Source organism: Streptomyces lothianensis, from assembly GCF_047779955.1.
GTDB lineage: Bacteria > Actinomycetota > Actinomycetes > Streptomycetales > Streptomycetaceae > Streptomyces.
The window spans coordinates 1-86,910 of sequence record NZ_JBLMKT010000063.1; the positions used below are offsets into that span (position 1 = coordinate 1).

Genomic DNA, 86,910 nt, shown 5'->3' on the forward strand with positions numbered 1-86,910 from the left:
TCGTGGCCAGGACGCGGTCCGGGCGGCGGGCGTGGAGTTCGGCGAGGGCCGCCTTTTCGAGGGCTTCGGCCACCTCGAAGCGGGGTGCGCCGAGTTCGCGGGCCGTGCGGCGCAGGACGCGGGCGCGAGGGTCCTCGGCGCGGTAGACGCGGTGGCCGAAGCCCATGAGGCGCTCGCCGCGGTCGAGGGCGCCGCGTACGTACGCCTCCGCGTCGCCCGTGCGCTCGATCTCCTCGATCATGCCCAGGACGCGGGACGGCGCGCCACCGTGCAGCGGGCCGGACATCGCGCCGACCGCGCCGGAGAGGGCGGCCGCCACGTCCGCGCCCGTCGAGGCGATGACGCGGGCGGTGAAGGTGGAGGCGTTCATGCCGTGCTCGGCGGCGGAGGTCCAGTACGCGTCGACGGCCGCGACGTGCTTGGGGTCGGGCTCGCCGCGCCAGCGGATCATGAAGCGTTCGACGACGCTGGCCGCCTTGTCGATCTCGCGCTGCGGAACCATCGGCTGCCCCTGTCCGCGCGCCGACTGCGCGACGTACGAGAGGGCCATGACGGCGGCGCGGGCGAGGTCGTCGCGGGCCTGGGCGGCATCGATGTCGAGGAGCGGTTTGAGGCCCCAGACCGGGGCGAGCATGGCGAGCGCGGACTGGACGTCGACGCGGATGTCGCCGGAGTGCACGGGAATCGGGAACGGCTCGGCGGGCGGCAGGCCCGGGTCGAACGCGCCGTCGACCAGGAGTCCCCAGACGTTGCCGAAGGAGACGTTGCCGACCAGGTCTTCGATGTCGACGCCGCGGTAGCGGAGGGCTCCCCCTTCCTTGTCCGGTTCGGCGATCTCCGTTTCGAACGCGGTGATTCCCTCGAGACCGGGGACGAAGTCCGACATCGGGCGGCTCCTCAGGGTTGGGGTCGGCAGGGGCAGCAGGGGCAGCAGGGGCAGGGCGTGCGGTGGTAGGTGCGTGGTGTCGGCGGCGGTTGCGCGGTCTCTCCCGACTCGCGTCCGCCCTCGGCCACCCCGGTGATGCCCGGTCGAGAGGGACGATATCCCTTGGTGTCACCGATGGCGATGGTTCCTGGCACTGAGTGCCGCGAGCCACACTCGTCCGGAACACGGAGCCCACCCGTGCGAACCATCCGCCGTGCGACAGGATGACGCCCGTGACCGACCACGCACACGAGCGCGCACCAGAGCACGCACACGAGCGCACCCACGAGCACGCACCCGACCGCGCGCAGGCCCACGTCCTGAACCCCGCCGCGATGCGCGAGCAGTACCGGACGGCCGGGCTCGACGAGCACGAGCTCGCCGCCGGTCCGATGGCCCAGTTCCACCGCTGGTTCACCGAGGCCGCCGAAGCCCATCTCTACGAGCCGAACGCCATGGTTCTGTCGACGGCGGATACGGAAGGGCGGCCGAGTTCGCGGACCGTGCTGCTCAAGGGTTACGACGAGCGGGGGTTCGCTTTCTATACGAACTACGAGTCGCGGAAGGGGAGGGAGATTGCCGCCAACCCGCATGTCTCACTGCTCTTTCCCTGGCATCCGCTCGCCCGGCAGGTGATCGTCTCCGGGCGTGCGGAGCGGGTCGGGAGAGACGAGACGGCGGAATACTTCCGGACCCGGCCGCACGGCTCGCAGCTCGGCGCCTGGGCGAGTGCGCAGTCCTCGGTGATCGGTTCGCGGGCGGAGATCGAGGGCGCGTACGAGGAGTTGGCGGCGCGGTACCCGGAGGGTCCAGGGGGAGCGGAGGGTTCGGGGTGTTCGGAGGGTTCGGAGGGTTCGGAGGGCGGGCAGGTGCCGGTTCCTCCGCACTGGGGCGGGATTCTCGTCGTGCCGGAGACGGTGGAGTTCTGGCAGGGGCGGCAGAACCGGCTGCATGACCGGCTGCGGTACGTCGAGCGTGGTGGGGAGTGGGTCGTGGAGCGGCTCGCCCCGTAGCGTCAGCCGTGCGTCAACCCGAGCATCAGCCCGTGCATCAACCGGTCCGTCAGCCCGTCCGTCAGCCCGTCCGTCAGCCCAGCGCCTCGTCCAGGAGGTGGCCCCACTGCCGTACGACACGTTCGCGGCGGGCCGTGTCGTCGGTGAGGACGTTGGCCAGGCCGAGGCCGCGGGCCATGTCGAGGAGGCCCTGGACGGTTTCGCGGACGCCGGGGCGGGATTCGTCGGCGTCGAGGAGGCGTACGGCGATGCGGTGGGTCTCGCGGCCGACGCGGGCCTCCAGCTCGGCGACGCGGGCGTGCAGCTGTTCCTCGTGGGAGGCGGCGACCCACAGGTGGAGGGCGGCGCGGAACAGCGGGCCGGTGTAGAGGTCGACGAGCGCCGCGACGGCATCGGCGCGGGTCTTCGCGGAGACCTCGCGCAGGGCCTCGGAACGCTGCTCGGCGACGTATTCGACGGCGGCCGTGAAGAGGTCCTCGCGGGTCGGGAAGTGGTGCTGTGCGGCGCCGCGGGAGACGCCGGCGCGTTCGGCTACGACGGAGACGGTCGAGCGCGCCCAGCCGAGTTCGGCGAGACAGGCGACGGCGGCTTCGAGGAGGCGCCGGCGGGTGGCGCGGCTGCGGTCCTGCTTGGGGGCCCGGTCCTGCTTGGGGGCCCGGTCCGGTTTCGGGGCGCGGTCCGCCGGCTGCGTACGGCCTGCTGACGCGGCTCCGGGCGTACGGTCCGCTGACGCGGATCCCTGCGTACGTCCCGTCCGCGCGGCCGGTGTCACAGCACCCATGGGGCGTCCCGTCGTTCGAAGAAGGCGGTCATGCCCTCGCGTGCGGCGGCGGAGGCGAACAGGGAGGCCGAACGCTGGACCAGGTCCTCCGCATCTCGCTCGAAGGCTTCCAGGACTCTAGCCGTGACCAGCCGCTTCGCCTCGGCCAGCCCCTGCGGTGCGGCCTTGCGGAAGGACTCGCAGACGGCGGCGACGCCCGCGTCCAGGTCGTCGACGGCCTCGGTGATCAGGCCGATCCGGGTGGCTTCGGCGGCGTCGAAGCGTTCTCCGGTGAGGTAGTAGCGGGAGGCGGCGCGCGCGTCCATACGGGGCAGCAGGGTCAGCGAGATGATCGCGGGCGCGACCCCGATCCGCACCTCCGTGAACGCGAAGGTGGAGTCGGTGGAGGCAAGCACGAGGTCGCAGGCGCCGAGGAGACCGAGGCCGCCGGCGCGTGCGGAGCCGTCCACGCGGGCGAGGACCGGCTTGGGGAGTTCGACGAGGGCGCGGAGCAGGTCGACGAAGGTGTACGGGTTGACCGGGGACTTGAGGTCGGCGCCCGCGCTGAAGGTGGGGCCGGTGTGGCTGAGGACGACGGCCCTTACGTCGGCGTCGACGGCGGCGCGGCGCAGGGCGGTCGTCAGCTCGTCGACGAGTTCGGCGGAGAGGGCGTTGCGGTTGTGCGGGGTGTCAAGGGTGAGGGTGGTGATGCCGCGCTCGTGCGTCCGGGTCAGGCGGGACGGGGTGGTCGGGTTGGTCACGGAGGGCCTTTCGGGTGGGGCGGGTGGGGCGGGAGTGGCAGGCCGGCAGGGGCTGACAGGCGGGCGGGGGGGGGAGCCCCCCGCCCCGGGCTACGGTCGCATCGGCTCGTGCGCCGACGCGGCTATTTCCGCAGTTCCCTGCGCAGGATCTTCCCCGTGGCCGCCCGCGGCACGGTCTCGATGAACTCGACCTCCCGCACCTTCTTGTGCGGCGCCACCTGCGAAGCCACGTACTCCTGTACGTCCTCGGCGGTGAGACCGGGGTCGGCGCGGACCACGAACGCCTTCGGGTACTCGTTGCCCTCCGCGTCGTACACCCCGATCACCGCCGCGTCCGCGATCCGCGGGTCGGCGATGAGGACGGCTTCGAGTTCGGCGGGGGCGACCTGGAAGCCCTTGTACTTGATCAGTTCCTTGACGCGGTCGACGATGTAGAGCCAGCCGTCCGCGTCGACCCGGCCGACGTCACCGGTGTGCAGCCAGCCCTCGTCGTCGATCATGTCGGCGGTCGCGTCCGGGCGGCCGAGGTAGCCCTTCATGACCTGGGGCCCGCGGACCACCACCTCGCCCTCCTCGCCGACTCCGAGATCGCGGCCGGGGTCTTCGAGGGACACGATCCGCAGCTGGGTCCCCGCGATCAGCTTGCCGACGCTGCCCGCCGGTATCGGGCCCTCGGCGACGGGGGTGACGTGGGTGGCGGGCGAGAGTTCCGTCATGCCGTAGCCCTGGCCGACGGGCACGCCGCCGAGGCGGGCCGAGCAGGCGGCGGCGAGTTCGGCGTCCAAGGGTGCGGCGGCGCTGATGACGTAGCGGACCGAGGAGAGGTCGAAGTTCTCGACGGCCGGGTGCTTGGCGAGCGCGAGGGCGATCGGCGGGACCACGTACAGGCCGGTGATGCGGTGTTTCTCGACGGCGGTGAGGAAGTTCTCCAGGTCGAATTTCGGGAGGACGACCACCGAGGCGCCGTGCCCGAGCGGCGCGTTGAGCAGGGCGGTCAGCCCGTACGCGTGGAAGAAGGGCAGGACGGCGAGGATGCGGTCGCCGGGGCCCATCGGCAGGGTCGGGGCGAGCTGCGCGAGGTTCGTGGCCACCGAACGGTGGGTGAGCATCACGCCCTTGGGGACGCCGGTGGTGCCCGAGGAGTACGGGAGGACGGCGAGGTCGCGCGCCGGGTCGATGTCGACGGACGGCTCGGGCAGCTCCGCGCCGAGCATCGAAAGGAGCGAGCGGTGGCCATCCGCCTCGTCGCAGACGATGATCTCCCGTATCCCGCCCGCGCGTTCCGCGGCCGCCTGCGCGACGGGGAGCAGCGGCGAGACCGTGATGATCCAGCTCGCCTCCGCGTCGCGCAGCTGCCGCGCGAACTCCTCGGCTGTGTAGAGCGGGTGCACGGTGGTGACGGTGGCGCCCGCCCGTGTGGCGCCGTAGAAGGCGACCGGCCACAGAATGGTGTTCGGGCTGTGCAGGGCGACCACGTCACCCTTGCGCACCCCGGCGTCCGCGAGCCCGGCGGCCACCTTGCGGTGGAAGGCGTCGAGCTGCGCGTACGTCAGCGTCCTGCCCTCCACACCGTCGATCAGGGCGGGCGCGTCCGCGTAGGCGGCGCAGGGCCCGAGCACGGCTTCGTGGATGGGAAGTTCTACGGGTGGTACGGCTGCGTACTCGCTCTGGAACACCATGCTGACCTCCGTACGAACAGAATTGGTTTCCTCAGTACGACTTGGGCAGGCCGAGGGTCTGGTGGGACACGTAGTTGAGGATCATTTCCCGGCTGACGGGCGCGATACGCGCCACGCGGGACGCGGTGATGAGGGAGGCCAGGCCGTACTCGCGGGTCAGCCCGTTGCCGCCGAGGGTGTGCACGGACTGGTCGACGGCCTGCACACAGGCCTCGGCGGCCGCGTACTTGGCCATGTTGGCGGCCTCGCCCGCGCCGACGTCGTCGCCCGCGTCGTACAGCGCGGCGGCCTTCTGCATCATCAGACGCGCCGATTCGAGCGCGATGTGCGCCTGCGCGAGGGGGTGCGCGATGGCCTGGTGCGCGCCGATCGGCTCCTTCCACACGCTGCGTTCCTTGGCATACGCGATGGCGCGGCCCAGCGCGTAGCGGCCCATGCCGATCGCGAAGGCGGCGGTCATGATGCGCTCGGGGTTGAGCCCGGCGAAGAGCTGCAGCAGGCCCGCGTCCTCGTCGCCGACGAGCGCGTCGGCGGGCAGCCGCACGTCGTCGAGGACGAGTTCGAACTGCTTCTCCGCGGCCTGGAGTTCCATGTCGACGGGGTTGCGCCGGAAGCCCTCGGCGTCCCGCGGGACGATGAACAGGCACGGCTTGAGCTTGCCCGTACGGGCGTCCTCGGTGCGGCCGACGATGAGCGTCGCGTCGGCGATGTCCACACCCGAGACGAAGATCTTGCGGCCGGTGAGGATCCAGTCCTCGCCCTCGCGGCGGGCCGTGGTGGTGATGCGGTGGGAGTTGGAACCCGCGTCGGGTTCGGTGATGCCGAAGGCCATCGTGCGGGAGCCGTCCGCGAGGCCCGGCAGCCAGGCGCGTTTCTGCTCCTCGGTGCCGAAGCGGGCGATGACGGTGCCGCAGATGGCGGGGCTGACGACGAGCATCAGCAGCGGTGCGCCGGTGGCGCCCAACTCCTCAAGGACGATGGAGAGTTCGGAGATTCCTCCGCCGCCGCCTCCGTACTCCTCGGGGAGGTTGACCCCGAGGTAGCCGAGCTTGCCGGCCTCCGTCCACAGGGCCTCCGGGTGGCCGCCCTCGCGGACGACGCGGGTGAGGTAGTCGCGGCCGTAGCGGGTTCCCAGTGTGGATACGGCGGCGCGCAGGTCGTTCTGCTCCTGGGTTTCCAGAACGGTCATGATGGCTGTTCCTCCTCGGGTACGGGCTGTACAGGCGGTACGGCATCAGCGGATGCGGGCTGTGCGGCATCCGCGGGCTCGGGCTGTACGACGGCGAGCAGGGCGCCCGGCTCGACCTGACGGCCGGGGGTGGCGTGGAGGGCGGTGAGGGTGCCGGAGACCGGGGCGGTGACCCGGTGTTCCATCTTCATGGCCTCCAGCCAGAGGATGTTCTGTCCGGCCCGGACATGGGCCCCCTCGGTGATGCCTTCGGCGAGGCGGACGACCGCGCCGGGCATCGGGGCGAGGAGGTCGCCGGGGGCGGCAGCGGTCTCCGGTTCGGGGAACCGGGGGTGTTCGGTGAGGGTCCAGGTGTGGGTGGGGGTGTCCACGTGGAGCTTTCCGTCTCCGTAGGCGGAGAGGTGGAAGTCCCTTCGGATGTTGTCGATTTCGAGGACGATGTGGTCCTCGGCGGCCTCCATGAGGCGGACCTCAGGGAGGTCGGGGAAGTCCAGGCCGGTGCGGGTGCGGAAGTACCTGATGCGGTGAGTTTCGGTGCCCTCGTAGGTTCTGAGCTGGGGCTGCGACGGCAGGTTCCGCCAAGCGCCGGTGCGGGTCCAAAGGCTTCTTCTTCCCCCACCCCGCCCCTTCCCGGAACCGGGGGCAAGCCCCCGGACCCCCATATCGCGCTGAACGCGCTCGTCCTCAAACGCCGCACGGGCCGAAATTCCGGCCCCGCCGGCGCTTGAGGCAATCCGAACGGAGTTCGGCTGTGACATTGTGCGGCTCCGCCGCGTGGGGGTCCGGGGCGGAGCCCCGGGAAACGATGAGAGGGCGGGGTGGGGGAAGAAGGCCTTCGCCGCCACCACCGCCACCGCTGCATATACCTCCGCGCCGGAATCGTCCTCGGCGACCAGCGCGGCCAGGTTCCGGTCGAAGAACCCGGTGTCCGCGCCACCCGCCGCGAACTCCGGGTGCCGCAACGCCCGCACCAGAAGGTCGCGGTTGGTGACGGGCCCGTGCAGCCGGGCCCGTTCCAGCGCCCCGGACAGCTTCCGCAGCGCCGCCGCCCGCGTCGGGGCGTACGCCACCACCTTGGCCAGCATCGCGTCGTAGTGCACCCCGATCGTGTCCCCGCCGGTGAAGCCGGTGTCGACGCGTACGCTCCCGGGGACCTCGAAGCGGTGCAGTGTCCCGGTCTGCGGGGTCCAGGCCGCCGCCGGGTCCTCGGCGTAGAGGCGGGCCTCCACCGCGTGCCCGCTCGGCGGAGGCGGTGCGGCGGGGAGCGCCTCGCCCTCGGCGACCCGCAGCTGCAGTTCGACCAGGTCGATCCCGAACACCGCCTCGGTCACCGGGTGTTCGACCTGGAGGCGGGTGTTCATCTCCAGGAAGTGCGCGGTGTCGTCCCCGGCGACGAGGAATTCGACGGTCCCCGCCCCCACGTACGAGACGGATCGAGCCGCCCGTACGGCGAGCTCGCGCATCCGGGCCTCGACCGCCCGTGTGAGCCCGGGTGCGGGGGCCTCCTCGACGACCTTCTGGTGACGCCGCTGCAGCGAGCAGTCGCGCGTGCCGAGCGTCCATACCGTGCCGTGGGTGTCGGCGAGGATCTGCACCTCGACATGGCGTCCGCCCTCGACGTACGGCTCGACGAAGACCTCGCCGTCCCCGAAGGCGCTCAGCGCTTCGGCCCGCGCTGCCGCCGACTCGGCCTCCAGCTGGGCGAGTTCGCGCACGATCCGCATGCCGCGCCCGCCTCCGCCCGCGGCGGCCTTCACCAGGACGGGCAGGTCGGCCTCGGTGAGCTTGCCGACGTCGAGGGGCGCGAGGCCCATCAGCTGCTTCGCTCGGGTCTTCGAGGCCATGGCCTCGATGGCCTCGGGCGGCGGGCCGATCCAGTTCAGGCCCGCGTCCCGTACGGCCCTGGCGAAGCCGGCGTTCTCGGAGAGGAAGCCGTAGCCGGGGTGGACGGCGTCCGCGCCCGCGGCGAGGGCGGCCTTCACGACGAGTTCTCCGCGCAGGTAGGTGTCCGCGGGCGCCGCGCCCGGGAGCCGTACGGCCGTGTCCGCCTCGCGTACGTGCAGGGCGCCGGCGTCCGCGTCGGAGTACACGGCGACGGTGGAGATGCCCAGCTCACGGCACGTACGGAAGATGCGGCAGGCGATCTCGCCCCGGTTGGCGACGAGCACGGAACCGATCATCCGATCCTCACTTCCTGAAGAGACACGGACCTCACATCCTGAAGACACCGAAGCCGCCCTTCGCGCCCTCGTAGGGCGCCGTGTGGATCGCGGACAGGCACAGCCCGAGGACGGTGCGTGTGTCGCGCGGGTCGATGACGCCGTCGTCGTAGAGCCGTCCGGAGAGGAACATCGGCAGCGACTCGGACTCGATCTGCTGCTCGACCATGGCGCGCAGGCCCGCGTCCGCCTCCTCGTCGTACGGCTGTCCCTTCGCGGCGGCGGAGGCGCGCGCGACGATCGACAGGACGCCGGCGAGCTGCTGCGGGCCCATGACCGCGGATTTGGCGCTGGGCCAGGCGAAGAGGAAGCGGGGGTCGTAGGCACGTCCGCACATGCCGTAGTGCCCGGCGCCGTAGCTGGCGCCCATGAGGACGGAGAGGTGGGGGACGCGGGAGTTGGAGACGGCGTTGATCATCATCGCGCCGTGTTTGATGATGCCGCCCTGCTCGTACTCCTTGCCGACCATGTAGCCGGTGGTGTTGTGGAGGAAGAGGAGGGGGATGTCGCGCTGGTTGGCGAGCTGGATGAACTGGGCGGCTTTCTGGGACTCCTCGGAGAAGAGGACGCCCTGGGCGTTGGCGAGGATACCGACGGGGTAACCGTGCAGGCTCGCCCAGCCGGTGGCCAGGGACGGGCCGTAGAGCGGTTTGAACTCGTCGAAGTCGGAGGCGTCGACGATGCGGGCGATGACCTCGCGCGGGTCGAAGGGGATCTTGAGGTCGCCGGGGACGATGCCGAGGAGTTCGTCCTCGTCGTACTTGGGCGGCTCGGCCGGGACTGCCGGATCCTCGTATGCCTTGCGCCAGTTGAGGCGCGCTACGACGCGACGGGTCTGCCGGAGTGCGTCGTGTTCGTCGGCGGCGAGGTAGTCGGCGAGTCCGGAGGTGCGGGCGTGCATCTCGGCGCCGCCGAGTTCCTCGTCGCCGGATTCCTCACCGGTGGCCATCTTGACCAGGGGCGGGCCACCGAGGAAGACCTTGGCGCGCTCCTTGACCATGATCACGTGATCGCACATTCCGGGGACGTACGCGCCGCCGGCGGTCGAGTTGCCGAAGACGACGGCGATGGTGGGGATGCCGGCGGCGGAGGACTGCGTGAGGTGTTTGAAGAGGGCGCCGCCCGGGATGAAGATCTCCTTCTGGGAGGGGAGATCCGCGCCGCCGGACTCGACCAGGTGGATGGAGGGGAGCCGGTTGGCGTGGCCGATCTCGTGCGAGCGGAAGGCCTTCTTCAGGGTCCAGGGGTTGCTGGCGCCGCCGCGTACGGTCGGGTCGTTGGCCGTGATCAGGCATTCGACGCCCTCGACGACGCCGATGCCGGTGACCATCGAGGCACCCACCGGGTAGTCGCTGCCCCAGGCGGCGAGCGGGGAGAGTTCGAGGAACGGGGTGTCGGGGTCGAGCAGCAGCTCGATCCGTTCGCGGGCGAGGAGCTTGCCGCGCGTGCGATGCCGGTCGGTGTACTTCTCGCCGCCGCCCGCAAGGGCCTTTGCGTGCTCGGCGGCCAGCTCTTCGAGCCTGGTGAGCATGGCCTCGCGGTGGGAGCGGTAGTCGGGGGAGGTGGTGTCAAGGGCTGTGGACAAGGTGGTCATGGGCGGGCTCCGGTGGGGTGGGTTGTCCACAGGGGGCGGTGGGGGTTGTGTGGGCCGGATATCCTGAGAAGGGCTCCGGCCCCCGGGAGGGAGGGGACTGTGCGGGTCACGGGCGGACTCACAGCAGAACCTCCGGCACATCCAGGTACCGCGCCCGCAGCCACTCCCCCACTCCCTTCGCCTGCGGATCGAAGCGGTGTCGTGAGGCGACGCCCTCGCCGAGCAGCCCCTCGACCACGAAGTTGAGGGCCCGCAGCTCGGGCAGCAGATGGCGCGTGACCTTCAGCCCCTCGGCCTCCGGCAGGAGTTGCACGAAGCACTCGACCGTCAGCTCATGCGCGAGCCACCGCCAGGCCGCGTCCGAGCGCACCCACACCCCGACGTTCGCGTCCCCGCCCTTGTCGCCGCTGCGCGCGCCCGCGACCCGCCCGAGCGGGGCACGCCGTACGGCGCCGTGCGGCAGCGGCGGAGGCAGATGCGGGGGCGGTACGGGTTCGAGCGGGCGCGTGCTGGCCGGTGCGGGGATGCGTTGCCGGGTCCCGTCGGGCAGTACGGCGGTGTGCTCGACCTCCCCCTGCGGTACGTACGCGGCCTCGAACACCCCGTACGGCGCTCCGCGTCCCGGCGGCGCGGTGAGCGTGAACCCCGGATAGCCGGACAGGCCCAGCTCCACGGCGGCCCCGCTGAGCCGCCGCCCCACCAGCTCCGGGTCATCGTCGCGCACGACGAGCCGGAGCAGCGCGCTCGCCGTCTCCTGCGTGGGCGCGTCCTCCCGGTCGGTCCGCACCAGCTCCCAGCGCAGCTCCCGGGGCCGCCGCTTGCCGAGCGACTCCTCCAACTGCGCCTGTACGAAGGCGGCCTTGGCCTCGATGTCCAGGCCCGTGAGCACGAACTCGACCTCGTTGCGGTGCCCGCCGAGCCGGTTGAGTCCCACCTTGAGCATGGGCGGCGGCGCCTCGCCCCGTACGCCCTCGATCCGCACCCGGTCCGTGCCGTCCTGCGTGAGCCGTACGGAGTCGAGGCGGGCGGTGACGTCCGGGCCCGCGTACCGGACCGGGCCTGTCTCGTACAGGAGTTGGGCGGTGACGGTGCCGAGGTCGACGAGGCCGCCGGTGCCCGGGTGCTTGGTGATGACGCTGCTGCCGTCGGCGTGCAGTTCGGCGAGCGGGAAGCCGGGGTGGAGCAGTTTGCGTGGGTCGTGCTCGCCGAAGAAGGCGTAGTTGCCGCCGGTGGCCTGCGCGCCGCACTCCAGTACGTGGCCGGCGACGACGGCTCCGGCGAGGGCGTCGTACGCCGCCTCGGGGCTGTGCGTCCCGCCCGGGCCACCGTCGCCGTCCGAGTCGTACTGCCCGTCCGGGCCACCGTCGCCGTCCGGGCCGTACTGCCCGCCCGGCCAGTCGAACCACCAGGCGGCGGCCCCGGTGACCAGCGCCGCATCGGTCACTCGGCCGGTGACCACGATGTCCGCGCCCGCCCGCAGGCAGGCGGTGATGCCGCCACCGCCGAGGTAGGCGTTCGCGGTGAGGACGCCCTCGCCCCAGCCGGGCCATGCCCGCAGGTCGTCGCCCTCGACATGCGCGACCCGCGCCTCGACGCCGACCCGCCCGGCCAACTCCCGTACCTTGGCGGCGAGTCCGGCCGGGTTGAGCCCGCCCGCGTTGACCACGATCCTCGTGCCCTGCTCGCGGGCGATCCCGAGGCAGTCCTCCAACTGCCGCAGGAACGTCTTGGCGTATCCGCCGTCGTCCGGGTTCTTCAGCAGATCCCGGCCGAGGATGAGCATGGTCAGCTCGGCGAGATAGTCCCCGGTCACGACGTCCACGGGGCCGCCGGTGAGCATCTCGCGCAGGGCGTCGTGCCGGTCGCCGTAGAAACCGGAGGCGTTGGCGATACGGAGCGGGCGGGGCGGGTCGCCCGCCGGGGGGACGCTCACTGCGCGCCACCGCCGGCGTTCGCGCCACCGTCGTCATTCACGCCATCGCCCGCCGGCGGCCGCCCCTTCCCGGGCGGCCCGGCGAAGGCCTGCGCGATGTCCAGCCAACGGTCCGCATCCGGCCCCTCGGCCCGTACGCCGAGGTCGTCACGGTGGGCCCGCTGCGTCACGAGGAGGCAGAAGTCGTACGCGCTCCCGGTCACCCGCTGAGCGGCCTCCTCGGGCCCGAACCCCCACACCTCCCCGCCCGGCGCCCGCACTTCCACCCGGAACGCCTCCCCGGGCGCCTCCATCCCCCGCGCCAGGAACGAGAAGTCCCGTGCCCGCACCCCGATCCGTACGACATGCCGCAGCCGCGCCGTGGGAACGCGCCGTACGCCCAGCGCGTCGGCCACGTCCTGGCCGTGCGCCCAGGTCTCCATCAGCCGCCCGGTCGCCATGGACGCGGCACTCATCGGCGGCCCGAACCAGGGGAACTTGGCCTTCTCGGGCGCGGCGCGCAGCGCGCCTTGCAGCCGCTCGCGCCCCTCGCGCCACCGCGCGAGCAACTCCCCGGGCGCAAGCAGCGCGCCCTCCTGGGCGGCCTCGTCGACGAAAGCGTGCGGTGCGCCCAGCGCCTTCTCCACCTCCACCCCGAAGCCTTCGGGATCGGTCACGGCGAGCAGCGCGGCCCGGTCGGTCCAGGCGAGGTGCGCGATCTGGTGGGCGACACTCCACCCCTCGGCGGGGGTGGCCGCCCGCCACCCCTCGCTCCCCAACTCCGCGACCAGGGTGTCGAGTTCAATGGACTCCTCGACCAGATCATCGAGCACTTCACGTACGACTCGGGACATGGCGCGCACTCTCCTCGGCGAGGCGTCATGGGGGCGTCGGCGTGGAGCGAGCATGGCAGCGCGCCAGAAAACAAGCAAGCATGCTTGCTTACTTGCTTGCTTGTTTGAACAATTTTGGTCCGGGAAGCCCGGCAGCCCTCGGAAGCCCCGAAAGCCCCCTGACACCCCGGGAAGCCCGTCATCATGAATGCCTCATCATGAATTCCTCGCCGGACCGATGACTTTCGCCGCACGCGGCCGTCTACCCGACGTAACCAACGCACACGAAGCAGCTACCGCACACGACCTACGGAGAACACCCCATGGGCACTCTCATCAGCACCGCCTTCGTCTCCCTCGACGGCGTCATGGACTCCCCCGGCGGCGAGCCCGGGCACCGCAGCTCCGGGTGGACCTTCAAGGACCTGGAGTTCCTGCCGGAGGCCTACGAGCTCAAGACCCGCGAGCAGGAGGAGGCCGGTGTGATGCTCTTCGGGCGGGCCAGCTACGAGGCGTTCAGCCCGGTGTGGCCGGGGATGGAGGAGTTCGCCAGGTACAAGACGCTGCCGAAGTACGTCGTCTCGACCACCCTCAAGGACGAGGACCTCGTCACCGGCTGGGGCGAGACCACGATCCTCCGCTCCCTCGACGCGGTCGCCGCCCTGAAGGATACCGAGCGCGGCCCGATCATCATGCACGGCAGCACCCGGCTGGGCCGCGACCTCTCCGACGCGGGCCTCATCGACCGCTACCACCTGCTGGTCTTCCCCCTGCTTCTCGGCGCCGGAAAGCGCCTGTTCAGCGAGACGGACAAGGAGAAGCAGATGCTGAAGCTGGTGGAGCAGGAGGCGTACGCGAACGGCATTCAGAAGATGGTCTTCGACGTGGTCCGCTGAGGGGCCCCAGGGCCGGAAATCCCCGAGCCGCCCGGTGGGGCCCCTACCGCTCCGCTCCCGCCACCGCCCGCGCGAAGAACTCCGGGTTGTCGAACATGACGTTGTGGCCGGCGTCCGGGGCGGTGAGGACTCGCACTCCGGCCGCCTCCAGGGCCGTACGGCCGGGGAGTTCGCCGGAGAGGGCGCCCTGGAGGTAGACGCGTTCCATGGGGGCCTGTTCGAGCATCTCGCGCATCACCGGGTCGGTGCCGCGCGCCCGGTGCGTGGCCGTGCGATGCAGGGCCACGGGGTCGGTGAGGCGCATGGTGGCCGCCCAGACCGGGCCCACCTGGTCCAGTATGCGGGCGAAGCCCCCACCTCGTACGAACTCCTTCTCCGTGAAGGCGGAGATGGCGCCGCTCCCCGCCATGTGCGGCGGGACCCGGTCGAGGCCGCCCTCGGTGATCACCAGGCGGCCCACCAGATCGGGCCGGTGATGGGCCAGCACGATGGCGACCGAGCCGCCCATGCTGTGCCCCGCGATCACACCCTGGCGCACACCCGCCGCATCGAGGACGGCGGCGAGCGCGTCCGCGTGATCGGTCAGCCTGTACGCGAAGTCGGCGGGGCGGTCGCTGAGGCCGTGGCCGGGCAGGTCGACGAAGAGGATGCGGCGGCCGGTGAGTTCGGGCCGGGCGGCGATGTGGGCGTGATAGGCGGCGGAGCTTGCGCCCAGGCCGTGGACGAAGACGATCGGCTCGGTCGCGGCGACCCCGGCTCCGGTTCCCGCCGCTCCCGCCTCCGCGCCTGCAGCTCCCCCTGCCTCCTGGACGACCGCTTCCGCCTCGGTCCAGCGGATCATGCTGCCCCGCGCATCGAACCGCACCTGTCGCATCGCGCCCACTCCCCTTGTCCGTCCGGGCAGCCGATTCCGTCCGGCCACCCGGGAGAGAGTACATCGTTGACGTAGTACTACGTCAACGATGTACCGCGCTTATGGGGAACAATGGCCGCATGCTGGAGCTCTCGATCCTCGGATTCCTCTACGAAGCCCCCCTCCACGGCTACGAGCTGCGCAAACGCATCACCGCACTGACCGGACACGTACGCCCCGTCGGCGAATCCACCCTCTACCCGGCGATCAGGCGGCTGGAGAAGGCCGGGCTGCTCGCACGCGAGACGCAGCAGGGTCCGGCGGCCGCGCCCCGGCACGTCCTGAGCCTCACCGCCGAGGGCCGGCGCGAGCTGCTGCGCCGCCTCGCGGAGGCGGAGGGGACGGAGGTGACGGACGAGAACCGGTGGTTCACCCTGCTCACCTTCCTGCGCCACCTCGCCGACCCGGCGGCCCAGGCGGCCGTCCTGCGCCGCCGCCTCGCCTTCCTGGAGGAGCCCACGAGCTTCTTCTACGACGGCGAACACCCCCTGCGGGCCGAGGAGCTGGCCGACGACCTCTTCCGCAGCGGAGTCCTGACCATCGCCCGCGCCACCACACAGGCCGAGCTGCGATGGCTGCGGGAGACGCTGGCCGGGCTGGAAGGACCTGCCTGAGGATGGAGAATCGCGGGCTACGGAGGACCGTCGGGCCTCACCGGAAGGCGTGGGTCACGCCGTCGCCACCCGCAGCAGCATCGACACCGAGCTGACCGCAAGGAGTCCGAGGACGGCACTGCGGAACCGTTCCGCGTTCAGCCGATGGAAGATCTTCTCCCCCGCGAGGATCCCGACGAGGAACGCCGGGACCCCGGCGAGCAGCATCTGCCCTACCGTGGCGGTGAGCTGCCCGCTGAACCCGAAGCCGGCCAGCGCGGCCAGGCTCGTACCCGAGAACACCGCGCCCAGCGTGGCCCGCTGGACCCGGGGCTCGAGTTTCATGCTCTGCATCGCCGCGACCATCGGCGGGCCGTCGATTCCGGTGGCGGCGAAGGACGCCCCGCAGAACAGTCCCACGCCGATGACGGTGGCGCTACCGCCGCGCAGAGTGGCCTTCCGCCACACGAGGAACGTGCCGAGCACGACGACGACGGCGATGGCGATCATCAGCGCTTCGGAGGGCAGCGTGGCGAGCAGCCAGATACCGAGGGGCACTCCGGCCAGCCCGGAGAGCACGGTGATTCCGGCGAGGCGCCGGTCGATGTGGCGCCAGTCGCGTATCGCGATCCACAGGCTGAGCGGGGCGGCCATGATTCCGGCGATGACGACCGCGGCGGCCGGTTCCACCAGCAGGGCCAGCAGGGGAACGGCGACGAGCGAGAACCCGAATCCCGCCGTGGTACGCACGATCGAGGCGATGGCGAGGATGACGAACGCGCCTAGGACGAGCATCATGTGCAGCGGCTCCGCGGGGACAGAAGGCCTGTTCTTCCTGGTCGCCGATGCGGTCAGCACCAAACGGCGCCGCACACCTGACGAAACCCGACCCGCAGTCTACGGCCACGGAGCCCACCCGTAGGGGTGAACTGATCAGGATGGGGCGCCCAGGCGGCCGTAACCCCGAAGCTCAGGTCCGCCGCTTGGGCCACGGCCGCCGACCCGGCGCGGACCACACGCACACCAGAGGGCGCGTGGGTCGCACCGCGAACTCCAGGGCGTCGAAAGGCGTTTCGCCGAGTTCCCAGACGAGGCCGTCCAGGTGGGCCCGCACTCGGCCACTGGCCCCCATGAACACATGGCTGCTGCTCAGCCACCAGCCCACCGGGTTGTGCTTCTCCCCGAACAGGTCCTCCAGCAGGAGCGCCTCGTCCAGGTACCGCACCCCTCGGCCGGGACAGATCCAATACGGTTCGTCGTTCATGAAATTCGGCCCGGCGGCCGCGGCCGGCTGAATCTCCAGGCCCAGGAACTCCCGGATGAAGGAGGTGAAGTGCTCGTGGAGCACATACCCGGCGCGATCGAGGCGTTCAACGGTGTCCGAGATGTCCATATGCCTCCCCGGCCGCCATCCGGCAGCCACGAGGGCTTCACGGACGGGGAGGCTGAGCCCATGTTCGGACGCGGGTGGTTCAGGGCCCAATGAAGAGTCCCTTCTTCAGTCGGCTGCACCGTCCACACGGCCTGGCCGTGTCGCCGTGCTCCCAGTTCCCGTCGTCGTCGTCACCCACGTGGACGACATCCATGTGTCCGCCGCGAATCGCGGCAGGCCCCTCGGCCGCATACGCCTTGATCAGGCACTTCGTTTCGGCGCAGCCACCGTGGTGGTCGAATTCGTCGAACACGTCCTCCATGCCGGGAGGCGCGGTGAGCTGTTCCTTGTTGTGCGCCCGGTAGGTGTTGCCGGACGGCGAAGTGTACTCGGCAGCGTATTCCGCGCCGTACGCCTCCGCGATGTCGGCCGTGTCCTGCAGCTCCTGCGACGGCGGGCAGTTGTGGACGAGGACCGGCGCGGCCCCCGCCACCACGTAGTACGTGTGGGCGTCGGAGACGGTGAGGTTGTGCACCGTCGCGCCCGTGCTCGTCCAGCGTTCGACCGCGGCGACCTGGACGAACGTGCCCGCACTGGTGCGCAGCCACTGGCCCGGCTTCAGGTCCGTGGCATCGATCCACTCGCCGAGTTCCGGGACCCAGAAGGGGTGGCCGTCGGTCGCGGTGACCTGGGCCGTGGCCTCGCCGGCCTTGCCGTCCGTGTCGATCGTGACCTTGACGAGGTGCTTGAGGCCCTCGCCCTTGATCTCGGCCGTGACCGTCTCGATCCGGGTCTCGCCCGTCTTCTCGTCGGTCGCGACGACCTTGTCGCCGGCCTTGACCTGCTCGATCGGCTTGGCGGTGCCGTCGGCCATCAGGACCTTCGTGCCGGGCACGAAGCTGTTGGAGACGGGGCAGGAGCCGCCGGAGCTGCCGCTGGTGCCGCCGTTGGAGCGGGAGGAAGCGCCGGTGGAGCCGCCGCCCTTCTTGCTCGAACCGCCGCCGCCGGAGGAGCTCTTCGCGCCCTTCGCCTTGCCGGCCCCCGAGGAGGCGGCTGCCGACGAGCGTGGTGCGGCGGATGCCTGGGCTGTCTTCTGCTTGTTGTTGCCGGTCTTGCGGGCCTCCTGTGAGGCCCGGTTGCTGGTGGTCTGGCGTTGCTCGGCGGCCTTCTTGGCCTTCGCCTGCGCTGCCTTCTTGCGGCGTTCCTCGCGCTTCTTCTTGGCCTTCTTGGCCTTCTCGATGGCCGCGTCGGCCTTCGCCAGGATCCGCTTGGCCTTGGCCTTGGCCTTGCGCCAGGCGCTGACCGCGGAGAAGACCTTCTTGACCGCCTTGTAGACCTTGCCGGGCGACTTCAGCGCCTTCATGAACGGCATGTTGTCCAGGACGACTTCGGCGCAGGCCCAGATCGAGCCGCCGATGCACCTCTTGATGGCGTCGACGCCGAGGTAGTCCAGGATGATCGCCCCGGCCGCGGACAGGATGACCGAGGTCAGCGAACGGTTCTTGTCGCTCTTCGCCTGCGCCACCATCGCGGCGGAGAGTCCGGCGCCCTCAAGGGCCAGGGATATCTCCTTGGAGGTGAGCTTGATGGCCAGACCGGTCGGGTCGCTGTAGGTGACCGGGTTGTTGTGGGCGTAGGCGTAGCCGCCGCGCTGCATCGGGTCGGCCAGGTCGAGGACCGGGTCGGGGGACAGGAAGCGGCCCGCCAGCGGGTCGTAGAGGCGCGCGCCGAGCATCGTGTAGCCGGTGGCGTCGTCGCGACTCGCGCCCAGGAAGCCCTTGTGCGTCGTGGCACGGGTGGCTGTCTGGCCCGCGAGCCGTTCCCCGCCGAAGGGGTCGGTCTTGCGGACGCGGGCTTCCATGCCGTCCCGCAAGGAGACCTCCGCGTACGGGGTGCCCTGGTGGTCGTAGGTGATGGCGGACAGGATGGAGTGGCCCGGCGTGTAACTGCCGTACGCCGAGCGCAGGATGGAGCCGCCCGGGACGTCGTACGTGCGCTGGACGTCGATCATCGCGCCGCCGGTCTTGACCGACAGTTCGGCCTCGCCGAGGTGCAGCGTGGCCTGGTCGCCCTGGAGAGTCAGCAGGCGGGCGCCGCCGGGTGCGTAGACGTAGCGGGATTCGGACTGGGGCACGAAGGCCTGGGCCGTGGAGGAGGCGTTGCAGGCGGCGAGCTCCAGGTCGGTGCCGGAGGCTGTGGAGCCGCCCTTGACCGCGAGGCACAGGCCGGTGGCCGCGTGCTTCAAGTGGCCCGCCGCGTCCCGTACGAGCTTCTGGTCCGCGCCGCCCGCGCACGGGCGCACACCGACCGCCGACCCGGCCGTCGTTCCGCCCGGGGTGGCGCACCAGTCGCCGAGGACCCGCAGGCTGCCGGTGTCGGTGTCGGCGGCCGGGTCGTCGGGGACGAAGGCGAACTTCTGGGCCGGGCTGTTGTTGCAGGAGTAGATCTGCAGCGGCTGGTCGTTCTTCGCCCAGCCGGAGCTGAGGTCGAGGCAGCGGCCCGACGGCATGACGTACGCCGTCCTGCCGTCCGTGCCCGCACCGGAGACCGTCTCGGGCAGGCCGTCGTAGGTCCAGGTGAGGGTCTGCGGGTCACCGGAGTCCCCGGCCGCGGACGTGGTGTTGCCGCTCTGGTCGTACGTCCGCTGGAGAACCTGCCGGACCTGCGCGCCCGACTCGGCGGTGTATTCGCGCACCAGCGAGGTCAGGGCGTGCGGGCCGGCTGTGCCCTCGCCGTAGGTGTAGGTGGTGGTGGCGTCCTTGGCGGCGTCACCGGTCAGGTCGTGCTCGACCATCGTGGCGCGTTCGGCGGTCAGGCCCGCGTAGGTGAAGTCGGTCCAGTAGCCGGAGCCGTCCTCGCCCGCGGAGACGTCCGCGGCGCTGCTCGCGCCGCCCGCGGCGCAGGCGGTCTGGTCGGAGGAGGTCCAGGCCTCGTTGAGGCGGCCGACGGCGTCGTAGCGGAAGCACTGGCGTTCGCGGACGCCTTCGGCGCCCTGCCGGATCGAGCGGACGTTGCCCGCCGGGTCGTAGGTGTAGGAGGTGTCGGAGACCTTGTTGCCGGTGACGTTGGCGCTGGTGCCGGTGGACTCGCGCCAGGTCTGCAGGCTCTTCAGCTCGCCCGAGGCCTCGTCGTAGGAGGCGGTCGACCACACCCGGTAGGGGTTGTCGCCGAGGGTGGAGCGCAGCAGCTGTCCGTACGGCGAGTACAGGGTCTGGGAGCCGTACCAGTCGTGTCCGGAGACCGACTCGGTCAGGCCCTCCTCGTTGTAGCGGGTGATGACCTCCTCGGCGGGCAGGGTGCCCACCTCGGGCAGCCGGGTGGAATGCGGCAGACCGGTGTCGCTGTACGTCTGGGTGTACGTGTAGCGGTACTCGAGGCCGTACTGGTCGGCGAGGTCCTTCGGCAGCGCGATCGAGGTGACGGTCGGCTGGTAGTCGCTGGTGTAGGCGCTGATCATCGTCTGCGCCGCGTTGCCGGTGTCGGTGTAGCGCAGCGCCGTGTACGGCATGCCGATGCCGCCGCCGGCCTGGTCGTAGGAGTAGGCGCCGAGCAGTTTGCCCGTGGAGGAGTTCTCGCGGGTCAGGATCGGGCGGGAGAGGATGTCGTAGCCCGTCCAGACCGTCTTGCCGCGGGCGTCCGTGGTGGTGACGGGGCGGTTGAGGTCGTCGTACGTGAAGCTGGTGGTGCCCGCGTCCGGGTCGGTGGACTCGGTGACGCGGCCGATGGTGTCGTACTTCCACGTCCACGCGGTGCCGTCGTCCTGCTGCGCCTCCGTGAGCCGGCCGCGGGAGTCGTAGGTGAAGCGGACCGACTCGTGCGCGGTGCGGGTGGTGTCCGTGAAGGTGTCGACGCGGCTGGTGCGGCCGAGGGCGTCGGTCCAGGTGCGGTAGGACGCGGTGCCGAAGGGGTTGATGACGGTGGAGTTGTCGAGACCGTAGGTGTAGACGGTGCGGCGGTCCTCGGCGTCCGTGCCGTTCAGGACGGGCGTCTCGGTGAGGACGCGGCCCATGCCGTCGTAGGTGTAGCGGGTCGCGTTGGGGACCGCGCCGGAGGTCTCGGGGAAGACGAGTGCGGACGTGGGTTCGCCGTCGGTGAGGTAGGCGTTGTTGGTCTTCCACACCTCGCCCGACGCGTTGTACAGCGTGTCGGTGATCAGGCGGCCGCCGCCGGTGGCCTCCTCCTGGGTCTGGCGGATGCGGCCGAGGCCGTCGTAGAGGACGACACCGGTCTCCACCCGGTCCTCGTGGCCGCGGGTACGGGAGATCACCGCGGCGGGTTCGCCCTGCTGGAGGCGGTATTCGACCTCCAGGTCGGGCACGGTGTCGGTGGCCGGGTCGCGGCCGGGGCCCCAGGCCTGCACCACGCGGCCCAGTTCGTCGTAGACGGCCCGGGTGGTGTGGCCGTTGGCGTCCTGGGCGGTGAGGGTGGTGCCGCGGCCGGGCTCGACGGTCTCCACGGAGGTGTGGCCGAGCTCGTTGGTCTCGGTCACCTTGAACGGCATGCCGACGGCAGGCTCGTACGTGGTGGTGGCGGACTGCGTCTCGCCCGGCCGGGTGGTCTTCACCGTGCGGCCGAGCGCGTCGTAGCCGGTGGTGCCGTTCGAGGTGAAGCCGGAGCCGTCGCCCTTGAGCGCCCACGACTCGGTCGGCAGCCCGCGGGCCGGTGTGGTGCCGTAGCCGCCGCCGTCGTACGCGACGCGGAACGCGCCGGTCAGCGAGGTGAGGGTGCCGAACGTGGCGGCCGCGCACGTCGTCGGGGACGTGAGGATCTGCTTGGTGAGGCCGAGCATGTGCTTGCCCGTGTTGGCGACGTACTCCGTGCGGGTGCACGTCTCGTCGCCGCTCTTGCCGGTGTCGCCCAGCATCTCCACCTGGGTGGGCAGACCGTCGGCGTTGTACTGCGTGCTCGATGCCATCTCGCGGAGCGTGCGGGTGTCGTCGCCTGCGCCGGAGGACTTCGTCCAGGAGTGGTCGCCGGTCTCGACGACCCGCCAGGCGATGAGGTCCTTGAGGCCGTCGCCGAGCGGGCGGCGCGCCAGTTCGGTCGCGGACAGTTCGGAGGTGGAGCGGCTGATCCAGCCCGTGGCCGGGTCGGCGCCCGCCGAGGGGTAGTCCACCTGCTCGGCGATCCGGCCGGCGAACGCCTCGTGGTCGGGGCCGATCGCGGCGCCGGTGACGTCCTTGACGGTGACGCCGGTGCCCAGGCCCCGGTAGAAGCGGGTCATGGACTTGGAGCGCTTGGCGGAGGTGGCCAGGTCGTCCGCGCCGGTGATGGTGGTGACGGTGTCGAATCCGGCGAACTTCGCCCAGGTGCGGGTGGACTTCTTGGAGAACTCCGCCTCGGCGAGCTGCCAGGCCGGGGTGCCGTACACGTACGCCGTGGACGTGGCCGTCGCCCCGGAGACCGCGGGCAGTTCCTCGACCTGGGTGACGACGTACTTGTGGAACCAGTCGACCTCGTCGTCGACCGAGGGGTCCGGATGCCAGGCCACCGGGTAGCACAGGCCCTTGTTGGAGGTCTGCGACGGCAGGCCCTCGCCGGTCGCGCAGGCGCCGGTCGGCTTGGAGTACGTGACGACGCTCTCACCGCCGTACTCGTTGACGACCCGGCCGATGCGCTGGCGGGCGAAGCCGGGGCGCGGGTCGTCGGCGCCGCGCAGGACGCGGTTGGGCATGTAGTCCGGGTGGGCCTGGAAGGTGACCGGGGGCAGCGACTTCGACTCGCCGCCCGCGACGCCGCCGACGCCGTAGCCGGTGCGCTGGATGGACTCCAGCCACAGGGCGGTGTTGGCGCCCGTGGTCATCGTCGGGAAGGACTGCTTGAGCTGGTAGACGTCGACCGTGGCGCGGGCGGCGCCGGGCTTGCGCTGTGCGCTGACGGAGATCTTGTCGAGGCGCTTGCGGGTGAAGAACGAGGGCGCCGCGTTCCAGCAGTCACCGGTCGTCTTGCACTGCAGCGATACGGGGGTGTCGTACCAGATGCGGTAGTCGCCCGGGTCCTTGGAGGTGAAGTTGGCCTCGGTGCAGGACAGCGAGCCCTCGGCGAAGCAGCGCTCCGCGACCGTGAACCACACGCGGGCCGGGGCCTCGGCGAAGAGGGCGTCGGAGCGCATGCCGTAGTCGATGCGGCGCAGGTAGCCGCCGCGCTCGTAGGAGACGGGCTTCTTGAACTGCCAGTCCTTCGCGTACCGGTTGGTCTCCGACTGCCACCACAGGGTCATGGCGTTGCCGGAGGGGTCCACGACGTAGTCGAGGTTCCACTGCCAGGCCTGGTTGCAGAACGAGTTCTTGAAGTCGCCGGCCTTGTAGCAGGGTTCGCCCGGGTGGTTGCCGAACACGGGCACGGTGAAGACCGAGCCCGTCTCGGGCTTGCCGTCGCTCCAGCCCGGCAGGCGGTTGCGGCCGAAGAAGTACTGGGTGCCGTCGCGGGTGGTGACCTTCCAGTACTCGCCGTCCGCGTCGCCGTTGCCCAGCGAGGTGTTCTTGAGCAGCTCCACCTTGGAGCCGTCGCCGGAGGACGTGGTCCAGCCCTTGCCGGACTCCCAGACGAGGCTGACGGTCTGGCCGCCGAGCGTCATCGTGGCGTTGTTCGAGCCGTAGCACAGGTCGTGCGTGGGGTGGTCGGCGTTGTTGGCGCCGGAGTTGAGCTTGGCGTCCCGCTTGCAGTTCACGTAGCGGCGGGAGATCGAGCCCGGCTGGTAGTCCCAGCCGTCTCCGATCCAGGAGGCCTGGTTGTTCGAGGCGCTGGTGCGGCCGTCGACGGTCTGCGAGGAGTACGACAGGCTCACCTTCGGCATCAGACCGCCCGGGACCTCCGGGGGCTGGATGTCGTACGAGTAGGTGAAGGCACCGGAGGACGAACCGGCCGCCCAGTCGCCGGAGGAGGACATGGGTGTGGCGGTGAAGTCGCCGCTCGTCGAGGCGCCCATGTCGACGGCACCGAGGACACCGGCCGAGGCACCGGACAGGGGCTCGGCCACCCTGGCCGAGGTGAACGAGGCGGGCTTGACGTCGTTGGCGGCGGACGGGCTCGCCTCAGGGGTGTTCTCCTGCGCGGGGTCCGCGGTCGGCTCCGGCTGCGTGGGGGTGGCCGACTGCGTCGGCTCCCCGGCCTCTGTGTCCTGCGGCGAGGGGGACGCGGCGGGCCGCTCCGTCCCGTCTTCCCCGGTGTCGCGCCGCACCGGCGGCTGACCGCTCGCGTCGGCGCCGGTGAGCAGCGAGACCGGCACCACGCCGGTCAGCCGCCGCTTGTCCTCCTTCGCGCCCGCCTCGCTCGTACGGGCGCCCTTCGCCGGGCGCTTGACCTCGACGCTGGAGGGCAGTTCGACGATCTCGGCGACGGGATCCTTGTCGTCCGAGGCCCGGACGGTCTGGGTGGTGATGCCCTCGTCGACGGTGCAGTCGAGCGTCGCGGTGTCCGGGAGCGTGCACCCTTCGAGGAGCGTGAGCCGGAACCGGTCGGCGGCCTGGGTGCCGAAGAGGTCGGCGAACTCGGTGTGGTCCACCTCCACGGCCACCGACGCGGCCGGGTCCACACCGGCCGGCGGGGTCACGGACATCACCATGCCCGGCACGTTGGCCTGCGTGGAGGCGTCGACCGAGGCGAGGTCGACCTGCCACGTTCCCTCCAGGGCGGCCGGGTCCTGTCCTTCGGGCACGCCGAGCCGGACCGGGGTGGTGCCGACCGGCACGGTCTCACCGGCGGGGACACCGGTGAGGTCGGCCGTCTGGTCGGCGGCCGCCTGCCACGGTGTCACATGCGCGGGGACGTACTCCTCGACGGGCACGTCGGCCGGGCGCGACAGGGAGCTCTGCGCATCGGGGTCGAGGTCGACGAGGGAGCCCTTGTCCGGCTCGGGCAGGTTCACGTCGGTGTTCGACGTGCGGTCCATGTCCGGGCCGGGGATCGCGAGGGCCGAACCCGTCAGCGAGGTGACGGTCAGCACGGACGACAGCAGGACGACGAGCGCCGCGCGCCGATGCCGACGGCTCTCGCGGGCCGCGGCCGTAGCGGCCAGCCTGCCCTGTCCGGACCAGGACGGCCCCATCCGACGACGCATCTCGCAACTCCCCCACCCCACGCCCGCCATGGACGTGCCGGCGCAAACGGAACAGATCCAGTACGGGACGAGGCGTCCACGCACCGAGCACGGGAGCCTTCACCAGTTCCCCTCGGTAGGCCCAGCTGACTCTCGGTGACGAATCACAGGCAGGACACAGATATCGCCTGGGCTTTCCGTGCCTAATCGCCGTAAGTTCCTACATTTCCGTGATCGATGACAATTCACGAGAACGGGCCACAACGCTCGGCACATATCGCCCGATTGACGATGAACAGTCATGATTCAGTCGTCACGATCAGTGAGAACGAAGGCCTTGATCACAAAACGATTCCAACCGCTCGGCTCGACAACGGCTGTTCGCGCCGCATAGCTTGCGCGCACTCATGCCCAAGTCGCCCCAGGTCAGCGAGGTATCCGCCGCTGCGTGGCGGGCGCTTGGCAGCTAGCCAGCCGTGTTCCCGGGGAGCCTGCCGCCGTGTCCGCTCAACCATCCGCGTTCCTCCGCCTTGCCGCAGGCAAGCGCGCCCGGATCGCCGCACTCGTCGCGCTGCTCTGCGTGGCCCTGGTGGCCGGGCTGCTCGCCTGGACACCGTGGCAGCGCGATCCCGTGGAGCCTCAAGCGAAGCGCCCCACCGGCCCGTTGACGGCGCCCGAGGCGATGCGGAAGGCACAGGCGCAGCAGCGGGAGGTCGTGGTCGGGGCCGAGACCACGCAGACCTCCCGCACCTTCGCGCTCCCCGACGGCAGCTGGCGCTCCGAGATCCACGCCGTCCCCGTACGGACCAAGCAGCCCGACGGCACCTGGGCGGAGATCGACACGAACCTGCGGCGCAGCGCGGACGGCACCCGGCTCAGCCCGGAGAACACTCCGGGGCAGGTCGAGTTCGCGGCCGCCGCGACGGCGGACGGCACCAGCGCGCCCAAGGGCACGGTGCGCCCGGCCGCCTGGCGGCCGGCGGACCGGGCTCCGGCGGACGGGAAGGCGTCACCGGCGGACCGGGAAACGTTCCTCGCGTCGGCCGTCCACGACGGCCACAAGATCACGTACACCTGGCCGGGCGCCCTGCCCGAGCCGGTCGTCGACGGCAACCGGGCGCTGTACCGCGAGGTGCTGCCCGGCGTGGACCTGCTGCTCGTGGCGCGTGAGCAAGGCGGCCTGGGCCAGCTGCTCATCGTCAAGAACGAGCGGGCCGCGCGCCAGTCGGCGCTGCGGAAGGTGCACTACGGACTGCGCTCCGAGACCGCCGAGTTCGCCCTCGACACCACCACGGGCGGAGTCGAGATCACCGACGCGGCCGACGGCACACGGGTCGGAGTGATCCCGACACCCTTCGCCTGGGACTCCACGCCCGGGCAGACCCAGGGTTCCGGCACCCGGCACGCCACCGGCACGGCAACCGCCGAGGCGACCCTCGCGCTGGGCGGCCTGGCCGGTCCCGAGCCGGGAACGGCGAACGCGGTACTGCCCACGACGCTCGACGGCGACGGCACCGGACGGGCCACGCTCACCCTGGACGCGGCGGCGACCGGTCTGCTGACCGGCAAGAAGGTGGACGCGGGGAAGGTCCGCTTCCCCGTCTTCATCGACCCCACGCTCGAACTCGGCGACGAGGGCTGGACGATCGCGTACCGCCCGTATCCGAACTCCAACTACTTCAACGGCACGAACTACTCCGGCGGCACCAGCGAGGCCCGGGTCGGCTACGAGAAGCAGGACGGCGGTCTCGCCCGCTCCTTCTGGCGGATGGACTTCCCCGGCGCGGCCCACGGCTCGACCATCACCGGGGCCAGCTGGAAGATCAAGAACACCCACGCCTGGTCCTGCACCGAGCCGCGGCAGATCGAACTGTGGCTGACCGGCGGGATCTCCACCTCCACGACCTGGAACAACCAGCCCTCCTGGAAGCGCAAGCTGGACGCGAAGTCCTACGCGCACGGCAACGAGAACTACGGCTGCAACGACGCCTACGTCGGTTACAACGTCAAGTCCGGGGCCGCGGACGCCGCGAAGAACAAGTGGGGCACGCTCACCATGGGGCTGCGCGCCACCACGGAGACCTCCACGTACACCTGGCGCAAGTACAGCGCCGCCAGCGCCCTGCTGACCGTCAGCTTCAACCGGCCGCCCTACGAGCCGGTCGACGGTGACATCACGCCCGGCACGTGCAACACCACCATCGGCGAGGAGGTCATCGGCCTCACCGACGTCGTGCTCAAGGCGAAGGCCACCGACCAGGACAGCAACCTCAAGGGCCTGCGCTTCCGCCTGTGGGAGACCGGCGCCAGCACGAAGATCCTCGACAAGGTCGTGACGGGCACCGGGGGCAGCAAGACCCAGACCGCGTCCGTGACCGTCGCCTCGACGAAACTCGCGGACGGCAAGACCTACTCCTGGGACATACGGGCCGAGGACACCGAAGGCGCCGTCTCCACGTTCTTTCCGCCTGGCAGCCAGCCCTGCCGCTTCACCGTCGACGACACCGCGCCCGCGGCACCGACCATGACCTCCGCCGACTACCCGCAGATCAACTCGGCCGGCACCAACTGGGCTGTCGACGCCCCGCACGGCACCTCCGGCACCCTCACCATCGACTCGGGCCCGTCGGCCACGCACTACGCCATCGGCTTCAACTCCATCAACTACACGCACATCTACCTGGACGACACGGCCTCGGGCCAGACCTTCCGCATCGACCGCAACGCCGTGCAGGGGCATCTGATCGAATCGGTCACCCGGGCCGCCAAGGGCGAACCGGTGACCATCACCCTCAAGGCGCCCACGGCCGGCCCCCTCTACCTGCACGCCTACGCCTACGACGCGGTCGGCAACCGCTCCGAACGCTCCGCGATCCGCACCTTCGTCCCCGCGGGCCGCTCCGCCGACGCCCCCGGCGACGTAACCGGTGACACCTACCCCGACATGGTCGTCATCAAGGCCGACGGCACCCTGTACACCTATCCCGGCGAGCAGGGCGGCGAGGTCTACGGCGGGCTCGTCGCCTCGTACAACGGCAAGCGGGAGGAGACCCCGCCCGGCCACTGGTACGACGCGAACTCCACCGCCACGACCAAGAAGCACGCCCTGATCTCCAAGTGGAGCGACTACTACCCCGGTGACGGGCTCACCGACCTCCTCGCCCGCACACCGGACGGCGGCCTGTGGATCTACCAGGGCGACGGCTACGGCAGCTTCAACGTCGACGACCGCGTACGCGTGCTGCTGCCCGAGAACGCCCCGGACCCCGCCACCTGGGACGAGATGCGCACCACCGCAGACGTCACGGGCGACGGAGAACCCGACCTGGTGGTCGTCACCGACGGCGGACAGCTGTGGTTCCTCGGCGGCTACACCGCGGGCGCCTTCAGCGACGCGGTCCTGCTCCTGGGCGGCACCACCTGGGCGGGACGGGACGTGATCTCCCTCGCGGACATCGACCTGGACGGCACCGCCGACCTGCTCTGGCGCAACCCGGGCAACGGCAACATGTACATCCGGCACGGCAAGCCTGACAGCTCCGGCAAGGGGCTCGACCCGATGTCCATCGCGCTCGCCGTCAACTCCCGTGAGGGCGTGGACACGAACTACGGCACCGGCTGGACCGCGGACGTCATCGACGAGGTCATCTCCATCCCCGACACCAGCGGCGACGGCATCCCCGACCTGTGGGCCCGCGAGACCGCGACCGGCCAGGTGCGCGTCTACCACCCCAGCAAGACCAACACCAACCGGCTCGTGAAGGTGGTCATGACGGCCGACTGGAGCAGCTACCTCGACCTGACCTGACCGACCGCCCTGCCCCGGGGCCGCCCCGGGTCCCTGCCGCCCGAACCCGAGCCCGACCCCCGGCCGACCGGACGCGAGCCCTGCTCCCGTCCGGTCGGCCGCACAGGTCCGGAAAGGAGCACGATCCCCATGCACGTTCTCAACCCGAAGCGGATCTACGGATCCCATCCGAAGCCGGTCATCGCGGCGGCCGCCGTGCTGGTCACCGCCATCGCCCTCGCCGCCTACCTCCTCACGGGCACCGAGGCCGTCCGCCCCGACGCCGGCAAATGCCGCGAGGAGTCGACCGCCCAGGTCGAAGCCGCGGTCGCGGACGGCACCGAACTCACCACCGGCCTGCCGCCGCACTGCCAGGGCCTCCCCGCGAAGGAGCGCGACCGGATCTTCGCCGAGAGCGCCGACGACGCCATCGCGGACGAGATGGAGAAGGCGCGGCAGGACATCGAGCGTCTCGCCGGCGACACGGGCTACGACAACGGATAGAACCTTCTGAGCGGACCGGCCACCGGGCACCCTGGAGACCATGGAACCCATGGACACCCAGGAAACGGACACCCAGGAAACGGACACCCGGGAACCGGACATCCGGGAACTGGAGCGGGTGCTGCGCGGCGCCGTGCGGGGCGAGGTCGCCTTCGACCGCGGTACGCGGGCCCTGTTCACCATGGACGCGTCCAACTACCGGCGGGTGCCGCTCGCGGTCGTCGCGCCGCGCGACGACGCGGACGTGGCGGCGGTGCTCGGCGCGTGCCGCGAGCGGGGCGTCCCCGTGGTCGCACGCGGGGCGGGAACGTCGATCGCGGGGCAGGCCACCGGAGCCGGGGTGGTACTCGACTTCACCCGGCACATGGACCGGATCGTCCGGCTCGATCCCGAGGCGCGTCAGGCGGTGGTGCAGCCCGGGGTCGTCCTCGACCGGCTGCGGTCCGCGGCGGGGCGGCACGGACTGACCTTCGGCCCCGACCCGTCCACGCACAGCCGCTGCACGCTCGGCGGGATGATCGGCAACAACTCCTGCGGTTCGCATTCGGTGGCCTGGGGCACGACCGCCGACAACGTACGGGAGCTGCGGGTGCTCTCGTACGGCGGGGACTCCTTCCGGCTCGGGCAGGGCTGGGACGGGGCCCCGCAGGGCCTGCGGCCGCTGGTCGACGGCCGACTCGCCCTGCTGCGCACGGGTTTCCCCGAGCTGCCGCGCCGGATCTCCGGGTACGCGCTCGACGCGCTGCTCCCCGAGCACGGCGTCGATCACGCGCGGGCGTTCTGCGGGAGCGAGGGCACGCTCGGGGTGCTGACCGAGGCCACGGTCAAGCTGGTCGAGGCGCCGAAGGCCCGCGCGCTCGTCGTCCTCGGGTACGCGGACGAGAGCGCCGCCGCCGAGGCCGCGCCCGGGATCCTGCCGCACGGCCCGCTGACCGTGGAGGGGATGGCCGCCGATCTCGTACGGGGCGGGCGGCAGCAACTCCCCGACGGCGCGGCCTGGTTGTTCGTCGAGACGGGCGGCGGCAGTGCGGCCGAGGCGCGGGCGCACGGGGAGCGGATCGCGCGGGCCGCGGGGGCGCGGGACCATCTGATCGTCGACGATCCGGCCCGGCAGCGCGCCCTGTGGCGGATCCGCGAGGACGCCTCCGGTACCGCGACCCGGATGCCGGACGGCTCGGAGGCCTGGCCCGGCTGGGAGGACTGCGCGGTGCCGCCCGCCCGACTCGGGCCGTACCTGCGCGAGTTCAGGGCCCTGCTCGGCGAGCACGGGCTGCGCGGGACGCCGTACGGGCACTTCGGGGACGGGTGCATTCATGTGCGGATCGACTTCGACCTGCTGAGCGGGGACGGGATCGCGCGTTTCCGGCGGTTCTCCGAGGAGCTCGCCGGGCTCGTGGTCGCGCACGGCGGCTCGCTGTCCGGGGAGCACGGGGACGGGCAGGCGCGCGCCGAGCTGCTGCCGAAGATGTACGGGGAGCCGCTGGTGCGGCTCTTCGAGCAGGTCAAGGGGGTGTGGGATCCGGCGGACGGGCTCAATCCGGGAATGCTGGTGCGCCCGGATCCGCTCGACGCCAATCTGCGCTTCGCCCCGCTGCCGCGCGAGCCGGTGCCGGTCGCGTTCGGCTATCCGCACGACGGCGGGGACTTCTCGGCGGCCGTCCGCAGGTGCGTCGGGGTCGCCAAGTGCCGTAATACGGAGGTGAGTCCGGGTGGTGGTGTCATGTGTCCGTCGTTCCGGGCGACGGGCGCCGAGGAGCACTCCACGCGCGGGCGGGCGAGGCTGCTGCACGAGATGCTGGCGGGTGAGGTGATCACCGACGGGTGGCGTTCGGAGGAGGTACGGGACGCGCTCGACCTGTGCCTGTCCTGCAAGGGATGCCGGTCCGACTGTCCGGTGGGCGTGGACATGGCCACGTACAAGAGCGAGTTCCTGCACCAGCACTACGCGGGGCGCAGGCGGCCCCGCGCGCACTACACGCTCGGCCGCCTTCCGCGGTGGCTGCGGCTCGCGGCGCCCTTCGCGCGCCTTGTGAACCTGCTCGTCTCCGTACGGCCGCTCTCCTCCCTCGCCGGGCGGATCGCCGGGATCGCGCCCGAGCGCGCCATCCCGCGCCTGGCGCCGCGCACGTTCCGCGCCTGGTTCAAGCGGCACACCCCGGCGCGCCCCTCGGCCCGCCCGGGGCCGCGCCCCTCGGCCCGTCCCTCGGCCGACACCCCGGCCGACACGGCGGCCGACTCCCCGGCCGCCCAGACCACTGCACCCGTCGTGACCCTCTGGCCCGACACCTTCACCAACCACCTCTCCCCCGCCGTCGGCCGGGCGGCCGTCCGCGTCCTCGAAGCCGCCGGGCTCGAGGTCACGCTGCCGCCGAAGGGCGTCTGCTGCGGGCTCACCTACTTGTCGACGGGGCAGCTGGACCAGGCCCGTGCCGTACTGCGCCGGACCCTCGACCAGGTAACGGCGGACCGCCCGCTCGTCGTACTCGAACCGAGCTGCGCGGCCGCCCTCAGCTCCGATCTGCCGGAACTCCTCGGCGACGACCCGCGCGCCCACCGCCTCGCCGCCTCGGTCCGCACCTTCGCGCAGGCCCTCGCCGAACTCGCCCCCGACTGGAACCCGCCGCGCCTTGACCGCCCGGCCGTCGGCCAGACGCACTGCCATCAGCACGCGGTGCTCGGCGAGACGGCGGAACGGGCGCTGCGGGAACGGGCCGGGCTCAGCGGCGAGCTGAGCGGCGGCTGCTGCGGCCTCGCGGGGAACTTCGGCTTCGAGCCCGGGCACCACGAGGTTTCCGTGGCCTGCGCGGAGGAGCAGCTGCTCCCCGCCGTACGGGGTGCCGCACCGGATGCGGTGCTGCTCGCGGACGGCTACTCGTGCCGTACGCAGCTGGAACAGCTGGCCGGGCGGCGGGGGCGGCACCTCGCGGAGGTGCTGGCGGAGGGCCTGGACGGCGGCGTCCCGGGCGGGTGACACCCTGCACGGGCCCGGACCGTGGCATCTCGGCATCTCGGCATCTCGGCATCTCGGCATCTCGGCATCTCGGCATCCGGGAGGAATCGCCGAAGCGGGCCGTCATCTGCAAAATAGGATTACAGGCCTGACCGGGGGACACTACTTTGAACGCCGAAGCTCAGGATCCTGGACCTTTTCGTTCCATGGGACCACCAAGCCGAGGAGCCGCACCGTGACCGCACGCCCGGAGGCGGAGATCCAGGCCACCGCGAGCCGGGTCACCGACGGTCAGGCCACCTACGGCCGGATCGCCGAAAGGCGGGCCACCGGCACCTCCGACGGCGCCGACAGCTACGTCGCCGCCGGTGCCGCCGTCACCGAACCCGAGGCGCTCGGCGCGTTCGGCCGCTTCCGGCGGCGCGGCGCCAAGGGCAACGCGGGCGCGATCGGCCTGGTGCTCGCGGCCGGGCTCTCCGTGCAGTTCGGCGCCGGGATCGCGGTGAGCCTGATGCCACGCGCCGGTGCGGTCGGCGTGGTGACGCTGCGGCTCGTCGCCGCCGCGCTCGTCCTCCTGGTGCTGTGCCGGCCCAGGCTGCGCGGGCATTCCCGCCGGGACTGGGGCACCGTCATCGCCTTCGGGCTCTCCCTCGCCGCGATGAACGGGCTCTTCTACCAGGCCGCCGAACGCATCCCGCTCGGCCCCGCCGTCACCCTCGAAGTGCTCGGCCCGCTCGCCCTCTCCGTCTTCGCCGGCCGCCGCCTGGTCAACCTGCTGTGGGCGGGGCTCGCCCTGGTCGGCGTGTTCCTGCTCGGCGGCGCGGGCGGTTTCGGCTCCCTCGACCTGGTGGGCGCGGCCTACGCGCTCGGCGCGGGCGCCATGTGGGCGGCGTACATCGTCTTCAGCGCGAAGACCGGGCAGCGTTTCCCCTCGGCGGACGGGCTCGCGCTCGCGATGGCGGTCGCGGCCCTTGTGATGCTTCCGCTGGGCATCGCGCAGGCCGGTTCGAAGCTGCTCGTGCCCTCGACGCTGCTGCTCGGTATCGGCGTCGCGCTGCTTTCGTCCGTCCTGCCGTACACCCTGGAACTCCTCGCGCTGCGCCGCCTGCCCGCCTCCACCTTCGCGATCATGATGAGCCTAGAGCCCGCGATGGCCGCGGCGGCCGGGTTCATGGTGCTCGGCCAGGGCCTGGCGCTCGCGCAGGTCGTGGCGATCGGCCTGGTGATCGCGGCGAGCATGGGGGCGGTACGGACCCAGATGGCCGCGAACCGCGGCGGCCGGTCCAAGCGATCCGCGTAATCCGCGCAGCGCGAGGGATCCACGCAGGCCGAGCGACCCGCGCGGCGCGCGCGACCCGCGCAGGCCGAGCGACCCGCGCGGCCCGCGCAGCCCAAGGGATCCACGCAGGCCGAGCAGCCCGAGCGCGCCAAGCAGCCGCAGCGCGCCGAGGGTTGACAAGCGCGTCTCGCAAGCTGGACCTGCGCCCCCGCGCGCGATCCGAGCCGATAGGCTCGGCGCGTGGCTGAGATCCAGATTCCCGCTGACATCAAGCCCGCCGACGGCCGATTCGGCGCGGGCCCCTCCAAGGTGCGGACGGAAGCGCTCGGCGCGCTGGCCGCCACCGGTACCTCCCTGCTCGGCACCTCCCACCGCCAGGCCCCGGTCAAGAACCTGGTCGGGCGCGTACGGGACGGCGTGAGCAGCCTGTTCCAGCTCCCCGAGGGCTACGAGGTCGTCCTCGGCAACGGCGGCTCCACCGCCTTCTGGGACATCGCGACGCACGGCCTGATCGAGAACAAGTCCCAGCACCTCACGTTCGGCGAGTTCTCCTCCAAGTTCGCCGAGGCCGCGAAGCTGGCACCCTGGCTGGCCGAGCCCACCGTCATCGCGAGCGACCCGGGCACCCGCCCCGAGCCGCGGGCCGAGGCGGGCGTGGACGTCTACGCGTACACGCACAACGAGACCTCGACCGGTGTCGCCGCGCCGATCAAGCGCGTGCAGGGCGCGGACGAGGGCTCGCTCGTCCTCGTCGACGCCACCTCCGGCGCGGGCGGCCTGCCCGTCGACATCGCCGAGACCGACGTCTACTACTTCGCCCCGCAGAAGTCCTTCGCCTCCGACGGCGGCCTGTGGCTCGGCGTCTTCTCGCCCGCCGCGATCGAGCGCGCCCAGCGCGTCCACGCGAGCGGCCGGCACGTACCGGAGTTCTTCTCGCTGCCGACGGCGATCGACAACTCGCGCAAGAACCAGACGTACAACACGCCCGCCCTCGCCACGCTCTTCCTGCTCGCCGAGCAGCTCGACTGGATCAACGGGCAGGGCGGTCTCGCCTGGTCCACGGCGCGTACGAAGGACTCCTCGACGCGGCTGTACGGCTGGGCCGAGGACAGCAAGTACGCCACCCCGTTCGTCACCGACGCGGACAAGCGCTCGCAGGTCATCGGCACGATCGACTTCAACGACGACGTGGACGCGGCGGCGGTCGCCAAGGTGCTGCGCGCCAACGGCATCGTCGACACCGAGCCGTACCGCAAGCTCGGCCGCAACCAGCTGCGCATCGCGATGTTCCCGGCCATCGACCCGGCCGACGTCCAGGCGCTGACGACCTGCATCGACTACGTGATCGAGAAGCTGTAGGGGGTGTCGGTGCCCGGCTGTCCCGGGCAGGCACCCGAGGGGCCGGCAGCGAAGGCTGTCGGCCCCTCGGCATTTATCCGGCTCCTACGCGGGCGGCGGGACCAAAGGCCCTAATAAGCAGGCAAAGTCCCGTCCAAGGGATCGGGAAACCCGCAGATAGGCGCCCTCCACCCCTCTGGGACCTTTGGATTCGCCGGCGGAGCCCGGGGAGAAACCGCGAAACCGAAGCCTCAGGATGAACCTCATGAAGGGTGCACCGGGGAACAAATCCCCGGTCCTGCAAGGAGGTTCCCCATGCGCAAGGCACTCACCGTCTCCGCGATCGCCGTGGCCGCTTCGATGGCCCTCGCCGTTCCGGCGACTGCTTTCGCCGCGGACGCCGCCCCGTCCGACGCGCCGTCCCAGTCGGCCACCGCGACCACCGCGACCACCGCGGCCCCCGCGGACCAGGGACAGGGCCAGAGCCGGAACCAGTCCACCGACCAGCAGCAGCCCGCCTCCGACAAGGCCGAGGCGAACGTCGCGGTCACGTCCTCGCCCAAGGACAGGACCGGCTACCGGGCGGGCGAGCAGGTCACCTTCCGGGTCACCACGTCCGGCAAGGCCGAGGTCACGGCCGAGTCCGAGGCCCTCACCGGCATCTCGGTCACCGCGCAGGACGACACCACGTACACCGGCACCGCCACCGTCAAGGACAGCTACGGCATCGGCACCGGCAGGCTGACCGTCACCACGGACTACGGCGACACGGGCGCGCAGGGCACGGCCACCTTCCCGGTGAACTCGGGCGACTCCCCGAAGCCGGAGCCGACGCCGACCCCCGACCCGGCGCAGCCCTCCCTCTCCCTGTCCACCGACGGCGGCAAGGCGGGCGACAAGGTCGCCGTGACCGTCGACGACGCGGGCTCCGACTCCGTGGCCACCGTCCGGTCCGGCGCCTTCGGCGGCACCGTGAAGATGGAACGCGACCCGCAGCACGAGGGCACCTGGCACGGCACCGCGACCATCGCCGACCGCGCCGAGTCCGGCTACTACCGCGTGGACGCGCTGCTGGACGGCAAGGTGGTGGACTCGGCGAAGTTCGGCGTCCAGGGCAAGGACAAGCCCACCCCCAAGCCCACCCCGCCGCCCGCCCCGGGCACGTCCTACCTGGCCGTGAACCCGGGCAGCGGCAAGCAGGGCGACCGGATCGCCGTCACCGTGGACGCCCCCTCGATCGACCCGGCCGGCAAGGTCTCCGCCGACTCCCGCGCCTTCGGCGGCAGCATCGCGCTCGCCCTCGGCAAGGACGGCAAGTGGCACGGCACGGCGACCGTCGCCGATGTCGCCAAGGGCGACTACAAGGTCACCACCGGCACCGGAGCAGGACCGGTCACCTTCCACGTGACCTCGACCAGCCCCGTCAAGCCGCTCGACCCCAGCGACCACAAGACCCCGCAGGGCTCCGTGAACACCGGGATGGCCCCCGTCTCGCACCACCAGCAGGGCATCAACTCGGCAGCCGTCGTCGGCTTCGCCGCGCTGGGTGTCGGTTCCCTGACGGGTGCGGGCCTGCTGCACCACCGCCGCAACCATGGCTGAGCGGACCGTGGCCGGGCGGACCACGGCCGAGCGCACCCCGCCCGGACGGAACCGGGCCACACGGACCGTGGCCGGGCGCCGCGCCCGGGTGGGCGGGCTCGCGGTGACGGCGGCGCTGGGCGTGGCCGCCGCCACCGCGGGCTGCTCGGCGCCCGCCGGAGCCCCGGCGGCCGCGCACACCACGCGGCCCGGCGCACCCGCCTCGCACGCCACCGCGGCGAGCGTCCTCCAGCCCTCGGTGCCCGACCACATCACGATCCCCTCGATCGACGTGGACGCGGACCTCGGCACGGTCGGCCTCGACGCCGAGGGCGCGATGCGGACACCGCCGTTCGACAAGCCGATGCAGGCCGACTGGTACAAGGAGGGCCCGACCCCGGGCGAACAGGGCGCGGCGGCGATCGTCGGCCACATGGACACCCCACAGGTCGAACGGGCCGTCTTCCACGACCTCAAGGACCTGCGCAAGGGCCAGGACATCGAGATCCGCCGCGAGGACGGCACGACAGCCGTGTTCGCCGTCGACACGGTCTCCACGTACAGGAAGTCCGCCTTCCCGACGGAGAAGGTCTACGGGAGGACGGACCGGGCGGAACTCCGCCTCATCACCTGCGGCGGCAGCCTCACCCCGAACCGCCACTGGGATTCGAACGTCGTGGTCTTCGCCCACCTGACGGGCGAGATCGCACCTTCGGGCACCTGAGGCGGAGCGCTCCTCAGCCCTCCTCCTCGGCTCTCCTCCTCAGCCCTCCTCCTCGGCCCTCCTCCTCAGCTCTCCTTGCGCTTGAACAGCCTGCCGAGGCCGAGCGCCGCGAGGAGGGCCACGCCCAGCGCGAGGGCGCCGGTCCCGAGCCCGCCGTCCCCGTCACCGCCATCGCCGCTGCCGGCCGAACCACCCCCGCCCGCGCTGCCCGTACCGCCCGTGCCCGGTGCGTCCGAGGACGGCGCGCCGGGGGCCGCTTCGGCCACCACGCGGCTGCGTTCCCCTTCCGTACCGAAGAGGAGCTTCGTACCGTCCGGGGTGTACGTCACCGACTCGCCCTGCCGCTGTATCGGCACGCCGACCCGGTCGCCGCCGCCCTCGGGCCGCCCTTCCTTCCACGTGTACGACTTCGCGCTGAAATAGCTGCGCAGGACGAGGGTTCGGCCGTCGGGCGAGAACGCCCCGTCCGTGGTCCACAGATCGATGTCGGCGACGCGACGGAATACGTTGTTGCGGCCGGGCCGCAGCTGCTCGGGCCCGACGTAGAGCGAGCCCTTCCGGTCCTTCTGCTTGTCGGCGATGTAGACCTTCCCCGTCTTCGGATGCACCATGAGCGCCTCGGCGTCCCGGGCACCGTCCTCGTACGTCACGTCGTACTGGACGGCCTTGACGGTCTGGTCGCGCAGCTCGTCGGGCTCGGGGAGGCGGTAGATCCACACGTGGTCCCAGGTGCCGCCGAGGTTGTCGCCGATGTCGCCGACGTACAGGTCACCGTCCGGCCCCATCGAGATCCCCTCGACGTCCCGCGCCCGACCGACCCCGGCCATGGTGACCCGCGCGCGGGTCTTCCCGGTCCTGCTGTCCACGGCGTAGAGGTACGAGCCGTCGTCGCTGTCGTTGTGCGTCCAGTAGACCCCCGGGTGCTTGCGGCTGGCGACGAGGCCGCTCGACTCGGTGATCCGGGGATCCTCGATCGTGAATCCGTCCTCGGACCGCTCGCTGTCCGCAAGGACGCCGGGGGCCGGGGCGAGAACCAGGGCGACCGTGACCGCCGCACCGAGAAGCAGACGCATGGGGCAACCGTACGTCGCTGCCCGACCCCACGGGCGTGGGCAGCCTCACACCACGCCCACCGCCCCGATCCGGGATGATGAACGGATGCTCAGGCTCCTCTTCGTCGGTGACTCCATGACCATCGGCAGCGCCGGCGAACACACCTGGCGCCACCGCATGTGGCAGCACCTGCGCACGACATACGACGCCCCGTTCCAGGTGGTCGGCCCCCGCACGGCCCTGCACGACAAGGCCCTCGACGCCCCGGTCTCCTACGAGTACGCCGACCCCGACTTCCCGCAGCAGCACCTCGCGGGCTGGGGCGAGGGCTGGCTGCACATGGCGCCGGTCATCGAGGACACGGTCCGCGCGAGCCGCGCGGGCCTGCTCCTGATCTCCCTCGGCCTGATCGACCTCGGCTTCTACACGGACGCCGAGCAGACCGCGCGCAACATGCGCACGTTCATCGCCAACGCCCGCGCAGCCAACCCCCGGGTCGCCGCCGCGATCCTCCCGGTGATCCCGAACGTCCGCGCCCGCGACGACCGGGCCTTCGCCGCCGAGGTGTCCCGCTTCAACGAACTCCTCGCGAAGGCGGTCGCCGACCTGGACACCGACCGCTCCCCGCTCCTCCTGGTCTCCCCGCCGGACGCGTACGACCTCGACTTCGACACCTACGACGGCACCCACCCGAACAGCCACGGCGAACACAAACTCGCCGCAACGTTCGCGAACTCCCTGCACCAGGCATGGGACCTGGGCGGCCCGTACCAGGGCTGCTGAGCCGTCACATCTCCGCGCGCGTGAGCCGGTTGGCGAAGGTGGACATCGTGTACGCGCCGATGGCCATCACGACCTCCAGGGCGTTGCGTCGCGTGTAACCGTGGGACAGGAACTCCTCGAACCGCCGGTCCGGGACGGCACCCGCGGTGGCCAGCAGGTCGAGGGTGAACAGCCGTGCCGCCTCCAGCCGTTCGTCCGTCAGCTCCCGCTGTGCGCGCAGCTCGTCGACGAGTGCCGGGTCCGCGTCCAGGGCCCGCAGCTTTCCGGTGTGCATCGCCACGCACACCTCGCACCCGTTGCGTACGGCGATCGTCATGACGACCACCTCGCGGGCCACCGGTTCGAGGGTGCTGCCCTCCAGTGCGGCGCTCAGCTTCAGGAATCCGTTGAGCAGTTCGGGCGACTCGCCCATGAGTGCCATGACGTTCTTCTGTGCCTGTTCGCTCAGCATGCGTACGCCCTCTAGGATCGACAACATGGTTGACGAAAAGAAGGTAAACCAGGTTGACGGTCAAGGCAAGGGAATTGCACCCCCCGGCCCCGGGTTCGAGCTACCCCTGCTCCTCTTCGCCGGCTTCCGCACCCTCATCGACGCCCTGCACACCGAACTCGCCGAGCGCGGACACCCCGAGAGCCGCCCCGCCCACGGCTTCGCGCTCCAGGCCATCGACCCCGAAGGCACCACCGCCAGCGAGATCGCCCGCCGCCTCGGCGTCTCCAAACAGGCCGCGGGCAAGACCGTCGACCGCCTCATCGCCCTCGGCTACGCCGAACGCACCGACGACCCGGCCGACGCCCGCCGCAAGGTGGTGCGCCGCACCGCCCACGGCATCGACCTGCTCCGCATCTCCGCCGAGATCTTCGACCGCCTGCAGTCCGACTGGGCCCACACCCTGGGCCCGGACCGCCTGCGCACCCTCACCGAGGACCTGCGCACGGTGGTCCCGCCCTCGGCGGCCCTGCGGCTCGACGCGGCGGCATGGATGGGCGGCGCCTGAGCGTCCGGCAACCGCGCGGAAGGTGACACCCACTGCCCCCGGCACGTGCGTTCGACAATCGGGCCGTGTCCTTGTCACCGTGCGTATCGTTGTATTGCGCGGCCGCACTTGAGCGAGTGACGGCCGGGGAGGAGCGCCACGGTAACGGGATCCCCCTCGTGAAGGAGGGGGCTTTCAGCTCAAGTGGCGGGGAGCCGCCGTTACCAGCACCAGCCAACAAGCACGTTGGAGGTGAACCAAGTTGGCTACGTTCCGCTCACGACAGAAGACCGACCGCGCTGCGCTTCCTCAACAGCTCGCTCTCGAATTCGAGTTAGCAGACACCCCCAGGATCGGGGACGAAACGGGGCTCGAAGGCCGTAAGGCACCGGGTGCGGAACATGTGCGAGAGGAGACCGGCGGCGCTTCACCTGGCGTTGTCGGCGTCACCCCCGAGTCCTCGCGGTTCGGGGAGACGGGACGTGAGTCCCACCCCTATGTGTTCGTGCTCGACAAGCATCACAAGCCGTTGCAGCCCACCACGCCCGCCAGGGCGCGGAAGCTCCTCAGAAAGGGAAGGGCTGTTGTCCACCGGCATACCCCGTTCGTGATCAGGTTGAAGGACCGCACCGCCACCGACTCCGAGGTGAACGGGGTAGAGCTGGGCATCGATCCCGGTTCCAAGCACACCGGCATCGCGGTGTTCACCTCCGAGGGTGGAGAACGCCGGGCCAGGTTCGCGGTCCAGCTCGACCACCGGGGCGCGACCATCCGCAAAGCGCTGGAACAGCGCGCCGCGTACCGGCGCGGCAGGCGTTCCCGAAACCTGCGCTATCGCGCCCCCCGGTTCCTCAACCGCACCCGGCCGAAAGGCTGGCTGGCCCCGTCGCTTCGGCACCGAGTCGAGACGACCATGTCGTGGACCAACCGGCTGGCCCGCTGGGCACCAGTCCGGGCCGTGCACGTGGAACGCGTCGCGTTCGACACCCACGCCATCAGCGCCGGTAAACCCCTGGAGGGCGCCGAGTACCAGCACGGCACCCTCCGCGGCTACGAGGTGCGGGAATACCTCCTCGCCAAGCACGGGCGGGCCTGCGCGTATTGCGGCGCGATGGGCGTCCCGCTCAACATCGACCACGTCCACCCCCGCTCGCGGGGCGGCTCCGACCGGGCCTCGAACCTGGTCCTGGCCTGCATCCCCTGCAACGAGGCCAAGTCGAACCGACCGGTGGAAGAGTTCGCCCCCAAGCGGGCCGCCGACATCCTCAGGAAGGCGAAGGCCCCGCTGCGAGATGCGGCAGCCGTCAACTCCACCCGGTGGGCACTGTGGCAGGCCCTGGACGCGATCCTCCCGACCCACACCGCCTCGGGCGGGCGCACGAAGTGGAACCGCACCCGCACCGGCCTGCCCAAGACCCACACTCTCGACGCCCTGGCCGTGGGCAAGCTCGACCACATCACCGAAACCGTGCGCACGGTCCTCGTCGCCGGATGCTCAGGACGCGGAACCCACGCCCGCACACGAACCGACAAGCACGGCTTCCCCCGTCTGCGTATGCCCCGGCAGAAGCAGTTCTTCGGCTTCCAAACCGGCGACCTCGTCCGCGCCGTCGTCCCCACCGGGAAGTACGCGGGCACCCACACAGGCCGCGTCGCCGTCCGCGCCACCGGCAGCTTCGCCGTCCGCACCGCACATGGCCTCGCCACCGCCCGACACCGGTACTTCACGGTGCTCCAGCGTGCCGACGGCTACGCCTACACCACCCAACCCGAAGGGATCTGGCCATCGTGATCTGCACGTCAGAGCACGGTCTTTCGCCCCGGCGGCGAAACCCCTCCCGCTGCTCTGCTCCGCAGGAGCTTCGTTTCCCTCCTGGCTGAAGCCGGGGTCCACGAAGGAGACCCGAAGACCCTCGTAGAAACAGACAGGATCGCCATGACCGACAGCAACGACGAGCGCACCCTGGACGAGATGTTCGAGTGGCTCGAGAAGATGCCCGTCCCCGAGGGAATCAAGTCCGAGATCGTCGGGGGGCACATCTTCATGTCGCCGCAGTGGGACACACACTGGGAGATCATCCTGGACATCGTCGAGCAGCTGAGGACCAAGTACCCACGCAAGCGCATCAAGTCCGACGTCCGCATCGACTACCCCGGCAAGCTCAACGGCTTCGCGACCGACGTCACCCTCGTATCGGAGTCGGCCCGCAAGAACGCCAAGGGCCTGTGGCAGTGCCGGGACGTCGTGTTCGTCGCCGAGGTGATCTCCCGGAGCACGGCCCGCAACGACTACGGGCCCAAGATGACCGCGTACGCGGAAGCAGCAGTCCCCGTCTATCTCATCGTCGACCCCTACCAGGGCCGCTGCCTCCTCTACACCGGCCCCAAGAACGGCACGTACGAGAACGACCGCAAGTTCGTCTTCGGCGACGCGGTGGACCTCACGGACACTCCTGTCGGCCTCGTCCTGGAGACCGGCGAGTTCCCCCGCGACTGATCCTCACGCACTCGGGCAACTCCCCGCGGATGCCCTTGCCTTGAGCGCACTCGAAGGCGTTGGCTGAGCAACCATGAAGTACACACAGCTCGGACGTACGGGACTCAAGGTCAGCCGGCTCGTGCTCGGCACGATGAACTTCGGGCCGCAGACCGACGAGGCGGAGAGCCACACGATCATGGATGCCGCGCTCGGCGCCGGCATCAACTATTTCGACACCGCCAATGTGTACGGCTGGGGCGAGAACAAGGGCCGCACCGAGGAGATCATCGGCAGCTGGTTCGCGCAGGGCGGCGGCCGCCGGGAGAAGACGGTGCTCGCCACGAAGGTGTTCGGGAACATGGCCGGCGACGGCGATGTCTGGCCCAACCACGACAAGCTCTCGGCGGTCAACATCCGCCGCGCCGTGGACGCCTCGCTCAAGCGGCTGCAGACCGACCACATCGACATCTACCAGTTCCACCACATCGACCGTGACACTCCGGTCGACGAGATCTGGCAGGCCATCGACGTCCTGATCAAGCAGGGCAAGATCCTCTACGCCGGTTCCTCGAACTTCCCCGGCTGGAAGATCGCCCAGGCGAACGAGCAGGCCGCCCGCCGCGGCATGCTCGGCCTGGTCAGCGAGCAGTGCCTGTACAACCTGGCCGAGCGGCGCGCCGAGATGGAGGTCATCCCGGCCGCGCAGGAGTACGGGCTCGGGGTCATTCCCTGGTCGCCGCTGCAGGGCGGGCTGCTCGGCGGTGTCCTGAAGAAGGAGGCGACGCAGGGGCGCCGCGCCTCCGGCCGCGCGGCCGAGACGCTGGCCGATCCGAAGGGCCGCGCCCAGATCCAGGCCTACGAGGACCTCGTCGACAAGCACGGCATGGCACCCGGCGAGGTGGCCCTGGCCTGGCTGCTCACCCGCCCGGGCGTGACCGGCCCGATCGTGGGGCCGCGCACGGCGGAGCAGCTGGAGTCGGCGCTGCGCGCGCTGGAGCTGGAGCTGCCCGAGGAGCTGCTCGCCGATCTGGACACGGTCTTCCCGGGTCCGGGGCCGTCACCGGAGGCCTTCGCCTGGTAGGCGGGAGCCGAGGAGGCCGAGGAGGGTCAGGGCAGGGGGGTGGGTGGCGTTCGCGCCGCCCGCCCCCCTCGCGCAGGACTCAGCCGCCGACGGCGGCCGCCACCGCGATCACGGCGAACATCAGCACGAGCACACCGGCCATGATCCGGTTACGAGTCTTCGGGTCCACGCTTCGAGGTTAGCTCGTGCCTTCGAGTGCCCAGCGCCCGACTTCCTCGTAGCGCGGCCCCTCACCCGGCACACCGCTCCTGGGCGGGTGGCTGCGGACCAGGCTGAGGTGGTCGACGGTCCAGGGTGTCCCGGCGAATCCGTCCAGCTCGGCGGCGTACGGGACGAGGTCGACGAGCGGGGGATGCGTCTGGTGCCGTCCGCCGCCGCTGCGGGCGAGCGTGAGATGCGGCACGAACCGGTGCGCGTCTCCCATGTCGAGCCCGGCCCGCTTCCCGGCCGCGTACGCGCGTTCCGCGAGCCGCCGCAGTGTCGCGACGTCCCCCTGTGCCCCGGCCCACAGGGCCCGCTGCCCGAAGCGTCCGCTGCGGTAGAGGCCGAGCTCGAAGGCCGGGGTGCGGTGCGCGGCCCGCGCGAGCCGCGCCTCCAGGTCGGACCGTACCTCCTCGGGCACGTTGCCGAGGAAGGCGAGTGTGAAGTGCCAGCCGGCGGGGTCGGCCCAGCGCAGTTTGTCGGCACCCGGCAGGTTCCGCAGCTCGTCCGCCATCACCCGTAGCTCGTCGACGGCCTCGGACGGCGGCAGCACGGCAACGAACAGTCGCACACCCAGCTCCCTTCCGGGCTGCTCAGCCCACGGACCCGCAGAAGCCTACGCGGCCACCGCCGCAGCCACCTGTTCCCGCGGAACGAACCGCACATGCGGATGCCCGTGCCGCCATCCGAACCGCATCCGCAGATCCCCGGCGCGGGCGAGCATCAGCCCGACCCCACCGGCCGCGAGCAGCGCGACGAGCCCGCCCGTGGCCATCCCGACCCGTACCCCGTACGCGTCGGTGATCCAGCCGACGAGCGGCGCGCCGACGGGCGTGCCGCCGGTGAAGACCATCATGTACAGCGCCATGACCCGCCCCCGCATCGCGGGGTCCGTGGCCATCTGGATGGACGAGTTCGCGGTGACGTTCACCGTGAGCCCGGCGACCCCGAGCGGCACGAGCAGCACGGCGAAGACCCAGAACGAGGGCGCCATGGAGGCGATCACGAGCAGCCCGCCGAAGCCGATCGCGGCTGAGACGACGACCCGCAGCCGCGAGGTGCCGCGCCGTGCGGCGAGCAGCGCGCCGGTGAGCGAGCCCGCGGCCATCAGGGTGTTGAGCATGCCGTACGTGCCGGCTCCGGCGTGGAAGACGTCGTCGGCGAAGGCGGAGAGCCAGATCGGGAAGTTGAAGCCGAAGGTGCCGATGAACCCGACGAGCACGATCGGCCAGATCAGCTCGGGCCGCCCGGCCACGTACCGCAGCCCTTCCTTGAGCTGGCCCTTGGCGCGCGGACTCGTCTCGACCGCGTGCAGTTCGGAGGTACGCATCAGGGCGAGCGAGAGCAGCGGCGCGAGGAAGGAGAGGCCGTTGAACAGGAAGGCGTAGCCGCTGCCGACCGCGGCGATGGCGACACCGGCCACGGCGGGGCCGACCAGGCGCGCGGACTGGAAGTTGGCGGAGTTGAGGCTCACCGCGTTGGCGAGCTGCCGCTTGCCGACCATCTCGGAGACGAAGGTCTGCCGGGCCGGGTTGTCGACGACGGTGACGAGCCCCATGACGAAGGCCGTCAGGTAGACGTGCCAGACCTCGACCTGACCGGTGAGGGTCAGGACGGCGAGCGCGAGGCCGGTGAGGCCCAGCGCGGACTGGGTGAAGAAGAGCAGCGGCCGCTTCGGCAGCCGGTCCACGAGGACGCCGCCGTACAGGCCGAAGAGCAGCATGGGCAGGAACTGCAGGGCCGTGGTGATACCGACGGCCATCGCGGATCCGGTGAGGCTGAGCACCAGCCAGTCCTGGGCGATGCGCTGCATCCAGGTGCCGGTGTTCGAGACGACCTGTCCGGTGAAGAAGAGCCGGTAGTTGCGGATCCTCAGGCTGGAGAAGGTCGAGGGCTTGGTGCGGACGGTGGTGTTGTGGGCGGTCGGTGCGGGGGCGGAGTCTGCTCCGGATCCCGTACTCAAAAGGGCTCGCCTCCTCGGCGATCGGGGTGCTTCCCGGCCGGGCGGCCGGGATTCTGTTGTGGCGGCGGCTGAGACCGCGGGCGGTCCTACAAGTGCGCGAGCTTCTCCAGCACGGGGGCGGCCGCGCGCAGCTTCGCCCACTCGTCCTCGTCGAGTTCGTCGGCGAGCGTGGCCAGCCAGGCGTTCCGCTTGCGGCGGCTCTGTTCGAGCATGGCCTCGGCCTGCTCGGTCTGGCTGACCACCTTCTGTCGGCGGTCCTCGGGATGCGGCTCGAGCCTGACCAACCCCTTGGCTTCGAGCAGCGCGACGATGCGGGTCATCGACGGCGGCTGGACATGCTCCTTGCGGGCGAGCTCGCCGGGTGTGGCGGAGCCGCAGCGGGCGAGGGTGCCGAGCACCGACATCTCGGTGGGGCTGAGCGACTCGTCCACCCGCTGGTGCTTGAGCCGGCGTCCGAGCCGCATCACGGCCGAACGCAGTGAGTTCACGGCGGCAGCATCGTCGCCATGGCTGAGGTCAGGCATGTCGTTAGCGTAACTCATTACCCAAGCTAAGGAAACCGATTTAACTCCCACGCACCTCAGATGTTGCTCAAGATTGCTAAGCCCTCCCCCTGCCAAGACCACCCATTCGGGTGAGCTGCTCGCGGAAAGTGACGCGGAAACGGAGGACTCCCCGCAACTCTGGAACGCATGGGGACCAGCGTGCTCAGCCTGCGCATAGACGGAGAGCTGCTCGATCGGCTCCGTCACCATGCGGGCATAAGAGGAATGAACGTCCAGGACTATGTGATCCGCGCGCTCGTGCGGAACGACTTCGACGAACGCTTCAAGGCGGCCGTCGAGGAGACACAGCGGTTCTACGGGGACGGGGAGGCGACGACGTACGGGGAGACGGACTCGTACGGGGAGACGGGCCCGTACGTCGAGACGGGCCCGTACGGCCGGACCGCCTCGTACGAGGAAACGGAACGGCCCGGACCCTCCGCGAGGAGCAGCCCGGGCCGTCATGCCGCACCGGCTCAGGTGAGCCCCAGCGCCGGCATCAGGTAGTAGAAGCCGAACACGGCGGCCACCGCGTACATCGCGACCGGCACCTCGCGGCCGCGACCCGCGGCCAGGCGCAGGACGCAGAAGCTGAGGAAGCCGATGCCGATGCCGTTCGTGATCGAGTAGGTGAACGGCATCATCACCATCGTCAGGAACGCCGGGATCGCGATCGTGTAGTCCTTCCAGTCGATCGCGGTGATCGAGCCGGACAGGATCAGGAAGCCCACCGCGAGCAGCGCGGGTGTCGCGGCCTGCGAGGGCACCATCAGGGCCAGCGGCGTCAGGAACAGCGAGAGCGTGAACAGGCCGCCGGTGACGATGTTCGCCAGGCCGGTGCGCGCGCCCTCGCCGACCCCGGCCGTGGACTCCACGAAGCAGGTGGTGGCCGAGGAGGAGCTGGCGCCGCCCGCGGCGACCGCGACACCGTCCATGAACAGCACCCGGTTGATGCCGGGCATCTGGCCGTTCTCGTCGACAAGGCGGGCCTCGTCGGCGACGCCCATGATCGTGCCCATCGCGTCGAAGAAGGACGAGAGCAGCACGGTGAAGACGAAGAGGCAGCCGCTGAGGATGCCGACCTTCCCGAAGCCGCCGAACAGGCTGACCTGGCCGATCAGGCCGAAGTCCGGCGAGGCCACCGGGTTGCCGGGCCACTCGGGCGTGGTCAGACCCCAGCTCGGGACGTCGGCGAGGGCGTTGATCACCATGGCGAGCAGCGTCATCACGACGATCGAGATCAGGATCGCGCCGGGCATCTTGCGCACGATCAGCGAGAGCGTCAGCAGCGCACCGAGCACGAAGACGAGCACGGGCCAGCCGTTGAGGTGACCGTCGCCGCCGAGCTGCAGCGGGACGGTGGTCTGCGCGGCGTCCGGGATACGGGAGACGAAACCGGCGTCGACCAGGCCGATCAGCATGATGAACAGGCCGATACCGATCGCGATGCCCTTGCGCAGCCCGAGCGGCACGGCGTTCATGACGCGCTCGCGCAGACCGGTCGCCACGAGGAGCATCACCACGAAACCGGCGAGCACCACCATGCCCATCGCATCCGGCCAGCTCATCCGGGGCGCGAGCTGCAGCGCCACGACCGTGTTGACGCCGAGTCCGGCGGCGAGCGCGATCGGGACGTTGCCGATGACGCCCATGAGCAGGGTGGTGAGCGCGGCGACGAGCGCGGTCGCGGTGACCAGCTGGCCGTTGTCCAGCTGATGACCGTACATGTCCTTCGCGCTGCCCAGGATCAACGGGTTGAGCACGATGATGTAGGCCATCGCGAAGAAGGTTGCGAAGCCGCCGCGGACCTCACGGGCGACGGTCGAGCCACGCTCGGAGATCCGGAAGAAACGGTCGAGGCCGTTGGGGTGGTGCAGCGGGGGCAGATCGGGGTTGCTCGTGGCGGGGGCCGAGGGGTGCATGCGGGACCTTCGACAGAGACAGATACGGAGAGGACAACGAAGGGGAGTGTGCACGTCCGGCACGCTCAATTTGTGGCATCACACGAAAAAATCCGGCCATACCAGGGTTGTTTCAGTATGAATAAACGGCCCGCGAAAAGCCATCTACGCGCGTAACCGTGGACGGGGGACGCGCGCGAGCGCCCGGCATGCGAACACCTAAGCTGTTCGCATGGCGAAGTGGACCCCCAAGCACGAGGCACCGGAGCCCCTTGAGGGGCCCGTCGTCGCCACCATCACCGGCGGCACGATCCTGTGGTTCGTTCTCTTCCTGGTGCAGGTCCCCTTCTACGGCTGGTTCGACGAGCGCGGCATCACCTGGTGGGTGTGGAGCTGCCTGGCCGGCGCCGGGCTCGGCCTGATCGGCATCTGGTACGTCCGCAAACGGGATGCGGCGATCAAGCGGCACGCGGAACGGGCTTCTCGTAATACCGAGGTCTGATCTTCCCGCCTCGTACCCCTGATTCGAGGGCCCTCGACGGGAAACAGCAATCCTGGCCCCGTACCGTCTGATGCATGACGCAGGATCGAAAGGGCGCGCGCGGCGCTCGTTGCAAGGGCGGTGGCGAGTGACGGGCGGGCGTGCACACCTCGAAACGGACGGACCCGATCCCGGGGGCCGGACGCCGGCCATCGACGCGGGCGCCGAACTCGACCCGGCCCACCCCGCCCCTGCGCCGGAGGCGCCCGGACGCGCGCTCGGCCTGACCACGGCCGAGGTGGCCGAGCGGGTGTCGCGCGGCGAGGTCAACGACGTGCCGGTGCGCAGCAGCCGGTCGATGACCGACATCGTGCGCGCCAACGTCTTCACGCGCTTCAACGCGATCATCGGCGTGCTCTGGTTCATCATGCTGTGGGTCGCGCCGATCCAGGACAGCCTCTTCGGCTTCGTGATCCTCGCGAACACCGGCATCGGCATCATCCAGGAGTGGCGCGCCAAGAAGACCCTGGACAGCCTGGCCCTCATCGGCGAGGCGAAGCCGACCGTACGGCGTGACGGCATCGCGGCCGAGGTCTCGACCTCCGAGATCGTCCTCGACGACCTGATCGAGATCGGCCCCGGCGACAAGATCGTGGTCGACGGCACGGTCGTCGAGGCCGACGGCCTGGAGATCGACGAATCGCTGCTCACCGGCGAGGCCGATCCGGTCCTCAAGAAGCCCGGCGACACGGTGATGTCCGGCTCCTTCGTCGTCGCGGGCGGCGGCGCGCACACCGCGACGAAGGTCGGCGCCGAGGCGTACGCGGCCCAGCTCGCCGAGGAGGCCTCCCGCTTCACCCTCGTCCACTCCGAACTGCGCTCCGGCATCTCCACGATCCTCAAGTACGTGACGTGGCTGATGGTCCCGACCTCGATCGGTCTGGTCATCTCACAGCTCGTGGTCAAGGACGACGACCTCAAGCAGTCCATCGCCTACACCGTCGGCGGCATCGTCCCGATGATCCCCGAGGGCCTGGTCCTGCTGACCTCCGTCGCCTTCGCGATCGGCGTGATCCGCCTGGGCCGCCAGCAGTGCCTGGTGCAGGAACTCCCCGCCATCGAGGGCCTGGCCCGCGTGGACACGGTCTGCCTCGACAAGACGGGCACGCTGACCGAGGGCGGCATGGACGTCACCGAGCTGCGGATGCTGGGCGGCTCCGACGAGACGTACGTACGCAAGGTCCTCGGTGCACTCGGCGAATCGGACCCGCGGCCGAACGCATCGCTGCAGGCCATCATCGACTCCTACCCGGACAGCGAGGACTGGCGCTGCACCGAGTCGCTGCCGTTCTCCTCGGCCCGCAAGTACAGCGGTGCGAGCTTCAGCGAGGGCAACGGCGAGAACTCGACCTGGCTGCTCGGCGCGCCCGACGTCCTCCTGCCTCCCGACGACCCCGCCCTCACCGACATCGAGGACCTCAACAAGCAGGGCCTGCGCGTCCTCCTCCTCGCCCGCAGCGACGCCCGCGAGGTCGACGACCCCTCGGTCGCCGAGAGCGCCCGCGCCACGGCCCTCGTCGTCCTCGAACAAAGGCTGCGCCCCGACGCCGCCGACACCCTGCGCTACTTCGAGGACCAGGACGTCGCCGCGAAGGTCATCTCCGGCGACAACGCGGTCTCCGTCGGCGCGGTGGCCGGCAAGCTGTCGCTGCCCGGCGCCGAGAACACGGTGGACGCCCGCACCCTCCCCGCCGACCAGGCCGAGATGGCCCGGGTCCTCGACGACAACGCGGTCTTCGGCCGGGTCAGCCCGCAGCAGAAGCGGGACATGGTCGGCGCACTGCAGTCACGCGGGCACACGGTCGCGATGACCGGCGACGGCGTGAACGATGTCCTCGCCCTGAAGGACGCGGACATCGGCGTCTCGATGGGCTCGGGCTCCGAGGCGACGCGCGCGGTCGCGCAGATCGTCCTGCTCAACAACAGCTTCTCGACGCTCCCCTCCGTCGTCGCGGAGGGCCGCCGGGTCATCGGCAACATCACCCGCGTGGCGACCCTGTTCCTCGTCAAGACCGTCTACTCGGTCCTGCTCGCCCTCCTGGTCGTCTGCACGCAGGTCGAGTACCTCTTCCTGCCCCGCCACCTCACCCTGCTCTCCACCCTCACCATCGGCGTCCCGGCCTTCTTCCTCGCGCTCGCGCCGAACAAGGAACGCGCCAAACCGCACTTCGTGAAACGTGTCATGCGGTACGCGATCCCGGGCGGCGTCATCGCGGGCACGGCCACCTTCGCCACGTACCTCCTGGCCCGCAGCCACTACACGGGCCCCGGCGCCCGCGAGGCCGAGACCAGCGCGGCGACGCTCTGCCTCTTCCTGGTCGCCATCTGGGTCCTGGCGATCATCGCCCGCCCCTACACGTGGTGGCGCCTGCTCCTCATCTCCACGATGGGCTTCGGCTTCATGCTGGTCATGGTCGTCCCCTGGCTCCAGGACTTCTTCCAGCTCCGGCTCGCGGGCGCGACGATGCCGTGGGCGGCGGTGGGGATCGCCGCGGTGGCGGCGGCGGGAATCGAATTCAGCTTCCGCTGGGTCAACCGGAGGTTCCCGGCGTAGATCCCTTTCCGCACGCGTGCGGATTCCAGGGCCGTACCGTTGGCCTGTACGAACAGGAGGCGCCAACCGTGTCCATCAGTGCCGGCGAAGCCACGGCCTCGCTGCTCCCCTTGATCGAGCGGGTCAACACCGACCACGAACCCGTGCGCATCACTTCCATCGACGGTGACGCCGTTCTCATGTCCGCGCAGGACTATGACGCGTGGCAGGAGACGGTGTACCTGCTGAGTTCTCCCGCCAACGCCAGAAGCCTGATGGAGGCCGTGGCCCGGGACCGGGGGGCCAGGCCAGTAGTCAGCGGACCGGCGAAGTAGCAAACCGCGAACAGGCGTAAGGAAAGGGCTGGGCGGCCCGTAGCCGCAAGCCCGCACGGAAGGGCTGGCCCACCCCGGCCCCGACCCACAACGAAACCGAACGCGCGGACCCAGCAGCCGGCAGCCGGACAGCCGATGCCTCAGTCGAACCACCGATCGCGGGCCAGTTCCTCCGTGCGGGACGGGTCCTCCAGGAGCGCCGCGACCTCGAAGCGGCGGGGCCACTGGCCCGTGGACCAGGCGAGGCCCGCCGCGACGCCCTCGAAGGTCGCCGCGTGGACGGTGCCGTCCGCCGAGCGGTGCCAGTCGACCTCGCGGCCGTCGACGAGGAGTTCCTCGTACTCGCGGTACGAGGAGGGCGTGGACGGGCCGAGGAGGGTCCGGACCGAGTCCGGGACCGCGCGGTCCGTGCCCTCGCCCGAGACCGCCCCGGTGACCACCGCGCTCAGGCACCGCACCTGGAACAGCTCCGCCAGCTCCGCCGCCAGCGAGGGCGACACCGGCAGCAGCGCCCGCCCCTGTGCGAACGGCAGGAGATCCGGCGCGTCCGCGACCACGGCCTCCGCCGCGTCCACGACCTCCACCGTCCCGTCCACGACGGCCCGCACCTCGTCCGGCAGCGTCACCTGCTCGGGGTCGAGCCCGGCCAGCGCCCCGTACAGCCCATGCAATTGCGCCGCCGACACCGGCAGGGCGGGGTCCGCGAGGCGGTCGAGCAGCTCCGCCGCACCGCCCGGCTCGTCGAGCAGCGCGGCCACGGATGTCCGTACCCCGAGCGCCCGCAGCACCTGCTCGTCCTCGAAGCCGCCCGCGTCCGCCGCCTCGTAGAGCCCGTGCAGCAGCGGATCGCCGCCGGCCGCCCGCAGCCCCGCCGGGCGCCGCCCGTCGAGCACCGGGTGCCCCCGCAGCCACCACGCGGTGTAGGGCCGTACGGTCTCCACCGTCCCGTCGGGCAGCAGGATCCGCACCCGCTGCGTCAGCGCGTCCCTGAGCGGCGGCTGGGCGAGCAGCGCGAGCGCCTCGGGCCAGCGCTCGTCGTCGACGAGATCGAGATCCCGTACGGCGACCAGCTCGGTCGCGACCGGCGGCACCGTCGCTTCCGGCAGCGCGTCGAGCAGGTCCTCGCACCACACGTCCACCGCGTCCAGCAGCCCGGCGTCGTCGGGCTCGGCGAAGTCCGCGTCGCGCGGCTCGAGTTCGTCCGGGTCGAGCACGACGTCCATGGCCCGGACGAGCGCGAAGTTCGCGAGCACCCCGCACGCGGCCAGCGGCTGCTCACCCCACCGCTCGGCGAGTTCGGCCTCGACCTCGCCCAGTTCACCGGGCCGGATCACGGAGGCGAACGCGCTCCCGGGCAGCACCAGTTCACCCGCGGGCGCGAGCTCCCCCTCGTCGTCGGTCAGCGCGAGCGCGCCCAGCCACGGCTCGTCGCCCGGCGCGAGAGCGGCATCGCGGGCGAGGCCGAGCACGACCTCCGCCAGTTCCTCCGCGTCCAGGGCGCCTTCGTCCTCGTCCCACACGTCCCCGAGCCCGCCGTCGAGCGAGGCGGCGACCGCGGCCCTGACCTGCGGCGTACGCAGCACGGCACGCGGTGTCGCGGGCAGCGCGCCGAGCTTCTCCAGAAGCGGGTGCGCGGCATCGGGGTGGGTGACCTTGAGGCCTAGGCGCGCCAGCTGGCCGGCGTCGGAGTGGGTTCCGGGGGCAGGAAGCAGCACCTGCCGGGGTCCGATCGTGGTCCGCCCGTCGGCGAGCGGCACGGGGAGCCCGGTCAGCCGGTCGGGATCGACGCCGGCCAGCGATTCGTACAGCCGGTGCCACCACGCGGCGTCCCGTTCGAGCCCGGCGAGCCGGTCGACGGCGTCCTGCAGCGGCACCCGCGCGACCCCGAGGGTCCGCAGCTCGACCCGCCGTTCGAGCCCGGCGGGCAGCAGCGTGGGAAGCACCTCGGCGAGGACCCGTACGGTCTCGGCGCCGGCGCCCTCGATGACCTCGGCCTCGAAGGGGCGCAGCGCCTCCGGGAGTTCGTCGTCGGCGCCCACCGGAGTGTCCTCGGCGGCCGCGGCCGCGGCCGTGTCCGTGGCCGTGGCCGTGGCCGAATCCGTTTCCGTGTCCATGGCCGCCGCACCCACGGCACCCACTGATCCACGGGCCCCTGCCGCCGGCGGCAGGAACGCCGTCCGCGGCAGCAGCCCCAGGATCGCCGCCCGCAGCGCCCCGTCGAGTTCGCCCTTGCCCAGCGCCCCGGGCACGAGGTCGATCAGACCGGTGGACACGGGCCGCCAGTCACCGAGCAGCTCGGCGTACGCGGCGGCGGCCCGCCCCACGAGGAAATCGGTCAGCGGCCCCGGCGCGACATGCCGCCGTGTCGTGTCCAGCGGGAACGAGGCGATCAGCAGCGCGGGCACCCCGAGCGGCTCATCGCTGGGCGTCGGCGCGTACACGACGGGCGCGGTGCGCGGGAACTCGGGCGCGCCGTCCACGTCGACCGGAACGGCCCAGGTCACGGACCAGTGCGGCCGCAGCCGCTCCTCCACGGGCCGGTCCGCGAGCAGGTCGCTCCCGGTCCGGCCGTCCTTGCTCAGCGTGCGCCACCGGGTCGTGCCGTCACGGGTGTCCTCGACCCGCACAAGACCACCGGCACCCTCCGCACCAGCGGCCGCCGGACCACCGGCCGCCGATCCGGCGGAACCACGGGCCTCCACCACTCGCCGAAGCGTCCGCACCCCGTCCGCCGTCTCGACCACCACCTCGTCGAGCCCGGGCAGCGTGAGCAGCAGCGAGGCATCGACCGCATCGAGCAGCCGCTCGACCAGCGCCACCGCGGCCGCGTCACGCAGCGGCAGCACCACCACGGTGTCGTACGAGGCGGGCGCGGGCCCTTCGGCCGGGAACGGAAGCCGCAGCAGCGGCACATGTCCTTCGCGGCGGCGCAGTTCGTCGGCGAGTTCGGGATGCTGCCGGGCGGCCTCCTCGGTGAGCGTGCGCGCCTCGCCGAGCGACCACCGCACACCGCCGGTCCGCCCGAGCACGGCAGGCTCGTCGGACACGGCGAGCACCGCCGCGAACCCGACGCCGAACCGCCCCACGGCACCCTGTGTCGTCTCGTCCCGCTTGGCGCTCGCCCGGAGCGTGCTCAGCGATTCGACGCCGCGTGCGTCCAGCGGGGCCCCGGTGTTGGCCGCGGCAAGCACCCCGTCCTTGAGGGTCAGCCGCAGCCGCCCGGGCCTGCCGCCGCGCCCCGCCGCGTCGGCGGCGTTCTGCGCCAGCTCGACGATCAGCCGGTCCCGGTATCCGCCGAGGACAAGATCCTCCTCGGCGTTGGCATCCTCCCGGAACCGGGCGGCGGAGGCACCCCAGGCCTCCAGCACCCCGCGCCGCAGCCGCACACATCCAAACGGGTCGCTCGTCACGGTCCGGGCACCTTTCACTGGGTTGGCCTGCAGTGACGGTACCGCTGCCGCGGACACGCGGTCTCCCCGGAGCGTGGCCCGACAGTGGCCGACCCAGAGCGTGGCCCGGCACTGGCCGGCCCGGAGCGTCGCCCGGCAGTGGCCGACCCGGAGCGTGGCCCAGGAGCGGTCTCCCGGAGCGTGGCCCGGGAGCGGTCTCCCGGAGCGTGGCCCAGGAGTGTCTCCCGGAGCGTGGCTCAGGAGTGGCCCAGGTCCTCCGAGCCGGAAGCCGCCGTCACCGAGACCGAGCCCGATTCCGCGTCCGGGCGAAGGGCCAGCGTGTCGACCTTGAACTCGTCGATCACCGGGGGCGCCGGGGTGGGCGGCTTCGGCATGACCGCGGCCTCCGAGTGGCCGCCGCAGCCGTACGAGAGGGAGACGACGTGGCCGTCGGCGGGCCCGAACTCGTTGGCGCAGACGCCGAAGGCCTGGCCGAGGGAGCCGCCGAGCGGGACGAGGAAGCCGCAGGAGCTGCAGTTGGCCGGGGCGGCCTGCGCCATGGGGGTCTTCGCGCCGAAGCCCTCGTCCCAGCGGTCGGCGGCGACGTGCAGTCCGTAGCGGGAGAGGACGCGGGCGCGCCGCATGCCGAGTTCCTCGGCGACGGAGCTGATCGAACCTCGGGAGGGCACGGGCAGTGCGGCGGGCGCGACCTCGGTGACCTCGGCGTCCTCGGCCTCGGCGAGGCCGGCCATGTCCTCGGAGAGCGCCGAGTTCGGCGGCGGGGTGTCCTCGCCGGAGAAGCCGGCCTCCAGGCGCAGGTCGTCGGATTCGGTGGGGAGCAGGTCGCCGGGGCCCATGTCGCCGGGGCGCAGACGCTCGCTCCACGGCACCCACTCCGGGGCGAGCAGCGCGTCCGTGCCGGGCAGCAGCACGGTCTCGCTGAGGGTGACGTACTTGGCTCGGGAGGCGCGGGCGACGGTCACGGCCCAGCGCCAGCCCCGGTAGCCGGGTTCCTTGCACTCGAAGAAGTGGGTGACGACCCGGTCGCCTTCGGCGACGGCGGAGACGTGCTCTCCCACGACGCCGGGGTACGCCGCTTCCTCCGCCGCCTCCCGGGCGAGGCCGACCGCCTCGGCGCACAGGCGGTCGGGGGTGCGGCTTCGCGTTGTCGCTGCGCTCACAGGTATCGCTTCTCTCCTACGCCGTGTCACGGGTGCGCCGGTCCCGGCGACGGGGCGGACGGAGCGGACCTGAGGGCCGCGTCGACGTCCGCGCCCGGTCGATCCAGGGCGCACCTACACAATCCATTCTGCGGGATCGCGAAGAGGCGCGCGGCCAAGACCAACCGCCGCAGGCGCGCTACGCACGCTACCCCTTCCGGCGGCGTAGGCCCACATGGCGTCCACCCGGCGAGGACACGTCCTTGCGAAGCGGCCGCCTCCGCGCGGGCGCCGGTCCTCGTACGAACCGCTGACGCGGGCCTCGCGAAGGGGTGCGCTCCGGGCGCGTTGGGGCACTATGTCGGGGTGACGACGTCGGGTTCACGTACGTCGGCGGACGCGGTGCGCAGGGCGGGCCGGGCCGTCGGCCGCGCGCTGACCGTGCCCTTCGGCAAGGCGGGGCGCGGGATCCGCCGGGTCACCAGCGCGCACGGCGCGGGCGAGACGGGGCTGAACAAGCTCATCGAGCTGCACGCCGTGAACAGCGCCGGCGACATGCTCGTCACCGTCGCCCTCGCCTCCACGGTGTTTTTCTCCGTGCCTACGGACGAGGCACGCGGCCGGGTGGCGCTCTATCTGGCGATCACGATGGCCCCGTTCACGCTGCTCGCCCCGGTGGTCGGCCCACTGCTCGACCGGCTGCCGCACGGCCGCCGCGCGGCGATGGCCGCGGCGATGCTGGCCAGGGCGCTGCTCGCGCTGCTGCTCGCGGGCGCGGTGGTCACCGGGAGTCTGCAGCTGTATCCGGCGGCGCTCGGGGTGCTCGTGGCCTCGAAGGCGTACGGGGTGGTCAGGAGCGCGGTGGTGCCGCGGCTGCTGCCGAAGGGGTTCTCGCTGGTGAAGGCGAACTCGCGGGTGACGCTCGGCGGGCTGCTCGCGACCGGGATCGCGGCGCCGGTCGGCGCGGGGCTGCACCAGCTGGGGCCGCGGCTGCCGCTGTACGCGGCGTTCACGCTGTTCGTCGTCGGCATGTTCCTGGCCTTCACGCTGCCGCACAAGGTCGACTCGGCGAAGGGCGAGGACCGGGCGCTGCTCGCGGCCGACGAGCAGCATCTGCACCGCGAGCACCGCAAGCCGGGCCTGCGGACCGTGGGTCCTGCGGTCACGCACGCGCTCGCGGCGAACGCGGGGGTGCGGGCGCTGAGCGGCTTCCTGATCTTCTTCCTGGCGTTCCTGCTGCGCGAGGACCCCTTCCCGGGGCAGAGCGCCGCCGTCTCGCTCGCGATGGTCGCGGTCGCGGCCGGGATCGGCAACGCGCTCGGTACGGCGGTGGGTGCGGCGCTGCGCGGCCGGGCACCCGAGCTGATCATCGTGACGGTGCTTGCCGTGGCGACCGGGGTCACGATCACCGCGGCGGTCTTCTTCGGCGCGCTGCTCGTCGCCGCGCTGGGCGCGGTCGCGGGTGCCTCGCAGGCGCTCGCCAAGCTGGCGCTCGACGCGCTGATCCAGCGCGATGTGCCCGAGCGGGTGCGCAACTCCGCCTTCGCGCGCTCCGAGACACTGCTGCAGATGTCCTGGGTGGTGGGCGGCGCCATCGGGATCGTGCTGCCGCTGCACGGGACGCTGGGCTTCGCGGTGGCCGCGTTCATCGTCGCGTCGGCCTGGGTGCTGACGCTGCGGGGTCTGATCACCGCGGCCCGCCACGGGCACGCCCGCCCGCACGCGGCCTGAGGAGGAGCATCCCGTACGGGGCCGGTGACGTGGGGTGAGCCGTGCCGCGCGGGTGGTGTGCGCACCGCCACGCCGTACCCACCTGGCCGTACGCCCCGGACCTCCCGATAGCCTTCGGCCATGACCTCCCTGCGCATCTCCGCCAAGGGCCGCCGCGCCGCGGCCACGCTTGGCGTCGTCTCCGCCGGCCTTCTCGTGCTGTCCGCCTGTGAGAAGCCGACCGCTCTCGCCACGGTGACCGTCGGCACCAGCTCGGTCTCCAGCGAGGCCGTCTGCAAACTGAAGGTCGAGAAGGACGAGAAGGGCAAGATCAAGAAGGAATCGCTCGATCGGGACGAAATCCAGGCCTGCATGGAAGACGAGTCCGTGAAGTCGGTGGACTACTCCTCGGGCGAGACCCTGCGCGTGGGTGTCGAGCCGGAGGTCGTCGAGGACGGCAACAAGTGGGTGGTCCTGCTCGACCGCCAGCCGATCATCGACGCGACGAACAAGACGTATGTGAGTTTCCCGCACGCGGACATCTTCGCCACCGGCGGCCAGGGCGGCGCCCCCGAGTCCAAGCTCGTCAGCGTCTTGCGGGGCAAGGACGGGAACTACACCGAGGTGTGGTCCTTCCGGGTGAACAACACCGACGCGGAGAAGGAGTCCGACACGCAGGACGACTCCGAAGCGCAGGACAACTGAGCCGATGCGCGTCCTGGTCGTGACCGCCGTGCCGGCGGAGGCGGATGCCGTCTCCGCCGGTGCTCCCGGCCTGGACACACTCGCCGCCGGCGTCGGCCCGGCGGCCGCCGCGGCCGCCACCGCCCGTGCGCTGACCGCCGCCGCACTCGGCGGACGGCCCTACGGGCTGGTCGTCTCGGCCGGTATCGGCGGCGGCTTCGCGCCCGCCGCACCGGTCGGCTCGCTCGCCGTCTCCGAGGTGATCGTGGCGGCCGATCTGGGCGCCGAGACCCCTGAGGGTTTCGTGCCCGTCACCGAGCTGGGTTTCGGCACCGTACGCCACGAGCCGCCCGCCGCCCTCGTACGGGAGCTGGCGGCCGCGACCGGCGCCCGCACCGGCCCCTTGCTCACCGTCTCCACGGTCACCGGGTCCGCGGCCCGTGCCGGGGAGCTCGCGGCGCGCCATCCCGGGGCGCTGATCGAGGCGATGGAGGGTTTCGGGGTCGCCGAGGCCGCCGCCGCGCAGGGCGCTGTCGCCGTGGAGATCCGCGCCGTCTCCAACGCCGTGGGCCCGCGCGACCGGTCCGCCTGGCGGATCGGCGAGGCGCTCGCGGCACTCACCGAAGGCTTCGGGAAGGCGGCGCCCGTGCTGGAGGGTTGGAACGCACATGACTGAGCCCACAGCCGGGCAGCCCCTGCCCGCGACCGCCGAGCAGCCTCTGCGGTTCGCCTACTCGCCCTGCCCCAACGACACCTTCGTCTTCCACGCCTGGGCGCACGGCCTGGTCGAGGGCGCTCCCCCGATCGACGTCACCTTCGCGGACATCGACATCACCAACGGTCTGGCCGAGCGCGGGGGTCCCGAGGCCCCGGAGATCCTGAAGGTCTCGTACGCGGTGCTGCCGTACGTTCTCGACGCGTACGCGCTCCTGCCCTGCGGCGGCGCGCTCGGGCGTGGCTGCGGGCCGCTCGTGCTCACGCGCGAGCCCGGCACGGACCTCACGGGCCGGACGGTCGCCGTGCCGAGCGAGAAGTCCACCGCGTATCTGCTCTTCCGGCTGTGGGCCGCGGACACGCTGCCGGACGGGGTGGGCGAGATCGTCGTCCTGCCCTTCCACGAGATCATGCCCGCCGTACGCGACGGCCGGGTCGACGCCGGGCTCGTCATCCACGAGGCGCGCTTCACGTACCAGGACTTCGGCCTGCACTGCCTCGCCGACATGGGCGTGCACTGGGAGCGGACCACCGGGCTGCCGATCCCGCTCGGCGCGATCATCGCGAAGCGCTCGCTGGGCGAGGAGCGTCTGCGGGCGCTGGCGGAGGCGGCACGCACCTCCGTACGGATGGCCTGGGACGATCCGGAGGCCTCGCGCGCGTATGTGCTGGCGCATGCGCAGGAGATGGATCCGGCGGTCGCCGAGCAGCACATCGGGCTCTACGTCAACGAGTTCACCGCCGACCTCGGCGAGGCCGGCTTCGCGGCGGTCCGCGGACTGCTCACGCGCGCCGCGGCCGAGGGACTCGTACCGCCCCTCGGCCGCGATGCGCTGCGGGTGATGTGACCAACCGCGGGTGATGTGACCAGCCGCGGGTGACGTGACCAACCGCTCGTTGCTGTGACTACACGTCCAGCTGGTCCGCGACCGCCCGCAGCATGCCGGCGATCTTCGCGCCGTGCGCCTTGTCGGGGTAGCGGCCGCGCTCCAGCTGCTGTGTGACGTTCTCCAGGAGGGTCGTCAGATCCTGCACGATCGAGGCGAGCTCATCGGGCTTGCGGCGCTGTGCCGCGGCCACGGAAGGCGCCGGATCGAGCAGGGTCACGGAAAGGGCCTGGTCACCGCGCTGTCCCGCGACCACGCCGAACTCCACGCGCTGCCCCGGCTTCAGCGCGTCTACGCCTGCGGGCAGCACGGATGAGTGGACGAAGACGTCGCCGCCGTCATCGCGGGAGAGAAAGCCGAAGCCCTTCTCGGAGTTGAACCACTTGACCTTGCCCGTCGGCATGTCCGTCCTCGTCCTCGTACTGGCCGCTCGTGCACCGAAACGGCTCCGGATAGCACTGCAGCGGGCCGATTCGGACCCGCCGACACCAAGACTATTGGTCCGGGCGCCCCTGACAAGCCTGCTTTTCCGCTGCGCCCGACGCCCTCTGTCGGCAGGGAACTACCCTGGTCGCGTGAGCAACACACCTTCCGGGCCCGGCGACCGGCTCGTACGTATCGGCGCGATCATCTTCCTCGTCGGGACCGTGGCCACCCTGGTCACGGTGGCCCCGCTGTTCCTCGGCACGGATCCCTTCCCGCCCGTCGCGTATGCGGTCTGCATGCTCATGGGTGTCGGCTTCGCGGTCGCCGGGGCGGGTGTCCTGAAGTCGATCGCCGTGCAGAGGGCGGAGGCCGCCCCGCAGGGGCGTCGTTGAGGGGTGGCGGTCGGGCGACGGGCGGGCGTCAGGCGCGGGCGGCCGTCGAGTAGGTCCCGTCGGCGGCGGAGGCGGCTTCTTTCGCGTACGAGGCGAGCCAGGGCGGGAACTCGGTGAGGTCGGCGAGGACCACGTCCGCGCCCTCCGCGCGGAGTTCGTCGGCCGAGCAGGGGCCGGTCGGCACGGCCACCGAGCGGGCGCCGGCGGTACGGGCGCCGCGTACGTCGCCGAGGTGGTCGCCCACGTAGACGGCGGCGTCGTACGCGCGCAGGGCCTCCGCCTTCGCCTCCGCCCAGAGCCGGCCGATCACCGCGTCGGGCTCGATGCCGAGGTGGTCGAGGTGGCGCCTGGCGTGCGGCTCGTTCTTGGCGGTGACGACGATCGCCCGCCCGCCGGCCGCGCGGACCGCCGCGATCGCCTCGCGGGCGCCGGGCAGCGCGGGGCTCGGGGTGATGGCGTATGTGGGGTAGATCTCACGGTAGTGCCGGACCATCGCCGGTATCTCGGCCTCGGGGAACCAGTGCGCGAGCTCCCACTCCAGTGGCGGGCCGAGCCGCGTGACGGCGAGGGCGGCGTCGATGTGCGTGCCCGTGGCGGCGGAGAGCGCCTCGTAGCAGGCCCTGATCCCGGGCCGGGAGTCGATCAGCGTCATGTCGAGGTCGAAGCCGACGGTCAGGGGCACGGAGCCGCCGGTGCTCACGGATGCGGGGCCGTCGGTCTGCCGGTCGGGGCCGTCGCCGGTCTGCGGGGCGGGGCCGTCGGTCCGCAGGGCGGGGCGCGTATGCGAGGTCATGCAGCCATTGTCACCGGGCGGGCGGTCGGTCCCCGGGCCGGTCCGGGTTCTACACTTGGCGACTTAGGTCACCCTCACCCCAGTACGAAAAGACCCTGATGCCGACCGCCGCCGCCCCCGCCGAACAGGCGCACCGCCCGCACGCGGTCAGACGTCTCGTGCTGACCGGAGCCGCCGCCCTCGCGCTGCTCCTCGCCGTCCTCCTCTCGCTCGCCGTCGGCGCCCGCCCGATCGCGCCCTCCGCGGTGCTCGACGCGCTGCTCAACGGCGGCCACAGCGACGCGGCCCTCGTCGTACGCGAACTGCGGGTGCCGCGGACGATGATCGGCCTGATGGTCGGCGCCGCGCTCGCGATCGCCGGAACCGCCCTGCAGGGCATCACCCGCAATCCGATCGCGGACCCCGGCATCCTCGGGATCAGCCAGGGCGCCTCGGTCGCCGTCGTGCTCGCCATCGCCTTCGCGGGGGTCCACACGCTCTCCGGCTACGTCTGGTTCGCCTTCGCGGGCGCCGGGATCGCCTCGGTCGCGGTGTACGCGATCGCTTCCGGTGGACGCGGCGGTGCCACGCCGGTGAAGCTTGCGCTCGGCGGCGCGGCGATCAACGCGCTGCTCGTCTCGGTGACGATGGCGGTCCTGACGACGAAGGCCTCCGCGCTCGACGAGTTCCGGTTCTGGCAGGTCGGGGCGATCTCCGGGCGCGGCTCCGACGTGGTCGGCCAGGTCTGGCCGTTCCTGCTGATCGGGGTGGGTCTGGTGCTCGTCGTGGCCCGCGGGCTCGACGCGCTCGCGCTCGGCGAGGACGTCGCCAAGGGGCTCGGGCAGCGGGTCGCGCTGGTACGGATCGTGGGCGGGCTCGGCGCGACCGTGCTCACCGGGGTCGGGGTCGCGGCGGCCGGGCCGATCGCGTTCATCGGGCTCGCGGTACCGCATATCGCACGGGCGCTGGTGGGCTCGGACCACCGCTGGGTGCTGCCGATGGCCGCGCTGATCGGGCCCGTGATGCTGCTCGTCTCGGATGTGGTCGGCCGGGTGGTCTTCCCGCCCTCGGAGGTGCCCGCGGGTGTGATGACCGCGCTGATCGGGGTGCCGTTCCTGGTGACGCTGGTGCGGCGGAAGGCGGTGGCGGCGTGAAGGGGGTGTCCGTGGGAGACGTGGACTCCGTACGCAGGGCTGCCGTACGGCCCGCCGGCTACGGCGTGCTGCGTGCGGGCCCGGCGGCGCTGCTCGTGCACCGGCGTTCCGTGGCCGTGGCCTCGGCGCTGGCGTTGCTGCTCGTGGCCGCCTGCATCGCGTACCTCTGTGTCGGCGAGTCCTTCGTGGCCCCCGGCGAAGTGGTGCGGGTGGTGCTCGGGCAGCCCTCGCCGCACGAGCTGGTCGTCGGGGAGCTGCGGCTGCCGCGGCTCGTCGTCGGGCTCCTGGTCGGGCTCGCCTTCGGCGTGGCGGGTGCGCTGATCCAGACCGTGGCCCGCAACCCGCTCGCCAGCCCCGACGTCATCGGCATCAGCCAGGGCGCGAGCGCGCTCACCGTGGCCGCGATGACGCTCGGCGTCACCTCGTACGGCGTGCTGCCGTATCTGTCGGTCGGGGGCGGGCTGCTCGCCGCCGCGCTCGTGTACCTCTTCGCGTGGCGGGGCGGGCTGCACGCCACCCGCTTCGTCCTCATCGGCATCGGCTTCGCGATCGCGCTGCGCTCGGTCACCACGCTGTTCATGACGAAGGGCGACTATCTCGTCGCCCAGCAGGCGCAGATCTGGATGACGGGCTCGCTGAACGGGCGGGGCTGGCCCGAGGCCGAGGTGCTCGCCCCCGTACTGCTCGTGCTCGTGCCCGCCGTCGCCTGGGCCGCGCGGGCCCAGCGCACGGTCTCCCTCGACGACGACACGGCGACCGCGCTGGGGGTGCGGCTGGGGCGCGTACGGCTCGGGCTCGTCGCCCTCGGTGTGGTGCTCGCGGCCATGGCGACCGGGGCGGCCGGGCCGGTGGACTTCGTGGCGCTGCTCGCGCCGCAGATCGCGCGGCGGCTGACCCGGACCGCGCAGCTTCCGCTGGTGTCCAGCGCGCTGACCGGCGCGGTGATCGTCGTGCTCGCCGACCTGCTCGCCCGGCGGCTGTTCTCGCCCACCGAACTGCCGGTCGGCGTTCTCACGGCCGCGGTGGGTGCGCCGTATCTGATCTGGCTGATCATCCGCAGCCGTACCGTCGGAGGAAGCGCGTGAGCCTCCGAGAACCTGTTGTGACCGTCGGAGGAAGCTCGTGACCGAGGTGACCAAGGCGACCAAGGCGACCGAGGCGTCCGCCGTGACCGCTGTGGCCGCTGTGACCGCCGTGACCGCCGTGCCCACCGCCCGCCTCAGCACGCGGGCGCTCACCCTCGCCTACGAGGACCGTACGGTCGTCCCCGCGCTCGACCTCGCCGTCCCCGACGGGAAGGTCACGATGATCGTCGGGCCGAACGCCTGCGGGAAGTCGACGACGCTGCGGGCGCTCGGGCGGCTTCTCAAGCCCAGGTCGGGTTCGGTGCTGCTCGACGGGACCGAGCTGGCCAAACTGCCCACGAAGCGGATCGCGCAGCAGATCGGTCTGCTCCCGCAGACGCCCGTCGCGCCCGAGGCGATCACGGTCGCCGACCTTGTCTCGCGCGGGCGCCAGCCGCATCAGAGCTGGTGGCAGCAGTGGTCCGAGGCGGACGAGCGGGCGGTCGCGGAGGCGATGGAGCGCACCGATGTCGCCGACCTCGCCGAACGGTCCGTGGACGAGCTGTCCGGCGGACAGCGGCAGCGGGTGTGGATCGCGATGGCGCTCGCGCAGGAGACGGGGCTGCTGCTGCTCGACGAGCCGACGACGTATCTGGACATCTCGCATCAGGTCGAGGTGCTTGATCTGGTGCGGCAGCTGAATCATGACAAGGGGCGCACGGTGGTGGTCGTGCTGCACGACCTGAATCAGGCGGCGCGGTATGCGGACCATCTGGTGGCGATGAAGGCCGGTGAGGTGGTGGCCTCCGGGCCACCGGCCGAGGTGGTGACGGCGGATCTCGTACGCGAGGTCTTCGGCCTCGACTGCGTGGTGGTCCCCGACCCCGTGACGGGGTCACCGCTGGTGGTGCCGGGGGCGCCTTGGACGTCCGCCTGACCTCGCTGTGGTGGTGCCGCCAACTGGGGGCGGCTGAGGTCGTGGCGAAGGCTTGGCTCCCGCCGGAGTGCCGCTGTGCCCACCCGTGCCGCCCTGCGGCACGACTGCCCACAGCTAGGTAGTGGGTGGGTTGCCGCGGGCGCGACCGGCCCACAACTGGGGAGGGAAGGGAGGGGCGGCACGACTGCCCACAGCTGGGTGGGGGAGAGAGGGGCTGGCCCCTGGCCTTACTCGTCGGCCAGCTCCGCCACCCCCGTGATCCGGTGGAGCGGATACGTGCGCACCTCATCCGCCGTGTGGTCGAAGCCCGTGACGAACCCGCCCTCGACCCGGATCGGCGCGATCACCCGCTGACTCGCCGCGCCCTCCGCGTTGACGTACCCGATCCACAGCGCATCCCCGGTCAGCACCGCCGCCTGCATCGTGGCGAGCGTCTCCGCCGCCGTCGTCCGCGGCAGCTCCCCAGCCGCCCCGGCCGCCGAAGCCGCGGGCGCCGGCTTCCGCGGCGCCGTGGACGCCAGGTCACCGGCCCTGATAGCCCGCACCGCCGCCGCGAGCAGCTTCGCATCGGGCGCACGCGGCCCTTCGGGCACGGGCTCGGGCGCCGTACGCGGAGGCGTCCGGTGGGACAGCGCCCGGGTGATCAGCACATCCCCCTCCGCCGTCTCCGCCGCGGGCGCGAACCCCATCGCACGCAGCCCGTCGAGCAGCGCCCCCGGATCCGCCTGCGCGGCGAGCACCGTGGGGGCGAGCCGCCGCAGCCGCAGCCCCTGCGCCCGCTTGTCGGCCATGATCTCGCCGAGCACGGATTCGTCGTCGCAGCGCACATACGCCGAGGCCGCCCCGATCCGCAGATGTCCGTGCCTGCGCGCCACGTCGTCGATCAGGTACGACAGCGGCTGCGGCACCGGCGTACGGCTGTGCGCGGCGAGGAAGGCCTGCAGGTCGGAGGCGGACTTCCCGGCGTCGAGGGCGCGGCGTACGGAACCGGCCGTGAAGCGGTAGACCGTCGCACCGCCCTTGGACTCCACGTCGGCGAGCACGCTCAGCATCTCGGCGAGCGGCCGCTGGAGCGGGCCGGGGGCCACGGCGGTCAGGTCGGCCTGGAGCAGGACGTGGTCGAGCGGTTCGGGGAGCAGCGGCGCCAGAGTGGAGACCACGAGTGCGTCGTCCCCGGCGAGGAGCGCCCGCCCGTGCGAGGACAGCGCGCCGCGCCCGGTGACGCCCAGCAACTCGGCCTCGTTGAGCGTCCATTGCGCGAGGCGCGCCCGCAGGTCGTCCGGTCCGCCGGCGGCGGCGGCGCGCAGCGGCCGTTCCCAGCGGAGCCGTTCGAGGACGGCCGTGGGGGCGGGCGCGCCGCCTTCGGGGAGGGCGGCGAGCAGACCGAGGACGCGGCGGCGGACCTCGGGCGCGGCCGAGCGGTCGAGGTGCGGGCCGAGGACGGACAGGCCCCGGTCCTTGGTGTCGCGGGAGCCCGCCACGCCGGGGGTGCGGGTCGCGGCCAGCCAGGCCGTGGCGATCAGCCGCCAGCGTTCGGCGGCGGGCTGTTCCAGCCAGTCGTCGTACGCGGGGGTGGCGGCGTAGCGTTCGTCGGTCTCTCCGTCGGAGGCCACCAGGCCTGCCGCGTGGGCGAGTTCGATCCAGAAGGCGGCGACGGGTTCGGAGACGTCGAGGGCGACCGCGGTCCGTTTGAGGTCGCGCACGCTCAGGCCGCCCGCCCGCAGGACCATGGGGCCGCCCTCGTCCCAGTCCTTGAGGAGTTCCTCGACGGTGGCGAGCGCGGTGTACGCCTGCCCGGCCGCCGTCGCGTCGACGACGCGGCCGCTGTGGGTGGCGGTCGCCTCGACCGGCGGGGGCAGCGGGCTCGGTGCGCGGTGGGCGCGGCCGCCGCGCAGGTGCAGGGCGGCCTCGCGCGGCAGGACGACGGTGCCCGGTGCGGTGGGCAGGAGCAGGCCGCGGTCGAGGAGCCAGCGCACGTGCGGGGCGGGCTGGGCGGTGACCTGCCCGTAGGGCGGTCCCCAGGTGAGCCGTCCCAGTACCTCGAAGGCGTCGGCGGGTGCCTCGTCGAGGAGGGCGCTCATCCTCGTACGGTCCTGGAAGAGTTCCGTGAGCGCGGCGACCGCCGAGACCGCATCGTGCGTGGGCGCGAGCCCGGCGCCTTCGAGCAGCTGCTGCACGCGGCCCGGTGACATGCCGGAGACGGTCTCGGCGACGGTGGGGCCGAGGCCGGTCGGCGAGGGGTGGCCGGGGCTCGGCGCGAGCAGTTCGCGGGCCGTGCGCACCAGGCGCAGGCGGTCGTCCGCGCCCCAGACCAGGGCCTGTTCGCGCAGGGTCGCGAGCGCGGTGGGCAGGGCGGCCGCGATGTCCGGATCGTGCTCGCCGTCGCCCGCGAGGAGCGCTTCGAGCTGCCCGTACGTGGCGGGGTCGGGGGCGACGGCGAGCGCCTCGGCGGTCTGCAGGGCGAAGGTGTCGAGGCGTTCGAGGGCACGGACCACCGAGGCGCGGGTGCCGGCACGGGTCGCGAGCTGTGTCAGATCGCCCGGCACCGGGTTGAGCAGATCGGCGCGCGCCCGCAGCAGGGCGGCGAGTGAATCGTCAGCACGCCGCCGCAGCTCCTCGGCAAGCGTCCGCGGGGTGCCTCCGGCGGTGCTCTCGGTCGTCATCCGACCCACGTTAGCCGCTGCGACCGACAGCTTCCCGGGGCTCGCGGTACCGTCGGAGCGCCGGGCTGAGGCAAACGGGCCTGTCCGGAGGGGACTTGGCCGGGCGTGGACGAGCCGGTTCCGCGAGTGGCGGTACATGTACGTGTGCAGGGGGTCCGGTGGCCATCGAGAGCGATCAGCTCGTCTTCGACTATCTGAGCCGGGTCGGCGACCTGGCCCAGCAGCGGCAGCTGCCCTCCTCCGCACGGATGCGGCTGGTCACCGAGTTGCGGACGGAGATCGAGCAACGGCGGGCGCGGGCGGCCGACGCGGAGAGCCCGGCTTCCGTACGGCGACTCCTCACGCGGCTCGGGACGCCGGAGCAGCTGGTGACACAGGCGGAGGCGGGCCGGGAGCTCGATCTGCCGCCCGATGTGGACGTGCCGGGGCAGCGGGGCGGGGGGCGGCTGTTCGGGCGCGGAGCCGGGGCGGACGACGGGTCCGGGGCAGGGGCCGAGGCCGGTTCCGGCGCCGGTTCCGGGGCCGGTTCCGGGGCCGGGCGTGGGTTCGGGGCCGGGCGTGGGTTCGGGGCCGGGCGTGGGTTCGGGGCCGGGCTGCGGCGGACGCTGCCCCGTCCGCGTAGCCCCGAGGAGAGCGTCGTACCGCCGTCGACCGCGGCCTCTCCCCCACACCTCGCAGGGGAGGACGAGCTCGGCCCGAGCAAGGGGGGCGGCTTGGAACCGGACTGGTGGCGGGTGGACGCGAACCCCTTCGGGGGCGCGAGCGGTGTGGGGGCGGCGGATGCCGTGCCCGGGTTCGTGGGCGGGATCGAGATCCCCGACATACTGAAACCACCGGCGGACGAACCGGAGGACGAGCGCGCCGCGCGGCCGAACACGAAGGCAAGGGCGGACGGCGCCGAGGACTCCGGGGACTCCGACGTCGCGGACGGGCTCGACGAGGAGCCCGAAGCACGCAAGCGCCGCTTCCCACGCCTGCGCCGCGCCCCCGCCGAACGCTCCCTGAGCCTGACCAACCCGCTGCTCCTGCTCGCCGCCGCGCTGCTCGTGGCGGGAGTGGTGATGGGCCACCCCGTCCCGCTGGTCGCTGGCTGGGGCATCGCATACGCCTCACGCCGCCTGAGCCGCAACGAGGCGAAGCTCGCGGTCCTGTGGGTGCCGGGGCTCGCGGTGGCCACCGGGGCGGTGTGGCTGTGGGGCCGGGTCGAGGAACGCTGGGGCGAGCCGGTCGCGGAGGGCGCGATGAAGGCGGCGGTCGCCGAGACGTGGCCCTGGGTCCTGCGCGGCGCGGCACTCGCGTCCGCGTTGTTCCTGGTGTGGCGCTCGCAGCGCAACCCCAAGGAGTAAATTCCACGCCCGCACACGGGCGCACGGCCGGACTCCTCACCGACCGGCGGATCCCGCGCCCAGTGCCTTCGGCAGCGGTGCGCCGTGCACCACGATCAGGCCCGAGACCGCTCGGGTCAGTGCCACGTACAGGCGGCGCAGGCCTGTGCGTTCGTCCGGTTCGCCGTCGACGACGGCGGAGGGCTCGTCGAGGACCACGTAGTCGTACTCCAGGCCCTTGGCCAGGGAGGCGGGGACGAGGGTGAGGCGGGTGTCGGGCGTGGTCTCCTCGCCGGGGCCCAGGTGTCCGAGGCCCGCTTCCTCAAGTGCCGCCGCCAGTACGGGAATCCGCGCGTCCGCCGCGATCAGGCCGATCGAGCCCTCGTGCCGCAATGACTCCACGCAGGCGGCCACCACGTCCGCGTCTCTGCTCCCGTCCGCCGAGGACGAGGCACGTACCGACAGGGAGCCCGGCGACTCCCGCACGGAGGAGACCTCCGCGAGACCGGGGGCGATCGACGGCAGGAGGCGTGAGGCGTAGGCAATGACCTCGCGCGGGACGCGGAAGCCCGCCGTCAGTTCCTCGATCACCGCTTCCCGCTTGCCCAGATGCGTGAGCGCCTCGTCCCAACTCCGCGTCGCCCACGGGGTGGTGCCCTGCGCCAGGTCGCCGAGGACGGTCGCCGAGCCGGTGGTGCAGCGGCGGCCGACGGCCCGGTACTGCATCGGGGACAGGTCCTGCGCCTCGTCGAGGACGACATGGCCGAGCGAGTGCGTACGGGCCACAAGGTCCGAGGCCTCGTCGATCAGCACCGCGTCGGCGGCCGACCACTTGGCCGCCCTGACCGAACGCGCGGGCTTCGCCCACAGGATCGCCTTCTGTTCCTCCGCGTCCAGGACCCCTTCCGCGTGCTCGGCGAGGAAGTCGGCATCCGAGAGCAGCCGCAGCACCAGCTTCGCCGGGTCGACCGGCGGCCAGATGGCCTTGACCGCCGCCTTCACGGCGGCATTGCGCGCGACGGAGTCCTGTACGCGGTCGTCCGGCGCCTCCCCGGCCTGCTCCATCCGTACGAGGACGGCGTGCGCGATCCGCTGCGGCAGCGCCTCGCGGGCGGCTCCGTAGCGGATGTCGCGGGCCAGCAACTCCTCGACGATCTCGGCGAGTTCGCAGGACGGGATCCGCCAGCGCCGCGAGCCGCGGACCACCATGAGCGCATCGGTGGGCGGTGTGACATGGGAGCGGACGGCCCGTCGCAGCACCTCGGCCATCCGGGCGTCGCCCTTCACCAGGGCGGTGGCGGCGGCGTCCGTGCCGCGGACCTCCACATGCGCGACGAGATCGTCCACGGTCGCCTGCTGCACCTCCAGCTCGCCGAGGGCGGGCAGGACCTGCTCGATGTAGTGGAGGAAGGATTTGTTCGGGCCGATCACGAGGGTGCCGGTGCGGGCGAGGCGCTCGCGGTGCGCGTACAGGAGGTACGCGACCCGGTGCAGGCCGACGGCCGTCTTGCCGGTGCCGGGCCCGCCCTGCACACACACCGTGCCGCCGAGCCCGCTGCGGACGATCTCGTCCTGCTCGGGCTGGATCGTGGCCACGATGTCGCGCATCGGGCCGACGCGCGGCCGCTCGATCTCCTGCTGCAGCAGCTTGCTGCTGCGCGCCGCCTCGGTGGGGTCGGAGAGGTGTTCGTCCTCGTACGCGGTGATCTCGCCGCCCGTGTAGCCGAACCGTCTGCGCAGCGCGACGTCCATCGGCTGCTGCTTGGAGGCCTGGTAGAAGGGCTGCGAGACGGGGGCACGCCAGTCGATCACCATCGGGTCGCCGTCGGCGTCGTGGACGTGGCGGCGGCCGATGTAGAACTGGTCCCCGGGGGCACCCTCCGCCTGCTCGGCGCCAACGGTGTGCAGATAACTGAGGCGGCCGAAGAAGAGCGGGGTGTGGGCGAGGTCGGCGAGGGCCTTGATGCGTTCGTCGATCTGATGCTGCAGGACTGCGGCGTTCACCCAGTTCGCGGTGACATCGCTGATGTCGAGGCCCTCGGCGTCCTCGCGCATCGCGCGCAGGGCGGCGCGGGAGGCGGCGAGATGGGCGCGCTCGCGGGCCAGCAGATCGCCTTGCTCGGGTTCGGGAGCGGGCGCGGGCTCGGGCTCGGGCGCGGGTTCGGGTACGGGCGCGGGTTCGGGTTCGGGTACGGGCGCGGGCACAGCGAAGCCTCCAACCAGGGCGGTTCCAGCGGTGGCCCCCGGTTTCCGGCCGGGTGGCGGCACTCCGCGGGGTGCGGCGGAGGCGGGGAGGCGGCCCGTCCGGGGATCGCCGAGGGGATCTTCCGGGGGCCGGGCAGACGGGGAAGCTTAGGTCACGGGGTGGTGGCGGGGCCAACGCATTTCCGTGACCTCGGCTTTCCGCGGGCGACCTCGCCCGTTCTGTGGCCTCACCCGTCCTGTGACCTCGCCCGTCCCGTGGCCTCACCCGTCCCGTGGCCTCACCCGTCCCGTGGCCTCGGCTCCCGGCGGCCTCTCTGCCGAAAGGTGGATGGCCTCCCCTATCGGTATGAGGGTCGGAATCCACCCCCAGGCCGATGTCCGATATGGGGTGATCGGCGCATTCTTGGATACATGAGCAGCGCAACCTTCACCCCAGCCCCCGTCCACTCCCGGACCCCCGCCGGAGCGACCGCCACCGACACCCGCCACACCCCTCGCCTCGTACGCGCCCTCCGCGCCGTCAAGGTCTTCGCCGGCGCGGCGGTGGACGTGGTCATACTCGGCGACTACGAGAAGGAAGCCGGCGTCACGCGCCACCGCGGGCCATAGAAGGCGGGCCGTGGAAGGCGTGCGGCATGTCCCAGCCCTCGGCGAGTCTCGACGGGTGGATGTTCTCTCCGCCGCCGAAGAACTCGCAGAATTTCATGATGAGCGGATCCCAGCCGAGCGGGTCCACATGCCGCGTCCCCGGGATGACCAGCTCCTGCTCGACATGGGCGCGAAGCACCTCGACCTGGAAGGCGGTGGCATGAGCGGTGGCATGAGGTGTGGGCGCGCCGAAGGGATGGGAGGAGACGACCCGGCATTCCAGTTGGACGGGGCACTCCGCGACCCGGGGCACCCGGACCAGCTCCGAGGCCTGCTCGGTCAGTCCCGCGGCCGAGAACTTGTCCGGTTCGTACCGGTAGCCCTGCTGCACCTTGCGCTCCGGCACGTCCGGCCTGCCGGTGGTGAGCGCGAGCCGGTCGACGGCGTCGACCATCGCGGAGGACGGCAGGTTGAGCACGCATTCGCCCTCGCGCAGCAGGTTCGCGGTCGTCCGGCCGCTGTTGCCGAGACCGAGCATGCAGGACTGCCCGAGCCACCACGCGGAGGACATCGGCGCGAGGTTCGCGGTGCCGTCCTCGTTGCGTGAGCTGATCAACACCACCGGGGTCCCGAAGTAGAGGACCTTGAGCCCGGGAACCACATGCATGGTTGTTCGCCTTTCGCAGGATGCCGGTCGGCCGGACGCGCGATCGCTCGCACAGGCCGTCGACGACTCTGCCCGGGGCGGACGGGCCGGGCTGGCGGCAATCGGACCTCGCCTTGCGGGGTGGACGCTGGGACATCTTTCTGCGGTTCAGACCGTCGCGCCCGCGCTCAGCGCGATGCACGGCGATCCGGGGCGTGCCTGGACGGTGCAGGAGCTGGCCGGGCGGGCGGGGCTGTCCCGGGCGGCGTTCGCGCGCCGCTTCACCGAGCTGGTCGGTGAGCCGCCGATGGCCTATCTGACGCGCTGGCGGATGACGACGGCGGCGCGGATGCTGCGGGAGTCCGAGGAGACGCTCTCGGCGGTGGCGGCGCGTACGGGGTACGGCTCGGAGTACGCGTTCGCCAAGGCGTTCAAGCGCGCGTACGGGATGGCGCCGGGCGGCTACCGGCGCGGGGTGCGGGCAGCCGCCTGAGCCCGGGCGGAGGTCAGACCTCCTTGAGGAGGTCGTCGGCGTCGACGATGCGGTAGGCGTAGCCCTGTTCCGCCAGGAAGCGCTGGCGGTGGGCCGCGAAGTCCTGGTCGATGGTGTCGCGGGCGACAACCGAGTAGAAGTGCGCCTGGTGTCCGTCCGACTTGGGCCGCAGGACGCGGCCGAGGCGCTGGGCCTCCTCCTGCCTGGACCCGAAGGTGCCGGAGACCTGGATGGCGACGGTCGCCTCCGGCAGGTCGATGGAGAAGTTGGCGACCTTGGAGACGACGAGGACGTTGATCTCGCCTTCCCGGAAGGCGTCGAAGAGCTTCTCGCGCTGGGCGTTGCTCGTCTCGCCCTTGATGACGGGCGCGTCCAGGTGCTCCCCCAGCTCGTCGAGCTGGTCGATGTACTGCCCGATGACGAGGATCTGCTGCCCGGCGAACCTCTTCACGATCGCCTCCGTCACCTTCCGCTTGGTGGCGGTGGTGGCGCAGAAGCGGTACTTCTCCTCGGTCTCCGCCGTCGCGTAGGCGAGCCGCTCCGAGTCGGTGAGGTTGACCCGTACCTCCACGCAGTCGGCGGGCGCGATGTAGCCCTGCGCCTCGATCTCCTTCCACGGAGCGTCGAACCGCTTCGGCCCGATGAGGGAGAAGACGTCGGATTCGCGGCCGTCCTCGCGTACGAGCGTGGCGGTCAGGCCGAGCCGCCGCCGGGCCTGCAGATCGGCGGTGAACTTGAAGACGGGCGCGGGCAGCAGATGCACCTCGTCGTAGAGGATCAGGCCCCAGTCGCGGGAGTCGAAGAGCTCCAGGTGCGGGTAGATACCCTTCCGCTTCGTCGTGAGGACCTGGTACGTGGCGATGGTGACGGGACGGATCTCCTTCTTCGTCCCGCTGTACTCGCCGATCTCGTCCTCGGTCAGCGAGGTCCGCTTCACGAGCTCGTGCTTCCACTGGCGGGCGGAGACGGTGTTGGTGACGAGGATCAGCGTGGTGGCCTTGGCCTGCGCCATCGCGCCCGCGCCGACCAGGGTCTTTCCGGCACCGCAGGGCAGTACGACGACACCGGACCCGCCGTGCCAGAAGTTCTCCACGGCCTGTTTCTGGTACGGGCGCAGCGCCCAGCCGCTCTCGTCGAGCTCAATGGCGTGCGCCTCGCCGTCCACGTAGCCGGCGAGGTCCTCGGCGGGCCAGCCCAGCTTGAGCAGGGTCTGCTTGATCTGGCCGCGCTCGGAGGGGTGCACGGCGACGGTGTCGGCGTCGATGCGGGCGCCGACGAGGGGCGCGATCCGCTTCGACTTGAGGACCTCTTCGAGGACCGGTCGGTCCGTGGTGGTCAGGACGAGGCCGTGCGCCGGGTGCTTGGAGAGGGTGAGGCGCCCGTAGCGGTCCATGGTCTCGGCGATGTCGACGAGCAGGGCGTGCGGCACGGGATACCGGCTGTACTCGACGAGCGCGTCGACGACCTGCTCGGCGTCGTGGCCCGCGGCCCGCGCGTTCCACAGGCCGAGCGGCGTCACGCGGTACGTGTGGATGTGCTCGGGCGCCCGCTCCAGTTCGGCGAACGGGGCGATGGCGCGACGGCACGCGTCGGCCCGCTCGTGGTCGACTTCGAGCAGGAGCGTCTTGTCGGACTGGACGATCAGGGGGCCTGAGTTCACGCGTCACCCTTTCCGGTGGGCCAAACCTCCAGTGTGCCGCATGGGGGAAGGATCTCTGGTTGGTTGGGGAACGGACAGGGAATCACGTTCACAGTAATCTGTTTATGGATTCCATTGGTTCTATATACGGAGGGGCCGTCATGAGCCTGACCACCATCGACATCGACGACGCCGCGTTGGAAGAGCTGATGCGGGTCACCGGCATAAGGACCAAGAAGGAGGCCGTCAACATGGCCATCCGGGAGGTCGCCGACCGGAACAAGCGGATCGCCGCCTACGAGTACTACGCCGAGCGGGCCCAGCACTGGGACTACGAGGGCTGGAAGCGTCGGCGGGACGCGGAGAAGGGGCGGAGCGAATGATCCAGTACCTCATCGACTCCTCCGCGATCTGGCGCCTGCAGCGGAACAAGGATCTGCACGTCGCCTGGCAGCCCGCCGTCACCGGTGGATCCGTCGGTTCCTGCTGGCTGCAGCGCGCCGAGTTCCGGAGGTCGGCGCGCAGTGGCGCGGACTACGACGACATGACCGAGATGTTCGCCTCGCTCTACCCGGACGTGCCCGTCCCCAAGTCGGCGCCCCAGTGGATCGAGGCCACGCAGAACAAGCTGGCCCGGATCGGCGAGCACAAGGCACTGTCCGCGCTCGACCTGGTCATCTCGGCGACGGCGGCCTATCACCACCTCGTGGTGCTGCACGACGACAACGACTTCGCCACCGCCGCCCGCACGACCCGCGACCTGCGCGAACGCAACATCCACCAGACTCCCTGATCCGCCGGGCAGAAGGCCCTATGCGTCGACCGCCGCCCGCCACTCGGCCACGGCGGTCGACGACACCGGCCCGGTCCAGCCGCCCGGCCGCGCGGCCGAGCCGATGTGGAAGGCGTCGATACCCGCCGCCTTGAGGCGTGCCAGGTGCGGCAGGGCGAGCCCGCCGCCGACGAGGATGCGCTGCTCGTAACCGGGCTCACCGGAACGCTGCGCCTCCGCCGTGAGCATGGCGAGCCCGTCGGTGACCCCGGTGGCCGCGCCCGCCGTGAGGTAGGTGTCGAGGCCGGGCAGGTCCGCGAGCTGTTTGCGCAGGGCATCGCGGTCCGCCGCGCGGTCGATCGCACGGTGGAAGGTCCAGCGGGCGCCGTCGAGGGCGGTGACGACGGCCTCCACGGCCGGCATGTCGGGTGCGCCGGTCTCGTCGAGGAAGCCGAGCACGAACTCGTCCGCGCCCGCCTCCCGCAGCTCGTACGCCGAGCGGACCAGGCTCTCCACGTCCCCGGCGGCGAATCCGTCCGCGGCGCGCAGCATCACGCGCAGCGAGATGTCGACGCAGGAGCGGATGGCGCGGAACGTGGCCACGCTCGGCGTGAGCCCGTCGGCCGCCATGTCGGTGACGAGTTCGAGCCGGTCCGCGCCGCCCGCCTGCGCGGCGACCGCGTCCTCGGGCCCGAGGGCGATCACCTCAAGGACTGCACGCTTCGTCATGGGCCCACTCCTCACGGATCACCGTTGATCGCGCATCAACCGGTTCCAGCACCTTCGCTGGTCTAGTCCAATCCTACGCGGTGATCCGCCCGCCGGGGAGTCGATCGGCACACGCGCCCCGCCGCGCTTCAGCGAATCACTTGCCATTCCATACGGGTGGGGGGTATACCTGAACATGCAACGCACGATACCCCCCAGGGGTAACAGCGATGAAGTGGGGAGTCCGCAGCCATGACCACCGAGATCGACACCGGCCCCGCAGCGCCCCGGGCCGGTAAGCCTGCTTCCGAGGTCGAGCTGGCGATCGGCGGCATGACCTGCGCCTCCTGCGCCGCCCGGATCGAGAAGAAGCTCAACCGGATGGACGGCGTCGAGGCCACGGTCAACTACGCGACCGAGAAGGCCAAGGTCCACTTCCGCGCGGACATCGCCGTACGGGACCTCATCGCCAAGGTCGAGGCCACCGGGTACACGGCCCGGGAGCCCGAGCCCCCGAGCGCCGCCACCCCGGAAGCCGAAGAAGGAGCCGACGCCGACGCCAACTCCGATGCCCGCACAGGCACCGGCACCGGCACCGGCTCCTCCGCCGACACTCGCACCACCGGCCGACAGCGAGCGGCCGCCGTCCCTGACGAGCTCCGGTCCCTGCGCCTGCGCCTCACCACCGCCGTCGTCCTCGCCGTCCCGGTGATCGCCATGGCGATGATCCCGCCACTGCAGTTCGAGTACTGGCAGTGGCTGTCCCTGACCCTCGCCGCCCCCGTCGTCACGTACGCCGGCTGGCCCTTCCACAAGGCGGCCTGGACCAACGCGAAGCACGGCGCGGCAACCATGGACACGCTGATCTCGGTCGGCACCTCGGCGGCGTTCCTGTGGTCGCTGTGGGCGCTGTTCTTCGGAACGGCCGGGATGCCGGGGATGACCCACCCGTTCGAGTTGACCATCGCACGCAGTGACGGCGCCGGGAACATCTACCTGGAGGCCGCCGCGGGCGTGACGGCCTTCGTCCTGGCCGGCCGCTACTTCGAGGCCCGCTCCAAGCGCAAGGCGGGCGCCGCGCTGAGGGCGCTGCTCGAACTGGGCGCGAAGGACGTGACGGTGCTGCGGGAGGGCGACACCGAGGTCCGTGTCCCGATCGCCGAGCTGCGGACCGGCGACCGTTTCCTGGTCCGGCCCGGCGAGAAGATCGCCACGGACGGCACCGTGGTCGAGGGTTCCTCGGCCGTGGACGCCTCGATGCTCACCGGCGAGTCGGTGCCGGTGGAGGTCGGTGTCGGCGACTCGGTGACCGGCGCGACACTGAACGCGGGCGGCCGTCTCGTCGTCGAGGCCACCCGGGTCGGCGCGGACACCCAGCTGGCCCGGATGGCGCGCCTCGTGCAGGACGCGCAGAACGGCAAGGCCGCGGCGCAGCGCCTGGCCGACCGTATCTCCGCGGTCTTCGTCCCCGTCGTGATCGTGCTCGCCCTCGGCACGCTCGCGCTCTGGCTGGCCACGGGCGCCGGTGCGACCGCCGCCTTCACCGCGGCCGTCGCCGTCCTGATCATCGCCTGCCCCTGCGCCCTGGGGCTCGCGACTCCGACCGCGCTCATGGTCGGTACGGGACGCGGCGCCCAGCTCGGCATCCTGATCAAGGGCCCGGAGGTCCTTGAGTCCACCCGCAAGGTCGACACGATCGTGCTGGACAAGACCGGGACGGTGACGACCGGCAGGATGACGCTGCTCGCCACGCACCCGGCGCCCGGTGTCACCGCCGAGGAACTGCTCCGTATCGCCGGCGCCCTGGAGAACTCCTCCGAACACCCGATCGCGCAGGCCGTCGCGGCGGGCGCACGCAAGGAGACGGGCTCGCTGCCCGTCCCCGAGGACTTCGCGAACGTCCCCGGGCTCGGCGTCCAGGGCATCGTCGAGGGCCACGCGGTCCTGGTGGGCCGTAAGCAGCTGCTCGCGAATGGGGCCTCCCCTGCTCGAGCGAAGTCGAGAGCTTGGGGAAGGGAGATCCACCTGCCGGTCGAGCTGGAGCGGGCGCTCTCGGCCGCCGAGGCCGCGGGCCGTACGGCCATCGCGGTGGCCTGGGACGGCGAGGCGCGCGGGGTCCTGGAGGTCGCGGACGCGGTCAAGGACACCAGCGCGGAGGCCGTCGGCCGCCTGCGCGAGCTGGGCCTCACGCCCATCCTCCTGACCGGCGACAACAAGGCCGTGGCGCGGTCGGTGGCGGCCGAGGTCGGGATCGCGGACGGGGACGTGATCGCGGAGGTGCTGCCCGAGGACAAGGTGGACGTGGTCAGGAAGCTGCAGGCCGAAGGCCGCTCGGTGGCCATGGTCGGCGACGGCGTCAACGACGCGGCCGCGCTCGCCCAGGCCGACCTCGGCCTCGCGATGGGCACCGGCACGGACGCCGCCATCGAGGCCGGCGACCTCACCCTCGTCCGCGGTGACCTGCGGGTGGCCGCCGACGCGATCCGGCTCTCGCGGCGGACGCTCGGCACGATCCGTGCGAACCTGTTCTGGGCCTTCGCCTACAACGTGGCCGCGTTGCCGCTCGCGGCGGCCGGACTGCTCAACCCGATGATCGCGGGCGCGGCGATGGCGTTCTCGTCCGTCTTCGTGGTCGGGAACTCGCTGCGCCTGCGGAGGTTCAAGGCGGCGTGAGCCACGGGTCCGGTGAGGTCACGGCCCTCTGAGCTCACGGCCCTTGAGCTCACCGCCCTGTGAGGTCACGGCCCGTGAGTCCACGGCCCGTGAGTCCACGACCCGGTGAGGCTCGGTCATACGGCAAGTACGGTTGCCATATGGCCGAGCCTCACGACGTTTCCCCGGCGTCCACCACCTCATCCGCCGCCCTCGACGCGCTGCGCACCCGCTGGTCCGACACCCTGCACGCGGTACGAGGCGGGGCGGACGGCCCCGACCCCCTCCCGTACGCGGAGAACCTCCTGGCCCGCTGGGCCGAACCCCAGCGCCGCTACCACACGCTCGACCACCTCACCGCGGTCCTCTCCCACGTCGACGTACTCGCCGACCACGCGACGGACCCCGAACTCGTGCGCCTGGCAGCCTGGTTCCACGATGCCGTCTACCTCCCCGAGCGCTCGGAGAACGAGGAACGCTCGGCCCGCCTGGCCGAACGGGCCCTCGCGGAAGCCGGGTTGGAGCCCTCCGCCGTGGCCGAGGTGGCCCGGCTGGTCCGCCTGACCACCACCCACGCACCGGCCGAGGACGACCGCAACGGACAGGCCCTCTGCGACGCGGACCTGGCGATCCTCGCCTCCTCCCCCGCCGCATACGCCGTGTACACCGCCGCCGTACGCGAGGAGTACGCCTTCGTCCCCGACGAGGCCTTCCGCGGCGGCCGCGCGGCGATCCTGGAGCAACTCCTGGCCCTCCCCCGCCTCTTCCACACCCCGCACGGCGCCGGGCACTGGGAGACGGCGGCCCGCGCCAACCTCGCCAAAGAACTCGCGGACCTGACCGACGGCCTCGCATAATCGCGCGGTGACCGAGCCACGGAACAGCCCAAGCCCCACATCAGCGCCGCACTCGCCCCCCGTCGCGCTCGGCACCCCCGACCTCACCCTGGTCGCCCTCTCGCCCGCGGCAGCCCTCGACCTCGGCGCGGGCGGCACGGGCGGATTCACCTGGATCGAGGGCGGCCCCGAGGAGGGCACCCGGATCGGTGCGAGCCACGTGGCCAAGGCCGCCGCAGACGGCACGTACGCCCCGGGCTGGGGAACGTATGTCATGGTCAGGCGGTCGGACGGCCTCGCGGTCGGCGCGATCGGCTTCCACGGCCCGCCCGCGGACGGCCGCGCCGAGATCGGCTACGACGTGGTCGCCGCGGCCCGCCGCAACGGCTACGCGACCCAGTCCCTGCGCGTCCTGACCGTCTGGGCCCTGCAGACGGTCCCCACGGTCATCGCCCGCACGGACCCGGCGAACATCGGGTCCCAACGGGCCTTGGAACGCGTGGGTTTCACGCGCATGCCGCGCACGGACCCGGAGTGGATCCCGTACACCATCGCCGGTGACGGCGTGCGGTAGCGCAGGGGGCCGCCGGGCACCGTGCCCTGCCCCTGCGGTCAGTGCCCGCCCGGGTCGATGACACAGAGCATCCGCCGATTCCGCCGCACGCCCACGCGCCGCACGCCGACATGCCGCACCACGCCTCCGCCGACACCACCGCTCCCGCCGACACCCACCGCTCCCGCCCACGTCACCCGGCCCGCCGCCGCTTCCGCCGCCGCAGCCCCGCCGCCGTGAGCAGCCGGACCACCTCACGGGAGGAGACCTCGACCGCGCCCGCCGCCACCGCGTCCGCGTAGCGCGCGGCCGGGATGTCGTAGTGGTCGCGTTCGAAGGCGCGGGGCGGGCAGCCGATGGCGTTCGCGAAGGCGTGGAGTTCCTCGTACGAGGTGTCGCTGATCAGGTGGGACCAGAGCCGCCCGTGGCCGGGCCAGGTGGGCGGATCGATGTACACCGTCACCGGGCCACCGATCCGAGCGAGCCCACGGCGGCCACCATCACCGCCGCCTTCGCGCAGACCCAGTGCGGATCGGCGCCCAACTCGGGCTCCACCTCCAGGGCGTGCGGATCGCCCGAGCCGCAGACCGGGCACAGGGGCCAGCGGCCGTAGCGCTCGAGGAGCGCGTCCTGGACGTCCTGGGCGACGAGCCCGGCCAGGAACTCCGCGCCCTCCGGCCACTGCCGCACCCACCAGCGCCGGTGCGTCACCGACTCCTCGACGAGCGAGACGACGTCGGCCTCCGCCACATCACCGGCCACGAGATCGGCGAGCACGAGAGCGCGGGCCGCGTGGAGGGCCTGTTCCAGGTGGGGCGGGTGTTCAGCGTCGTCCATATCGTCCATTGTGCGCCCGTAAGGGGGTGGCCCGGCAGGGGGATCTACGGGCGGGACGGCTCGACCGTCTTCCCTGGCCCGGCGGCCGTGCTTCCGGTCACGTCCGCGATTACGCCTCCGGACACGTCAGCGGTTACGCCTCCGGTCACGTCAGCGGTTACGTTCCCGGCCACCCGCCGGGACCCCGTACCCGTACCCGCACTCGCACTCGCACTCGCACTCGCAGTCATCCCTGCACCGCCCCCGCCCGCCCGCTGCACCCGCAGTGCCGCGTACGCCACCCCCAGCGCCGCCACCGTCATCGCCGCCCCGGCCCACGCGGGCGAGCGGAAGCCGAAGCCCGCGTCGATGACCGCGCCGCCGAGCCAGGGGCCGCCGGTGTTGCCGAGGTTGAAGGCAGCGGTGGTGGTGGCGCCCGCGAGGGTCGGGGCCGCTCCGGCCACGTTGAACATGCGGGCGTTGAGCGCCGGGGCCGTGTAGAAGGCGGAGAAGCCGAGCAGGAAGGCCAGCACCACGGCCGCCGCCGCACTGCCCGCGAGCAGCGCGAACGCGCCGAGGAAGACCGTCGACGCGGCGATCCCGCTGAACGTCACGCCGAACAGCCGAGCGTCCGCGATCCGCCCGCCGACGGCCGTACCGATGAGCGCGCCCACCCCGAAGAGCCCGAGCACCCACGGCACCCAGCCCGAGTCGAGCCCGGCGACGTCGGTGAGCAGCGGGGCGAGATAGCTGAACGCGCAGAAGACGCCGCCCGCGGCGAGCGCGATCAGCGCGATCTGCAGCCAGACGGCGCGGTCGCGGTAGATCGCCAGCTCGCGCCGCAGCCGCGGCTTGCGCTCCGGCAGCGGAATGCGGGGGATCAGGAGGACGACGCCCACGAGCGCGATCGCGGAGGAGAGGGCGACCGCCCAGAACGCCGACCGCCAGCCGAGGTGCTCGCCGAGGAAGGCGCCCGCGGGCACGCCCAGCACGTTCGCGACGGAGAGTCCGCCGATCATCACGGCCATCGCCCGCGCCCGCTGCCCGAGATCCACCATCGCGATCGCGACCGCCGCACCGACCGCCCAGAAGCCCGCACAGGCGAGGGCGCTGATGACGCGCGAGGCGAAGAGGATCTCGTACGAGGGGGCGATTGCGCCCGCGATCTGGCCGAGGCCGAAGACCGAGATCAGGGTGATGAGGGTGGTGCGGCGCGGCAGCCGCAGCGTCGCCACGGCGAGCAGCGGCGCGCCCACGACCATCCCGATCGCGAAGGCGGAGATCAGGAGTCCGGCCTGCGGGATGGTGACGTCCATATCGCGGGCGATCTCCGGGAGCAGGCCGGAGAGCATGAACTCGCTGGTTCCGAGGGCGAAAACGGCCACACCCAGGGTGTAGACGGCTATGGGCATGCGGGAGCTACGGGCGGGTGCGGGCATATCGGGTGCCAACAACCGGGCGGGGCCTTGCATTCCCGTACCGGAACCCGGGCCGGGGTCCGTACCGGAATCCGGGCCGGAACCCGCACCGGAATCCGGGCCGGGACCCGCACGGGAACCCGGGCCGGAACCCGGCCCGCGGGACCTCTTGACCCGCCAAGGTGCAGAAAATATCTTTCAGGCGTGAGCAATGACCTGAAGGAAATTTTCACCGGCGACACCGCCCCGGCCCCGGCCGCCCTCGCGGCCAAGGTCCGCACGCTCGCCCCGTCCATGACGCGCTCCATGCAGCGCGTCGCCGAGGCGGTCGCCGGTGACCCGGCCGGCTGCGCGGCGCTCACCGTCACCGGCCTCGCCGAACGCACCGGCACCAGCGAGGCGACCGTCGTGCGCACCGCCCGCCTGCTCGGCTACCCCGGCTACCGCGATCTGCGCCTCGCGCTCGCGGGCCTCGCCGCACACCAGCAGTCCGGGCGCGCCCCGGCCGTCACCGCGGACATAGCCGTCGACGACCCGCTGGCAGACGTCGTCGCCAAGCTCGCCCACGACGAGCAGCAGACCCTCGCCGACACTGCCGCCGCCCTCGACATGACGCAGCTCGGCGCCGCGGTCTCCGCCCTCGCGGCCGCCCGCCGCGTCGAGCTGTACGGGGTGGCCGCCTCCGGTCTGGTCGCCCAGGACCTCGCGCAGAAGCTGCTCCGCATCGGGCACATCGCGCACGCCCACTCCGACCCGCACCTGGCCGTCACCAACGCGGTGACCCTGCGCTCCGGAGATGTGGCGATCGCCATCACCCACTCCGGCTCCACCGGCGACATCATCGAGCCGCTGCGCGTCGCCTTCGAGCACGGCGCCACCACCGTCGCCGTCACCGGCCGCCCGGACAGCCCCGTCACGCAGTACGCGGACCACGTGCTCACCACGTCCACGGCGCGCGAGAGCGAGCTGCGACCGGCCGCGATGTCCTCGCGCACATCCCAACTCCTCGTCGTGGACTGCCTTTTCGTCGGTGTCGCGCAGCGTACGTACGAGACGGCGGCGCCCGCGCTCGCCGCCTCCTACGAGGCGCTCGCCCACCGCCACAGCCCCCGGACGACGACCCGCTGAACCCGAGCCGTACGCACATGGAAGAGCACCCCGCCATGACCTCCACCCCGCCCGAAACCACCGACGGCCCCTCAGCCGAAACCACCGACGGCCCCGCAGCCGATGCCGCAGAGGGCTCCGCGGCCGCCGACTCCGAAAACTCCGCGGCCGGCTCCGCGCCGAACTCCGCGTACGGCGAGCTGCGCGCCGAACTCGCGCTGCTGACCACCGAGGCGTTCCGCCCCGAACTCGCCGAGATCGACCGCCTCTCCACGCGAGAGATCGCGGCCACCATGAACCGCGAGGACGCCACCGTCCCCGCCGCCGTCGCCGAGCGGCTGCCGCAGATCGCCGCCGCGATCGACGCCGCCGCCGAGCGGATGGCCCGCGGCGGGCGGCTGATCTACGCGGGCGCGGGCACCGCGGGGCGGCTCGGCGTGCTCGACGCTTCCGAATGCCCGCCCACCTTCAACACCGACCCCTCCGAGGTCGTCGGCCTCATCGCGGGCGGCCCCACCGCCATGGTCTCGGCCGTCGAGGGCGCGGAGGACTCCAGGAAGCTGGCCCGCGAGGACCTCGACGCCCTGCACCTCACCGCCGACGACACGGTGGTCGGCATCTCGGCCTCCGGCCGCACCCCGTACGCCATCGGCGCCGTCGAACACGCCCGCGGGCTCGGCGCGCTGACCATCGGCCTGTCCTGCAACGCCGGCTCGGGGCTCGGCGCCGCCGCCGAGCACGGCATCGAGGTCGTCGTCGGCCCCGAGCTGCTCACCGGCTCCACCCGGCTCAAGGCGGGCACGGCCCAGAAGCTCGTGCTCAACATGCTCTCCACCATCACGATGATCCGGCTCGGCAAGACCTACGGGAACCTGATGGTCGACGTCCGCGCCTCCAACGAGAAGCTGCGGGCCCGCTCCCGGCGCATCGTCGCGCTGGCCACCGACGCCTCCGACGCGGCCGTCGAGGCGGCGCTGACCGGAGCGGACGGTGAGGTGAAGACCGCCATCCTCATGATCCTCGCGGACCTCGACGCCACCACCGCGAACCGCCTCCTGACGGATGCGCGGGGCCACCTCCGCGAGGCCCTTCAGTCGGCGGCCGACTGACCCGGGCGAGCCGCCACCCCCAGCAAGACACCCCCGCACAGCAAGACCCCCGGCACAGCAAGACCCCTGCACAGCAAGCCCCCACAGCAAGGCACCGCCACCGCACATGAGCACCGAAGACAAGAACCGCGCCACCGCCGCCGCGATCCTGCCCCTGGTCGGCGGCGCGGACAACATCACCTCGGTCGCCCACTGCATGACCCGGCTCCGGCTGGGTCTGCGCGACCGTTCCCTCGTCCAGGACAAGGCGCTCAAGGCCGTACCGGCCGTGCTGGGCGTCGTCGAGGACGACACGTACCAGATCGTCCTCGGCCCGGGCACGGTCGCCCGGGTCACACCGGAGTTCGAGGCACTGATCGCCGAGGAGCACGCGGCGCACCCAACCACGGAACCGCACGCGGCCGTCACCGCGGACGAACTCGCCTCCCAGGGCACGGCGATGAAGGCGGCCCGGAAGGAGAAGAACGCCACACCGCTCAAGCTCTTCCTGCGCCGCATCGCGAACATCTTCGTCCCACTGATCCCGGCCCTCATCGGCTGCGGCATCATCGCGGGCCTCAACGGCCTGCTGATCAACCTGGAGTTGCTGCCCGCCGTCACCCCGGCGCTCGGCGCCATCGCCTCCGGCTTCATGGCGCTGATCGCGGTCTTCGTCGGCTTCAACACGGCGAAGGAGTTCGGCGGTACGCCGATCCTGGGCGGGGCGGTCGCGGCGATCATCGTCTACCCGGGTGTCGCGAACATCGAGGCCTTCGGCCGGCAGCTCTCCCCCGGCCAGGGCGGGGTGCTCGGCGCGCTGGGCGCGGCGGCGCTCGCCACGTACATCGAGAAGTGGTGCCGCACTGGGGTCTTCCCTGGTCGAGCGAAGTCGAGAGCTTGGGGACGGGTACCCGAGGCCGTGGACGTCCTGGTCACCCCCACCCTCACCGTCCTCCTCTCCGGCCTGATCACGGTCTTCGGCCTGATGTTCCTGGCCGGCGAGGTCTCCACCGCCATCGGAACAGCGGCCAACTGGCTCCTCGACAACACGGGCGCCTTCGCGGGCCTCGTCCTCGGCGGCCTCTTCCTCCCCCTCGTGATGCTGGGCCTGCACCAGGCCCTGATCCCCATCCACACCACCCTCATCGAACAGCAGGGCTTCACCGTTCTGCTCCCCATCCTGGCGATGGCGGGCGCGGGCCAGGTCGGCTGCGCGATCGCCGTCTACCGGCGCCTGCGCCACAACACCTCGATCCGCACGACCGTCAGGTCGGCGCTCCCCGCGGGCTTCCTCGGCGTCGGCGAACCCCTCATCTACGGCGTCTCGCTCCCGCTGGGCCGCCCCTTCATCACCGCCTGCGTGGGCGGCGCGGCGGGCGGAGCGTTCGTCGGCGCGTTCACGATGCTCGGCGACAAGCTCGGCTCCACCGCCATCGGCCCCTCGGGCTGGGCCCTCTTCCCGCTCCTCGACGGCAACCGCGGCCTCGGCACGACCGTCGCGATCTACGCGGGCGGCCTGCTGACCGGCTACCTGGTGGGCTTCTTCGCCACGTACTTCTTCGGCTTCAGCAAGCAGATGCTCCTCGACCTGAACGCCCCGCAGGAGGCTGCGGCCACGCCCTCGACGCCCGCATCCGCCACCTCGGCTCCGGAACCGACCAAGGTCTGACGGTCTCCTTGCGGTGCCGGACTCCCAGGCAGTACAGTTTTCCGTACGTACAGGAATCTGTACGCGTACCGCGACGAGGGAGGCCCTGATGCGCACCATGACCTACACGGAGTCGCGGGCGAAGTACGCCGAGACGCTCAACGCCGTAGTGGACGACCGCGAAGAAGTGATAGTGACGCGCGCGGGCCGGGAGCCGGTCGTGATCGTCGCCCTCGACGAGTACGAGTCCCTGAAGGAGACGGCGTACCTGCTCCGGAGCCCGGAGAACGCGCGGCGGATCCTGCAGGCGATCGAGGACCTGGAGAACGGCCGGGGCGTCGAGCGGGAGCTGCTCGATTGAAACTCGTCTGGCAAGAGAAGGCCTGGGCCGACTACGTCCGCTGGCAGACCGAGGACCGCAAGGTCCTCAAGCGGATCAACACACTGCTCCAGGACATCGCCCGTACCGGCCACGAGGGCATCGGCAAGCCTGAGCCGCTCCGGCACGGCTTCCAGGGCTACTGGTCCCGCCGTATCACCGACGAGCACCGCCTCATCTACAAGATCGCCGAGGACGAGATCCGCATCGCGGCCTGCCGCTACCACTACGAACGCTGAGTCGCTCATGGGCCGCCGCTGCCGCGTCGCGGCTTGCTTCGGCGCGGGAAGCGCCCGCGGCGGGACGGAGCATCTCGCTCCGTCCCGCCGCGTGCCCGCGCCGTCGCTGGTCTTCGGTGCTGTCGCGGGGTTGCGGTCAGGTGCCTCGCTCCGTCGCCGGCTACCTCGGCTGCTCGGAGCCGCGCCGACGCCGCCGCGCCGATACGACGAGCAGCGTGCCACCGGCAGCGACAAGGGCGGTCGCGAGCGAGCCGACCAGCACCAGTTCGTCCGTCGACATACCGGCACCGGTGTCGGGGAGTTGACCACCGTCTGTGGGGGTGGGGTCCGGGTCGGGGTCCGGGGAGGGAGTCGGGTCCGGGTCGGGGGAAGGAGTCGGGTCCGGGTCCGGGGAAGGTGACGGATCCGGGTCGGGGGAAGGAGTCGGGTCCGGGTCCGGGGAAGGCCACGGGTCCGGGTCCGGGGAAGGCGACGGATCCGGATCGGGGGAAGGCGACGGATCCGGGTCCGGGGAAGGCGACGGATCCGGGTCCGGATCGGGGGAAGGCGACGGATCCGGATCGGGGGAAGGCGACGGATCCGGGTCCGGGGAAG

The 86,910-nt window shown here is 71.8% G+C and carries 69 protein-coding genes and 2 pseudogenes; 40 read left to right on the plus strand and 31 right to left on the minus strand.

Translation table 11 applies throughout. From position 1 onward, the window contains the following. A partial coding sequence (locus ACLF6P_RS21450; protein WP_415952260.1) for a citrate synthase 2 occupies window positions 1-886 on the minus strand: 886 nt, incomplete at its 3' end. Window positions 887-1,260: 374 nt separating this feature from the next. On the opposite strand from ACLF6P_RS21450, the gene pdxH reads away from it, so the two are divergent. Beyond that, the gene (gene pdxH / locus ACLF6P_RS21455) at window positions 1,261-1,938 is read left to right on the plus strand and encodes a pyridoxamine 5'-phosphate oxidase (protein WP_415952322.1); all 678 of its coding nucleotides are present in this window, start codon (window positions 1,261-1,263) and stop codon (window positions 1,936-1,938) included. 73 nt (window positions 1,939-2,011) lie between these two features. Here pdxH and ACLF6P_RS21460 read toward each other — a convergent pair whose 3' ends face one another. The 8 genes from ACLF6P_RS21460 to ACLF6P_RS21495 all read right to left on the minus strand — a co-directional run bounded on the left by ACLF6P_RS21460 (window position 2,012) and on the right by ACLF6P_RS21495 (window position 12,906). Further along, complete coding sequence (locus tag ACLF6P_RS21460; protein ID WP_415952261.1) at window positions 2,012-2,719, minus strand: TetR/AcrR family transcriptional regulator; 708 nt, start codon at window positions 2,717-2,719, stop codon at window positions 2,012-2,014. Beyond that, complete coding sequence (locus tag ACLF6P_RS21465; protein ID WP_415952262.1) at window positions 2,707-3,459, minus strand: enoyl-CoA hydratase family protein; 753 nt, start codon at window positions 3,457-3,459, stop codon at window positions 2,707-2,709. The genes ACLF6P_RS21460 and ACLF6P_RS21465 overlap by 13 nt, the downstream gene beginning before the upstream one ends. 122 nt (window positions 3,460-3,581) lie before the next feature. Continuing rightward, window positions 3,582-5,135, minus strand: a complete 1,554-nt coding sequence (locus tag ACLF6P_RS21470; protein WP_415952323.1) for a 4-coumarate--CoA ligase family protein — start codon at window positions 5,133-5,135, stop codon at window positions 3,582-3,584. A 34-nt stretch (window positions 5,136-5,169) separates the two neighbouring features. After that, window positions 5,170-6,327 carry an acyl-CoA dehydrogenase family protein gene (locus ACLF6P_RS21475; protein ID WP_415952263.1) on the minus strand — a complete coding sequence of 386 codons (1,158 nt, stop codon included), beginning with the start codon at window positions 6,325-6,327 and terminating at the stop codon, window positions 5,170-5,172. Further along, window positions 6,324-8,507, minus strand: coding sequence for an acetyl/propionyl/methylcrotonyl-CoA carboxylase subunit alpha (locus ACLF6P_RS21480; RefSeq protein WP_415952264.1), 2,184 nt, complete (start codon window positions 8,505-8,507; stop codon window positions 6,324-6,326). The genes ACLF6P_RS21475 and ACLF6P_RS21480 overlap by 4 nt, the downstream gene beginning before the upstream one ends. 31 nt (window positions 8,508-8,538) lie before the next feature. Beyond that, window positions 8,539-10,140: an acyl-CoA carboxylase subunit beta gene (locus ACLF6P_RS21485; RefSeq protein WP_415952265.1), complete on the minus strand. Its 1,602-nt coding sequence runs from the start codon at window positions 10,138-10,140 to the stop codon at window positions 8,539-8,541. 118 nt (window positions 10,141-10,258) lie between these two features. After that, a complete protein-coding gene (locus ACLF6P_RS21490) occupies window positions 10,259-12,073 on the minus strand; it encodes an acyclic terpene utilization AtuA family protein (protein WP_415952266.1) in 1,815 nt (604 codons plus the stop codon). Then, on the minus strand, window positions 12,070-12,906 hold the full coding sequence (locus ACLF6P_RS21495) for a TIGR03084 family metal-binding protein (protein WP_415952267.1): 837 nt from the start codon (window positions 12,904-12,906) through the stop codon (window positions 12,070-12,072). The genes ACLF6P_RS21490 and ACLF6P_RS21495 overlap by 4 nt, the downstream gene beginning before the upstream one ends. 302 nt (window positions 12,907-13,208) lie before the next feature. On the opposite strand from ACLF6P_RS21495, the gene ACLF6P_RS21500 reads away from it, so the two are divergent. After that, on the plus strand, window positions 13,209-13,781 hold the full coding sequence (locus tag ACLF6P_RS21500; RefSeq protein ID WP_415952268.1) for a dihydrofolate reductase family protein: 573 nt from the start codon (window positions 13,209-13,211) through the stop codon (window positions 13,779-13,781). A 43-nt stretch (window positions 13,782-13,824) separates the two neighbouring features. On the opposite strand, the gene ACLF6P_RS21505 is transcribed toward ACLF6P_RS21500, so the two are convergent. Then, a complete protein-coding gene (locus ACLF6P_RS21505; RefSeq protein ID WP_415952269.1) occupies window positions 13,825-14,655 on the minus strand; it encodes an alpha/beta fold hydrolase in 831 nt (276 codons plus the stop codon). 119 nt (window positions 14,656-14,774) lie between these two features. Here ACLF6P_RS21505 and ACLF6P_RS21510 point away from each other — a divergent pair, with 119 nt between their 5' ends. Further along, a complete protein-coding gene (locus ACLF6P_RS21510; protein ID WP_415952270.1) occupies window positions 14,775-15,308 on the plus strand; it encodes a PadR family transcriptional regulator in 534 nt (177 codons plus the stop codon). A gap of 54 nt (window positions 15,309-15,362) precedes the next feature. Here ACLF6P_RS21510 and ACLF6P_RS21515 read toward each other — a convergent pair whose 3' ends face one another. The 3 genes from ACLF6P_RS21515 to ACLF6P_RS21525 all read right to left on the minus strand — a co-directional run bounded on the left by ACLF6P_RS21515 (window position 15,363) and on the right by ACLF6P_RS21525 (window position 24,718). After that, window positions 15,363-16,145, minus strand: coding sequence for a sulfite exporter TauE/SafE family protein (locus ACLF6P_RS21515; RefSeq protein ID WP_415952324.1), 783 nt, complete (start codon window positions 16,143-16,145; stop codon window positions 15,363-15,365). Window positions 16,146-16,257: 112 nt separating this feature from the next. Next, on the minus strand, window positions 16,258-16,770 hold the full coding sequence (locus ACLF6P_RS21520) for an SUKH-3 domain-containing protein (protein WP_415952271.1): 513 nt from the start codon (window positions 16,768-16,770) through the stop codon (window positions 16,258-16,260). Further along, window positions 16,760-24,718: a polymorphic toxin-type HINT domain-containing protein gene (locus tag ACLF6P_RS21525; protein WP_415952272.1), complete on the minus strand. Its 7,959-nt coding sequence runs from the start codon at window positions 24,716-24,718 to the stop codon at window positions 16,760-16,762. Before ACLF6P_RS21525 ends, ACLF6P_RS21520 begins: the two co-directional genes overlap by 11 nt. A gap of 478 nt (window positions 24,719-25,196) precedes the next feature. Here ACLF6P_RS21525 and ACLF6P_RS21530 point away from each other — a divergent pair, with 478 nt between their 5' ends. The 7 genes from ACLF6P_RS21530 (at window position 25,197) to ACLF6P_RS21560 (ending at window position 36,860) form a co-directional block, all read left to right on the plus strand. Next, on the plus strand, window positions 25,197-28,505 hold the full coding sequence (locus tag ACLF6P_RS21530; RefSeq protein WP_415952273.1) for an FG-GAP-like repeat-containing protein: 3,309 nt from the start codon (window positions 25,197-25,199) through the stop codon (window positions 28,503-28,505). A 129-nt stretch (window positions 28,506-28,634) separates the two neighbouring features. Then, window positions 28,635-28,988 (plus strand): hypothetical protein, encoded by a 354-nt coding sequence (locus ACLF6P_RS21535; RefSeq protein ID WP_415952274.1) that lies wholly within the window; start codon window positions 28,635-28,637, stop codon window positions 28,986-28,988. Between the two features lie 49 nt (window positions 28,989-29,037). Further along, window positions 29,038-31,959 (plus strand): FAD-binding and (Fe-S)-binding domain-containing protein, encoded by a 2,922-nt coding sequence (locus ACLF6P_RS21540; RefSeq protein ID WP_415952275.1) that lies wholly within the window; start codon window positions 29,038-29,040, stop codon window positions 31,957-31,959. Window positions 31,960-32,248: 289 nt separating this feature from the next. Beyond that, the gene (locus ACLF6P_RS21545) at window positions 32,249-33,238 is read left to right on the plus strand and encodes an EamA family transporter (protein ID WP_415952325.1); all 990 of its coding nucleotides are present in this window, start codon (window positions 32,249-32,251) and stop codon (window positions 33,236-33,238) included. 219 nt (window positions 33,239-33,457) lie between these two features. After that, the gene (serC, locus tag ACLF6P_RS21550; RefSeq protein ID WP_415952276.1) at window positions 33,458-34,576 is read left to right on the plus strand and encodes a phosphoserine transaminase; all 1,119 of its coding nucleotides are present in this window, start codon (window positions 33,458-33,460) and stop codon (window positions 34,574-34,576) included. Between the two features lie 294 nt (window positions 34,577-34,870). Continuing rightward, window positions 34,871-36,157: a hypothetical protein gene (locus tag ACLF6P_RS21555; RefSeq protein WP_415952277.1), complete on the plus strand. Its 1,287-nt coding sequence runs from the start codon at window positions 34,871-34,873 to the stop codon at window positions 36,155-36,157. Beyond that, window positions 36,150-36,860, plus strand: coding sequence for a class F sortase (locus ACLF6P_RS21560; protein WP_415952278.1), 711 nt, complete (start codon window positions 36,150-36,152; stop codon window positions 36,858-36,860). Before ACLF6P_RS21555 ends, ACLF6P_RS21560 begins: the two co-directional genes overlap by 8 nt. 65 nt (window positions 36,861-36,925) lie before the next feature. On the opposite strand, the gene ACLF6P_RS21565 is transcribed toward ACLF6P_RS21560, so the two are convergent. After that, window positions 36,926-37,933 carry a YncE family protein gene (locus tag ACLF6P_RS21565; RefSeq protein WP_415952279.1) on the minus strand — a complete coding sequence of 336 codons (1,008 nt, stop codon included), beginning with the start codon at window positions 37,931-37,933 and terminating at the stop codon, window positions 36,926-36,928. 85 nt (window positions 37,934-38,018) lie between these two features. Here ACLF6P_RS21565 and ACLF6P_RS21570 point away from each other — a divergent pair, with 85 nt between their 5' ends. After that, a complete protein-coding gene (locus ACLF6P_RS21570) occupies window positions 38,019-38,696 on the plus strand; it encodes a GDSL-type esterase/lipase family protein (RefSeq protein ID WP_415952280.1) in 678 nt (225 codons plus the stop codon). A gap of 4 nt (window positions 38,697-38,700) precedes the next feature. Here the strand turns inward: ACLF6P_RS21570 and ACLF6P_RS21575 are convergent, their stop codons facing one another. Next, the gene (locus tag ACLF6P_RS21575) at window positions 38,701-39,174 is read right to left on the minus strand and encodes a carboxymuconolactone decarboxylase family protein (protein WP_415952281.1); all 474 of its coding nucleotides are present in this window, start codon (window positions 39,172-39,174) and stop codon (window positions 38,701-38,703) included. Between ACLF6P_RS21575 and ACLF6P_RS21580 the strand changes: the two genes are divergently transcribed. From ACLF6P_RS21580 to ACLF6P_RS21595, 4 genes are all read left to right on the plus strand, one after another. Further along, a complete protein-coding gene (locus tag ACLF6P_RS21580; protein WP_415952282.1) occupies window positions 39,173-39,694 on the plus strand; it encodes a MarR family winged helix-turn-helix transcriptional regulator in 522 nt (173 codons plus the stop codon). The two genes, ACLF6P_RS21575 and ACLF6P_RS21580, sit on opposite strands and share 2 nt — an antisense overlap. Window positions 39,695-40,178: 484 nt before the next feature. After that, window positions 40,179-41,465, plus strand: a complete 1,287-nt coding sequence (iscB, locus tag ACLF6P_RS21585; protein ID WP_415952326.1) for an RNA-guided endonuclease IscB — start codon at window positions 40,179-40,181, stop codon at window positions 41,463-41,465. A 144-nt stretch (window positions 41,466-41,609) separates the two neighbouring features. Continuing rightward, window positions 41,610-42,170 (plus strand): Uma2 family endonuclease, encoded by a 561-nt coding sequence (locus tag ACLF6P_RS21590; protein WP_415952283.1) that lies wholly within the window; start codon window positions 41,610-41,612, stop codon window positions 42,168-42,170. Window positions 42,171-42,243: 73 nt separating this feature from the next. Continuing rightward, on the plus strand, window positions 42,244-43,233 hold the full coding sequence (locus tag ACLF6P_RS21595; protein ID WP_415952284.1) for an aldo/keto reductase: 990 nt from the start codon (window positions 42,244-42,246) through the stop codon (window positions 43,231-43,233). A 178-nt stretch (window positions 43,234-43,411) separates the two neighbouring features. On the opposite strand, the gene thpR is transcribed toward ACLF6P_RS21595, so the two are convergent. The 3 genes from thpR to ACLF6P_RS21610 form a co-directional block, all read right to left on the minus strand. Beyond that, window positions 43,412-44,005 (minus strand): RNA 2',3'-cyclic phosphodiesterase, encoded by a 594-nt coding sequence (gene thpR / locus ACLF6P_RS21600; protein WP_415952285.1) that lies wholly within the window; start codon window positions 44,003-44,005, stop codon window positions 43,412-43,414. Between the two features lie 45 nt (window positions 44,006-44,050). Beyond that, a complete protein-coding gene (locus tag ACLF6P_RS21605; RefSeq protein WP_415952286.1) occupies window positions 44,051-45,397 on the minus strand; it encodes an MFS transporter in 1,347 nt (448 codons plus the stop codon). Window positions 45,398-45,483: 86 nt separating this feature from the next. Further along, on the minus strand, window positions 45,484-45,921 hold the full coding sequence (locus tag ACLF6P_RS21610; RefSeq protein ID WP_415952287.1) for a MarR family winged helix-turn-helix transcriptional regulator: 438 nt from the start codon (window positions 45,919-45,921) through the stop codon (window positions 45,484-45,486). A gap of 168 nt (window positions 45,922-46,089) precedes the next feature. Here ACLF6P_RS21610 and ACLF6P_RS21615 point away from each other — a divergent pair. Continuing rightward, a pseudogene (locus ACLF6P_RS21615) lies at window positions 46,090-46,263 on the plus strand (type II toxin-antitoxin system TacA family antitoxin); the annotation flags it as partial. A gap of 155 nt (window positions 46,264-46,418) precedes the next feature. On the opposite strand, the gene ACLF6P_RS21620 reads toward ACLF6P_RS21615, so the two are convergent. Then, complete coding sequence (locus tag ACLF6P_RS21620) at window positions 46,419-47,864, minus strand: NCS2 family permease (protein ID WP_415952288.1); 1,446 nt, start codon at window positions 47,862-47,864, stop codon at window positions 46,419-46,421. Between the two features lie 211 nt (window positions 47,865-48,075). On the opposite strand from ACLF6P_RS21620, the gene ACLF6P_RS21625 reads away from it, so the two are divergent. From ACLF6P_RS21625 to ACLF6P_RS21635, 3 genes are all read left to right on the plus strand, one after another. Next, window positions 48,076-48,345: a DUF2530 domain-containing protein gene (locus ACLF6P_RS21625; RefSeq protein ID WP_415952289.1), complete on the plus strand. Its 270-nt coding sequence runs from the start codon at window positions 48,076-48,078 to the stop codon at window positions 48,343-48,345. Between the two features lie 70 nt (window positions 48,346-48,415). Further along, window positions 48,416-50,938, plus strand: a complete 2,523-nt coding sequence (locus ACLF6P_RS21630) for an HAD-IC family P-type ATPase (protein WP_415952290.1) — start codon at window positions 48,416-48,418, stop codon at window positions 50,936-50,938. A gap of 68 nt (window positions 50,939-51,006) precedes the next feature. Continuing rightward, window positions 51,007-51,252 carry a type II toxin-antitoxin system Phd/YefM family antitoxin gene (locus ACLF6P_RS21635; RefSeq protein ID WP_415952291.1) on the plus strand — a complete coding sequence of 82 codons (246 nt, stop codon included), beginning with the start codon at window positions 51,007-51,009 and terminating at the stop codon, window positions 51,250-51,252. A 140-nt stretch (window positions 51,253-51,392) separates the two neighbouring features. Here ACLF6P_RS21635 and ACLF6P_RS21640 read toward each other — a convergent pair whose 3' ends face one another. Both ACLF6P_RS21640 and ACLF6P_RS21645 read right to left on the minus strand, forming a co-directional pair. Then, entirely contained in the window at window positions 51,393-54,662 is a 3,270-nt protein-coding gene (locus tag ACLF6P_RS21640; RefSeq protein WP_415952292.1) for a sacsin N-terminal ATP-binding-like domain-containing protein, read from the minus strand. A 236-nt stretch (window positions 54,663-54,898) separates the two neighbouring features. Next, window positions 54,899-55,822: a DUF3027 domain-containing protein gene (locus ACLF6P_RS21645; RefSeq protein ID WP_415952293.1), complete on the minus strand. Its 924-nt coding sequence runs from the start codon at window positions 55,820-55,822 to the stop codon at window positions 54,899-54,901. 345 nt (window positions 55,823-56,167) lie between these two features. Between ACLF6P_RS21645 and ACLF6P_RS21650 the strand changes: the two genes are divergently transcribed. The 4 genes from ACLF6P_RS21650 (at window position 56,168) to ACLF6P_RS21665 (ending at window position 59,757) form a co-directional block, all read left to right on the plus strand. Next, window positions 56,168-57,532 carry an MFS transporter gene (locus ACLF6P_RS21650; RefSeq protein ID WP_415952294.1) on the plus strand — a complete coding sequence of 455 codons (1,365 nt, stop codon included), beginning with the start codon at window positions 56,168-56,170 and terminating at the stop codon, window positions 57,530-57,532. A 120-nt stretch (window positions 57,533-57,652) separates the two neighbouring features. Continuing rightward, entirely contained in the window at window positions 57,653-58,216 is a 564-nt protein-coding gene (locus ACLF6P_RS21655; RefSeq protein ID WP_415952295.1) for a DUF2771 domain-containing protein, read from the plus strand. Window positions 58,217-58,220: 4 nt separating this feature from the next. After that, window positions 58,221-58,871: a futalosine hydrolase gene (locus ACLF6P_RS21660; RefSeq protein ID WP_415952296.1), complete on the plus strand. Its 651-nt coding sequence runs from the start codon at window positions 58,221-58,223 to the stop codon at window positions 58,869-58,871. Further along, entirely contained in the window at window positions 58,864-59,757 is an 894-nt protein-coding gene (locus tag ACLF6P_RS21665; RefSeq protein ID WP_415952297.1) for a 1,4-dihydroxy-6-naphthoate synthase, read from the plus strand. The genes ACLF6P_RS21660 and ACLF6P_RS21665 overlap by 8 nt, the downstream gene beginning before the upstream one ends. 58 nt (window positions 59,758-59,815) lie before the next feature. On the opposite strand, the gene ACLF6P_RS21670 is transcribed toward ACLF6P_RS21665, so the two are convergent. Then, window positions 59,816-60,199 carry a cold-shock protein gene (locus ACLF6P_RS21670; RefSeq protein ID WP_415952298.1) on the minus strand — a complete coding sequence of 128 codons (384 nt, stop codon included), beginning with the start codon at window positions 60,197-60,199 and terminating at the stop codon, window positions 59,816-59,818. A gap of 172 nt (window positions 60,200-60,371) precedes the next feature. Here ACLF6P_RS21670 and ACLF6P_RS21675 point away from each other — a divergent pair, with 172 nt between their 5' ends. After that, entirely contained in the window at window positions 60,372-60,614 is a 243-nt protein-coding gene (locus ACLF6P_RS21675) for a hypothetical protein (protein WP_415952299.1), read from the plus strand. A 28-nt stretch (window positions 60,615-60,642) separates the two neighbouring features. On the opposite strand, the gene ACLF6P_RS21680 is transcribed toward ACLF6P_RS21675, so the two are convergent. Further along, window positions 60,643-61,266: an HAD family hydrolase gene (locus ACLF6P_RS21680; protein WP_415952327.1), complete on the minus strand. Its 624-nt coding sequence runs from the start codon at window positions 61,264-61,266 to the stop codon at window positions 60,643-60,645. Window positions 61,267-61,505: 239 nt separating this feature from the next. Between ACLF6P_RS21680 and ACLF6P_RS21685 the strand changes: the two genes are divergently transcribed. The 3 genes from ACLF6P_RS21685 to ACLF6P_RS21695 all read left to right on the plus strand — a co-directional run bounded on the left by ACLF6P_RS21685 (window position 61,506) and on the right by ACLF6P_RS21695 (window position 64,541). Next, the gene (locus ACLF6P_RS21685; protein WP_415952300.1) at window positions 61,506-62,540 is read left to right on the plus strand and encodes a FecCD family ABC transporter permease; all 1,035 of its coding nucleotides are present in this window, start codon (window positions 61,506-61,508) and stop codon (window positions 62,538-62,540) included. Window positions 62,541-62,551: 11 nt separating this feature from the next. Continuing rightward, window positions 62,552-63,625 (plus strand): FecCD family ABC transporter permease, encoded by a 1,074-nt coding sequence (locus tag ACLF6P_RS21690; RefSeq protein ID WP_415952301.1) that lies wholly within the window; start codon window positions 62,552-62,554, stop codon window positions 63,623-63,625. A gap of 109 nt (window positions 63,626-63,734) precedes the next feature. Then, window positions 63,735-64,541, plus strand: a complete 807-nt coding sequence (locus tag ACLF6P_RS21695; protein WP_415952328.1) for an ABC transporter ATP-binding protein — start codon at window positions 63,735-63,737, stop codon at window positions 64,539-64,541. A gap of 227 nt (window positions 64,542-64,768) precedes the next feature. Here the strand turns inward: ACLF6P_RS21695 and ACLF6P_RS21700 are convergent, their stop codons facing one another. Beyond that, complete coding sequence (locus ACLF6P_RS21700) at window positions 64,769-67,204, minus strand: helicase-associated domain-containing protein (protein ID WP_415952302.1); 2,436 nt, start codon at window positions 67,202-67,204, stop codon at window positions 64,769-64,771. Window positions 67,205-67,362: 158 nt separating this feature from the next. On the opposite strand from ACLF6P_RS21700, the gene ACLF6P_RS21705 reads away from it, so the two are divergent. After that, window positions 67,363-68,550, plus strand: a complete 1,188-nt coding sequence (locus tag ACLF6P_RS21705) for a hypothetical protein (protein WP_415952303.1) — start codon at window positions 67,363-67,365, stop codon at window positions 68,548-68,550. A 36-nt stretch (window positions 68,551-68,586) separates the two neighbouring features. Here the strand turns inward: ACLF6P_RS21705 and ACLF6P_RS21710 are convergent, their stop codons facing one another. Further along, window positions 68,587-70,734 (minus strand): HelD family protein, encoded by a 2,148-nt coding sequence (locus ACLF6P_RS21710; protein ID WP_415952304.1) that lies wholly within the window; start codon window positions 70,732-70,734, stop codon window positions 68,587-68,589. Between the two features lie 411 nt (window positions 70,735-71,145). Between ACLF6P_RS21710 and ACLF6P_RS21715 the strand changes: the two genes are divergently transcribed. Beyond that, window positions 71,146-71,343, plus strand: a complete 198-nt coding sequence (locus tag ACLF6P_RS21715) for a hypothetical protein (RefSeq protein ID WP_415952305.1) — start codon at window positions 71,146-71,148, stop codon at window positions 71,341-71,343. Here the strand turns inward: ACLF6P_RS21715 and ACLF6P_RS21720 are convergent. Further along, a complete protein-coding gene (locus ACLF6P_RS21720; RefSeq protein WP_415952306.1) occupies window positions 71,321-71,989 on the minus strand; it encodes a flavin reductase family protein in 669 nt (222 codons plus the stop codon). The genes ACLF6P_RS21715 and ACLF6P_RS21720 overlap by 23 nt on opposite strands. Before the next feature lie 154 nt (window positions 71,990-72,143). Between ACLF6P_RS21720 and ACLF6P_RS21725 the strand changes: the two are divergent. Beyond that, window positions 72,144-72,461 (plus strand): annotated as a pseudogene (locus tag ACLF6P_RS21725) (helix-turn-helix transcriptional regulator); the annotation flags it as partial. 13 nt (window positions 72,462-72,474) lie between these two features. Here ACLF6P_RS21725 and ACLF6P_RS21730 read toward each other — a convergent pair. Then, a complete protein-coding gene (locus tag ACLF6P_RS21730; protein WP_415952307.1) occupies window positions 72,475-74,121 on the minus strand; it encodes a DNA repair helicase XPB in 1,647 nt (548 codons plus the stop codon). Between the two features lie 140 nt (window positions 74,122-74,261). Between ACLF6P_RS21730 and ACLF6P_RS21735 the strand changes: the two genes are divergently transcribed. Further along, window positions 74,262-74,483 (plus strand): type II toxin-antitoxin system VapB family antitoxin, encoded by a 222-nt coding sequence (locus tag ACLF6P_RS21735; RefSeq protein WP_415952308.1) that lies wholly within the window; start codon window positions 74,262-74,264, stop codon window positions 74,481-74,483. Next, a complete protein-coding gene (locus ACLF6P_RS21740; protein WP_415952309.1) occupies window positions 74,480-74,893 on the plus strand; it encodes a PIN domain-containing protein in 414 nt (137 codons plus the stop codon). The genes ACLF6P_RS21735 and ACLF6P_RS21740 overlap by 4 nt, the downstream gene beginning before the upstream one ends. An 18-nt stretch (window positions 74,894-74,911) precedes the next feature. Here ACLF6P_RS21740 and ACLF6P_RS21745 read toward each other — a convergent pair whose 3' ends face one another. Beyond that, window positions 74,912-75,601 (minus strand): copper homeostasis protein CutC, encoded by a 690-nt coding sequence (locus tag ACLF6P_RS21745; RefSeq protein WP_415952310.1) that lies wholly within the window; start codon window positions 75,599-75,601, stop codon window positions 74,912-74,914. A 231-nt stretch (window positions 75,602-75,832) separates the two neighbouring features. Here ACLF6P_RS21745 and ACLF6P_RS21750 point away from each other — a divergent pair, with 231 nt between their 5' ends. From ACLF6P_RS21750 to ACLF6P_RS21760, 3 genes are all read left to right on the plus strand, one after another. Beyond that, on the plus strand, window positions 75,833-78,253 hold the full coding sequence (locus ACLF6P_RS21750; protein ID WP_415952311.1) for a heavy metal translocating P-type ATPase: 2,421 nt from the start codon (window positions 75,833-75,835) through the stop codon (window positions 78,251-78,253). Between the two features lie 140 nt (window positions 78,254-78,393). Then, window positions 78,394-79,089 (plus strand): HD domain-containing protein, encoded by a 696-nt coding sequence (locus ACLF6P_RS21755; protein WP_415952312.1) that lies wholly within the window; start codon window positions 78,394-78,396, stop codon window positions 79,087-79,089. Window positions 79,090-79,096: 7 nt separating this feature from the next. Then, window positions 79,097-79,642, plus strand: a complete 546-nt coding sequence (locus tag ACLF6P_RS21760) for a GNAT family N-acetyltransferase (protein ID WP_415952313.1) — start codon at window positions 79,097-79,099, stop codon at window positions 79,640-79,642. 172 nt (window positions 79,643-79,814) lie between these two features. Here the strand turns inward: ACLF6P_RS21760 and ACLF6P_RS21765 are convergent, their stop codons facing one another. From ACLF6P_RS21765 to ACLF6P_RS21775, 3 genes are read right to left on the minus strand one after another with little or no spacing between them, the layout of a single operon-like run. Continuing rightward, window positions 79,815-80,084, minus strand: a complete 270-nt coding sequence (locus ACLF6P_RS21765; RefSeq protein ID WP_415952314.1) for a DUF4031 domain-containing protein — start codon at window positions 80,082-80,084, stop codon at window positions 79,815-79,817. Next, complete coding sequence (locus ACLF6P_RS21770) at window positions 80,081-80,458, minus strand: hypothetical protein (protein ID WP_415952315.1); 378 nt, start codon at window positions 80,456-80,458, stop codon at window positions 80,081-80,083. Before ACLF6P_RS21770 ends, ACLF6P_RS21765 begins: the two co-directional genes overlap by 4 nt. 44 nt (window positions 80,459-80,502) lie before the next feature. Next, a complete protein-coding gene (locus ACLF6P_RS21775; RefSeq protein ID WP_415952316.1) occupies window positions 80,503-81,849 on the minus strand; it encodes a Cmx/CmrA family chloramphenicol efflux MFS transporter in 1,347 nt (448 codons plus the stop codon). Between the two features lie 210 nt (window positions 81,850-82,059). Between ACLF6P_RS21775 and ACLF6P_RS21780 the strand changes: the two genes are divergently transcribed. From ACLF6P_RS21780 to ACLF6P_RS21800, 5 genes are all read left to right on the plus strand, one after another. Continuing rightward, window positions 82,060-82,983 (plus strand): MurR/RpiR family transcriptional regulator, encoded by a 924-nt coding sequence (locus ACLF6P_RS21780; RefSeq protein WP_415952317.1) that lies wholly within the window; start codon window positions 82,060-82,062, stop codon window positions 82,981-82,983. Window positions 82,984-83,018: 35 nt separating this feature from the next. Further along, the gene (gene murQ, locus ACLF6P_RS21785) at window positions 83,019-84,071 is read left to right on the plus strand and encodes an N-acetylmuramic acid 6-phosphate etherase (protein ID WP_415952318.1); all 1,053 of its coding nucleotides are present in this window, start codon (window positions 83,019-83,021) and stop codon (window positions 84,069-84,071) included. Window positions 84,072-84,177: 106 nt separating this feature from the next. After that, window positions 84,178-85,719, plus strand: a complete 1,542-nt coding sequence (locus ACLF6P_RS21790) for a PTS transporter subunit EIIC (protein ID WP_415952319.1) — start codon at window positions 84,178-84,180, stop codon at window positions 85,717-85,719. Window positions 85,720-85,807: 88 nt separating this feature from the next. Further along, on the plus strand, window positions 85,808-86,059 hold the full coding sequence (locus ACLF6P_RS21795; protein ID WP_415952320.1) for a type II toxin-antitoxin system Phd/YefM family antitoxin: 252 nt from the start codon (window positions 85,808-85,810) through the stop codon (window positions 86,057-86,059). Further along, window positions 86,056-86,316 (plus strand): Txe/YoeB family addiction module toxin, encoded by a 261-nt coding sequence (locus ACLF6P_RS21800; RefSeq protein WP_415952321.1) that lies wholly within the window; start codon window positions 86,056-86,058, stop codon window positions 86,314-86,316. The genes ACLF6P_RS21795 and ACLF6P_RS21800 overlap by 4 nt, the downstream gene beginning before the upstream one ends. Window positions 86,317-86,910: the final 594 nt, after the last annotated feature.

Excerpts from the sequence above, each read along its gene's own strand:
- ACLF6P_RS21560 (WP_415952278.1), top strand. The coding sequence starts at position 36,150 with ATGGCTGAGCGGACCGTGGCCGGGCGGACCACGGCCGAGCGCACCCCG.
- ACLF6P_RS21495 (WP_415952267.1), bottom strand. The coding sequence starts at position 12,906 with ATGTCCCGAGTCGTACGTGAAGTGCTCGATGATCTGGTCGAGGAGTCC.
- ACLF6P_RS21660 (WP_415952296.1), top strand. The coding sequence starts at position 58,221 with ATGCGCGTCCTGGTCGTGACCGCCGTGCCGGCGGAGGCGGATGCCGTC.
- ACLF6P_RS21680 (WP_415952327.1), bottom strand. The coding sequence starts at position 61,266 with ATGACGCTGATCGACTCCCGGCCCGGGATCAGGGCCTGCTACGAGGCG.
- ACLF6P_RS21575 (WP_415952281.1), bottom strand. The coding sequence starts at position 39,174 with ATGTTGTCGATCCTAGAGGGCGTACGCATGCTGAGCGAACAGGCACAG.
- ACLF6P_RS21700 (WP_415952302.1), bottom strand. The coding sequence starts at position 67,204 with ATGACGACCGAGAGCACCGCCGGAGGCACCCCGCGGACGCTTGCCGAG.
- ACLF6P_RS21745 (WP_415952310.1), bottom strand. The coding sequence starts at position 75,601 with ATGACGAAGCGTGCAGTCCTTGAGGTGATCGCCCTCGGGCCCGAGGAC.
- ACLF6P_RS21590 (WP_415952283.1), top strand. The coding sequence starts at position 41,610 with ATGACCGACAGCAACGACGAGCGCACCCTGGACGAGATGTTCGAGTGG.
- ACLF6P_RS21570 (WP_415952280.1), top strand. The coding sequence starts at position 38,019 with ATGCTCAGGCTCCTCTTCGTCGGTGACTCCATGACCATCGGCAGCGCC.
- ACLF6P_RS21625 (WP_415952289.1), top strand. The coding sequence starts at position 48,076 with ATGGCGAAGTGGACCCCCAAGCACGAGGCACCGGAGCCCCTTGAGGGG.
- ACLF6P_RS21790 (WP_415952319.1), top strand. The coding sequence starts at position 84,178 with ATGAGCACCGAAGACAAGAACCGCGCCACCGCCGCCGCGATCCTGCCC.
- pdxH (WP_415952322.1), top strand. The coding sequence starts at position 1,261 with ATGCGCGAGCAGTACCGGACGGCCGGGCTCGACGAGCACGAGCTCGCC.
- ACLF6P_RS21620 (WP_415952288.1), bottom strand. The coding sequence starts at position 47,864 with ATGCACCCCTCGGCCCCCGCCACGAGCAACCCCGATCTGCCCCCGCTG.
- ACLF6P_RS21735 (WP_415952308.1), top strand. The coding sequence starts at position 74,262 with ATGAGCCTGACCACCATCGACATCGACGACGCCGCGTTGGAAGAGCTG.
- ACLF6P_RS21755 (WP_415952312.1), top strand. The coding sequence starts at position 78,394 with ATGGCCGAGCCTCACGACGTTTCCCCGGCGTCCACCACCTCATCCGCC.
- ACLF6P_RS21510 (WP_415952270.1), top strand. The coding sequence starts at position 14,775 with ATGCTGGAGCTCTCGATCCTCGGATTCCTCTACGAAGCCCCCCTCCAC.
- ACLF6P_RS21770 (WP_415952315.1), bottom strand. The coding sequence starts at position 80,458 with ATGGACGACGCTGAACACCCGCCCCACCTGGAACAGGCCCTCCACGCG.
- ACLF6P_RS21740 (WP_415952309.1), top strand. The coding sequence starts at position 74,480 with ATGATCCAGTACCTCATCGACTCCTCCGCGATCTGGCGCCTGCAGCGG.
- ACLF6P_RS21565 (WP_415952279.1), bottom strand. The coding sequence starts at position 37,933 with ATGCGTCTGCTTCTCGGTGCGGCGGTCACGGTCGCCCTGGTTCTCGCC.
- ACLF6P_RS21595 (WP_415952284.1), top strand. The coding sequence starts at position 42,244 with ATGAAGTACACACAGCTCGGACGTACGGGACTCAAGGTCAGCCGGCTC.
- ACLF6P_RS21775 (WP_415952316.1), bottom strand. The coding sequence starts at position 81,849 with ATGCCCATAGCCGTCTACACCCTGGGTGTGGCCGTTTTCGCCCTCGGA.
- ACLF6P_RS21610 (WP_415952287.1), bottom strand. The coding sequence starts at position 45,921 with ATGCCTGACCTCAGCCATGGCGACGATGCTGCCGCCGTGAACTCACTG.
- ACLF6P_RS21750 (WP_415952311.1), top strand. The coding sequence starts at position 75,833 with ATGACCACCGAGATCGACACCGGCCCCGCAGCGCCCCGGGCCGGTAAG.
- ACLF6P_RS21460 (WP_415952261.1), bottom strand. The coding sequence starts at position 2,719 with ATGGGTGCTGTGACACCGGCCGCGCGGACGGGACGTACGCAGGGATCC.
- murQ (WP_415952318.1), top strand. The coding sequence starts at position 83,019 with ATGACCTCCACCCCGCCCGAAACCACCGACGGCCCCTCAGCCGAAACC.
- ACLF6P_RS21480 (WP_415952264.1), bottom strand. The coding sequence starts at position 8,507 with ATGATCGGTTCCGTGCTCGTCGCCAACCGGGGCGAGATCGCCTGCCGC.
- ACLF6P_RS21685 (WP_415952300.1), top strand. The coding sequence starts at position 61,506 with ATGCCGACCGCCGCCGCCCCCGCCGAACAGGCGCACCGCCCGCACGCG.
- ACLF6P_RS21540 (WP_415952275.1), top strand. The coding sequence starts at position 29,038 with ATGGACACCCAGGAAACGGACACCCAGGAAACGGACACCCGGGAACCG.
- ACLF6P_RS21715 (WP_415952305.1), top strand. The coding sequence starts at position 71,146 with ATGAGCAGCGCAACCTTCACCCCAGCCCCCGTCCACTCCCGGACCCCC.
- ACLF6P_RS21655 (WP_415952295.1), top strand. The coding sequence starts at position 57,653 with ATGACCTCCCTGCGCATCTCCGCCAAGGGCCGCCGCGCCGCGGCCACG.
- ACLF6P_RS21475 (WP_415952263.1), bottom strand. The coding sequence starts at position 6,327 with ATGACCGTTCTGGAAACCCAGGAGCAGAACGACCTGCGCGCCGCCGTA.
- ACLF6P_RS21795 (WP_415952320.1), top strand. The coding sequence starts at position 85,808 with ATGCGCACCATGACCTACACGGAGTCGCGGGCGAAGTACGCCGAGACG.
- ACLF6P_RS21525 (WP_415952272.1), bottom strand. The coding sequence starts at position 24,718 with ATGCGTCGTCGGATGGGGCCGTCCTGGTCCGGACAGGGCAGGCTGGCC.
- ACLF6P_RS21580 (WP_415952282.1), top strand. The coding sequence starts at position 39,173 with ATGGTTGACGAAAAGAAGGTAAACCAGGTTGACGGTCAAGGCAAGGGA.
- ACLF6P_RS21500 (WP_415952268.1), top strand. The coding sequence starts at position 13,209 with ATGGGCACTCTCATCAGCACCGCCTTCGTCTCCCTCGACGGCGTCATG.
- ACLF6P_RS21630 (WP_415952290.1), top strand. The coding sequence starts at position 48,416 with ATGCATGACGCAGGATCGAAAGGGCGCGCGCGGCGCTCGTTGCAAGGG.
- ACLF6P_RS21555 (WP_415952277.1), top strand. The coding sequence starts at position 34,871 with ATGCGCAAGGCACTCACCGTCTCCGCGATCGCCGTGGCCGCTTCGATG.
- ACLF6P_RS21720 (WP_415952306.1), bottom strand. The coding sequence starts at position 71,989 with ATGCATGTGGTTCCCGGGCTCAAGGTCCTCTACTTCGGGACCCCGGTG.
- ACLF6P_RS21485 (WP_415952265.1), bottom strand. The coding sequence starts at position 10,140 with ATGACCACCTTGTCCACAGCCCTTGACACCACCTCCCCCGACTACCGC.
- ACLF6P_RS21535 (WP_415952274.1), top strand. The coding sequence starts at position 28,635 with ATGCACGTTCTCAACCCGAAGCGGATCTACGGATCCCATCCGAAGCCG.
- ACLF6P_RS21505 (WP_415952269.1), bottom strand. The coding sequence starts at position 14,655 with ATGCGACAGGTGCGGTTCGATGCGCGGGGCAGCATGATCCGCTGGACC.
- ACLF6P_RS21665 (WP_415952297.1), top strand. The coding sequence starts at position 58,864 with ATGACTGAGCCCACAGCCGGGCAGCCCCTGCCCGCGACCGCCGAGCAG.
- ACLF6P_RS21670 (WP_415952298.1), bottom strand. The coding sequence starts at position 60,199 with ATGCCGACGGGCAAGGTCAAGTGGTTCAACTCCGAGAAGGGCTTCGGC.